The sequence below is a fragment of the Streptomyces sp. NPDC059989 genome (assembly GCF_042736975.1).
Taxonomy (GTDB): Bacteria; Actinomycetota; Actinomycetes; order Streptomycetales; family Streptomycetaceae; genus Streptomyces.
Map to the genome: position 1 here is coordinate 5,785 of NZ_JBHWUO010000002.1, position 111,669 is coordinate 117,453.

Sequence of the window (111,669 nt, forward strand, 5' to 3'; positions counted from 1 at the left end):
CGTGTCGGGGGGTCGCCGCGCACCCCACCACCACGGATCACCCCGCCGCCAGCCACCCCCCCCGGGGCCACTTACCGCCCGACGCCGGGACGTGCGGCGTGCCACGGCAACACAGCCGCGGCGCGCCGCACGGACCCGGTCGGACGGGAGCGGGCGAAGCTGCCGCCGGCGGACATCACCAGAGAAGAGCTCGTCGAGCAGGTTCTGGAGTACCGCCGATCGCGGGCATACACCGGGAACACCTTGGCCGCCGGTGGGCCGGAACAACTCACCTTGCTTGCAGAGGACCAGGCTCGAATCGTCGAGGCAATCGACGCCGCCTCCGTATGAGTTCAGGAGGTTTTCGGCGCCGCGGCCTGCCTCATCGTCACGTTCGCGGCCAGTCCAGAATGCTGTCGTGACTGATGACGAACAGAGTGGCATAGAGGCGCGTTCATTCCTGACGTGCGCGACGGAGGTGGCTCGGCTGCTGGGCGTCGAAGACGTCGCCACGAAGCCCAACGACCATCATGCCCGCCACCTCGCCCTCACGGTGCGTAACTGCCAGGCACTCAGGAGTAGACGAGCCACTGCCGGGAGGGACCGTCGTTGCACGTGCCGAGCGTGACGTGATGGATCTCCCCTGATCCCGCGACAAGACAGGTCTTGGTCACATTGTTGATCACTTGGTACCCCGCGGCATCGGTGTCGTGCACTGTCCACAGAGCTGCCGGGTCGCTGGCCGAGCAGGGCTTCATTGTCGGCTGACCGTTGCGGGCGACCAAGCACAGCCTGCTACTAGCGTTCTGCCGAAGTGCGGTCGGCGTTTCAATGAAAGTGGCCATCAGCCAGGTCTGATAGGCGCCCTGGTTGCAGTCTGTTGTGTAGGGCCCGTAGTCGGCCCTGAAATCAAGGCACTCGCCCCTAAGAGCCATGTTCTCCAGGTGCCGGTACGACGACGTCGCGTTCGCGGGCGAGGTACCCAGGCCCCAACACAGCGCAGTGGCCGCACCCATGGCGGCAACCTTCTTCAGCACGTGCCCTCCTCGTTTTTACGGCACGACGAACTGCCCCGGGAGATTAAATAGGACTACCAGCCGGTAGGCGTGCCATCGGCTCAACTGGCTTGATCCGCCGCCTGTCCACGTTCGAAGTGGCCACGCTCATCGGACGGTTTCCAGGCCGCCGCAGGTGACTCCGATCGCATCAAGGCTCCAAGATCGTCGCGTTGCCCCTTTGGCACGCATCTCGGTCACACCCCTTCAGGGTTTCCTCGACTGGCAGCACATCTCGCGATCCCGGTTCTGGCGCGTTGCAACCCACCCCGCCGGCTGAACTGATCGTTCTCAAGGTGGTGGTCACCACCTTGCCCCACACCGGTGCGGAAATCGGCTACCGGGCTCAACCCTGGCACAGCGACCTCGAATGAGCCGCTCGTTCAGCTCGATGATCTTCCCCAAAAGGGTGCTCAACCAAGATCCCCGACAGCGTCAGGCATTAAGCCGCTGCTCGAACGTGCATGTCTACCCGAGGAGTTGTTCGCCCCGTTGATGGCGGCAGCCGTATACGACCCGGATCCCAGCTTCTGCCGCTGGTTCGTCGAGCCGGCGGTCTACGCGTTCGGACGCCGCCGTGTGATGGCGGCCTTGGTCGGTTATCTACGGACCGGCACCGATGCCGAGCGAGCGGGTGCCGTGCGGGCCTGGTACTGCGCCCATGTGCCTTTGCGCGCAGATCGGTCCCCAGCGTACGGACCCGGTGGGGTACGCGATCCCGCTCTGGACGAGTCACAAGACATCAAGGACGCCTGGCTGGAGGCCTTCATACTTGAAAGCACTCTCGCATCCGCCCAGGCCCATCCCGACCCGCACATCCGTCGCTGGGCCGCCACGCCGGGCCGCGACGCGGTCCGAGCCTGGCTTTACCCCCCGGCAGTCGGCGAGGTGCGGGATGTGCGTGCGTGTCGGGGGGTTTGCGTGAGGACGTCCGGTAGATCTCGACTGCGCGTTGACCGGCCGCCGGTGAACGTTTCAGCATGCACGGGTCAATCCATTCGACTGACGAAGGATTCACCCGCATGGGTAAAGGACCGTTAGGCAGGACACGCGCAACGATCGCTGCAATCGGCACGGCCTTACTGATCTCGCTGGCAGTGGCCACACCCGCAGCCGCCGCGCCCGAACCGAGCGACCCCGGATCGGGTCGGCTCGCGATCACGCTGGGCACTCCGGAGAAGACGACCACCCTCACGGACACCGAAGGGGACGTGGGGGCCCAGGCACTCGACTGTGCCGAAGGGTTCGTCCGCCTCACCCGCACCGAGTCGTGCTCGAACGTGAAGATCCCGGTGGTCTACACGATCAACGGGACACCGGCCGGGACGGCGAACCTGCATTCCAAGGTCACGGCCACCCTCGACCCGCGCAATCGCTACGAGTCGAAGTACAAGGTGGAGCTGCGGCTCACGGACCCGTCCTCGTGGGCCGGTTGGCTGACCAACGGCCGGGTCGGCTTCGAGTGCAACCACTGCGACGTGGACGAGTCGGGAGAGCAGTTCCTGTTCCCGAACCAGACGCGGACGTACGAGTTCACCGTGACGTCGCCGGGCCGGGACCTGGTCAACGACAGCGTCCGCCCGTACGCCACCCTGGACGCGCCCCGTCACGACGAGGGCAGCGCGCTCATCGGCGAGACGTTCCGGCCGCGCTGCGACAGCACCGCCCGGATCACGCCCGTCCGCTCCGGCGGATGTGTGTACCCGCAGGTCGCCGCCGTATGGGTGCTGGACACCGGCAACCCACGGGTCGACGCGGTGGCCTGGCACGTCGACTGGGCGCAGCGCAACCTCGACCAGCCGTGGGGGAAGCCGGGTACCCGGTACCCGCTGCAGCGCACGTTCGACGACACGATCATCGACGCGAACCGTGACGTGGCCTGCGGGCGCGACGTGCCGCGGCCTCCTCCCGGCAGCGGGCTGTCGTGTGACGAGTATCCCTTCGCCCAGTCGCTGGAGGGGGCCAGTCGGAACCCGGACTATTCCTGCCACTTCCTCGACGCGGGCGACAACTCCCGTGAGGGCAGCCTGCGCAAGGCGTCGCTGAACGGTCAGCGGGTCCTGGAGGGCGACGCGTTCTACGTACGCGTCCTCAAGGCCGCGGGCGCGGTGGCGCCGCCCCAGGCGATGGGGCCGGTGGGCTGCGGCAGGGACTGACCCGGTCGTACGTCGGCCACCCCCGAGGGCAGGGGCCGCACCCACCATGGGTGCGGCCCCGTTCCGATTGCAGAGCGAAGGAGAGGGCTCGGATGCCCGCACCGCAGGACACCACCACCAGCACCGTCCACGTCGACGCCGGCACGGTCGATCTCACGGGGGAGGATCTCGTAGCCGAGTTCGAACCCGAGTGGACGCTGAACGGCCTGGTCGAGGCAGACCCCGACGACGGGAGTGCCCGCATCCTGTGCGGGCAGGAGATCGGCCACATCGCCGTGACCGCCCAGTTCTGGGACGAGGCCCCGCCCCTGGACGCGGACGGGTGGCAGGACGTCGCCGAGGTGCCCGTCTCCTGGGACTCCGCGTTCATCGACTTCGCCACGACCGGCACCGGCGCGGACCCGGCCGGTCGGCTGGCCCTCCCCGGCCCCGGCGACTACCGGATCCGCGTCCACGGCCGGAACCGCGACGACGGCGACCCGCGCACCGCGAGCGATCCCGTCGAGGAGTACCTGATCCAGGTGTGGCCCTCCGCGGCGGCCGGAGGTCCCGAGCTGTGGAAGGCCACCAGCCGAACCGCCGCACGGTGGCGCACATCCTGAGCGGTACGCCGGCACTCCCCCGGGTCCGGGCAAGGGCCCTCGCTTGACTGGTACGCGGCGCGACAGATAAGGAGAGGCTGTTCATTGCGCACGGTGTGAAAAAACGGGGGACACATGAAGCCGCTCGAAGCGGGCGATCCCACCTCGGTCGGCGGGGGCCGCTACCGGTTGGTGGGAAGGCTCGGCCAGGGGGGCATGGGCGTGGTCTACCTCGGCCGCTCCCAGTCCGGCCGGGCGGTCGCCGTCAAGGTCGTGCGTCCCGAGCTGAGCACCGAGCCCGGGTTCAAGCGCAGGTTCGCCGACGAGGTGGCGGCCGCGCGGCGGGTCGGCGGCTTCCACACCGCACCGGTCGTCGACGCCGACCCGGACGGGGAGCCGGCCTGGCTGGTGACGGCCTTCGTCCCCGGCCCCACCCTGCAAGCGGTGCTCGCGCGCGTCGGATCGCTGCCTCTGGACACGCTCACCGTCCTGGCGGCCGGCCTGGCCGAGGCGCTGGAGGCGATCCACCGGGTGGGGGTCATCCACCGCGACCTCAAGCCCGCGAACATCATCGTCGCGGAGGACGGGCCGCGCGTCATCGACTTCGGCATCGCGCGCGCCCTGGACGGAACCGCCCTGACGCAGACCGGACTGCAGATCGGCACGCCGGGATTCCTGGCACCCGAGCAACTCACCGGCGGTGGGCGTGTCACCCCCGCGGTCGACATGTTCGCTCTGGGGGTGGTGCTCGCCCAGGCGGCGGGCGGTTCCCCCTTCGGCGACGGCCCGTCGGCGGCCAGGCACTACAAGGTCGTCCACGAGGAGCCGGACCTGACCGCCGTTCCGGCCGAACTCCGCGAAGCCATCGGCGCCTGCCTGTCCAAGGACCCGGAGGCGCGGCCCACCCCCGCCGCCTTCCTGGGCAGCCTCACCGTCCGCCACCCGGCCGGTGAGTGCTGGCTGCCGGACGAGGCGACGCAGCTGCTTCCGCGGACGGAACCGGCGGAACCGGCGGAACCGGCGTCGGCGCATCCCACCGCGCCGGACACACCGCCGGCCACCCCGACGGAGACTCCGCAGGACACCCCGGCACCGGACGCCGGCGCCCCGCCCGTCATCGCGGATCCCCGTAACGAGCAGCCGAGCACCGTGACAGGGCCCGCGGCACCGCCCTCCCCCACGCCCTCCCCCACGCCCGCGCCCGCGGAGCCGCGGCAGCCGGCCGGCGGGCAGCCCCGGCGGCGCCGCGCGGTGGCGGCGGCCGCGCTCGTCGCTTCCCTCGCGGCCGTCGGCCTGCTGCTGTGGCACCCCTGGACCGGCGCCACGAAGGACGATGCCAAGCCCGGCGCCGTCACGCCCGCCGGCTCCGCCTCTGCACCCGGCCCTGCCCCTTTCCCGACCGACCCGATGCTGATCCGGCAGGACACCGCCCCGGGCTGGCCCGGGACCTGCCACGGCGACATCGCCCGCCGGGACGCCGCGACGGACACGCCCGTACAGCTCATCGCGGGGAGCGTGTGCGACATGCTGCCCCAGTGGTCCCCTGACCACAGGTCGTTCGCGTTCACCCGCACCACGTCCGAGGGCACGGCCGTCTGGACCGCCAACGCGGACGGTTCGAACGCTCGTCGGGTCGCCCCCATCGCCGGCGGCAGGGTGTCCTGGTCGCCGGACGGCAGCCGGCTCGCCGTGCTCCGCAAGAAGGACGGCGTACAGCAACTGTTCGTGGTCGACGTCGCCGACGGCTCCGCCCGCCAGCTCACCGCGGGCACGGGCCAGGTCGAGGATCCCGCCTGGTCGCCGGACGGCAAGCGCATCGCGGTCTGCCTGGAGACGGCGCCCGGGAACTGGCAGATCCACGTGGTCGACCCCGCCGCCGCGAACCCCGCCCCGCAGCAGCTGACCCGGCTGCCCCATCCGGCACTCGACCCGGTGTGGTCACCGGACGGCACGACCTTCGCCTACACCGCGGGCGCCTACGGCTCGGGCACTCAGGGCGACATCCGCCTCGTGAAGGCCGACGGCACCGACGATCGTGAGCTGGTCGCCACCGGCGCCCATGAGATGGACCCCTCCTGGTCCGTCGACGGCACGTGGGTGGCCTTCGTCCGCGGCCCGTACGAGAAGCCCGTGATCTGGGCCGTACGCGCGGACAAGACCGGCGAGCGCGTCCTCACCACCGGTGCCCCCGTCGGCGAAGGCCAACCCGCCTGGCGCTGAGCCCGCCACCGCCCCCTCGCCCCCAAGGCTTGGACGCCGTCAGCAGCGGCGGGTCTGGTACGGGACGGGCGCGGGTGCCGGTTCGGGTGGGGTCGGGCAGCGGCTCAGAGCGAAGAGGAAGGTCAGCACGATCCCGCCCGCCACGACGAGGAGCGCGGTACCGATCCCCTCGGCGGTCGCCGTGCGGAGCCGTTCGCCGGAGAGGCCGTCGAGGCCGGCCGTCGCCACCAGGACGAGGACGGCCAGGCCTACGGCTGCGCCCGCGCCCGAGCCGGTGGAGGCGATACCGGAGGCGATGCCCTGTTGCCGGTCGGGGATTCCGGTGGCCGCGGCGATGAACATGGTGGTGAAGACCACCCCGTCGCCGATACTGAGCGCCACGAGACCGGGGACGAGCTCGCCGTAGGTGCCGTTCGGCGAGATCGCGAGGCCCAGCGCGAGCGCACCGAGCGCGCCGACGGCAAGGGCCGCGGACAGTGTGCGCCTGAGGCCGAACCGCGTCACGAGCCGGCCTGCGGTCGTCGAACCGGCGACCACCACTGCCGTGGGGATGAGGAAGCCGGCGCCCGTCCGCAAGGCGTCGTAGCCCAGGATCTCCTGGAAGTAGAGGGACAGGAAGTAGAGCACGGAGCCGAAGGTCGCCATGAACATGAAGGCGATGACGACGCCGGTGATCAGGTGGGGGTTGGAGAGCATCCGGGGTGGCATGAGCGGGTCGCGGCTGCGCCGCTCGATGAGCGGGAACGCTCCGAGCAGCAGCAGGCCCGCCGCCCCGCTGGCCAGGATGCCCGGCGAAAGCCAGCCCAGCCCGGGGCCTTGTACGAGGGCGAACACGATGAGCGTGACACCGAGGGTGACGCTGAGCGCACCGGGCAGGTCGAACGTACGGCCCTTTTCGCGTGCACCGTCCCGGGGGATCACGACGAAGGCGAGCAGCAGCGCGGGGCCGGCCAGGGCGACGTTGACGAAGAAGACCGCTTCCCAGCCGAACACCTGGGTCAGGAGTCCGCCGAGCAGCACGCCGATGACGAGCCCTGCCGCGCCCGACCCTCCCCAGATGCCCAACGCCCGGTTGCGGGCGCTGCCTTCGACGAAGGTGGTGTTGATGAGGGCCAGGGTGGTGGGGAAGACGAGGGCTCCGCCGAGGCCCTGGAACGCGCGGGCGGCGAGGAGTGTTCCGGGGTCGCCCGCGAGTCCTCCCACGAGCGCCGATCCGGCGTAGAGGGCGAGACCGGTGGCCAGGATGCGGCGTCGCCCGAGCAGGTCGGCGGCGCGCCCGCCGAACAGGAGGAAGCCGGCCGAGGCCACTGCGTAGGCGCTGATGACCGACTGGAGGGTCTGCACGGAATAGCCGAGGTCGCGCGCGATGTCGGGGAGTGCCACGACCACGATGTACTGGTCGAGCGAAACGATCAGCATGGCGAAGGACAGGAGCGCCAGCACCGCCGTGTCGCGGTTCCAGCCGAGGCTGCCGGGCCCGGGTGACGTCTCCGTGGGTCGCACGGCAGCACTCCTGGTGATCGGTCAAGTCTGCGCGGTCACCAGGACCCTATACAGCGGGTGCGGCCGCCTCCGTGCGCCGTACCGCGCGGGTACGGCACACGGCGGCGGGTCGGGGCTACTTCGGGGTGACCCAGACCTGGCGCTTGTTCGTGTTCGCCGTGTAGAGCTGGACCACGGTGCCGTTGGCGGTCGCGCCGCCGGCCACGTCGAGGACCTTGCCCGACGCCACGTGGACGAGCTGGCCCTTGGAGTTGACGGACCAGCGCTGCGCCGCGGAGCCGTTGCAGTCGTAGAGGCTGATCTTGTTGCCGTTGGTGCTCGCGTTGCGCGCGTTGTCCAGGCACTTGCCGAGCGCGCGGAACGTGCCGTCCTTGCCCAGGATCCACGACTGCGCCGCGGAGCCGTTGCAGGTGTAGAGCTGGATCTGCGTGCCGTTGGCCGCCTTGCCGCCCTTGATGTCCAGGCACTTGGCGCCGAGTCCGCCGACCTTGCCCTGCGGGGACAGCACGGCGCCCGCCCCGGCGGCGAGGCGGCGCAGGCCCTGTACGTCGAACTGCTGGACGTACGTGCCCGCGCGCTTGTCCTGGTAGGCGTACGTGGGTGAGCACATGACGGGGAACTGCCCGGAGTCGGTCCCCTTGACGCAGTCGCTCTTGTTCAGACTGCGGTTGGCGTGCGCCAGGCCCAGGGTGTGTCCCAGCTCGTGGCTGATGTGGTTGCGCATGTACGTCTCGCCCATGGCGGCCGTCGGCTTGCCGGCCGCCGTGAAGAACTCGCTGTCTATGTAGGCGTGTCCGCTGGTCACGGTTTCGGCCACGGAGGAGTTGGTGAAGCCGCAGCTGAGGTTCGCGCTTCCCGACCCGTCGCGGACCACCTTCCAGCCCGTGCTGCCCATGCTGCCTTCTCCGGCGGGCGGTACGCACGGGCGGTGCAGGACGCCCACGATCACCTCGCCCTTGGGGCGGACGTAGTCCCAGCCGACCGGCTTCGTGTCGACGGTGACCGGCAGGTTCGTGATGCGCCGCAGGTCGGCCGCGGAGGCCTGCACGTACGGGGCCAGCCAGTCGGCGGACTTCTGGTCGTAGAACTTGATCGTGTAGCCGGTCTGCAGCCACTTGGTCGCGCCGCTCAGCTTCCACCCTTCGCCCTGGGGCGGTGCGGGTGCGGCGGCCGTGGCCGACCTCGGCGCGGGCCCGTGCGCCTCCGCGCCGCCGAGCGACATGACGCCGTCCTTGAAGGCCGTGCTGTCGCTGCTGTAGGTGGCGGAGTCCTCCGCGTGGGAGTCGAGTGCCTCGCCGACCGGCGGTTCGGTCTGCGAACTCACGGTTTCGGTCGGGGTGTTCGCGATGTCCTCGGTACCGAAAGCGCTGGAGGGGAGTTGCAGGGTTCCGGCGATCGCCGCCGCGGCCACGGCGGCAACGATGGATATCCGATGCTTGCCTGTCAATCGCAAGTGCTCGTTGCCCTCTCATCATCAAGAATCACTTCCCGCCGGCCCGGCGATGGCACGGGCGGCGGGAATCGAACTGATGATAGGCGAACGCGCCAAAGCCCCCGGCAGCCAGTCGAGTTGGCTTGCTGGCGCGGATCGGCACCCTGTCAGGCAGGCCCGCTGTCGAGCCCGTGGCGGCCGGCGCCGGAAGCGAACCGGGCGGCTCCGGTCGCGGCTTCGGCAGCGAGCGAGACGGTGCCGTGCCCGAACTCGACGGCGAGGGCGGTGCTCTCGTCGAGCCCTTCCTGTTCGAGTACGGACATGCGGTCGTGGCGCATGCAGGTCTGCGGTAGCCGCGCCAGCTGCGCCGCGAGCTCCTGGGCCTTCGCCAGCGCCTCGCCGAGGGGGACCACGCGGTTGGCGAGGCCGATGTGGAGGGCCTCGGCTGCATCCACCGCCCTGCCGGTGAGGATCAGGTCCATCGCCCTGCTCGTACCGATGAGGCGGGGCAGCCGCACGGTTCCGCCGTCGATCAGCGGCACACCCCAGCGTCGGCAGAACACGCCGAACACCGCGCTCTCGTCGGCCACGCGAAGGTCCGCCCAGAGCGCCAGTTCCAGACCGCCGGCGACCGCGTGCCCGCTGATGGCGGCGATGACCGGCTTGGAGAACCGCATCCGGGACACGCCCATGGGGCCGTCGCCGTCCGCGGCGACCCGGTTGCCGTTGCCTTCGCTGAAGGCCTTGAGGTCGGCACCGGCGCAGAAGGTCCCTCCTTCACCGTGGAGGACGGCGACGGCCGCTCCGGGGTCGGCGTCGAAAGCACGGAACGCATCGGCCAACGCCGTGGCGGTGGCCCGGTCGACCGCGTTGCGGACGTGGGGCCGGTTCAGGCTGATCGTCGTCACCGCGCCCCGACGGCTGACGCGTACGGGCTCGGAGGTCGTGTCGTGTTCGGATGCCATGCGGTGAGTGTCTCCCTGGCTCGAGTTCCGCCCGCGGACGCGCAGCGCGGGACCGGCGACCGGCGACCGGCGACCGGTGACCGGCGACCGGCCGGTACTCAGATCACAGGGCAGACGGTGGACATGTCAATGGCCGCTTCCTCGGGCGATCTTGAACCGTGATGGGCCGCACGATGCCGCCAAGGTGTGTCGGTGCCGACCGGGAACCGTGCCGTCCGGCACGGTGGGACGCAGTGCGCAGCCGTCCGCGCGGGACGGTACCCAGGGGTACATGTGAGGGGTTCGCATGGCCGAGAACGACACCTCCCGGACCAGCCGTCGTGCTGTGCTGCTGGCCGCCGGATCGGCCGGGGCCGCCCTGCTGACCGCGGCCTGCTCCGGCGGCCCGGTCGAGACCCGGGGTGCGGCAGGGCAACCGTCGGCCTCGCCACCCCGGCCGTCGGACGGCAGCAGCACCCCGGCGTGCGTCCTCACCCCCGAGGCGGGCGCAGGCCCGTACTACCTGGACCTGGACCGGGTCCGGTCGGACATCACCGAGGGCAGGGGCGGGGTGCCGTTCCGGCTGGACCTGACGGTGGTCCGGGTGTCGGCGGGCTGCCGGCCGCTCGCGGCCGCCACCGTCGACGTGTGGCACGCCGACGCCTCGGGCGCGTACTCCACCGGCGGGTCCACCTTCCTGCGGGGCACGCAGGTCACCGACGCCGCCGGCCGCTGCGTGTTCCGGACGATCGTGCCCGGCTGGTACGCGGGGCTGGCGCCGCACATCCACTTCAAGGTGCACCCCGACACCCGTACCGAGACGATCTCTCAGTTCTTCTTCCCCGAGGACTTCCTGCTGAAGGTCTACGCGGGCCGGCCCTACGCGCTCCGCCCCGCCCCGAAACACCCCAACGGCCGGGACAGCCGCTACAGGTCCACCGGCGCCGCCATGACGCTGGCCCCCTCGCCCGACGGCGACGGCTACCGTGCCGCGTACACCGTGGGAATCGCCTGAGCCGAGCGCTGAGCGCCGAGCGCTGAGCTCCGAGCGCCGACCGCCGACCGCCCACCGCGGCGGGAGCCGCCCGCTCGTCCCCGGTCAGGCGGGCGACGTGCCGAACGGGTTGTCGACGACGTAGCGCCACAGACCGTCCGGACCGCGCCGGGCGACGTCCGTGGCGGTCCCGGCCAGCCGGACGGCGGCGCCGTCGGGGGCCGTGCCCTCGATGCTCCAGTCGACGATCAGCAGCGCGAGGTCGCCCGCTTCGTACGTGTGGCGGGGGCTCACTTCGATCGGCAGCCCCAGCGCGAGGAACTCCGCCGTGGCCGAGACGAGCGCGGCACCCGTCAGCGGGGTTCCGGGGCGCGGGACGAAGACGGCGTCCGGCTCGTACACCTGGGCCACAGCCGCCGGGTCGCCGGTGTTGAAGGCCGCGGCGAAGACGGCCGGGTGTTGCCGGGGATCGGTGGTCAGGGCGACAGTGGGCGCATGATCGCGTTCGATGTTCATGACCGCAGCCAACCCGAGGCGGAAATGGGTCACCAAACGGAAAGCCACGCCGGCCGGTGGGACACCGAGCTGGTCCCGGACGCCGGCGGCCGCACCCTGCGGCCGGAACCGGACTGCCCGGTGGAGCGGGCGCTCGCGGCGGTGTCCGGGCGCTGGACCACGCTCGTACTGCGGGAACTGATGGGCGGGCCGCAGTCGTTCGGGGCGCTCTCGGCCCGGCTCCCCGACATCAGCCCGAAGGTGCTCACCGAGCGGCTGCGGACGCTGGAGAGGCGGGGTCTCGCCGTCCGGGAACGGCTGCCCGGCTTCCCGGTGCGCACCCGCTACGGTCTGACCGCGGCCGGCGCGGCCTTGCGGCCCCTGCTGGTCGAGCTGTACCGGACCGGGGTGGAGCTGTCGGAGACGGGACATCCGGCGTCACCCCCGTAGCGGGTGACCGGTCCTCGCCCTGCCGATATCCGGTGGCCCGGAAGGGCCGGGCCCCGCAGGATGGCCCACATGACCCTGCCGACCGGCGCGCACCGCCCGGACCCCGCCCCGCACCGGGTGGAGTTCCTCAGCCGGCCCCACCCCGCCTACCCGCACCTGTCCGCGTGGGGAATCCGGATCGACGGCACCGATCTGCGCGTCCTCGTCGCGCACGCCACGCGCGGGCTCTGGGCCAGGGAGCTCGACGAGGACGACGACACCCCGCAGGAGCGCGAGGAGTTCCTCCTGCGCCAACATGCCCCGCTGCACCTGTACGACGACGCCCGGGCCCGGGCCCACTTCCTGGGGGACCCGGAAGCGGAGTTCCGCCATCAGGAGAGCGGCGCCCTCTTCCTCCTGGGCTGCCCCTGCGGCATCGACGCCTGCTGGCCCCTGCTCGCCACCGTCACCGCGACCGCGCGGACGGTCACCTGGTCCGCCTTCCACCAGCCCCACCGTCCGGAGTGGGGTGAACTGCCCCTCGGCCCGTACGCCTTCCCGCGCGTGCCCTACGAGGAAGCCCTGGCGGCGCCGCTCCGCCTCGCCGAGGATCCCCTCGCCCCGCTGCTGGGAACTCCCTGACCCCTCAGGCGACGGTGGATGCCGCGCGCCGGATCGCGGCCAGGGCGCGCCGCACGTCGTCGTCGGTCGTCGACCAGTTGCTCACCGAGACCCGCATGACGCGCCGGCCGTGCCAGGTGGAGCCGCTGATCCACACCGTGCCTTCGTCGAGCAGGCGGGCCAGTACCCGCTCCGTACGCTCGTCGTCGCCGAACTCGGCGCAGACCTGGGTGAAGACCACGTCGTTGAGGACGGTCGCGCCGTCGATCCCGGCAATGCCGACGGCGAACGCGCGGGCGTGCCGGCACAGCCGGTCGACGAGTTCGGCCACGCCCGACCGGCCCAGGGACCTCAGTGCGGCCCACACCGGGAAGGCCCTGCCGCGCCGGGAGAGCTCGGGGACCTTGTCGATCGGGTCGCCGTGCTCGTCCTGGATGAGGTAGTCGCCGTGCAGGCCCATCGCCGCCCGGAGCGCGCCCGGGTCGCGCACGATCGCGAGGCCGCAGTCGTAGGGGACGTTCAGCGTCTTGTGGGCGTCGGTCGCCCAGGAGTCGGCGTACGCACAGCCCGCGGTCAGGTGCGCGTACGCCGGGGAGGCCGCCGCCCACAGTCCGAAGGCCCCGTCGACGTGCACCCACGCGTCCGCCTCCCGGGCGGCGCGGATCGCCTCGGGGAAGGGGTCGAAGGCGCCGGAGTGGATGTCTCCGGCCTGCAGGATCACGAGCGTGGGGCCCTGCCCGCCGGCGTCCAGGACCTGCCGCAGGGCCTCGGGGTCGATGCGTCCCTGGCCGTCGGCGGGCACCGGTTCCGGTGCGCCGAGCCCGAGGTAGCGCAGCGCCAGGTCGATGGCCATGTGGCGGTCCTCGCCGGCGACGACGCGTACGGACGGGCCGCCCGTCAGTCCGTCGCGGGCGACGTTCCAGCCGGTGTGCCGCAGCACGGCGTCGCGCGCCGCGGCGAGGCAGGTGAAGCTCGCCATCGTGGCACCCGTGGTGTAGCCGACGGCGCTGCCGCCCGGCAGGCCGAGCAGGTCGAGCAGCCACGCGCCGGCGACCTCTTCGGCGGCCGCGTACGCGGGTGAGGCGGCGCGCATCACGCAGTTCTGGTCCCAGGCGCTGACCAGCCAGTCCGCGGCCAGCGCGGCCGGTTCGGTGCCGCCCACCACGAACCCGTAGAAGCGACCGCCGGGAAACGCGGTGAGCCCCGGCTCACACGCCGTGGCCAGCAGGTCGACGACATCGGCGGGCACGCTGGGACCCTCGGGCATCGCGGGACCGAGCGCGCGCACGATCTCCTCGACCGAGGCGCGTGCGGGAACCCGGCGGTCGGACAGGCTCGCCAGCCAGCGGACGGCATGGTCGTGCGCCCGTCGCAGCGCCGCCTCGCGCGCGTCCATACCTCGGACTATGGGACAGTCGGCGCGGCCGCGCAACCGCCACACCCGACCGACCACGGCCGTGGCCGTCTCGTTCGAGTGCACCGTGCGATGTGGACCGTGCCGTGCGCCGGGGACGTGGAACGGGTGCGCTACCCATGACCTGGTGAAGCCTCTCGGCTTCGTCGTGACCACCTGGTCGGAACGGGCTGGAGGCTCGATGGGCAGCGACGGCATGTACTACTACGCCCTGATCGAAACCACTGAGGGCAAGAGGTTCTACGTACGGTTCTCCAAGACCGGAGACACCCTCGACACGGCGTTCACCCAGCGCTTCGAGGCGGCGTGGAAGGGCTCCCGGGAGGCGGTCGAGTGGCTCGCGGCGGCCGCGTCCTCGGGCTCCAGCCTCCCGTCGCTGTACCTGCCCAAGACCGGCAAGGTCTACTTCATGCACGGGGCCACGTACGTGCGCTGCACGATGGCGACGCACACCGTCGACGACGGCTACCCGAAGACGATCACCTCGTACTGGCCGGGCATGGAAGGCGCCCGCTTCGGCACGGGCAACACCGCGGCCCTCTCGTGGGACGAAGACGGCAAGCGGCTTTACCTCTTCAACCGCGACGAGTATGTGCGCTACGACCTGGAAGCCGACAAGGTCGACGAGGGCTACCCGAAGACGATCGGCACCTACTGGGCCGGCCTGTCCGAAGCCGGTTTCGGCAGCGGCATCGACGCCTTCGTCCGCTGGGACACGGACACCGCCTACGCCTTCAAGGGCGACCAGTACGTCCGGTACAACATCCCCAAGGACAAGGTCGACCCCGGCTACCCGCGCAAGATCACCGACCACTGGTCGGCGCTCGCCCAGGCCCACGTACGGCGCGTCCTGGCCCTGTGGAAGGCCCCCGCCACCGAGACGACGGCCCGCAGCCACCCGGTGACCGAGGCCGACACCACGACGCCCGCCTTCCTCGTGCCGGACGACGACAAGGTCGAAGCGAGGGAGCGGCTGCGGGCGGCCGCGGCACACAAGGTCCACGGCTGGGCGGAGTTCGACGAGCTGTGGGAGGTCGCGGCCCGCGTCGCGGAGCTCAAGCAGAAGCCCGAGAACGACTACACCGCCCAGGACGTCCAGGCGAAGTACACGATGGAGGCGGTGCGGGGATTCTTCGACAACGGGGGCAAGTCCTGCTACATCGTGCGGCGCAAGCGGGACGACCACGATTACTCCCAGGCCTTGACGGCACTGGAGAGGATTCCCGACGTACACATGGTCGTCGCACCCACCCTGTGGCTCGACAAGTCCGGCCCGGCCGAGGCGCGGCCGGTGATGCAGTCGATCGTCGAGCACTGCCGGAAGATGGGGAACCGGGTGGCGATCCTCGACATGCCCCTCCGGTCCGACGTGGCGGTGAAGAGCTCGTACGCCACCGCGTACACCCCTTGGGTGAAGGTCCCCGGACTCGACGACCGGCCGCTCCTGGTGCCGCCCGCCGGGCACATCGCCGGTGTCTGGGCGCGCACGGACGTCGAGCGCGGGGTGCACGAGGCACCCGACAACACCGCCCTCAAGGGAGTGCTCGACCTGGACCGGCAGCTGAACGAAGTCCAAGCCGGGGCGCTGAACGAGGCAGGGACGAACTGCCTCCGCATGTTCCCGGAGCAGGGCGTTCTCATCTCCGGGGCGCGGACCACGGACCAGTCCGACCGCGACTACAAGTACCTCAACGTACGGCGCCTCGTCTGCCACCTGGGCGACTCCATCAAGCAGAGCACCCGGTGGGCGGTGTTCGAGCCGAACGAGGAGAAGCTGTGGGGCGACCTACGGAACTCGGTGACGGACTTCCTCATGGACCAGTGGCGCAGGGGCGCGCTGGCGGGCGGATCCCAGGAGCAGGCCTTCTCCGTGATCTGCGATGCGAGCAACAACAAGGGGGTCGGCATGGGCAAGGGGTGCGTCGTCATCGACATCGGCATCGCCCCGGTTCGGCCTGCTGAGTTCATCGTGTTCCAGGTCAAGCAGGTCGTCGGGGCCGACCAGGGAGCGTGAGGCCGGCCCCGGGGCGGTGACGCCCCGGGGCCTTCGCCGCCGCGGCTACGGGGCGAACACCGGGACCTGCGGGGCATGCTCGGCCTGGGCGCTGGCGCCGCCGCACATCGCCTGCCGGTACAGCGTCTCCAGTGCCCCGTCGATGGGGTGGGGCTGCGGCTTGCCCGAGGAGTCCGGCTTGTTCCACCGCGCGAGGTTGACCGCGACGGACATCTGGCGCTTGCCGTCGGCCCGGGTGAGGGAGATCGTTCCCGCCCCCCAGGCCGATCCGTCGTGGCCCCAGAAGGTGCCGCAGCCCTGGATGTCGACCTTGTGCAGACCGAGGCCGTATTCGATCATCGTCCCGTCCAGGTCGCGGCGGACCGGGAGCGTGCGCTGCATCTCCGCCAGCGACGAGCGGCTCACGATCTTGCCGTCGAGCAGCTTGGCGTAGAAGCGGTTGAGATCCTCCATGGTCGATACCAGAGCGGCCGACGGCCCCACCCAGGACATGTTGTAGACGCTGTAGTCGCGGGGCGGGTCGATCAGGCCGTAGAAGGCCTCGTACATCCGCGAATGCGGTCCCTCGATGCGCGGCCCGGTCGGAAACCCGGTGTGCCGCAGGCCCGCCCGCTCGATGACGTTCCGGGTGATGTACTTCTCGGCGGTGGTACCGGTCACCTGCTCCAGGAGTTGGCCGAGGAGCAGGTAATTGGTGTTGGAGTACACCCCCGTGGGGCCTCCGGGCTCGCCGGTGGGCGGCGCCGCGAGCCCCATCTCGATCAGCTCGGCCGGGCGGAACTGCCTGAACCGGTTGTCGTCGATGCTGTCGGTCGACATGTCCGGCAGCGAAGGGAACCCTTGGAGGGAGGGGAAGGCGTAGGGGAGGTAGTCGGGGATGCCGCTGGTGTGGTTGAGCAGCATCCGCACCGTGATCTTCCTGCCGCGCTCGCCCGGCACCAGCCGCGGCAGATGGTCGCCGATCGGCGCGTCGAGTCGGATCCGACCCTGCTCGACCTGCTGCATGACCGCGACGGCGGTGAAGGTCTTGGTGATGCTGCCGACGCGCTGGCGCATGTCGGGGGTGACGGGTCGGCCGGTCGTGACGTCGGCGACCCCGGAAGCGCCGCGCCAGGTCCGGCCGGTGTCGCGCACCTCGGCGAACACCCCCGGCATTCCCGCGCGGTGGACATCGTTGAGGGCGGACCTCAGCTCCGCAGGATCCAGGCCGGTCGCCGAGCTCGCGCCGGCGGCCGGTACCTTCCCGGTCCCGTCGGTCGCGGGAGCTGCCGCCACCGTGCCCGCACACACACTGAGCGCGGCCACGCTTCCACACAACATCAGTCGGATCTTCAAGACGTCCGTCCTTTCGTGATCGAGGAGTGCGACGGGGGCTCTCCCCCGCGCTGTCGGGCAGCCACGGCTCACGCGGCCAGAGCGCGGCGCAGAGCGGCGCCGAGTTCGGCGTTCTGCCGCTGCGAGACGTCGGCGGAGAGGATCGCCTGCGATCCGTGGAAGGTGCCGGGCCACTGGTGGAGCTCGACCGAGACGCCCGCCTGCATCAGGCGCAGCGCGTACGCGATGCCCTCGTCTCGGTTCGGACAGAACTCCGCGGTGGCGATGTAGGCCGGGGGCAGGCCGGACAGATCGGCGGCCCGCGCGGGGGCGGCGTACGGTGTGGCGGGCCGGGGGCCCAGGTAGTGCCGCCACGCCGCCGCGATCCTGTCGCGATCGAACCAGGGGGTGTCGGTGAAGTTCCGCGCCGACCACGTCTCCTGCCGGTCGTCCAGCCCCGGCTGGTTGAGCAGTTGGAAGCGGATCTCCGGCCCCTGCTCGTCACGCGCCCGCAAGGCCATCGCGGCCGCGATGTTCGCGCCGGCGCTGTGCCCGCCGACCGCGATCCGCGCCGGGTCGGTGCCGAGTTCGTCCGCGTGCTCGGCCGTCCAGGCCAGCGCGGCGTAGGCGTCGTCCAGGGCGGCCGGGAACGGGTGCTCGGGCGCCAGGCGGTAGCCCACCGAGACCACCACCGCCCCGGAGAGTTCCGCGACCCGGGCGGCCCAGGGGTGCTCGGTGTCCAGGTCGCCGAAGACTCCGCCGCCGCCGTGCATCCAGACGACGGCTCCTTGTGCCCGGTGCGGGCGATAGACCCGGATCGGCACGTCCGGATCGGCGGGCACCGTGTGGTCCTGGACCTCCATGTTCGAGGTGTCCGGCGCCGGCGTCGCGGCGGCACGCTCGGCGAAGTCCTTGCGCGCGGTGACCGGGTCGTTGATGTCGACTTGAGGGAGGAACGGGATGAATGCTTCGAGTTCGGGATCCATGACGACCATCCTCACGGCCATCACCCGGAGGGTCATCCGCCATCCGTCGCGCATCAGGCCCCGCTCACGCACCACTTGGCGCGCGCCGGGGGCCGTGGTGGAGACGGCCCGTCACTCGGGCAGGTTCAGCTGCCAGGAGACGCCGAAGCGGTCGTTCACCCAGCCGAACTTGGCGCTGAAGCCGTACGACCCCAGCGGCATCAGCTCCGTGCCCTCTTCGGCGAGGGCTCCGTAGAGGCGGTCGAGCTCGGCCTCGGTGTCGCACTCGACGAAGAGCGACACCGCCGGGGTGAAGCCGAAGGCGTGCTTGACATGGCTGTCGATGCACATGAACCGCTGTCCGGCGAGTGCGAAGGTCGCTTTGTGCACCGTGCCCTCTTCGCCGGGTCCTTCGGCGCCGTAGCGAGTGATGTCGACGACCTCGGCGTCGTCGAACAGCGAGATGTAGAAGGTCATCGCCTCCTCCGCCCTGCCTTCGAACATCAGGAAGGTGGTGATCTTCTGTGGCATGGAGGCCATCGTGCCTGCCCTTCGGAGTGACGGTGTGAGCCCTTCGCGACCGAGGCTAGGACACGCATCCGACAAAGGCCCTTGGGCTCGCTGAGCACGGCCGTCCGCCGGAAGCGGACGGCGTCCTGGCGGTGCGGCGGGGCTCAGTCCTCGGGGAGGACCCGGCCGTCCTCGTCGAGCCGGGGGTGGATTCGTTCGGGGTCCTGGCTGTTGGTGTCGGACGGGCGCGGGCCCTCGGGGCCGTCGGGGCCCCAGCGGAGCAGGCGGCGGGTGCGGGCGATCTGGTACACGCTGCCTTGGAATGCGAGCCGGTTGACGCGCCCGGCCCGGAGCGTGTCGGCAGCCTGGGCGTACGCGGCCAGCTCCTTCGACGGCGGACCGGCCGAAGGCTCTCCGCCCGGCGCCGGCGTACGGGCGTCGGTGTGGGGGTCGGCGTCGTGGGGGATGTGGCCGTGCGTGCGCGGCCACATCCACGTCAGGGCGAAGTCCAGCGACTTGCGGGCGCCGTGCGCGGTCGCGTGCGGGCTGCTGACCGGCCTCCAGCCACCCGAGGCGGCCTGTTCCACGACCGTGAACGTCGGGGGCAGCAGCAGGACGTCAGGGTGGGTGTCCAGCGCCCGGCTCGCGTCGCCGCGCACGTCCTCGGGGAACCGTTCACCGGCGTAGCACAGGCCGCGCAGCGCCAGCTGCTCGAGGGCCTGGGTCGGGGTGAGGGGCGCGTCCGGGTCCAGGACCAGGCCGTCGTCGACTCCCGCGTCCTTGGCCGTACGGTCCCAGTCGGGGACGGGGGGCTCCGGGTCCGTCGGGCGCGGCTGTTCGATGCCGCCCGGGCCCGCGCCCGCGTACTCCTCGGCGCGCACGACCCGGTAGCGGGTTCCGGCCACGGTGAGCTCGTCGACCCTCTCGCTCTCCAGCCGGGCGACCGCCGTCAGCAGCGACCGCCGCTCCGCCTTGTCGTGCGCTTCGTCCTTCGCCCTGAACCACAACAGCGAGTTCAGTCCGTCGCGTGCCTGCTGCGGGCAGCCGGTCGTCATCGCGATCACCACCCGCCACCGCGGCCCGTCGTCGGCGTGCTGCGCCGCCACCCCGAACAACGGGCCGCGCACGACCACATCGCCCGCCCGCGTGACGGCGTCGACCGCGTCGGCTTCCACTACGGCCTCCACGGGTTCCACCGGCACCCGCACCCGTACCACCACCGGCCGCGTTCCGTCCGGTCCCACATCCCCACGGTCCATGCCCCCATCCTGCCGACCGGGACACGGCAGCGCCCTCGAATCGCCGATTCCGCCGCCCCTGCGGAGTTCCGCGGACAGCACGGGCCGTACATCTCCGCAAAGTTCGAACACAACAGCGAGGGCTGCGGCCAGGGGAGCCGGGCGGCGTAACTCATGATCTTGTTTCGCGTTGGTCCGCTCGGGGCCTCACCTGTCCGAGGACGCCGATCCGTGGGGCCCTGGGACATGTGCCGACAGGATCCGTGCCCCGTTGCCGGGCAGGGAAGAACGCTTGGGGTCGCTCACCATGCACTACATCACCAACAAGATCGCCGCGGGAATCGCAACAGCGGCTGCCGCTCTCGGCTGCGTCATCGCCGCAGGCCCGCCCGCGGCGGCGGACGGCAAGTGGTGCAACCACTCGGTCTGCATCGAGACCTACGACTCGGGCACCTACCTGGGCAGGGTGGAAGTGTCGGTCACCAACACCAACCAGCCGAACCGCATCCACGCACGCGTGTGGACCACCAACGGCTGGAGCGCCAACACCAAGACCGAGGACGTCGCCAAGTTCAGGACCTACCGGGACCAGGCGTACCCGCAACGGCACTTCCCGGCGGGCACCCGGCTCTGCGCGGAGGGATTCCGCGGGGGCAGCAGCGTGGGCCTGCCCTGCGTGACCATCACCGGTTGACGTTCAGTGGTCGGCCGCGGCCCGGATCTCGTCGAACCGGAATCCCATCGCGGTGAGAGCCGCCAGCGCGTCGGTCAACTCGTTGATTGACGCCATGAAGCGCTTTTCGTCGTCCTCGGCGAAACTGCGCAGGCAGTCGCGGCTCCCCTCCCGAACCTGCGTCATGTACTTCTGCCACTGGGAGTCGGCCCGGGCATCCGGGATCGGGAAGTAGCGTCCGGCGTCCGTCGCGAGCTGGTCGAACTCCGAGCAGACGGGATCGAATGTGGACCGCTCGACCCTGCCGCCTGCGTCCGCGGCCCGGTTCAACGCCGTGCCGAGACGGTCGTGGGCGTCGGCTGAGCGCCGCATGAGGTCCCGTCCGCCGAAGTTCAACCAGTACTCCAGTTGCGCCCTTCTGATCACGGCGGAGCTGCCTTCGGCGCGGGGGATCTTGGCGTAAGCGTGGTCTTGTGCCTGCCTGTCGAACGCGCCGTTCGACGGCTTGTGTCGGAGCCCCACCGTCGCGGCCGACACGGTGGCGGCCACGGCGACGGCGCAGATCGCGCTCACGGCGGCATGCCGGGCGTGCAGTTGTCGTCGGCTGTCCGGCGGCCGAACGGAGGCGGCACGCGGCAGGCCGGCTCCCCGCATCCGGTCGACCGCCGACACGACCGAAGCGGCGACGGCGGCCAGGAGCGCGGTGGACACGAGGACCGGTCCCAGGAGCATGGGGCCGACCATCGACCACGCCCCGGACGGCACCCAGTGGCAGTGGGACGCCAACGTGCTGAGCGGCCGGACACATCCGTCGACGGACAGGAGCATGAGGAACCCGAACAGACCGATCAGCGCGGAGATTTCGGCGGTCATCAGCGTGATCGGCAGCCGGTAGCGGCGCACCCGGCTGCTCGCTACGGCACCGGCCACCGCCGAGACGGTCACCAGCACGACGAGGACCCAGGCGGCGAGGCTCACGGAATACAGCCCGCCCCGCTGTCCCGACGGCGGTTGCCAGGTGTGCATGTACGCCTTGGCGATCGCGGCCCCGACCCAACAGGCCACGCCGCCCAGCATCGAGACCAGCAGTACGCCGCGCAGTTTCGGCAACGTCGGCAGCGCCGTCCGCGGCTCCGCCTCCATGCTGCCGTCGGGTGCCTCGCCCGCCCGGCGGCGCACCCCGGTCGCCGACCCGGTCGTCCAGGCCGGCAGCGGCACGACCCACAGGGCGCAGACCGCGGCCAGGACGACGGGCTGATCGAGGCCGGAGAACACGTCGAACCAGACGGCGAGCGCGAACACCATGCCCTGATGGGCCGCGGTCGGTCCGGGGAAGGTCAGTTCCGTCGCTTCGCGGGCCGCGGTCATGTCGATCCACCCGCTCGCCAGGTGGGTGCCGTGGATCTGCCACCAGACGAACCACGCCGTCAGCAGCAGGGACCCGGCCGCCATGACGAGCAGCACGGCCGGTCCCTTGGCACGCCGTGGCCACGCCCTGAACCACAGGTGCGAGCACTGTGTCGTCCACCAGGCGAAGAGAGCTCCGACGGCCACGGCGGCCCCCAGGGCCTCGACGTGGGCCGGCAGCCAGCGAGCGACCGCGACCCGGTACATCGCCAGTTCGCCGACCGCCATCCCCGCGCCCAGCCACAGTCCGGCGCGAACGCCGGACGGGACGCGTCTCCCGGTGAGCAGGGCGTGAGCCACGGCCCGCCAGAGTGCGACCCCGGCGACCCCGGCGACCACTGTCGCCGCCGGCAGGGCCATCAGGAATGCCTGCCCGCCGCTGCCGGTGTTCGGCCCCAGGGAGGACGCCGTCTGGGCGCTGATCATCGAGGCGGCGGCCCCGGTCAGGAACATCGGGAGGGCCCGGATGCCGAACAGCGCCGCGGGATCGTCCATGGCGCGTCGCCGCAGGTCCCACCGGGGGTGGGTGCGCCACAGCTCGACGAAGGGGGCCAACCGGCGCTTGAGCCCGCTCTCGGGCACCTCCGGCGTCGCCACCGCCCATCCGCGCGGGCCGGCGCCCCAGCGCACCGCGGCGAGGTCGGCGTACACCTCGCGCATGCGCAGGACGTCCGACCGGGCCAGGTAGACCAGCACGGTCAGGAACACCGGCAGTACGAACGCCCGGGCCACGAACGGCTGTTGACCGGCCCAGAACGGCGACTTGTACGAGGTGGGGATGACGGTGGCACACCACACCAGGTAGGGCAGGAGGACCAGAGCGACGAACACGCGCCACACGGCCACGGTCGCGTAGGTCAAGGTGACGTCGCCGTTGCGCACATGGGCGAACTCGTGCAACAGCACCGCTCGGAAGCCCTCGGGATCACCGGATCTGCGAGCGAGCAGACCGCCGTGCAGACAGACCGTCGGACGCCGGTTGCTCCCGAACACGACCGCGCCGGTCGATGCCGTGGCCGGGTCGACGACGATCCGGGGCATCCGGGCCAACCCGGCCGTGGCCGCCAGGTCGTCCAGCGTGCGGCGGATCTCGCCGGTGTGGTCGACGGCCTCCAGCGGGACGACCCGACTTCGCCGGGCCTTCCATGCCGGCAGGACCCGGAACAACACGGCGGACGCGACCAGCGTGAGGGCCGGCCACACGAGGTTGAGCTGCCAGGGCGGCTCCGGGGCGTAGCGGGCCAGACAGGCATCAAGGGTGTCGGCGTAGAGGAGCGCGCCGAGATTGGTCGCCAGGTCGTCGATCCGGTTGGGGTCCACGCCGGCGGCCAGGTGGCAGCCGTACCAGTTGACGACCTCCTTGCTGTTGCTGCGGCCGATCTCCGAGCCCATGATCATCATCGAACCGCTGCTCACCAGCAGCAGGATCACCAACAGCGCGAACCGCATGGTCGTACCGGCGCTGATGGCCCGCTCGTCGATCCGATGCCGTAAGTGAGCCGTGGTCCTCGCCATGTCCCTGCCCCCCATTGCGGCACCGGTCGGATCTCTTGGTACCCGTGATGCCGATCGACAGCAAGAGGCGGGCCGTGCTGCTCGGTGCCGTGCATGGGCCCCTCAGGGGCGGGTAGCCGCGCCACCAGACGTCCTGACGGACGACCCGCACCTCGGGGGTGCGGGCTGCCGACACCACGAAAGGGATGCGCATGTCGCACGTCGAGGAGTACGTCGAGGTCAACGTCCCGGTACGCACGGCCTACAACCAGTGGACGCAGTTCGAGGAGTTCCCCGCCTTCATGGAAGGCGTCGAACGCATCGAGCAGCGCACGGACACGCTCACCCACTGGGTGACGAACGTGAACGGTGTGCAGCGCGAGTTCGACGCGCAGATCACCGAGCAGCTCCCGGACCAGCGCGTCGCGTGGATGACGATCGACGGCCAGGCCCGCCAGGCCGGGCTCGTCACATTCCAGCCGCTCGACGCGACCACCACCAAAGTCGTCCTGCACATGAACTGGGTGCCCGACGGTCTGGCCGAAACGGCCGCCGACAAGCTCGGCTTCGTCAAGCGTCAGGTCACGGGCGATCTGAAGCGGTTCAAGTTGTTCATCGAGTCGCGCGGGGTCGAGACGGGCGCCTGGCGCGGCTCGGTCTGACCGCGATGAGCACGGAGGAGGCCGCGGGCTGCCGGCGCGCGGGACGCATCACGTGGTGAACGCGATGCCGGCACGGCGGGGCCGATCTTCAAGAGGGTTACCCGCCTAACGGGAAGCGGGATCCTTGCGCATCTCGGCCAAGTTGCCCGTATGCGCCTGCACGCCCCCCGAAGTGACGTTCCATCACCCCTGTACGGGGCACCCGCGTGGTGCTGTTGGTTCGTCTACCGAGGAGAGCGCACGATGACGAAGGTCCTCGTCCTGCACAGCGTCAGCCTGGTCCGGTCGGCCCTGGCCGCCCTGCTCAGATCGGAAGGGTCGTTCGAGGTCACATCGGCGGGCTGGCGGGCCGCCGCACGCCAGGCCGAGTCCTTACGACCAGACGTGACGGTCGTCGACCTCGACTGTCCGGGGACGACGGCCGTCCTGACCGACAACGGAGGCGCGGAGGCCCAGGTCCTCGCGTCCCCTTCCCCGGTACTGGTACTCGCGTCGACCGGCGCGCCCGGTTCGCTGCACCGGGCCTTCCGGGCCGAGGCCCGCGGCTACGTCGACAAGGACGGCTCGCCCGGCCGGCTCGTACGGGCGGTCCGGAAGGTCGCCGCGGGGGAACGGTTCATCGATGCCTCGCTGGCTTCGGCCTTCATGGAGGCCGACCCCGTACCGCTCAGCCCGCGGGAGCTCAGTGTGCTGGCCCGGGCCGCGGAGGGCGATTCCATCGCCGAGATCGCCCGTGCGCTGCACCTGGCGAGCGGGACGGTACGCAACTACATGGCCGCGGCGACGCGCAAGACCGGCGCGCGCAATCTCATCGACGCGATCCGGATCTCCCGGCGGGCGGGCTGGGTCTGATCGGCGGCCCCCGCGGACGGGCACGACGGCCGCGTCATTCGTCCGCGGTTCGGTTCCACGACCCGACCAGATCGCGGTACAGGGGCGACCTGGCCGGGAGCTCGGCGTGCGTGCCGCACACGGCGCGCGTCCCGTCGAGGACGAGGACCCGGTCGGCGCGGGCCGCGGACGAGACGCGGTGGGCCACGACGACGAGGGTGCCGGGACGGTCCGCGAGGGCCCGTTCGGCACGCTCCTCCGTACGCGGGTCCAGGTGGCAGGTGGCCTCGTCGAGCAAGAGCAGCGGAGCCGGCGAGAGGTAGGCGGCGGCGAGCGCGAGCTGCTGGCTCTCGCCCCGGGACAGCAGCCGGGGGGACACCTCGGCGTCCAGGCCGCCCAGCCGCTCCACCAGGCCGTCCAGCCCCAGGGCGCTGACGGCGCGCCGCACCTGGGCGTCCCCGGGCCCGGAGGTCTCCGGACCCGGGGACAGGTGGGTCAGGTTCTCCCGCACGGTGCCGGTGAACACGTAGGCCTGCTGCGGCAGCAGGGTCCGCCGCGGGTCAGGCCCCGTGGCATCCGGTTCCCGGCGGGCGGCGGTGCCCGCGACGAGGACCGTCCCCGCGCCGGGTGACAGCATCCCGGCGAGCAGCGCGGTGAGCGTGGACTTGCCGATGCCGCTCGGCCCGACCACGGCGAGGTGCTCCCCCGGCCGCACCACCAGGTCGAGGGCGTCGAGTACGGGGGCGGCGCCGGGGCCGTAGGCAAAGGTGACGCCCCGGAGCTCGGCCGCGGCGGCGGTCTCCGGGCCGGTGGGGACGAGCGCCTGCGGCTTCGTCGCGCGGCGGGCGTCCGGGTCCGGCCGCGGCGGATCGCAGAAGCGTTCGAGGACCACCACCAGGCGGGTGCCGGCCGAACCAAGAGCCGTCATCAGGGAGTTGAGGGCGGGCAGCAGCGCCTGCACCACGTACGTGAGACCGCCGGCCAGCGTACCGGCGGTGATGCCCCGCCCGAGCAGCCAGGGCGTCGCGGCGAGCAGTGCGATCACCGGCAGCCGGCCCGCCGTACCCAGGGCCAGGGTGCGCAGGGCCGCCCAGCGCGCGAGCGTGCGCGCCAGCCGCTCCTGGGTGGCGATGAGGGGCTCCACCCGGGCCTCCGCGCCCGCCTGTCCGCCGCAGGCGACGATGTCCCGCAGACCCTCCCCCAGCTCCCCCACCCGGTCCGACAGCGCCTCGTCGGTGTCCAGGGACCGGCGTTGTACGGACGCCATGGGGCGGAACGTGGCCAGGAAGGCGGCCGCGCCCAGGAGCAGCGGGGGCAGCACGATCAGCAGCAGTACGGGAGCCAGGGCCGCCATGCCCGCGAAGGCGCCCACGGCGGTGAACACGAACGAACGTACCGTCAGGACCAGTCCCGCGAAGGAGTCCCGGGCCATTTCCGTCTGCTGGGTGAGCCGGGACACCGCGCCCGTGTCGGGAGCGCGCGCCGGGTCGGCGACCGCGCGGTCCAGTGCCTGCCGCACCGCGCGCCGGACCAGGCCGTCCCGCAGCGGCTCCACGAGGTCCGCGAGTCCGGCGAACACACCGCGCAGCGCGAACCCGCCGAGCAGCGCCCCGACCGCGGCCGCGGCCAGCCAGGCGAGACCGGTGGCGGTGCGGCCTGCGAGGAAACCGTCGTCGAGGGCGCGGGCCACACCGTAGCCGCCGAGGAAGGTGTGCGCGGATTCGAGGAGCGACCATGCCGCCAGCCGTCCCAGAGCGCCCTTGTGGCCGCGCAGGAACCGCCGGCCCTCGGGGGCGACCCGCCGCCAGGCCTCGTTCTCGGTCACCGTGCCGCCTCTTGTTTCCCCGGAGCCGGAGCCGGCGCCGGAGCCGCTTCCGCCGCCACTCCCGTATCGGCTCCCGTCGTCGCGTCCGCGGCGAACACCGCCCGATAGTCGGGGTCTTGCCGCCACAGCTCGCCATGGGTGCCCGCCGCCCGTATCCGCCCGTCCTCCAGCCATACGACGAGGTCCGCGCGGACGGCGGAGGAGAGGCGGTGCGCGACGACGATCCGGGTGCCGGGCCGGATCTCGTCGGCGATGGCCCGCTCGACCTCGCGGGCCGTGACGGTGTCGAGGCTGGAGGTGGCGTCGTCCAGCACGAGGAGCCGGCCCGCGTGGCAGAACGCCCTGGCCAGGCCGAGGCGTTGGACCTCACCGCCGGACATCGGGGCGTCGGCGAGGCGCGTGTCGTAGCCGTGCGGCAGGCGCCGCACGAAGAGGTCGGCGCCCGCGGCCCGGGCCGCGGCGCGGACCGCTTCCGGGCCCGGTTCCGGTCCCGCGCCGAAGCCGATGGCATCGCCGACCGTGTCCCCGAGCAGTACGGGCCGGTCGAAGGCGTGCCCGATCTCGCGGCGCAGCGCGTCGGCGGTCAGCTCCCCGAGGGGTACCCCGTCGAGCAGCACCTGCCCGGCGTCGGGGTCGGTGAGCCGCCCGGCCACGGCGGCGAACAGGGTCTTGCCGGCGCCGGACCGGCCCACCACCGCCACCGTGGTGCCTCCGGGGATCACCAGGCTGATGTCGCGCAGGACCGTCGACCCGCCGCGCACGACCCGGACGTCCCGCAGTTCCAGGGTGCCGGGGCCGCCTTCCGGCAGTTCCGCCCGGCCGTGGCCCAGTTCGGGGAGGGCCAGGAGGGCGGCGGTCCGCCGGGCGGCGGCCCGGCCTCGGACCACGGCCGCCAGCCCGCCGGTCACGGCGCCGACTCCGGCCGCGAGGCCCGCGTACCGTACGGCGGCGAGGAGTTCGCCGACTCCGATGGCCCCGGCGGACAGGCGGATGCCGCCGACGGCGAGGACCGCGTACAGGAGCATCGGCATGAGCGCCGATGACCGGGCCGTCGTGCCGCCGTAGACCTGCCACATGCGCCTGCCCTCGGTGCCGAGCTCGGGCAACCGGGCGAGGATCCGCCTGCGTTCGCGGTCCGCGGTACCGGCGGCGGCGATCGTGCGCGCCCCGGCCAGTGCCTCGACGAGCCGGCCGGCGGTCGCGAGCTGAACCTGCTGATAGCGGGCGATGCTGGTGTGGGTGTCGCGGGCGAAGGCCCGCAGCAGGAGCACCAGCAGCGGAACGCCCATCAGGAAGGTGAGCGCCGTCCACACGTCGATGAGGAAGAGGGCGGCCACGGCGCCGAGCGGCGGCAGCAGTGCGGCGACGGCGTGCGCCACGGCGGCCGGGACCTTCCCGGCCTCGGTGGCGTGTGCGGTCAGCCGCGCGGCGGTTTCGCCGGGTGCGTGGTGGGCCGCGTGGTGCGGGGCCGTCCGCAGCAGCCGGGCGAGCCCGAGCCTGCGCAGCCGGGCGGTGGAGCGGCCGTCCACCTCGCCGGTCAGCCGTGCGGCGGCGGCGTCCAGCGCCACTTCGGCGGCGATGACCGCGGCGCACAGCAGCGTCCAGGCGGGGGCCGACGGGGCCCGGCGGAGCAGGAGGTCGAGGGTGTGGCCCAGGACGGCGGGTTCGGCGAGTGCTGCCGCGGCTGCGGCCACCGTGCATCCGAGGACGGCGGCGGTGCGCCCGCCGCTGTGCCGGGCCGCTAGCACGAGCGCCCGGTCGGCGGCGCGTGCCACGGCCGGCGCCTGTGCCGCGTCGAGCGCCGCGTCAGGGGGGCTCATCGGCGGATGCCTCCAGTGATGTGGTGCGGGCCCGGGCGGCGAACCGCCCGGGCCCGAGGTGACCTGGTCAGTGACAGGTCGTGAGGCTCAGGCTGCTGTCGCCGCAGAGCAGCAGGCTGGCCCGGCTGCCGCCACCGCCGCCGCCGGTCAGCGCGGCCTCGGTGATCTCTTCCTTCGGGGTCTCCATCGACTGCAGGTCAAGAAGCGTCATGTCGCATTCCTCTTCTCTCGGGTGGTGCGATGGGTCACGGCCCCGGATGGGACCGGCTCGTGGGCCGCGCGCTGTCGCGCAGCGGCGGGAGGAACGGCAGGTGTGCGCGCCCGCCGGGCGCGGCGCTGCCGAGGGCGAGGAGAGCGCCGGCCGTGCCCGTGGCGAGGTCCATGGACAGCCGCATCATCTGCTCGCCGGGGAAGGCCAGATGCCCCTGGTACGGCACGGCGTGCCGGGCCAGTGCGTCGATCTGGCGGGCGATGGCGTCGGGCCCGGTGCCCGGTCCCGGTGTGGTGGTCCGGGCCAGGTGGAGGACCATCCCGGCGGCGCCGCGCAGGAGCCCGGGCTGGGCGTAGAAGGTCGCCTGCGCCGCCCGTACGATCTCGCGCCGGGCCTGTTCGAAGCGCTCGTCGGGACCGTGCTCCAGCCAGTCGTCGAGCACCATGCCGATGCCGACGCTGCCCTCGCCGAGGTACGGCATCGTGCGCCAGCCCTCGTTCACCTGGAGGGTGCCGTAGGCGCTGGTGACGCAGCGGTCGAGGTCGCGGTGGAGCGCATCGGCGGCGTGGACCAGCAGTTCCTTGTCGCCGGTGCGTTCGTACAGCCGCACGAAGAGCAGGGCGGGCCCGGAGTTGCCGTACAGCAGTCCCGCGCGGGTGGGCCGCTGCTCCGGGCGGGCGAGCAGTTCGGCGCAGCGCAGGGCCGCGGTGTGCAGCCCGCTCTCGCCGCTCGCGGTGCCGAGCGCGTCCAGGGCCAGGCCGATGCCGGCGAGTCCGCTGTGCAGGTCGGGGCCCGCGCTCTCCCAGGGCTGGTGCAGCAGCAGGTCGGCGAGGGCGAGCGCGCGGTCGTGGTGTCCGAGCCGGTGCAGGGTCCAGGCCGTGCCGGCCAGGCCGTCGTAGAAGCCGAGCGGAGTGCCGGAGGCCGGTTCCTCGGTGCGGTCGAGGAGCCATTCCTCGGCCTCGGGCCAGGGTTCGGCACCGGTCTCTGCGAGGGCGTGGAGCACTCCGGCGATCCCGTAGCCGAAGCCGGTGCCTCCGCCGGCGGTCGCGAACTGGGCGATGTCGCCGGGGACGAAGCGGTCCTCGCGGTCCGGGGTGGCGCTGGCGCGCAGCGCCGCGGTCATCGACGTACGGGCGGCCGGCCATTCCCCCGGCTCGACGGGCAGGTACGGTCCGGCCGGTGCGGGCAGGCGGCCGCCCGGCGCGCCCTGCGGGACGCCGGACAGGATCTCTTCGACGGCCTCGTCGAGGAACTGCCGTGGTACGGGGAACTGTTCGGCCGCGATGGCGGCCAGATGCGCGGCCTTGGCCCGGTCCAGGACGAGCAGGCTGGTCAGCGGGAGGAACAGGGCGAGCCGCAGGCAGGCCAGCGCGTAGCGGTCGACGGAGAAGCCGCGCCGCTCGGCCGGTGCGACGAAGGCGGGGTTGGCGACGGTCTGCCGCAGCCCCTCGTCGACGTGCGCGGCGGCTTCGAAGTCCAGCAGCGCGACGGAGGGTTCGCCCGTCTCGTCCTCCGCGACCATGATGTTGAAGAGGTGGAGGTCGTTGAAGACGACGCCGCGGGCGTGCACGGCGTCGACGGCCTCCGTCACCCGCCGGTGGATGGTGAGGGCCCACGCCGTGTAGGAGGCGAGCTCGGCCGGGTCGGGGTCCGCCTCGATCAGCGGGTGGCGGCGGGCGAAGTAGGTGTTCAGCGGTTTGCCGGCGAGGTGTTGCAGCACCAGGAAGTGGTGGTCGCCGACCGTGAACGTGCCCCGGACCGCCGGAACGCAGTCCAGGCCCGCCAGCCGTTCCAGTGCGGCCCGTTCGCGGTGCAGCCGGGTCACGGCGTCGGCTCCGTCGGCGGCGAGGCCCGCGTACGGCCGGGCCTCCTTGAGGACCACGGACTCGCCGGTGCGGGTGTCCTTGCCGACGTACACGCCGCCGCCGTTGGAGAAGTGCAGCGCGCGCTCCACCGTGAAGGGGATGTCGGTCAGGGTGACCGCGGAGCGCGCCGCGAGGTGCGGCTTCAGGAAATCGGGCAGTTCGAGCCATTCGGGCGGCTGGAACACCGGTCCGCGCGGGTCCGGTACGAGCCGCCCGTCGGGCGCCTCGATCGCCGGGACCAGCTCGCCGCGCTCGTCGTAGCAGTGCCGCAGGGTGAAGCTGCCGTAGCGCAGGTGGACCGGTCCGGCGCCCCAGCGCAGATCGCTGAGGATGTACGGGCCGGCCGCCCCGGCCAGGGCGGCGTCGAGGTCCTCCGCGATCCGGCGGCACTGCTGCTCGTCGGCCGGGTACACGGTGATGAACTTCCCGCTCGCCGCGCGGTCGGCGTACTTGGCGTTGCGCAGGTGCAGCAGGTAGCGGCTCGGTATGAACTTGAAGGCGATGTCGCGGGCGGTGCAGTACTCGTACACCGTCGTCAGCAGCGACTCGGCGTTGTCGAGGGTGGCCGAGACGTGGATCTTCCAGCCCTGCGAGGGCAGTTCGACGCCGGCGGGACGCAGCGCGAGCCAGTCGCCGCTGCGGTGCGAGCGCCACCCCGACGGGACGGGGGCGAGGGCGGCCGGGTAGCTCTCACCGACGCGCCGGTACGGCGCGTCGTAGAACCAGCGGTCGGCGTCGCAGAAGGCGGCGTACCCCTTGTTCACACCTGCTCCCTCGGTCGGCGGCAGACCCGACCGTGTCACGCCCGGCGGACGCGGCGACAGTCACCGCTGTCACCGCCGGGGTGTGCAGTACTCACGAGTCATCCGGGCAGGGCGTGGACGCGCTGTGCGGCGAGTGGCATGATCACGCCTGCGTCCGGCACGGGTCCGGCGCGCAGGAGAGAGATCGTGAAGCTGTACCTCGCCATACCTCTGGTTCTCGTCGCGCTGCTCATCGCCGTCTCGGGGGCGGCGGCCGTCACCCGCGGCTGGGTGCTCCCCATGAACCGGCGCCACATCCGCAGCCCCCGCCTCTACGGATGGGGCCAGCTGGTCACGGCCTTCGCGCTGTGCTGGCAGGTGGTCTTCGGGCTGGTGATCGGCGACTCCGCCACCCGGCAGTGGGGCGCCTTGTCCGGCGGCGCGATGCTGGTCGCCGGACTCATCGTGATGCTGGCGGGCCAGCTCGCGGGTGGAAGCCGGCAGGGCAGCGGCACACCGTAGACGTACGCCGACGGGCGGCTCAGAGGCTCGCGCCCAGCTGCCGGAACAGCCGGTTCCCCAGGCATTCCGTCAGGTAGGGGACGCCGTTGGTGTACCCCGAGCCGTGCTCATCGCCGAGCATGCGCACGGCGAGGCCGCGGTGGGCCGACTTCCAGCGCTGATGCCTGCTTTCCAGCCGGCTGAGCGCCGCGTCGAGGCGACGCCACTCCGCCCGGTCGCGGCCTCCCTCGTCGCGGAGGTCGAGATACGCCTTGCTGACGGTGTCATGGCCGGCGGCTTGCGCCTCGGCCCGTACGGCGGGCACGCTCGTGAAGGCGGCGGAGCGCAGGCGCGGGACGGTCGGAACACCACACAGGCTCTCGAACCGCTTGTATTGTTCGGACTGAATGGCGCTGGCCCCTTGGGTGTATCCGCGGAAATCGGAGAATTGCTCCGCCCGCATCGTCGCGACTATGCGGAACAGCACGGCGGCACGCTCGAACATTCCAACCGAGTGATCTATTCGCTCCGCTCCCTCGTCCAGGCGCCCTGCACGCAATGCCGCAATGGCCGCCTTCATGTCTGCCGCCATCTCCGTGAAGAGCATTTCATGGGTTTGGAGGACGCGGATGAAGAAGTACTCGTCATGCACGGTGTAAACGGGCTGGACGGTCACGTCGAACCACCGCCAGGCATCCGTTTCCGGCGGCCGGGGCAGATGGTCGACGAGGTCCTCCAGGCGGGACTGAGGGGTGCTCGCCACCCGCGACGGCAGGTCGCAGGCCTCCGACCGGCCGAGCCCCATCGCCACGAACCGCAGGGCATGCCGCAGCCGCGTGCCCAAGGTCGCCGGATCCGGCCGGCCCCGGGCGGGCCCCTCGCTCGACGCGCCTGCCGCCTCGATCTCGAAACGAACCACGTCGGACATGAGCAGGGTGGACATCCGGTCGGCGCTCAGCGCGGGATGCCCGCCGTCGACGAGCAGCTCCAGGACCGGCAGTGCAAGATAGGTGCGATTCCAGAAACGCCCCTCGTGTTTGTCGAGCATGCAGTCGAGAAAAGCATCGAGGAACGGGCGGTCTGCGGCATGCCGACGTCGTATGTCGCTCAGCTGGACCAGAATCCGCTCCGGTAGGAAATGTCTCCCCGTTCGCCGCCCGTATTCCGTGACGGACCGGGCCAGACGAATTCCGTCGGATTCTTCCGGTACCTGATCGGCGGCCGCCCATCGCTTGATCTCCAGCACGGGCGACGTACGCGACCCGCACCTCTCGCGCAGCGCGCATACACACCGCTTGGCCATTTTCCGCACGCAGCGAATCGTGCTGTGCTCAGTAGTCATCGACACTCGTCTCTCCCATTTCCTTGGACCGGCCGCACGCTGTCCGCGTGAGGCACCGGATTCCACTAGGCATGATCGAGAGACCGGACGTCACGTCTCGGGAATTCGTGTCTTGACAGGAGCGGGGGCGCCGGTGGCGGGCGGGGTCGACGCCTGAATATGACTGAACCGGCCGAGGCACGGTAGGAAGTGCTTGTGAACGAAGAGATACAGGCCGCGACCCTTCGGGTGTTCATCGCCCTCGCCCCGCCCGACGAAGCGAAGGACGAGCTGGCGCGGGAGCTGCGCCCCGCCTACGACGCGTACCCGCGCATGCGGTGGAACCGCATCGAGGACTGGCACATCACCCTGGCGTTCCTCGGGGAGCTCCCGGTGGCGGCCGTGCCGCTGCTGCGGACGCCGCTCGCGGACCTCGCGGCGACGCGCCGGACCGTGGACCTGGCCCTGCGCGGCGGCGGTCACTTCGACGAGCGGGTGCTGTGGAGCGGGATCGACGGGGACCTGGAAGGGTTGCACCTGCTCGCCACCGACGTGCGCGACGTGGTCAAGGAGTGCGGCATCGCCTTCGAGGGCCGGCCGCTGCGCCCCCATCTGACGCTGGCACGATCCGGACGGGAGGACCCGTCCTGCGTGGTGAAGGCCGCCGCCGGGCTCGCCGAGTTCACCGGTCGCCCCTGGCAGGCCGAACGCCTGCACCTGGTCGGCAGCAACTTCGGCCGCGGCCCGGGCCCGATCCGCTACCGCGACATCGAAGCGTGGAAGTTCGGCGGCGGGGCCTGAAGGCACAGCCCTGCACGAGCGGCGCGGTCGGCAACGCGTGGACCGGGTGGCGCGACGGCAGCGTGCGGGCCGAGGGGCGGGCTCGGGCGCGTGGCTCCGAGGCGGCGGTCGTCCCCGCCGCGCTAGCATGCGCCGCATGCCGGACGACCTGACCAGCCCTCAGCCGTTCTCCCCGCGGACCGCCCCCGCGGCGATCGAGGACCTGCGGGCGCGGCTCCGCGGGACGCGTTGGCCGGACGCGCCGGAGGACGCCGGCTGGTCGCTCGGGACCGACCTCGACTACCTCCGCGAGCTCGTCGCCTACTGGGCGGACGGGTTCGACTGGCCGGCGCAGGAGGCCGCACTCGCCCGGCTCCCCCGTTACCGCGCGGCGCTCGGCGGCCTCGGGATCCACTTCGTGCACGCCCGGGCCGTCGCGCCGGCGGGGCCTGTGCTGCCGCTGATCCTCAGCCACGGCTGGCCGGACTCGTTCTGGCGGTACACGAAGGTCATCCCGCTCCTGACCGACCCCGGTGCGCACGGCGGCGATCCGGCGGACGCGTTCGACGTGGTGGTGCCCGACATGCCGGGCTACGGCTACTCCGACCGTCCCGCCGGCCCGCCCCTCGACACCATCGCCGTCGCCGGCCTGTGGGCCGAGCTCATGACGCTCCTCGGCTACGAGCGCTTCGGCGCGGCGGGCGGGGACATGGGCAGCCATGTGAGCCGCTACCTCGGACTCGACCATCCCGAACGGGTCGTCGCCGTCCACCGCACCGACGCGGGATTGCCCCTCTTCACCGGCGACCCCGCGGACCTCGCGCCCGAGGAGCGCGCCTGGCTCGCGAGCGGCGCGGCCTGGGGCGCCGACGAGGGCGCCTATGCGGCCGTGCAGCGCACGAAGCCCCAGACCGCGGCCGTGGGGCTCAACGACTCGCCGGCCGGGCTCGCCGCGTGGATCGTCGAGAAGCTGCGGGCGTGGAGCGACTGCGACGGCGACGTTGAGCGGAGCTTCACGAAGGACGAGATCCTCACGAACCTGACGATCTACTGGCTCACGGGCACGATCGGCTCGTCGATGCGCATGTACCGCGCGAACGCCGCGATCCCACCGGCCCAGCACGCCCGCCGGGTCGAGGTGCCGTCCGGCTTCTCGCTCTTCCGCGGTGACGTCGTCCGTCCGCCGAGGGCGTGGCTCGAGCGCACGACGAACCTCGCGCGCGTGACCGAGCCCGAGCGCGGCGGGCACTTCGCGCCCTTCGAGGAGCCGGAGCTCTACGCGCGGGAACTGCGTGAGTTCTTCCGCCCGTACCGGAAGTCGGCGACGGGCTGAGGCCGCGCGGCCGCTCGCGGCCCGGCCGGTGGGATCCCGCCTGCCCTGCGAGGCTCAGATACGCGCCCTGATCTGCGTCACGGGATGCCCCAGCGCCTCCGCCAATGCGGTCAGCTCGTCGTCGCTGAACCAGGGACGTTCGGGGTTCCAGACGGCTATCTCGAACCGGGCGAACCCGCAGGGCCAGTCGTAGTCCAGTGCGTCGAGGGTCGTCGGCTTCCCGCAGCACGGGACCTCGACAGCGAGCGTGGTGAAGCCGTCGTCGCCCTGGGATTCGAGCAAGTCCGTCCACCACTCCGTGTCGATCGACGCCCGGCACAGCGGGCAGCCGATCCTCTCCAGGTTGCCCCCGCAGTCGACGACCGTCACAGCGTCGTGCCATGTCACGTCGATCTCCACGTCCACACCATCGACAACTGCGGGTGCCAGTTCCTCGACGAGTGAGACAGCGCAATCGGCCGCATCCCGGTCGGGTTGCCACCGCGGGTCGGTCGGAATGATCGACAGGACATCCTCGCTCATGGCTCCCCCAGCCGGTCAGGCACTGCGCGACGTGACCACGCGATGCTATCGAGTGCCTGTTCTGGTGAGGTACCCGACCTCCTGGACCTCGCCGGCGTGCCCCACACGGCGGAGACCCGACAGCGGCCCTGATGCGCTCCGGGGCGGTGGCTTCCCCCACGGAGCGGTCCTACCGTGAAGACACAGGGAGGTGCCGGGCATGGGCATCAGCCGCGCCATCCGCCGTATCCGGGCCGGGCGGCGGTGGGGGCAGGTCAGTGATCTCGAGTTGTGGCAGCGTTCGCTGGGTTTCGCGGCACTCGGGTTCCTCACGCTGGTGCCCCTGCTGATCGTCGTGTCCGCGGCGGACCCGGCGAGCGGGCGGGGGTTCGCGCAATGGCTGGGGGACGGGCTCGGCGTGTCGACGGCCGCCCGGGCGGAGATCGAACGACTGTTCGCCCTGCCGGGTGAGGCGTGGCGCACCACGACGGCGTTCGGCCTCGCCGTGCTCACCGTGTTCGGCGTGTCGTTCGGCACGGTGGTGCAGAGCGGATACGAAAAAGTCTGGGATCTTCCCCCGGCCCGCTGGTGGGCCCGGTGGCGGCACGTGGTGTGGCTGGCCGTCTTCGTCGGGCTCCTCCTCCTGTCCGCGATCGCGCCGGTGTGGCGCGACTCCCCGGCGCGCGGGGTGGTCACCTGGGCGGGCGGCACCCTGTTCTTCTGGTGGTCCCAGCGGATGCTGCTCGGCGGCCGGGTCGGCTGGACCGCCCTGCTGCCCGGAGCGGTGGCCACCATGGTCGGGCTCCTCGCCCTCCGGGCCTTCTCCCGGCTCGTCTTCTCACCGCTGATCGCTTCCGGCGCCGTCACCTACGGACCGTTCGGGACCGTCCTGGTGATCCAGTCCTGGCTGGTCGGCGTGGGCGTGGTCGTGTTCGGCGGGGCGCTGGCCGGCCGACTCCTCCACGACGCCCTTCCCCTCCACCGTTCGAACACCCACTGACCTCCCCGCCACCGCGCCGCCGCGCCCTGCTAGAATGACCGCGTTGGCCTTCGGCGCGCACCATTCACGCGTCCGGAGGCTTTTTTTATGCCTTCTGACAACTACTCACCCCACTCACCCGCCCCCACCGGCTATCGCGCCCTGCTCCGCAACAGGGAGTTCACCGGTCTGTACGTCGGCTTCACGCTGACGGTCGCCGCGACGACCCTGTCGGGCTTCGCGCTCGGCACCCTGGTCAACGCCCAGACGCACTCCCCCTTCCTGACGGCCGTGAGCATGTACGGCGCCACGTTCGCGACGGTGCTCGGCGCCTTGACCCTGATGTCGGTCGCGGACGGGAACCGTCCGCGCCGGACCCTCGTCGCGCTGCAGTGCATCTCGCTGGCGGGCGTCGCCGCGCAGGCGATCCCGGGCCTGCCGCTGGCGGCCCGGTTCATGCTGCTGCTGGTGCTGGGCTTCTTCCAGTCGCTGGGGACCGGCACGCGGATGGGGCTGCTCGCCGAGGTGGTGCCGACCTCCGCCTATGCGCTGGCACGTTCGCTGATGAACATCACCTCGGGCGGCATGGCGATCCTCGGCTACGCGACGGGCGCCGTGCTGCAGCGGTACCTGAGCCCGCAAGGGGTCTTCGTCGTCGCGGCGGTCCTCACCGGACTCGGGCTGGCCGTGGTGGCGACCACCGTCCGGGAACGCTCGATCCGCCTCACCCGCCGCCCCGGACTGCGTCAGACCTGGACGACGAACGCCGCGCTCTTCTCCCACTCCGGCCGCAGGACGCTGCTGCTGAACCTGTGGGTCCCCAACGGCCTGATCGTCGGCTGCGAGGCCCTGTTCATCTCCTACGACCCGGCCCACGCCGGTACCTTCCTGGCCGCCGGATCGGCCGGCATGCTCCTCGGGGACCTGACCGTCGGCCGGCTGCTGAGCGCCGACGAACGCCGCCGCCACGCCTTCGCCCTGCGGTTGCTGCTCGCCGCCCCGTTCCTGCTGTTCGCCTTCCACCCGCCCGTCCTGGTGTCGGCGGCCGCGGTGTTCCTCGCCAGTGCGGGGTTCGCGGCCACCCTGCCCTTGCAGGAGCAGCTCCTCGAGCTGACACCCGACCCGGTGCGGGGTCAGGTCCAGGGGGTCGAGTCCGCGGGCCGGATGACCTGGCAGGGACTCGGCGCCGCGCTCGCCGGCGCCGCCGCCCAGTACCTCACCCCCGGCACGGCGATCACGGCCGTCGCCGTGGTCTCCCTCGCGGTCACCGTCGCCTCCCGGCCGTCGGTGGTCCGCGCCGACGCCATCACGCTCTCCGCCGACAGGCACTAGCCAGGAATAGTAGCCATGTACATAATATCCATGTACTGTATTTGGTGTGAGTTCAGCAACTGAGAGCGCCACCGCAGGGTTTCTGGTCTGGCGCCTGTCGATGAAGTGGCGGGTGGCCGTCGACCGGGCGGTCGCACCGCTGGGCCTGACCCATGCCCAGTACTCCCTGATGGCGTCGCTGTACGGCATGGGGCGCTCCGGGCTGCGGCCCAGTCAGCGCCGGCTCGCCGACCACACCGGGCTGGAACCGTTGTACGTCTCCAAGCTCGCCCGCGCCCTGGAGGCCGCCGGACACGTGGCCCGCACCCGGGACCCGAACGACCCGCGCGCCATGCAGCTGTCGCTCACCGAGCAGGGGCGCGACGTCACAGGCCGCGCGATCACGGTGGTCCAGGGCCTGCTGGACCAGCTGCTGGAGCCGCTCGGAGGGCAGGCCGGCCCGCGCACACTGCAGTTCACCCGCGAGCTGGCCGCCCTGCTCGACGCACCTCTTGATCCGCACACCGAGAACGACGAGGAGCAGTCATGACCACCACCGCACCTACGACCAATGGCCGGGTCATAGCCCTGGCCCACCATGCCGGGCGTGCCCTCCTGGAGGGCGTACTGGCCCGCCACGGCGCCACGTTCCACCAGAGCGTGACGCTCCGGGCCGTTGTGGTCGCGGGCGGGTCCATCGACATCGACGAGCTCGTCGGCAACGTCACCGGCTCGCTGAAGACCGGGGAGTCGGTCGTGCGCGGCGCGATGGAGGAGCTGACCGTCGCGAAGCTGCTGGAGGAGGACCCGGCGGAGGCGTCCCGGATACGGCTCACGGACGCCGGACGGGAGCTGTACGAGAGCACCACCGCCGAGACCGCCGAGATCTCGGCCCGGCTGTACGCCGACATCCCGGCCGAGGACCTTGCGGTCGCGGGCCGCGTGTTGGCACTGATCACGGAGCGCGCGAACGCCGAACTGGCCGGCGCCGGCGCCTGAGGTTGCGTTTCGCCGGCCGGCTCAGGTCCTCAGGCCGGGGCCGGCCGTGTCCGTCGCAGGCCGGACCGGTCGACGACGCCGGTAGTAGGCGTAGGTGAGGGCGAGCACGATCGGTCCCCACAGCATCACCGGGCTGATGCACACGCGCGCCAGGAGCATCCACCAGGTGTTGCTGAAGGGGACCTCGTGAAAGCCCTCCACTCCGAACCAGGCGAGGGGCATGGTGTTCCACAGTGCGATCAGGCCCAGGCCTCCCAACGTCGCCGGAATGATCGCGGCGAGCGGGGCGACCCGGCGGCCGCCGATCACGGGCACCCGGTCCGGGACCTTCTCGCCCCACCCGCTGACCAGCCCGGTGCAGAGCAGGGCCAATGCCTCGGTGAGCACGCTCAACCCGATGACGTAGGGCGCGCCCCACCACGGGAAGGGCGGTGCCGACGGATCGACCAGGCCCATCGAGAAGTCGAAGGCGAACGGCAGCCGCCACAGACAGTGCGGCAGGACGACGAACGGAAGGGCCTTCGCGAGTCGGATCGCCCAACGCGGGACCGGGCGCTCGGTGTCGCCCAGGGGAATGTTGATCAAGTTGATCGGCATGACTCCACCGTCGCGGAACCTCGACGACAGGGCGTCGACCGCGCGAACGATCACGCTCCCCCACGCGGGGTAGCCACGGTGCGACCCCGGCGACGAGCGCGCGGGGCCGCCGGCCTGCGGGATGGCGTGCGCGCCGGATCCCACCGTGCCACCCTGTTCACAGGCATCGGGGACCCGGGAGAAGACAGCCGCGACGAACGGAGCGCGCTGTGGAAGATCCGATCCGCTTCGCGGCGCTGCGACGCCGAGTCGCCGCCGTCTGCGGCGCCCTCCTGCTGGTGGCGCTCGCCTCGGCTACGGGTGCCCGAGCCGCCCCCTCACCCCCGCCCTCCCCCTCCCCGTCCCCGTGGCCGACCGGCGTGGGAGAACCGGGCCGGCTCGACCCGCGCATCACCGAGATCATGCGGAAGCCGGAGTACCGCCATGCCCAGTGGGGACTGCTGCAGACCGAACCGGTCGGCGGGCAGGTGCTGCACAGCCTCTTCCCCGGGCAGTTCTTCATCCCCGGTTCCACGGCGAAACTCTTCGCCATATCCGGCACGTGGCGGACCCTCGGCACGGACCACCGCTCCGTGACACCCGTCTACGCGGTCGGGGAGCGGAACGGGGCCACGCTGACCGGCGACCTCGATCTCGTCGCCCAGGGCGACCTCACCATGGGCGGCCGGACCCGCCCCGACGGCACGGTCGCGTACACGGACCTCGACCACACCTACGCCAACGACTTCCCCGGGGCGACCCTCACCCCGGAGAACCCCCTCGCCGGGATCGACCGGCTCGCCCGCCAGGTCCGCGACTCCGGCATCACCCGCGTCGACGGCGACGTCATCGTCGACAGCCGGCTCTTCGCCCCCGACCCCGCACTCGACCCCGTCCCCACCCCCCTGATCATCAACGACAACCTCATCGACCTGCTGACCACGCCCGGCGACCGGGCGGGCGCGGACGCCCGGTTGGAGTGGCGGCCGAAGGTCGCCCCGTACGGGGTCACGTCCACGGTGAAGACCGTCGCGGCCGGGAAACCGACGGACATCACGGTCACCGCCACCGACGGCGGCACCCGGATCCGCCTCTCCGGCACGATCGCCGCGGACGCGAAGCCGCTGCTGCGCACCTCCCCCGTCACGGACCCGGCCGCCTTCGGCCGGACCGCGCTGATCGAGGCGCTCGCCCGCGCCGGGGTGCAGGTCACCGCCGACGCGACGGGCCCCAACCCGGTCGCCCGGCTGCCGCGCGACTACGACGGCCGCCCGCGGGTGGCCGCGTACACCTCACCGCCGTACGAGCAGTACGCCAAGCTGATCCTCAAGGTCAGCCACAATCTCGGCGCCAACCTGGCCATCTGCCAGATGGCCGTCAGCACCGGCAGCCACCAGTGCGCCGACGGCTTCCCGGTGCTCTCCCGCTTCCTGGAGCGGGCGGGCGTCGACCGCGAGCAGGTGGAGCTCATGGACGGCCGGGGCGGCAACCCCGCCGACCGGGCCACTCCCCAGGCCCTGGTGCAGATGCTGGCGTACTGGCAGCGCACCCCGGACGCGCAGCGCTTCCGCGAGGCCCTGCCCATCCTCGGAGTCGACGGGCTGCTGGCCGAGAACTGCCGCAGCTGCCCGGCCCGCGGGAAGGTCTTCGCGAAGACCGGCGCGGCCGTCGGAGGGGACCTCCTCAACGACGCCCTGTCCGTCGGTGCCATCACCATCGCCGGCTACCTCGACAAGGGCGGCGGTCGCTTCGACACCTTCTACGCGGGCGTCACCGGAGCGGCCACACCGACCGAGGACCCCGCCGGCGTCGTGGCCATCGCCAACGACCTCGCGCTGATCGCCGCCTACCTGCAGGAATCGCCCTGACGGGGGGCGCGACGCGACCACGGGGGCGGCGGGCCCAGTCGGCGGGCCCGCACCGTCAGGCCTCGCGCCGTCAGGTCTCGCGCCAGACCGTCATGTCCGCGGACACCCACCCGGTCAGGCCCTTCACCCGCACGGTCGACTTGATCCGGATCACCAGCAGCGCGATGTCCCCCGACGGGTGCCTGACGCAGATCTCGCTGCCGGGCGCCGCCGCGGCCAGCTCGACCTTCTTGCTCACACCGGCGGCCGTCAGGAGGCGGCACGTGTCGAGGGTGCCCGTGCCCGGCTCGCCGTACAGCAGGGTGAGCACGCTCGCGTCGCTCTCCAGCCGGCAGCCGGTGACCTCGCAGTTCAGGCGGATGTCCCCCGAGCGGTCCTCGCGCTTGACCGGGTCCTTGATGCCGATCGAGCTCTCTTCGTCCAGCCGCACCTGGGGGTAGGGGAAGGCCGTGGGCTGCTTGGACGCCTGCGGCGTGCCGGGTGCGGATCCGACGGCCTTCGGCGCCTTGCCGCCGGTCTCCGAGCCGGTCGCCGCGCCGGCCGAAGGGGTCCGCTGAGCCGCCGCGGCCGAGCCGGTCGGGGCGTTCGCGGACGTGTCCAGGTCGCGCAGTCTGTCCGCCGCGCCCTTGCCCATCCAGACCAGGCCCGTCAGCAGCAGCGCCCCCGCCGTCACCGCCACGCCGGCGATCAGCGCGGTACGCCGCCTGCGCGCCTGCCGTTCCTCCGGCCCCTCCGGCGGGGGCGGCTGCGGCGGGCGCCAGTCCATCGGCGTCGTGTGCAGCGCCGTGGGATGCGGGATCGGAGCCGGGATCACCACCTCCGGCCCCGTCACCTCCCGCCAGACGGCCGGGCCGCCGCCCCCGTCGGCGTCCTTCCCCAGCCGCTGCCGACACCACGTCACGATCTCCGCCGGGGTGGCACGATCCTCCGGATCGGCGGCCAGGCACCGGGCGATCAGCGGACGCAACTGCTCGGGCAGCCGGGCGAGGTCGGGCTCGGAGTGCACGATCCGGTACAGCACGGTCATCGAGGGGCCGTCGCCGTACAGCGGCTCGCCCAGCGCCGCGAACGCCGCGGTCTGGCCCAGCGCGAAGACGTCGGTGGCCGGCGTGCTGTCGCCCGCCAACGCCTGCTCGGGGGCCATGAACTGGGGCGTGCCGATGGCACTGCCCGTGGCGGTGGGCGCGGTGGTGCCGGAGGCCAGCGAGATGCCGAAGTCGATGACGCGGGGACCGTCGGCGGCCAGGAGTACGTTCGCCGGCTTCAGGTCCCGGTGCACGATGCCCGCGCCGTGGATGGCCTGCAGGGCCTCGGCGACCCCCGCCATCAGCCACAGCACCGCGGGCACCGGCAGCGGTCCGCGCCGGGCGACGGCCTCCGATAGCGAGGGCCCGGGCACGTAGAGGGTGGCGAGCCAGGGCGGCACGCCGTTCGCCTCGGCGTCGATCAACTCGGCGGTGTACGCCCCCCGGACCCGCCGGGCCGCCTCCACCTCACGGCGGAACCGCCGCCGGAACGCCGGGTCCTCGGACAGCTCCGGCCGCACCACCTTGATCGCCACCGGGCGGCCGCCCTGGGTGTACGACAGGTAGACCCGCCCCATGCCGCCCGCGCCGAGCCGGGCCACGAGGCGATAGCCCGCCACGGAAGGCGGATCGTCCGCCTGCAGTGGCTGAAACACCTCGGTCGCGCTGTTCATCGGCCTCCCCCGATCACACGATCAACCGATGAGTTGATCCACATCAGCTTAGGCGCCGGCCGGGCGAGGCCCTGCCGGGAGGGGGCCGGTGCGAACCATCCGTAATTGGCTGGCGCGGCTTTCCGATACGGCGGATGATCCGCAGGGTCCGGGGCCGTTGCCGGTCCCTCCGCCCGTCCGAGGGGAAACGTGATGACCGTTGCCGCGTCCGAGCCGTCCGGGGCCCAGCCCGAAGTCCGCCTGGCGGCGGGGGCGGTGCGCGGGAGCCGGGAGGCGGGGGTGGCGGTCTTCCGCGGCATCCCGTTCGCCGAGCCGCCGGTCGGCGCGCTGCGTTTCGCCGCACCGCGGCCCGTACGGGGATGGGACGGGGTGCGGACGGCGGTGTCGTACGGACCGCCGCCCCCTCAGGGCGGCCACTTCGGCATGGACGCGCTGTCACAGGCTGCGGCGGGCGACGACTGGCTGACGGTCAACGTCTGGTCGCCCGATCCGGGCCCGGGCGCGGGGCTGCCCGTGCTGGTGTGGATCCAGGGCGGCGCCTACACGATCGGCATGTCCGGTCTTCCCGAGTACGACGGCGGCCGCCTGGCGCGTGCCGGTGTCGTACTGGTGACGTTCAACTACCGGGTGGGACTTGAGGGCTTCGGGCAGTTCGAGGGGGCGCCCGCCAACCGGGGTCTGCTCGACCAGGTCGCCGCTCTGGAGTGGGTGCGCGACAACATCGGGGCCTTCGGCGGCGACCCGGACCGCGTCACGGTCTTCGGCCAGTCGGCGGGTGCCGGATCGGTCGCCGCGCTGCTGGCGATGCCGCGTGCGGCCGGGCTCTTCGGGCGGGCCGTCGCGCAGAGCGTACAGGGCACGTTCTTCTCTCCGGAGCTCGCCGCCGACATCGCCGCCTCCTGCGCCGCCGAGCTGGGGCTCAGGCCCACAGTCACCGACCTGTCCGCCGTGGATCCGGCCCGGCTGTCCGCCGCCGGTGATGCGGTCGGCGCCAAGATGGCCCAGTGGGCGGACCGCTGGGGCCCGATCACGCACCGGGCGATCCCGTTCTCGCCGGTCGTGGAGGGTGACGTCCTGCCCGTCACGCCGTGGCAGGCCCTGGCCGACGGCGCCGGCCGGGACATCGAGCTCCTCGTCGGCCACACCCGCGACGAACAGCGGCTGCTCACCGCCCTCGAGGGCCTGCTCGGCCAGGTGACACAGGAGCAGGCGGCCACCGCCCTGGACGTCTTCGGCCCCGGCCAGGACGGCGCACGCCGCTACCTCGACGGCCATCCGGCCGCCGGCCCGGACGAGCTGTACGAACTGGTCCAGTCCGACTGGCTGTTCCGCATGCCGAGCCTCCATCTCGCCGAGGCCCAGGCCGCCGCCGGCGGCCGTGCCCACGTCTACGAGCTGACCTGGCCCGCCCCCGGCATGGGCGGTGCGCTCGGCGCCTGCCACGGCCTCGACGTGCCACTCGTCTTCGGCAACCTGGACCGCGGCCAGCCCGCCATGCTGATCGGCGAAGCGCCCTCCCCGGAGGCGGAGGCCCTGTCCGCGCGCATGCGGGCCGCCTGGACGGCGTTCGCCGCCCACGGCGACCCCGGCTGGCCCGCGTACGACACCGACCGACGCCTCGTACAGCTCTTCGCCGACCGGCCGGCCGTCACCGCCTATCCGGAGGAGTCCTCCCGCCTGATCTGGCAGCACCATGCGTTCCCCGTACTGCCGCTGATCGGCGGGTAGCGCGAGCCGGGCCCGCGCCGGCCCGTGGTCAGGCGGGCGGCGCGGGACGGTCCGTGGTGGTGAAGATCCGGTCCAGGTGGTGGTGCAGTACCGCGACGGCAGATTCCGGCTGCCGTTGTCCCACGAGGATGCTCGTCCCCATGGTCGCCGCCATGGCGAGCAGGCTGATGGCCTCCGTCCGGGCATCGGCGTCCGGGTCGGCCAGACCTGCTTCCTGGGCCTGCCGGAGCAGGCCGGTCAGGGCGTTCTCGGCCGCGTCGGGGTTGTCGATGAAGGGCTGGGCGGCGAGCGCCTCATCGGTCACGGACAGGATCGCGTAGGAGCTGTAGAGGAGGTGGAAGGTCCGGCTCTCCTCGTCGGTGGGGAGGGAGGCCAGCAGGAGCGCCTCCACGGTCGCGCGCGGGCCCGGATCCGGACCGGCCGCCTGGAGGCGGGCTCCGACCCGGGCGCTGAAGCGGTCGGTGAGGTGCTGGAGCCCGTAGAAGAGCAGCTTCTCCTTGGTCTGGAAGTAGTACTGCACGAGTCGGAGTGAGACGCCGGCCTCGGCCGCCACGTCGCGCATGCCGACGGCGTGCAGTCCGCGACGTCCGGCGACCCGGATGAGCGCCTCGGCGATCTGGGTGCGGCGTTCCTCGTGGTCCACGCGCTTCGGCATGTGTGGTGTCTCCGCCCTCGGTGTGGGTTCGCACGCCCGGCTCCTCGGGCCCTTCATGGTACCCCCGTATCACCAATATGATACGGTCGTATCACGAAGAACGGATCTTCACCGGAGGTGCCACGTGCCTGAGAAGACGACCCGAACCCGCGCACGCCGAGACATCGGCCGCTACGTGAACGACACCCTGCGCGACCGGTACTTCGCCACCTGCGAGGCGCTCTACGCGATGGGGGCACCCCTCCGTTCCGAGACGGACGTCGAGACCGCCTTCGGCACCACGCACGTCTACCGGTACGGCCCCGACGACCCGGCTGCCGAGTCCCGCACGCCGATCGTGCTGATCCACGGCGCGGGCTACTGCTCGGCCATGTGGTACCCCAACACCCCCGCGCTCAGCGCCGAACGCCCCGTGTACGCGCTCGACACCCCCGGCGACGCCGGCCGCAGCGTCCACCGCGAGCCGATGTGGCAGCCCGAGCGGGCCGCGCAGTGGCTCGACGAGGCCCTCGACGCACTCGGCCTCGACCGGGTGCACCTCGTCGGCTCCTCCTACGGCGGCTGGCTGGTGCTCAATCAGGCCCACCGGCGCCCCGAACGGCTCGCCTCGGTCACGCTGCTCGACCCGGGCGGCCTGGAGAAGGTGGGCCTGCGCTTCTTCGCCTGGGTCTTCGTCAGCCTCTTCGCCAGCTTCGCCCCCAAGGCGCTGCGGCCGCGCCTCGCCGCCTGGCTGGAGCAGCCGGTGATCGTGGTTCCCGAGCTGCGAAGGTGGGTGCAGGCCGGCGCTCGCGCCTTCCGGGTCCGGCGGCCCGCGCCGCTGCCGCTGGCCGAGGACGCGCTGCGCTCCATCCGCACCCCGCTCTACCTGGTGCTCGGCAAGCGGAGCCTGCTCGTTCACCCGGAGCGACAGCTGGAACGCGTACCGCGCCTGATACCGGGCGCCCGCGCCGAGATCGTCGCCGCGACCGGCCACGGACCGCAGATCGACCACCCCGACCTGGTCAACGCCCGTATGTTGGGCTTCATGGAGGACGTCGATTCCCTCGACCCCGCCACGGCCCGCGGCGCTGTCGGCGGGTGACAGCTGTGGGCGGCCCGGCAACGGACAAGGAGACCCCGGGAATTCGGGGCAGGGGCCCCCGGAACGAGCCGCCGGTGGCGGTCCCGGCTCGTGGACGGCGGGGCAACCACCGAGGAGGTCTGACGCCCCTCAAGCCGTCGGTGTAAGGCCCTCCGTGAGCTCCTGGTAGGCGTCCATGACGTCACCCACATGGAGTGTGGTGATCTCGTCCTGCGACGGCACCCCGGAGCTGCCGTGGAGGTCGTAGACACGCAGGTCCCGCACGGCAGCCACCTTCCGGGAGAGCTCGCGCGCGAAGCGGCCGTTGCCGAGCCGGTCGATCAGCCCGCTGCTGACGGCCAGTTCGCACGAGGTCCGCAGGGCGACCGCCGCCTCGTCGGTGAGGACGTCCCCCTGCGCCCCGAGGAAGGACCGGGCGATGAGCGCGAGCTCGTCCGGGGAGTACGCGGGGAAGTCGACCCGGGTGTTGAACCGGGAGGTGAGGCCCGGGTTGCTCGACAGCAGGTCGGCGATTTCCTCGGGGTACCCGGCGAGAACCACGACCAGGCGGTGCCGGTCGTCCTCGGCCCGCTTGAGCAGCACTTGCAGGGCCTCCTTGCCGAAGGCATCGCCCCCCGAGTAGCCGGTGTTGGACAGCGCGTACGCCTCGTCGATGAAGAGGACCCCGTCGAGGGCGTCGTCAATGACCTTGCTGGTCTTGATCGCGGTTTCGCCGAGGTGCTGGCCCACCAGGTCGACGCGCTGGGCTTCGACGACGTGTCCGCGTTCCAGCAGCCCGAGTCCGGCGAAGATCTTGCCGACGATCCTGGCGACGGTCGTCTTGCCGGTTCCCGGCGGCCCGGCGAAGACGAAGTGCTGGGGTGCGGAGGCCGCGGCCAGTCCCTGACTGCGGCGGACGGCCGCCATCCTCAACTGCGCCGACATCGTGCGCACCTGGCGCTTGACCGGTGCCAGGCCCACCATGGCGTCCAGCTCGGCCAACGCCTCCTCCAGCAGCGCCCCCCGGGATTCCTCGCTCAGCGCGGACCCGGCTCCCGCGGCGTCCGACGGGGCGGGGCGGGTCTGGGAGTCGGACACCGCCTGGACGGGGACGACGGCGGGTGCGGGGGCCGGTGTCGCGGCCTTGGCCCGTTCGGCCACATCGGCGAGCCCCGGGCTGTACCGGAAGGCGGTCTGGAAGTGCTGCAGCCCTTCCACGGGCCGGCCGAGTCCCTCGTGGGCGCATCCGCGGAGGTAGGCGACCTCACCGAGAAAGCCGGTCTCGCTCGCCAGCGCGTGCGGCAACGGCTTCAGGACGTTGAGGGCCTCGTGGAAGACCTCCTGCAGGACCAGCGCGGAAGCGACGTAGAGCTGTGACTCATCGCGCAGGAAGGGGTCGCCGATGCCCTCGGCGAACCTCAGGACGAGCGCCCAGTCCTTCTTCAGGAAGGCGTAGCGCGTACAGACGAACCGGGTCTCGTCGCAGTCGAGCATCGCGGAGGACAGCATGCTCCACGCCTCTTCGAGCCGGCCCTCGTCCAGCAGCTTCGTCGCCCCCGCGAGCCACAGATCGCGCCTCGATTCCAGCCGGAAGCGAACGTATCCCCCGATCTGGAACTGCGACACCAGGCGCGTCTGGAGCTTCTCGCGCATCGCGCCGAAGGACCCCTGCTGCCAGGTCATGGCGTCGATCGCCTCGCCCTGGCGGCGGCCGGTGGCGTGGAGGCCCAGCCAGGCGTCGGCCGCCAAGGGGTTGTGGGTGGCGGCTGCCTGGAAGGCGTCCGCGGCCGCCGCCTGGTCTCCTCGTCCGAGAAGCGCGACACCCTGGAGCCAGGCCTGCTCGCACTTCTTGATCGAACGTCGCGAAACCGATGACTCCGGCACTGCGGTCTCCTCGTCAGCAGGGTAGTTGGCATGCTAAGCGACGCTCTCACTCCCGGTGGCCGCCGTCGCCCGACCGAAGTCGCCGCCCGTGTCGGCGCGTTCGGCGATCTGTCCGCAACAGGCGTCTCCCCGGACCTCTACCCTCAACTAGAGGTCGATCGACCGGAACTCGTCCAGCACGACGAAGCCGGTGCTGTCGTAGAGGCTCATCGCGACCTCGTTGCCGCCGAAGACGTTGAACATCATCGCCTCGTCGCCGCCCTGGCGGGTGGCCCACTCGCCGACGGCCATCGCGGCCCGGCCGTAGCCCTTGCCGCGGTGCTCCTCGTACACCTCCAGCGAGAAGCCGAAGGTCACGCCCGGCAGGAAGCCGTGGTTCACCCAGCCGGTGCCGATCACCTGGCCGTCGGCCCCCATCGCGTAGAAGGCGTGACCCGGGGTCAGGTATCCCTGCGGGAGGTAGCGGGCGAAATCCTGGTCGGACTTCTCCTTGGCCTGCTCCGGGGTCAGGGCTCCGGCCCGGACGATGTCCGCGATGTACGCGGCCTCCTCACCGGCGTACCAGCCCGGGTACTCCTCCTCGGTGAGCGGGCGGACCGTCAGGCCCGTGGGCAGCTCCGGCCGCTCGGCCACGGCACGCATCCGGTTCTGGCCCCGTACGGGGTAGTCGGCGAACGCTCCCGCTCCGCCGGTGAGCCGGACGTCCACCCGCTGCGCGCCGTGCTCGGCGCACCACCGCTCGGCCCACTCGCGCCCCTGCGGCACCGTCAGGTCGTGGATCCGGCCCACGGTCGCCCCGTTGTCCTCGGTCACCCCGACCGCGATCCATCCGGTGCCGTCCGTGGCCACCGTCCAGCCGTCGATCCCCTTCACCGCCCGTTCCAGCAGGGCCTGGGCCAGCGGCTCCGAACACCCCGCTGCCCGGTACCCGGCCAGCACCCGCTCCTCGAACCCGCCCCGCCACTCGCCCTGGTCCGCCACGATCTCTATCTCGTTCATCCGTCCACCCTAGGTGCGAGAACGTGCTGCGGAAGTCTCCGAAGAGGGGATCGCGGCACGCGAGCGGGTGTGCGTGGGCCTCCCCCGGGGCTACTTTCGGCGACTCGCCGGATCTCCCGGCGTAGGAGCCCTACGCTGCACCCATGCCCTGGAACTGGCTGCAGATCAGGCTCCACCCGGCTCGACCCGACGCGCCGGGCTACGGCGAATCGACGTACGGGAGAGGAGGGTTCACCTACCAGGAGGCGCGGTCCGAGATCCAGAAGATCCTCGACCGGCTCACCATCGAGTACCCGCGAACACCCGCGTACACCGCCGCTGCCGTCGCCTGGCGCAAGGGCGGCGTGCCGGACGACACCCTGACCGCCGCGCTGCTCGTGTCCCGCGTCTACGAGTACGAGGACGGGCGGAGCGCGGCGGACGCGGCCCAGGAGTGGCTGCTGGGCTTCAGCATGCGGGTCACGGGCGAGCCGCACCGCGTCATCGTGTCGCCGACCGCTCCGGGCGGGGTGTTCGGCCGCTAGGGCCTGCCCGACGGATCGTGTGACGCCAGGGTTTAGCCGCCCGTCGTGCCGTCGAGCAGCTCGCGCAGGATGTCCAGGTGGCCGTTGTGGCGGGCCGTCTCCTCGGTGAGGTGGAGGAGGATCCAGCGCAGGTCGACGTGGAGGCCCTTGCGGACGGCCCGCCGGGCCTGCTCGTCCAGGCCGTTCCCGGCGACCAGTTCGCGGTAGCGGGCGCTCTGGTCGGCGTATTCGTCGAGCAGCTGCGTGAGCGGGAAGTCGACGGCGATGCGCATCTCGCGGTCGGGGTCCTCCTCGGTCCAGGGGCCCCGGTCCTCCTCGCCGAGGAAGACCACCTGGAACCAGTAGTACTCGACCCAGCGGAGGTGGTTGATCACTCCGCTCATGGTCATCAGCGGTGAGCCCGGCAGGAGCGCCTTGCGGGCGTTCTCCGCGGAGACGCCCTCGCACTTGGCGCGGGCGGTGTCACGTGTGTAGTCGAGGAACGTGGTGAGCTGGGTGCGCTCGTCCCACGCGGGCGGCGTGTCGTCGATTCTGGTCATCGCGCGAAGCGTCCCCGATCACCGCGACCGATGTCGAGGCATTTACCGACGGGCCCGACCCGCACCACAGGGCCGTCCGCCCGGGATCCGCCGGACACGCTCTGGGTAGGGTGGGCCCCACAGCACATCGTGAAACCGGAACCAAGGAGCAGACGTGAGCGAGTCGGCGTCCATCGCCCTGCAGCAGGAGATCGCCCGGGAGCTGGAGGTCGCCGAGACCTTCGAGGCCGAGCGGGAGATCGAGCGCCGGGTGGCCTTCCTCGCCGAGCGGCTGACCGCCACCGGTCTGCGCTCCCTCGTACTCGGCATCAGCGGCGGCGTCGACTCCACCACCACCGGCCGGCTGTGCCAGCTCGCCGTCGAGCGGGCCCGGGCCGCCGGGCACGAGGCGCGGTTCTACGCGATGCGGCTGCCCTACGGGGTCCAGGCCGACGAGCACGACGCCCAGCTCGCGCTCTCCTTCATCCGGGCCGACCACGTCCTGACCGTGGACATCAAGCCCGCGAGCGACGCCGCGCTCGACGCCGCGCGGGCCGCCGGGGTGAGCTTCCGCGACGACCACCACGAGGACTTCGTGCACGGCAACATCAAGGCCCGGCAGCGCATGATCGCCCAGTACGCGGTGGCCGGCGCGCACGACGGCCTGGTCGTCGGCACCGACCACGCCGCCGAGGCGGTCTCCGGCTTCTTCACCAAGTTCGGCGACGGCGCCGCCGACCTGGTCCCGCTGACCGGCCTGACCAAGCGCCGGGTGCGCGCCGTCGCGGACGCGCTGGGAGCCCCCGCCGAGCTGGTGTGGAAGACCCCGACGGCCGACCTGGAGACCCTCGACCCCGGCAAGGCCGACGAGGACGCGCTCGGGGTCACGTACGACGACATCGACGACTTCCTGGAGGGCAAGCCGGTGGACGGGCGGGCCTTCGAAACGATCGTCCGCCGCTACCGCCTCACCGAGCACAAGCGCCGGCTGCCCGTCGCCCCCTAGGGGGCCAGGCCCTTTCCCCGCTCCCTAAAAGGGCAGGTCAGTGGGGGATTCCGGGACTGCGGAGGTACGGGTGCGGTCGTCGAGCGCCCGGTGCCGCGGGGTGTGCTCCCTCCTTCGGCCGTCATCCCACCGGGTGCGCAGCGGATGCCTCCCGGCGCGTGACGGTCCAGGCTGCGATCACGGGCAAGCCATCACCGCACAGACGAGGACCGAGCCATGTCCCACCTCCGGCATATCGGCATCATCACCGGGGCGGCACTGCTGCTCACGGCCACGGCCTGCTCAGCCGGCAAGACCACCGTGGGCACTCTCAGCTTCCGCGCCCACGACTCCCCGGTCGAGGTCACGTATTCGAACACGCCCGTCCAGGGCTGCCACAAGATCGGCCTCCCGCATGGCGCGGCGCACGTGGAGAACAACACCCTGGTCGACGTGATCGTGTACCGGACCCCGAAGTGCCAGAAGACCGAGGAGGCCGACGGGATCTACATCCCGACCGCCACCTCGAACGTGACCGCGCCCGGCAGCCTGCCGTGGCGCAGCTTCTCCGTCGTCCACTGAGACGTCCACCGGGCCGTCCACCGGGCCGTCGTCTGCCGAGAGCGTTCCCGTCAGGCTCGTACGGGTACACCCGCGGCCGCCCGTACGGCCGGGTGGCGGAGGCGGCCGGCGACCTTGACCAGGTGGGCGCGCTCCTCGGCGGCACTCAGGCCGCCACCGGGCAGCGGGGCGGGCGCGGCGGGGGGATCGACGCCGGCGTTCTTGCGGGCGATGGCATCGAGGAGGGTCGCCGCCGCGGCCGCCGCCCGCTCCTCCGCCTCCGTCCAGCGCAGGGAGCCCGCCACTTTCCGGATCCTGGCGGCCGGCGCCGCGTCGTAGTAGGGGCCCAGGCTCTGGACCACGGTGAGGATGTCGGCGATCCGGGTCAGCAGGTGCCAGTCCCGTACGTCGAAGAAGCCCAGCTCGGTGAGCCGGTTGGGTTCGGTGAGGGCCATGCGCGGATCGGCCCGGCGGGTCAGCTCCCAGAGGGGCCCGAGAGCGATGTAGTCGCGCCGGTCCGCCCGCCAGGCGGCGACGGCGGCGCCGGAGAATCCGTAGTTGATGACGAACGCGCCGATGGTGCCCGAGACGGGGCCGAGGCTGTGCAGCGGGTCGAGGGCGTGCGAGCCGAGGGCGCCGGCGAGCGTGGCCGGTGCGACGCAGACGACGTACCCGGCGATGAACCAGGTGGCGATGCTGATGTGGTGCAGGGCACGGCTCAGCCGCGGGTCCCGCTGTGCGGAGAGCAGGGCGCTGCGGCGGAAGCGGATCGCGGTGGCCAGCGAGGCGTAGGCGAGGCCGGACTGGAAGGCGGCGAGCATGACGAGCGCGCCGGGGTCCTGGCCGTACGCGATGTTGAAGTCCATGGGGTGGGGGGTGTCCCCGGTGTCGGACAGCAGGAAGCCGCCCAGCATCACGAGGCCCAGCAGGACGTACACCGACAGGCGCACGGTGAGGGCGCTGACCCCGGCGAACGGGGGCATCCGCTCCGGCTGCCACATCATCGCCATGACGTGGGTGTGGGCGAAGAAGCTCAGGATGCAGAAGAAGACGAGCAGTTCGGCGAGGTTCGCGGATCCGGTGGCGCCGGCCACGGCCCGGTACGCGACGGGTGTGGCGAAGAGGAAGGCGCCCACGCCCACGGCCGAGCAGGTGGCGATCAGCCGCAGGGCGCCGGAGCGTTCCCGGCGCCAGGCGAGGATCTTGGCCGTCGTGGTGCAGGTGGCGATGGCCACGACGACGAGGTAGACGATGTCGGCAGCGTCCTCAGACACCGGTCCCCCTGTGGCGGAGTGCGGAGTTGACCTGTGCGGAATGGGCGGGCTCGTCGGCATTGACGATCATGGAGACCATGAGCCGCCCCAGGGTCTCGGCCTGGCGCTCCGCTGACGGACCGCCGTGGGCGGCGTGCGTACCGGCCTCGGATTCCGCGTCGGTGCCGGCGTCTCCGTGCGAGTGCGAGTGCGCGTGCGCGTGGGTGAGGCCGGGGCCGGGGACGTCGAAGTAGGTCCGGCCCAGCATCATCCGGCTCACGGCCGGATTCAGGGCGGGCGCGAGGAGCCCGAGGATCTCGTCGTTCATGAGGTCGTGCCCGTGCTCCTCCGGCTCGTGGCCGAGGTAGATGTGCGCGAGTTCGTGGCCGATGACGATGGCCTGGAGCGTCTTGGGAGAGTCCCTGTCGACGAGGAGGATCAGCTCGTCGGGCGTGTGGAGGAGTCCCCCGGTGAGGGGCCGGCGCAGCGGCAGGTACAGGATGCGGATGGGCAGGCCCCGGCTGCGGCCGACCGCTTCGACCACCTCGTGCTGGGTCGGATGCGCCGGAAGACCGAGCCGGGTACGGAAGTCCCGCCGCTCCTTGCGCAGCGTCCGCTGCTCACGAAGCGTCTGTGCTGCGAGGCCGAGCGACGCCCGGATGCTGCCCCCCACGACTCGTCCCTCCGACATCGTGCGTACGTACTCTGCAGTGCTCGTGGTGCTCGTGGTGCTCGTGGTGCTCGTCATGCGTCTCGCGCTCATGGTGCTCGCTCGGGCGCTCGGCGGAGGCCCGGTGGGCGGCCGGTGCGGGCCGCCCACCGCCTGAGGTTAGTCCCAGCGCGTGTCGAGCGGTGCAAGGGTGGCCGGAGCGGAGTCCCACCGGGTGTCCGCCGGGGTCGAGTCCCCTCGCGCGTCCGCGGGGGCCGAGTCCCACCGGGTGTCCGCGGCCGCCGTGCCGCCCATGGCGGCCACGGAGAGGAGGACACCACCGGCAAGGGCGATCCCTGCGACGGTTCGTGACAGCCTGCGGGTGCTGCGCATGATTTCTCGATTCTCTCGTCGGGGTACCCGTGTCGTACGTGTCCTCCCGGCGGGCTCCGGCCGCGGCGCGGGCGGTCGGGCCGGCTGCGGACAGATCCCCAGCTCAGCGCCGCTTTTGCGCCGTCAAGAGGCTGGTCCGTACCTGGAGGGTCACCCATGTCAGCCTGTACGGTCCACCCTGGGAAGATCAAGGAATTCGGGGCTTCCCATCGGCGCACTTCCTCAAGTGGAAGCTCTCAGGGGGGTTCGGGCATGTACGAAGCAGGCGAAAACGATCTGCCCCTGGTGCCCCTCTCCAGCGCCGCCCAGGACGTATACGCGCGGATCACGAACGGAGCCGGGGCCTGTCCGGACGACCGTCCGGCCCTGGAGGAGCTGCTGGCGCTCGGGCTGGTGACTCCCAGTCTGTACGTTCCGGGCCGGTTCGAGCCCACCGATGTCCAGCAGGCCGAACGGAACGCCACCATCCGGGAACTCGGCGCCATACGCCACCACCTGGGGCGCCTGTCGGGGGTCCCGGACCTGTTCGCCGCCCTGCCGAAAGGGCTTGCGCCGGCCCCCTTGGAAGGCATCGAGCGACTGGCCTCGCTCGATGACGCCAACCGGATGCTGACCACGCTCATCTCGGGCACCGAGTCCAGCGTCTGGTCGGCGCACCCCAAGGACCGCCCCGCGTGGAGCCTGGAGAAGTCCCTCGCCCGGGAGCTGGAACTCGTCCGGCAGGGAAAGCGGTTCCGTACGATCTACCCCAGCTCCGCCCGTCAGCGCGAGGCGGAGAGCAAGTGGGTGAGCACCATGTCGGCCGCGGGCGCGAAGGTGCGCACGCGCGTCCCCGACTTCGTCCGCATGATCATCGTCGACGGCAGGACGGTCATCGTGTCCGACCCCAAAGACCCCGAGGGGACGACGACTTCGGCCTACTGCATCACCCACCCGGTAGTGGTCTCGATCATGGTCGCGGTGTACGAACAGCTCTGGGCCAGGTCCGAACCGTGGAAGGGCGGCAGGGGCCCCGAACCGACGGGTGGGGCGGTGACCACGCCGCAGACGCGCGCGCTCTACCGGATGCTGCGGGCCGGCAAGGGACGGGCCGAGGTCGCACGCCGGCTCGAAATCAGCGAACGCACGGTCACCACCCTGCTGAACCGGCTCTACGAGGCCACGGGGACGGACAACCTGCTCGCGCTCGGCGAGTGGTGGGCCTGCTCGGCCGACCGCCACATGGACTGACCGGCGGGGCCCGCTCCGCGCTCCCCCGGGCCCCACGGGTGCCCCCGCGGGATCCGCCTCAGCCGCCGCCCGCCCGGTCCCCGTCCCGCCCCACCGGCAGCGGGCCCGCCATCCGGCCCAGCAGGGCCGGGATGCCCCCGGCCTCGCGCAGCATCGCCAGCAGCTCGACGTGGGCCCTCGTGTCCCGTACGACCTCGGAGTCGTCGGGCGCGAGGAAGAACTCGGCTCCGGCCTCGACCCCGAAGTGCCTCGCGAGGGCCTGGAGCGGGGTGTCCGCGAAGTAGGAGGTCTCGACGCCGAACACGGCTGCGAGCTGGACGGTCGACTCCCAGCTCGGCTTGCTCTTCCCCGAGGTCACGTTGTACAGCCACACACGGCTCTTGTCGCACGCCTTGGCCACGTCGTCCCTCTTGAAGGGGTCCCCGGCTGCGGTGGTACGCGTATCGAAGAGGTGCTCCAGGCGGGCGCGGAAGAGCTCGGCGTCGGCCGGACCGTCCTCGGCCGGCTCGCCGGACCGGAGCCGGGCCAGATGGTCCAGGGGCACACCGGTGGCCGCACTGACCTCTTCGCCGGTCTGCGGGCTCCCGCCCCTGCGGTAGATCCGATCGAACAGGAAGTTCAGCCGTGCCGCGATCCGCTGCCCGTACTCATCCCCGGCTGCCCCGCTCATCGATACCTTCCCGCCATGGCCCGCCGCTGCCGCTGGATGCGAGCAGGGTGGCGTCAACTCCCCCTCTTGGTCAATCTCTCAGGGAAGACTCTCCCAGCCCGACATGGGTCGGGCAAGGGCAAACAGGACCAAGATCCGTACGGGCGGTACGGAGTCGGTCGGACCGCGAACGGACCCTGCCCTTCTGACGCCACCTCAAAGCGCATCGTGCTAACTATTGTTGACATAGAAGGCATGGCTGGAGCAAGATCCTGCTGTGCCGCCGAGCCGCCACTGCCTTCGCCACTGCGAGGCAGGAGCGGACCCGGCCGCGTGCGCCGCCACGGTTCCGGCTTCCACGGGGGAGAAGTCGGACCGTGGACAGGCGACCGGATCGGACGATGGCCAGGCGAACGGACATGCCCCCGCGGTGTTCCGGGGGCAGAACCGGACGCTCCAGGAGGAAGCGTGATCACACCCGCCAACCCCGTGCAGCCCGCGCCCGAGCGGAACGGCTCCCAGGCCTACGCGTTCCTCCAGGCCGTCCGCCGGCTCGGCCCCGGCCCGCACCGGTTCCGGGAGATCATCCACCAGACGGGGCTGAGCAAGTCCGAAGCGCACCGGCGCCTTTCCCAGCTGGTCGACGCCGACCTGTGCCGCCGCCCCTGCCACGGCCAGTACGAGCTCCTGTCGCACACCCCCGCGGCCCCCTCGGGCCCGGCCTCCCCGCCGCTGCGGCATCCGGGCACGGCCCTGCCCCGCTCGCCGCTGCTGGAGGCGCTGCTGAACGAGCTCCACGAGCGCACCGGGCATCCCGTACTCCTGCACACCTACGCCCCGTTGAGCGGCGAGCGCCTGTGCGCAGCGGCCATCGGGGCCCACACTCCCCGGGTCCGGCGCGAGCTGGCGTCCGCCCCGGACTCGATCGGCATCCTGCGCCAGGCCCCGCTCGGTGCGGACGCGGCCGGCCTGGCCATGCTGGCCCATCTGTGTCCCGACGACGCGCAGCTCCGGGAGGACCTCCGCCGCGTCCGGCGCGACGGCATGGCCCGCACCTGCTCTCCGCTGCCCGGCTGGTCGCTGGTGGCCGTGCCGCTGCGCCGCCTGCCGGGGGCCTGCGCCGCTCCCGGCGCGGAACCGGCCGTGGTGGGCGCGCTGAGCATCCTGCATCCCGATGCGGCGGCAGGTGCCCGTCCCACCGGGTACGGGCTGCTGCTGCGGGCGGCGGTCGAATCGGCCACCGCCCCCGGATCATGGTCGGGTACCGCGGACCGCGCGCCGGTGCGTGCGGCCTGACGGGCAGCGCGGCGTGACGGGCAGCGCGGCGTGACGGGCAGCGCGGCGTGACGGGCAGCGCGGTGCACACCGTATGACCCGACAGACCCGGGAAACCGGCGGGCGGGGCCGCAGGTTCGGCGTTCAGCGGTTGCGGGTGAGAGCTGCGGGAGCGCCGGCCGACTGGGCCCCCTCCGACTCCAGCGTCAGCCGGTCCGCTTCCGCCATGGTCAGCACGTAGAGGTTGCCCTGGGGGCAGTCGAAGGTGGCCGAGCGGTCGGTCGGGTGGCTGGTCACTGCCGCGAAGACCATCCGGTCGGGGCCGGCCTGCCGCAGTTCGAGCGCTTCCGTGCACCCCAGGTTGCGCCCGGTGGAGACCTCCTTGAGGTCGCTGGCCTGCCGGCCCACGAGCTCCCCCACCACCCCGGCGTGCAGGGTGACGGTGACGGCGAACTCGCCGGTCCTCGCCCGGGTGATGCCGTCCGCGTCGGGCGTCCCGGGCCCGAGGCCGGACCACGTACCGACCCACGCCTCCGGCAGCGACGCCGCGGAGGTCGACGGGGCGGACGGCCGCGGCGTGGAGGCGGCGACGGTGGCCGGCGGCGCGGCCCGGTCACCGTCGCCGCCTCCGGAAAACCGGATCGCGAGCGTGACGGCCACCAGGACGGCGGCACCGGCGGCCGCGCCCATCGCCAGGGGCCGACGGGCAGGCCACCGGACCCCGCTCCCGGTGGAAACGGAGGAGGCCGGCGGAGTGGCGGGAGTCGCGGGCGGGAACGCCGGTGCCATGGGAGCGGGCAGCGGCGGCAACGGCACCCGCGGTGCGGCGTCCGGCGAGGTGGCAGCCACCCCAGGGGCGTGGAGGGGCGGCTGGGGTACGGCCAAGAGCCGCCGGAGTTCGGCCTCCCGGCGGCCGACGTCCGCCGCCAGGGCCGGCGGAACCGACCCGCTCCATTCCTCCTCCTCCGCGGCGCCGAGCCGCGCCAGCACCTCCTCGGCGGTCGGGCGCCGGTCCGGGTCCTTGGCCAGGCACTCCCGCACCAGCGGGAGCAGCGGTTCCGGTACGCCGTCGAGTACCGGCTCGTCGTGCACGATCCGGTACAGGAGGGCCGGCAGATCCAGCTCCTCACCGCCGCCCAGGAAGGGGCCGTGGCCGGTGGCCGCGTACACGAGGACCGCGGCGAGGGAGAACACGTCCGCCGGCGCCGAGGCCACGGTGCCGGTCGCCTGCTCCGGCGCGAGGTAGCCGGGCGTGCCGATGACGGCGCCCGTCCGGGTGTGGCGCGGGTCGCGCACGGCGCGGGCGATGCCGAAGTCGATGAGGAAGGGCCGCTCCGGACCGAGCAGCACGTTCGCCGGCTTGATGTCGCGGTGGACCACCCCCGCCGCCCGTACGGTGACCAGCGCGGCCGACAGCTCCCGGGCCAGGCACCACACGGCCGGCGCCGACAGCGGCCCGTACCGGCGCACCCAGTCGCCCAGCGACGGCGCGGCGATGTACTCCGTCGCCAGCCACTGCGGCAGCTCCCCCGGCGGGCTGAAGTCCACCACCGAGACCGTCCAGGGGCTGCGCACGCGGTCGTTGGTGCGTATCTCCCGGGCGAACCGTTCGGCGAAGTCGGGCTCCAGGCTGAGGTCCCGGTGCACGGTCTTGAGGGCCAGCGGCCGGCCGGATGCCGTCCGGGCCAGGAACACCTCGCCCATTCCGCCTTCGCCGAGCCGGGCCAGCAGGCGGTACCCGCCGATCTCCGCAGGGTCACCGTGCCGCAATGACTCCACCAACGCCCCCCGCCCCCATGCCCCTTGCCGACCCGCGGTGCGCGGACCATCCGGTGGGTCACCCTAAAGGACGAGCCCGGGCGGGAGGGCCGGCCCTACGGCCCCGCTCCGTACGGCGGGTACGCCGGTGAGGTGTCGGAGTCGCGGCGCCACCGCAGTTCGCCCGTTCCCAGGGTGACCGTGACGCGGGGTTCCATCGGCTCCTCACCGCGGCGGGAGAGCAGCACGACCTCGTGGACCTGTGCCGACGTACTGCCCAGGCGGGCTGCGCACTCGGCGGCCAGCCGCCGCGGATCGCGGGTGCGCCCCAGTGACAGGTGCGGTGTGAAGCCCGGGAACCGGCTGCGACAGCCCGGGAACGGTTCGGCCATGGCGGCCTGGAGCGCCGTCCAGGGGGCGGGGCCGGCCGCGGCCGGATCCAGCCACACGGTGGCGTACGCGCGGTGCCGGAAGCTGTGCACTCCGCTGAGGCGGATGCCGAAGGGCTCGATTCCGGCGGCCGCGGCGGCCAGCAGCGGGGCCGCCCGCGCGAAGTCGTCCTCCGGAACGAAGCCGAAGACCAGGTTCACATGGGGTGGCCAGCGGCGGATCTGGGGGTCGTGCTCCGCCCGGATGCCCTGGATGGCAGGCCACAGCCCGGCCGGAGGCAGCCACACGACGGCGGTCCGAGGGGTGGGTGCGACGTCGAGCCGCCCCGGGACGCCTGCTCCGCCACCGGCGGTCGGAGTCACGTTCACAGGACCATGATGCGCTTCGGGCACACAGCGGAGCCGCACCCCTTGCACGAGGTCGCCGAACACGCGCGCCCGTTCGACTCATAGCTGGTTAGATCAAGCCAGGCGACGAGACGGAGGCGGAGGCCGCGAGAGCGGACCCGCGCGACGAGAGGGAGACATGATGGCCAGGGCCACGAGGACGGACACCCAGTCGCCTGCAGCGCGGCACGACGCCGACAGCCACGACCTGATCCGCGTCCACGGCGCCCGCGTGAACAACCTCAAGGACGTCAGCATCGAGATCCCGAAGCGCCGGCTGACGGTCTTCACCGGCGTCTCCGGCTCGGGCAAGAGCTCCCTGGTGTTCGACACGATCGCCGCCGAGTCGCAGCGGCTGATCAACGAAACGTACAGCGCCTTCGTCCAGGGCTTCATGCCGACGCTGGCGCGGCCCGAGGTCGACGTGCTCGAAGGGCTGACGACGGCGATCATCGTGGACCAGCAGCGGATGGGCGCCGACCCCCGCTCCACGGTCGGCACCGCCACCGACGCCAACGCGATGCTGCGCATCCTCTTCAGCCGCCTCGGGAAGCCGCACATCGGCTCCCCCAAGGCGTTCTCCTTCAACGTCGCCTCGATCAGCGGCGCGGGCGCGGTCACCGTGGAACGCGCCGGCCAGACCGTGAAGGAGCGCCGCAGCTTCAGCATCACGGGCGGCATGTGTCCGCGCTGCGAGGGCCGGGGCGCGGTCACCGATCTGGATCCCGCCCAGCTCTACGACGACTCCAAGTCCCTCAACGAGGGCGCGATGACCATCCCCGGCTACAAGGCGGGCGGCTGGAACTACCGGCTGTACAGCGAGTCCGGCTTCTTCGACCCCGACAAGCCGATCCGCAAGTTCACCAAGAAGGAGCTGCAGGACTTCCTCCACCGCGAGCCGACGCGGATGAAGATCGCCGGCATCAACATGACCTACGAGGGCCTGGTGCCCCGGATCCGCAAGTCGATGCTCGCCAAGGACCGGGAGGGCATGCAGCCGCACATCCGGGAGTTCGTGGACCGGGCGGTCACCTTCACCACCTGCCCCGACTGCGACGGCACCCGGCTCAGCGAGGGCGCCCGGTCGTCGAAGATCAAGGACATCAGCATCGCCGACGCCTGCGCGATGCAGATCAGCGACCTGGCCGAGTGGGTCCGCGGCCTGGACGAGCCGTCGGTGGCGCCGCTGCTCGCCACGCTGCGGCACACCCTCGACTCCTTCGTGGAGATCGGGCTGGGCTACCTGTCGCTGGAGCGGCCGGCGGGCACCCTGTCGGGCGGCGAGGCCCAGCGCGTCAAGATGATCCGCCACCTCGGCTCGGCGCTGACCGACACCACGTACGTCTTCGACGAGCCCACCACGGGCCTGCACCCCCATGACATCCAGCGGATGAACGAGCTGCTGCTGCGGCTGCGGGACAAGGGCAACACGGTGCTCGTCGTGGAGCACAAGCCGCAGACGATCGCGATCGCCGACCACGTGGTCGACCTGGGCCCCGGCGCCGGTACGGCGGGCGGCACCGTCTGCTTCGAGGGCACCGTCGAGGGGCTGCGCTCCGGCGACACCATCACCGGCCGCCACCTCGGGGACCGGGCCGCCCTCAGGGAGAAGGTGCGGACCGCCTCCGGCACGCTGGAGATCCGCGGCGCGAGCGCGCACAACCTGCGCGACGTCGACGTCGACATCCCGCTCGGGGTGCTGACCGTCGTCACGGGCGTCGCGGGCTCCGGCAAGAGCTCGCTCGTCCACGGGTCGATCCCTTCCGACCAGGGTGTGGTCTCGGTCGACCAGAGCCCGATCCGCGGCTCCAGGCGGAGCAACCCGGCGACGTACACCGGACTGCTCGACCCGATCCGCAAGGCGTTCGCCAAGGCCAACGGCGTGAAGCCGGCGCTGTTCAGCGCCAACTCCGAGGGCGCCTGCCCCACCTGCAACGGCGCCGGCGTCATCTACACGGACCTGGCGATGATGGCGGGCGTCGCCACCACGTGCGAGGAGTGCGAGGGGAAGCGGTTCGAGGCGTCGGTGCTGGAGTACCACCTCGGCGGCCGCGACATCAGCGAGGTGCTCGCGATGTCGGTGGCCGAGGCCGAGGAGTTCTTCGGCGACGGCGAGGCGCGCACTCCGGCCGCGCACCGCATCCTGGGCCGGCTCGCCGACGTCGGGCTCGGCTACCTCACCCTCGGCCAGCCGCTCACCACGCTGTCCGGCGGCGAGCGGCAGCGGCTCAAGCTGGCCACCCACATGGCCGAGAAGGGCGGGGTCTACGTCCTCGACGAGCCGACCACGGGCCTCCACCTCGCCGACGTCGAGCAGTTGCTCGGCCTGCTCGACCGGCTCGTCGACTCCGGCAAGTCGGTCATCGTCATCGAGCACCACCCGGCGGTGATGGCGCACGCCGACTGGATCATCGACCTCGGCCCGGGCGCGGGCCACGACGGCGGCCGGATCGTCTTCGAGGGCACTCCGGCCGACCTCGTCGCCGCCCGCTCCACCCTCACCGGGGAGCACCTCGCGGACTACGTCGGCGCCTGACCGTAGCGGCGGGCGCGCGGGCCTCCTCCACCAGCGGGTACTCGGTGTCGGAACACGGCAGCGGCACATGTGACCATGGCCCCTCAGCACATCAGCACCTCATGGGGGGACCATGCGCACCCGCACCACCACTGCCACGACCGGCCTCGTAGCCGCGCTCGCGGCACTGTTCGTCCTGGCCGGTTGCACCGCACCGAGCGGGAGCCCGCGGGCGGCCGCGAGCTCCGTGGCTCCGTCCGCGCCGGCGCAGGGCAGTGGTTCCGGGTACGAGGGGCCCCGGCCGCAGGACCAGAACCTGCTGGCGTGGACCGGCGACCCCAATGACGCGGGCCACGTCACCGCCCAGTCCGTCGCCGGGGTCGGGGGGCGGGTCACCCTGGTACGGATCGTCCTGCGCGAGCAGATCACCTGGTCGAACATCTGGCTGGGCCTGGCCGGCATCGACCCGAACGCCCAGCTCGCCAACTGCTACCTCGGCGTGTACGACGCCAACGGCACGCTGGTCGCGGCCACGGCGGACATCTCGCCCCAGCTGATGACCGACGCCATCGCCAAGCCGCTACCGCTCGGCAAGCCGTTCACCGCCGCCCCCGGGACCTACTTCATCGCCCTCCTCCTCAACGGCAATTGGGCCACGAACGCCCTCACGCTGAAGTCCACGGGGGCCGGGATCTCGGTCAATGCCGGTCTGACGCCGCCGAAGCTCCGCTACAGCACCCTCCTGACCGGTCAGACCGCGCTGCCGGCCACCGTGAACCTCGCCGACCAGTCCACCAGCACCATCAACACGGGCTGGGCCAGCCAGTGGTACGGGATCTCCTGAGTCACTAGTAGTGCGTCAGGACGAAGTCGTAGCCCTGCATGCTGTGGCCGCCGCCCCCCGGACACACCCCGTTGGTGGGGTAGCCGTACCAGAAGATCGAGTAGCACTTCTGGCAGAAGCGCCAGTCCCGCTGGCGGGTGGGGGTCGGGGGGATGTCGTGCGGCAGGACGAAGTCGTAGCCCTGCATCCTGTGGCCTCCGCCGGTCGGGCAGATCCCGTTCGTCGGGTAGCCGTACCAGAACATCGAGAAGCACTTGTCACAGAAGCGCCAGTTCCGCTGGGCGGTGGGCGTCTCGGCGACGTTGTACGGCAGGACGAAGTTGTACCCCTGCATGCTGTGGCTGCCGAAGGCGGCACAGACGCCGTCGGTCGGATAGCCGTACCAGAACATGCAGTAGCACTTCTGGCAGAAACGCCAATTGTCCTGCACGGCCTGGGCTCCCCGGGTGCCCTTCTCGGCGGCCGCCGCCGGCGCGGCACCGGCCAGTGCCGCTGTCCCGGCCCCGACCGCCGCGACGCCGAGGACGCCGGCGGTCAGGCCCGCCGCCCGCCCGAGGAAGCCGCGACGGCTGGGGAGGATGATGCCGGACGAGGTGTCTGCCGGCTGCCCGTTCAGTGGATCCATGTCCCATCCCTCTGTTGGATGCGTGTGGATGCGCTCTCAGGCAACAGACGATGTCCCGGACGTCGATTGTCCGCTGTGCAACTCTGCGGACCCGCAGGTCAGCGAACTCGCGCCGATGGACAATCACGTTGTCCGCGGACAACGACCCGCTCGTCGGCCGTGGTTTCAGGCGGTGTCGGCCGCGAACGGGCCGCCGGGGCCGAGGGCCAGGGTGGCGAAGCGTTCCCCGATCAGGCGGTGCGTGGCGGCGTCGGGGTGGAGCCCGTCGGGCAGGGGGAGTTCGGCGTGGTCCGCCTCGCCGTAGAGGTCCCTGCCGTCGAGGTGGTGCAGGTTCGGGTCGTCGGCCGAGCGCTGCCGCACGATGCGGGCCAGTTCCTCCCGGATGACGTTGAGGGTCAGCTTCCCGGCGGCCCGTTCCGCCGGGTCGCCCGCGGCCAGGAACCGGAGCCTTCCCTCTGCGAGACCGGAGAAGTCCGGGGCGCTGGGGCCCGGGGTGTCCTCGTGGATGGGGCAGAGGATGGGCGAGACGACCAGGAGCGGAGTGGTGGGGTGGCCTTCGCGGACGGTGTCCAGGAAGCCGTGTACCGCGGGGCCGAAGGCGCGCAGCCGCATCAGGTCGGTGTTGACGAGGTTGATGCCGATCTTGACGCTGATCAGGTCCGCCGGCCTGTCGCGCAGGGCGCGGGCGGTGAACGGGTCGAGCAGGGCGCTGCCGCTCAGGCCCAGGTTGGTCAGTTCCACGCCGCCGGCCGCGGCGGCCAGCGCGGGCCAGGTGGTGCTGGGGCTCGCGGCGTCGGAGCCGTGGCTGATGGAACTGCCGTGGTGGAGCCACTTCCTGCGGCCCCCGTCGGGAAGGGGTTCGACGGGGGCGTCGGTGCGCAGGGCGACCAGTTGGGTGATCTCGTTGTGCGGCAGCCAGATCTCGACGTCCTTGACGCGGTCGGGGAGGCCGGAGAAGCGTACGGTGCCGACGGGGCCGGGCCGGGTTTCCGCCGAGCCGGTGGTCATGTCCACCATGAGGACGTTGCCGCCGGTCACCCCGCCTTGTCCGGTCAACCGGCCGTCGACGAGCAGGTCGTACACGCCGTCGGGGCGGGGCGGGGCGCCCTGGTAGGCCATCTTGGTGCGCAGGGCGTCCAGTTCGACGGTGGTGGCGCGCGTACGGAACGCCAGCCGTACGCCGGAGGGCTGGGCCTCCGCCATGGCCAACTGCCCGTCGGAGCACTGTGCGCGCGCCCGGGCGGGCAGGCGGTGCGGCAGCACCCCGTGCGCGGTGCGCTCCAGATCCAGGGCGCCGTGCAACAGAGCTGCGGTGATGGGCGTGGTGAGGGGCGGGTTGATCCAGTCCGTCGCCCGGGCCGCGGCGGGAGCGTCGTCTTGACGGTCGTTCATGACTGCATTCTGCCGGTCGGAGGCTCGCAGGCGGCGCCGCGGACTGCGGTGACCAGCCAGGAGCTGCTGCGCAGCCGCACCGCGCCGTCGTTCTCGTACGGGCGCAGCGCCTCGATCAGCGTACGGCGGGCCTCCTGCTGCGCAGCGGGCCCGACGCGGCCCAGCAGGTGGCGGCCGGGGCCGGAGTCGAGCAGGAAGGCCGCCGCGTCCTCGGCGTCCCTCCCCCAGTTCCCGGCGGCTTCCACCCGCTGTGCGCGTGCGTTCTCGAATCCGGCGGCGGCCAGGAGGGCGCGGGTGTGGTCGGGGTCGGTGAGGGAGAACATGCCCGGGGAACCGGGCTCGCCGAAGCCGTCGAGCGGCAGGATGCCGTCCAGTGAGGCCATGGCCCTGAGCCATTCGTTGGCTCCGGGCTCGGCCGCGCAGATGAAGGCGAGGCGGCCGCCGGGGCGCAGGGCCCGGCCGATGTTGGCGAAGGCCGCGGCGGGGTCGGTGAAGAAGGTCATGCCGTAGCGGCTGATGACCGCATCGAAGGATCCGGGTTCGAACGGGTGGACCTGCGCGTCGGCCTGGACGAAGGTCGCACGGGTCACGCCCTCGCGCTCGGCGCTCAGGCGGGCCCGTTCGAGCAGGGGCCCGGAGAGGTCCACCCCTACGGCCCGGCCCCGGTCGGCCCGCCGGGCCGCGAGCCGGGTCGTGCTCCCGGCTCCGCAGCCGATGTCGAGTACGCGGGCGGGCCCGCGCGGGTCGGCGGCGTCGAGCAGTGGCTGGTTGAAGCCGTCGTTGACGGCGTCCCAGCGTTCCTGGCTGCGGGCCCACTGGGCGCCCTCGTAGCCGTTCCATGCCTGCGCCTGGGCGTTGTTGACCAGCTGGTCCATGCGGCACATCCGTCCCCGCCGGGGACGTCGAGCGCCCCCGGCCCTAGTATGGGCAAGTGCCCAAACAGTATGGGCGAACGCCCATACTTGCAATGGGCTTGGCGGAAGGGGCCGTTGTGTCACCTCGTGGAGTGGCGATTCCAGACCTGCGCGAGCGGCTGTTCGCGGCGGCGGAACGGGTGGTGGCCCGCGACGGGGCGGCGGCCTTGACGAGCCGCGCCGTCACCGCGGAGGCGGACTGCGGGAAGGGGGTCCTGCACACGCATTTCGCGGGGCTGGACGAGTTCGTCGCCGAACTGGTCCTGGACCGGTTCGCGCGCAGCGCCCGCCAGGCCGAGGGGCTGGGCGCGCGGGTGGGGCAGGGCAGCGTCGCGGGCAACCTCCAAGAGGTCGCCCTCGCACTGCTGGACTCCCTGCCCCCGGCGGTCGTGGGCCTGGCGATGACCCGCCCCGCCGCCGCCCTCCACGCCCGGGAGGGCCTTCGGTCGGGCGCGCCGGCGTTCGACGCGATCCAGGACTCGTTCGCCGCGTACCTCCGGGCGGAGCAGCGCGACGGCCGGATCGCGCAGGGCGCGGACGCCGCGACGATCGCGCTCGCGCTCGTCGGCACCGTCCACCACCTGCTGATGACGCGCGTGCCCGGAGGGAGCGAGGAGGCGAAGGGGACCACCGAACGGCTGGTCGCCGTCCTCCTCGGCGCCGCGCGGCAGCCGCCGACCGCCTGACGCGCCGCCGGCGCCGCGGGCCGGAGCACGGCGGGCCTCCGGCCGGCGGCGTCCGGCCACAGCACTAGGTCACTGCGCCTCCGGCGGCTTGCCGTCCGCCGCGGACACTTCGACGAACTCCGCGATGCCCTTGGCATTGAGCCGAAGGATCGGAACCGCCTTGTTGCGGGGATTGCCGTTGTTCTGGAAGGAGATGAAACCGCTGGCTCCGGCGACCTGCTGACTGCCGTCCATCTGGTGGAACATCCGCGCCACGGCGTCACCGACGACCTGGCCCTGCCAGCGGGCGGCCATCTGGATGCCGTGGGCCGCGGTGAGGACGGCGTCGTGGCCCATCAGGGCCCCGCCGTCGTCGCGCGGATCGTGCGGGAACCACTGGTCGAGCAGCCCGCCCTGCTGGAAGTTCCGCGCCGACGGGGCGGACACCGACTGCGGCGACGCACGGTACATGTCCGGGTGCGAGAGGCCGGTGTAGAGGACCTCGATCCCCGTCTCGGCGGCGTGGGCCAGCTGCTCGGCGGTCAGGTTGGTGGTGTCGTCCCCGGCGAAGACGGTGAACTTCTGCTCCGGGCAACTGCGGTTGGACAGGGCGTCGAGGAAGTGGGTGAGGTGGCGGCCGCGGCCCGCGAAGTAGACGAGCTGAGGGCGCTGCAGACACAACTGTCCCGGCATGTAGCGCAGTTCGTTCTGCCAGGCGCTGCTGACGGAGGAGTCGTAGGTCATCCGTTCCGCGACCAGCTTGTGCTTCTCGCCCTCCTGGAAGGCCTCCGTGAAGGCCGTGCCGAGGGTGGAGGCGTACAGGTTTCCCTGGGCCACGTCCTGGATGACGACGGCGGTGCCGACGCCCCGCCGTTTGAGGTAGCCGGCGGCCGCGTACGCCTCGTCGACGTTGGTGGGGGCGACCCGTACGAAACCGTTGATGCCCTGGATGTTCGTGGCGGTCATCGTGGCGCCGACCATGGCGATGCCGTTCTCGGACAGCCGCTTTATGGCCGCGAGGTTCTCGTCCGTACTGGGCCCGAGGCCGGTCACCGCGACCAGCCGGTCCGGGGAGTCCTTGCGGGCGATCAGCTCGTCCACGGTGTGCTGCCAGTGCGCCGATCTGCTGCCCGCGTTGGCGATCAGCAGGCGGATCTTGGGCGTGGCGGAGAGGTCGCCGCGATTGTGCCGGTACTGGGCCAGGTAGGCACCCTGGAGTTCGTGCCGGATGCCTTCGGCCGAGTTGCTGTCCTCGGCGGTCAGGGTGAAGGAGGTCATGTACGCGACGCTGACGTAGGGCTCCTTGTCCGCGTTGGCGAGGACGCGCTCGTTCTCCTCGAGGATCTTCTTCCGGACGGCGTCGAGGTGCGGGGCGAAGGAATAGGAGCCGTCGGTGACCCCGACGCACTCGTCGCGCGGGCCCTGTTCGACCACTCCGTCGGCGCATCTGGACTGACGGTCCTGGATCCAGCCGACGCCCAGCCAGACGGCTGCCGCCAGGACGACGGCGGCGGCGGTCGCGAGGGCGACGCGGCGCACGACGTGCAGCGGCCATTCGACTCTGACCACGGGCTCAGCCCTCCCCGCCGACGGTCTGGGGATCGCGCCAGTGGCGGTGCCGTTCCGCCTCGTTGAACAGAGCCACGATGTCGTTCCTCCGCAGTTGTGACAGCTGGGTGAAGCCGTCGGCGATCATGTCGTTGAGTCGCATGGCGGGGTCGGCGAGCGGATCGCTCCACACCCAGCGGGTGGTCACCAGCGTGTGGATCACGGACTCGACGTCCATCACACCGTCGGGTCGGCGCGGGACGAGCCCGGCGAGGAGTTCCAGCGGGCCGCGGTCCGTCGGGAGGCGGTTGGGGGCGGCGGTGATCGCGTCGAACTCGGCGATCCACTGCATGGCCGGGACGGCGCCGAAACGCCGCGTCAGATGGGCGGTGACCTCGTCGGTCCGCCCGAGGGCGAGCAGGTGGTACATCTCCTGCACCTGTTTCCCCTCACCCCGGTAGTACTCGGCGAGGAGTTCGTGCGCGGCGTCCCACGCGTCGGGGCGCCGGGCCAGCCGCCACAGCAGCAGCCGCCGCAGCCACGGATGGAGTACGGGGACGACGGTGAGCGGTCCGGACAGCAGCCAGCGGGAGCGGATCTCGCCGAACAGCGCGTCGCCGGGGCTGAGGAGGCGGGTGCCGACGGAGAAGTCCCGGGCGGCGGCGCATTCGGCGAGGGCGGTGCGCTCGGTCTCGTCGAAGTCGCGCAGGAGGTGGCCCAGCGCGGTGTCGGCGAGCGTAGCGGTGCTCTCGCCGCTGCGCAGGGGCCGGTCGGGGAGGGTGCGCAGCCAGCGGTCCTGCTGCGGGCCCGAGTCCGGCGGCGGCCCGGACTGGCGTAATACGTCGAGCACTTGGTGGACGGCGCGCGGCAGTCCGCCGGTCAGCCGGTGCACGAAGGGGGTGAGGCGGGTCAGCGGGGCCAGGTCGCTGTGGCCGCCGAGCTGGAGCTCTATGCGGATGCGCACCTCGTCCAGGTTGAGGTCGCGCAGGCGCAGCGGGTACCACCAGGTGTCCTCGCTGTCGCGGGTCGGCCGGTGGGTGTTCCAGTCGGCGAGGGAGGCCCGGTCGGGGCCGCGCAGCTGCCAGGGCCAGGAGTCCCCGGTGGCCGGGCCCCAGCGGGGCAGCCAGCGGTTCGAGCTGGCCACGATGGTGAGCGGGTCGCTGTCGAGGCCGGCCACGACCGTGTTGTCGTGCCGGACGCGCACCAGCAGGTCCAGGAAGCGGCGGCCGTACTCGGTGTGGGAGTTGTCGAGGAGCAGCAGGTAGGAGCGGGGCATGAAGCTGCGGGCGGTGTTGCGCCTGAGGTCTTCCAGGAACGCCGAGAAGAGGACCAGGTCGAGGCGCTCCTGCTCGTTCTCGTCGCCCTCGTGGCGCCACAGGTTGAGCTCGACGAGGGCCTCCATGGGATCGCCGCTGCGGATCATGGGGTGCCGTCCGTACCAGTGGGCGCCGGCGGTGAGCCGGCTGCCGAACCTGCCGCCCAGCAGGTTCGGCATGCTGCGGCGGCTGCGGCGCAGGGCGTCCTGGAAGAGGGCGAGGGCGGCGGTGGAGGCGCCTTCGGGCATGCCCACCGCGCCCATGCCGACTTCGAAGAAGGCGGCCAGGTAGTCGCCGTGCCGGGCCTCGTTCTCCTCCTGGAACCGGTCGAGCTGCCGCTGCACCGCGCGCCGGCCCTCGGCGAGGCTGCGCATCCTGAGTTCCTGGTCGGAGGCGAGGAGGCCGAGGCTGAGCAGCGGGAAGTGGGAGCGGCCGTAGCGGGGCAGCTTGCGTTCGAGCTGGCGCGCGAGCAGACCGAGGGCGTAGCGGGGCAGGAGTGACTGTGCTCCCGCGAAGTTGACGAAGGCGAAGGGGTAGTCGGGCCCGAAGTGCTCCATGAGCGCGCTGTGCGCCTCGCTGGCGCCGCTGCCCGGCGGCCCGAGCAGCATGGTCAGGGGCCGCTCGGCCGCGGGGGACTCCTTCAGGGACGCGTCGACCAGGGACAGGATGCCGCTGCGTCCGCGCAGGCCCATGCCTGTACCCGGCTCCATCACGTTTCCCCCCACAGGATGCCGTAAACGAGGACACGAGACTGCCATCCGAAGCGGGTGGCGGCTAGTGGCTTCCGCGCATGGGCTGCTCGATCTCCTGCCGGGCGGCAGGGCGGACTCCGCGGGTAGGGTGCCCGGATGATCGAAATTCGTCGTGCCGAACCGGACGACGGCCGCGCGCTCGGCGAGATCCACGCCGCGGCCTGGGAAGCGGCCTACGCCCCCTTCTTCGACGCGGAGTTCGCCGCGGCCGGCGTCCGGGACCGGCGTACCCGGTGGCACGCGCGGATCACCGACGGCCCGGAGACGATCCTGCTCGCGCTCCTCGAGGGCCGCCCCGCGGCACTGGCCTTCTTCGGCCCGTCCACGGCCCGGCCGGGTCTCGCCGAGATCCACAGCCTCTACGCGCACCCGGACAGCTGGGGCAGCGGAATCGCCGCCGCGCTGATGAGCGAGACGCTGCGGTGCCTGCGCGCCGACGGGTTCACCGGCGCGCACCTCTGGACGCTGCGCGACACCCCCCGGTCCCGCCGCTTCTACACCAAGTCCGGTTTTGCCGAGTGCGGCACCGTGCGCGCCTTCGACTTCGGCGACGGCAACCCCCTCGAACAGGTCGCATACGAGCGGACCTGGTAGCGGCGGCCGGTGCCGCGCGGCGGCCGCCGCCCGGATGGCCGGCCGGCACCGGGCCGCCGGTTCGGGCGAGCCACCAGGGAGTCTGCGCCGCGTGCGCGCTCCACCGTGGCACACTCGGCTCCGTTCCGACCGGGTTCGTCCCCATGGGGCCGAGCCCGTACCTGCGCGGAATCCCGGACCCGTCCCCGCGGAGGCCCGCGTGTTCCACCGACTCGCCCTCGTCCACGGACGAACCGCCGCCCTGGCCCTCGTCGGCCTGGTCCTCACCCTCGCCGCCGGCACGTCCCCCGCGGCGCCCGCTCCGCGGACCGCGCACGGGCCACGGGCGACGACCGCCGTCTCCGACGCGCCGGGCAGCGTGACGGCCCTGTCGGGGTACGCGATCCAGTCGACGGCGAAGGTGGCGGACCCGGCGGCCGCCGTGGCCGCCCCCGGCTACGCGGCGGCCGGCTGGTACCCGGCGGGCTCCCGTTCCACCGTCCTCGCGGCGCTGCTCGCTGCCGGTGTCCACCCCGACCCCTTCTACTCCACCCGGCAGAAGCTGATCCCGGCCGCCGACTTCCGCGTGCCCTGGTGGTACCGGTCCGACTTCACCGTCGCCGACACCACCGCCCGTACGTACCTGGACTTCGGCGGGGTCATCTCCGCCGCCGACGTCTTCGTCAACGGCCGGCAGATCGCCACCGCGAGCACGGTCGCCGGCGCGTACACCCGGCACGAGCTGGATGTCACCGACCTGATCGAGGCGGGTACCAATACCGTCGCCTTCCGGATCCGGCCCAACAACCCGCGCGAGCACCTCACCATGGGCTGGCTCGACTGGCTTCAGCCGCCGCCCGACGAGAACATGGGCATCGTCCGTGACGTCACGGTGCGCCGCGGCGGACCGGTCGCCCTGCGCGACGCGCACGTGGTGACCAGCCTGGCCCTGCCGTCGATGGCCTCGGCCGACCTGACCGTGAAGGCCCGGGTGCGCAACGACTCCTCGGCCACCGTCACCACGACGGTGGCCGGCACCGCGGGTCCTGCCACCGTCAGCGGGAGCGTCACGCTGGCCCCGCACGAGACCAGGACGGTGGTCTTCTCCCCCGCCGACCACCCCGGCCTCCGGCTGGCTTCGCCCCGCGTGTGGTGGCCGGCCGCCATGGGAGAGCAGCCGCTGTACGGTCTCGACCTGACCGCGACGGTGAACGGCACGCCCTCCGACACCGCCCGCTCGTCCTTCGGCATCCGTGAGGTGCGGGCACCGCTCAATGCCGACGGCGCCCGCCAGTACCGGATCAACGGCCGCCCGCTGCTCGTCAAGGGCGGCGGCTGGTCCCCCGACGAGTTCCTGCGCTGGGACCGCACCTACGTCGAGGACCGGCTGAAGTACGCCCTCGACCTGGGCCTGAACACCCTGCGCCTGGAGGGGCACATCGAGCCGGACGAGTTCTTCGACCTCGCCGACCGGTACGGGATCCTGACGCTTCCCGGCTGGGAGTGCTGCGACAAGTGGGAGGGAGAGGTCAACGGCAGTGAGGCCGGCGAGGGATGGGACACCCCCGACTTCCCCGTCGCCAGGGCGTCGATGGCCGCCGAAGCGGCCCGGCTGCGCCACCACCCCAGCGTGATCTCCTTCCTGATCGGCAGCGACTTCGCACCCAACGAGGAGATCGAACAGGGCTACGTCGAGGCACTGGAGGAAGCGGACTGGACGGTCCCGGTGGTCCCCGCGGCCTCCGACGCCTCCGCCCCGATCACCGGAAGCTCGGGCATGAAGATGACCGGTCCGTACGACTGGGTCCCGCCCGGCTACTGGTACAACAAGCGGGAGGGCGGTGCCACCGGCTTCAACTCCGAGACCAGCGCGGGTCCGGACGTCCCGACCCTCGACACGCTGCGCCGCATGATGTCCCCGGCCGAGCTGGAGACCCTGTGGAAGGACCCGTCCGCCGCGCAGTACCACCGCTCCCCCTCGGCCACCTTCGCGACGCTCAAGCTGTACGACGCCGCGCTGGCGGGCCGGTACGGACCCCCGACCGGCCTCGATGACTACGTGCGCAAGGCGCAGCTTGCCCAGTACGAGAACGTCCGCGCGCAGTTCGAGGCGTACGGGCGCAATGCCAAGGACACGTCGGAACCGTCGACCGGCGTCATCTACTGGATGTTCAACAGCGGCTGGACCTCGCTCCACTGGCAGCTGCTGGACCGGTATCTCGACCAGGGCGGGGCCTACTTCGGCGCGAAGAAGGCGAACGAGCCGCTGCACATCCAGTACGGCTACGACAACCGGGCGGTGACGGTCGTCAACAACCGCACGTCCGCGGCCTCGGGGCTCACGGCTCGGGTCACCCTCTTCAACCCCGATGGCACGCAGAAGTACGACCGGACCGCGACCGCCCTGAGCGTGGCGGGCGGCGGCGCGAGCAGCACCGCGCTCACCGTCCCCGCGCCCGCGTCGGTCGCCGGCCTGTCCACCACCTATCTGGCCCGGCTGCTGCTCACCGACGGCACGGGGCGGGAGGTGAGCCGGAACGTGTACTGGCTCTCCACCAAGGCGGACGTGCTCGATTACTCGGACACCGACTGGTACCACACGCCGACCACGGCCTACGCCGATCTCAAAGGTCTGAACTCGATGGGCCAGGCGGCCGTCACCGCGACCGCCTCGACGGCCACGGCGGCGGGGACGTCCACGACGACGGTGACCGTGCGCCACATCGGCACGGGGAGCACCCCGGCGCTGCTCACCGACGTCCACCTGGTGGGAGCGCAGGGCACGCCCGTCCTGCCCGTCCGGTGGAGCGACAACCAGATCAGCCTGTGGCCGGGTGAGTCGGCGACGCTGACGGCGACGTACCGGACCGCGGATCTGCGCGGCTCAGCGCCGCGGCTGCGGATCTCCGGCTGGAACACGCCGACGGTCACGGTCCCGGCCGACTGACGGCCCGGCCCGGCCCGACCCGGCCCGGCCCGACCCGGGGTCGACTGTCGGCGATCGGCGGTCGGCGGTCGGCGGCGCTGTCAGGCCGTGCGCTTGACGAGCTTGCCGTCCGCACCGATCACGAACCACTCGTCGTCCAGGGCCTGGCCGGTGACGTCTCCCGCGACCGCGTCCCCCACGTAGTAGTAGAGCGGCCAGTCCCCGTACCGGGCCTGAGTGGCGCCGTCGGTCAGGGGCGTCTTGCCGAGCAGCTTCGCCTCCGCGCCCGAACCCGCCGCGACCTCCGGGGCGATGAGGGCCGGCCAGACGGCCACGCAGTCGGCGTCGCAGTTGCTCGCCCCCGGCTGGTCCTTCGTGAACCCGTACAGCGTCCGGCCCGCTCCGTCGACCAGGATCGGGCCGAGCGGGGAGTCGGCGACGCGTACGGAAGCGGCCGCGGCCGGCTGCCGGGCCGCGCCGGGCTTCCGGTCGTCCGGCGCCTCGGACGCGCCGCCGCCGCACGCCGTCAGGGCCAGCACGGCCAGTGCGAGTACCGGTGCGAGCGCGGTGCCGGTCTGAGGGACACGCATCGTCCTCTTCCTTCTGTCGTGGGGTACGGGATGAAGCTTTCTTGGGCGTCACGAGCCCTGCACGACAGGTGGTTCAAAGGAAAATCAATAAATCCGGGATTGAACAAGGCCCTGGGGTGATCCGTATGTCCTGTGACCGGTCACAGCGGCCGGGATCCCAGGGAGGAACGACTCACATGAACAAGCGACTGCTCGCGACCGCCGCCATCGTCGTCGCACTCGGCGCCACCTCCGTCGTCCCCGCGAACGCAGACGGCGGGCACGGCGGCCACGGCTCCGCGCCGGGCACCGCCGGGGCGGCCACCGGGGCGGCCGCCGCCTTCACGACGCCGTCGTCCGGCCGCGCCGTCACGCTCGTCGCGCGCCTCGACGGCAAGCAGGAGGTGGCGGTCGCCGGCGGTCCCGCCGTCAACGACCCGGACGGAGAGGCCGTTGCGCTCGTGCAGGTCAGGGGCGACCGCGTGACGTTCTCGCTGAACTGGAAGGGACTCGTGCCCAGCCTCGGACACATCCACGAGGGCGCCGCGGGGCAGAACGGTGCGGTGAAGGCCCCGCTCTTCGGCAGCGCCATGCCCTCCAGCGTGCACTCCGCGGCCGGGCAGGTGGCCCTCACCGACGCCGCCCTCGCGGAGCGGCTGCGGACCGACCCGGCCGGCTTCTACGTCAACCTGCACAGCGCCGAGTTCCCGGGCGGGGCGGTCCGCGGCCAGCTGCAGCCGCTCAACCGCGCCGTCAACCCGCTCTCCATCGTCAAGGGCGGCAAGCTCCGCGCCCTGTCCAACGGCGCCCAGGAGATACCGAAGACGGACACTTCCAAGGTCGGCGACCCCGACGGCTTCGCCGTCACCTTCCTCCAGCCGCAGGGGACCGACATCGACTACTCGCTGGCGTGGGTCAACATCAAGAGCCCGACGCTGGGGCACATCCACCGCGGCCCGTTCGGCAAGAACGGCGACGTGGTCTTCAACCTGCTCGACAGGCCGGTGCCCGACGGAATCTTCGCGGTCTCGGGCCGCCTCGCGGCGCAGAAGGCCGAGGACGTCCGCCGGCTCCAGGAGAACCCCCGCGACCACTACTCCAACATCCACACCGCGGAGTTCCCCGACGGAGCGGTCCGCGGCCAGCTGTTCCGCTGACCCCGGCCGCCACGGCGTCGCGGGCCCGCACCACGGAGGGTTGTCCGGGGGGCCGAGAGTGGGTGATCCTTGCCCGGTCGTCGCTCTGCCCACCGAGACCAACAAGGCTCGCCCATGGACCTTTTAACGGCCGCAAGTCTTGGCGCCACCGGCGGCGCCGTCATCGAGGCCGTGCAGTTCTGGATGAACGTCAGCGCGTGGCGGGCGGCCCGCCGCCAGGCGCGCGAGGAGAAGCGGCGCACCCAGCCCCGGTTCAGCCGGTTCATCGACCCCGGGCCCGACGCCCTCGCCTTCCTGACCCGGCTGGCCCTGGGCGCGGCGGCCGGGGCCCTGCTGCGCAACCAGGTCGTGGGCGAGCTCGCCGCCGTCATGGTCGGCGCCTCGGCCCCCGTCCTGCTCCTGCAGTTCGGCTCCGGCCGGTCGATCGGTCACGCGACCCAGTTCGCCCCGCCGCCCGCGGAACCGGTGCCGGGGGCGGGCCAGGGCGGTCAGCCGTGACCCCCTTCCTGCAGCGCTACGTCGCCTCCCTCACCGGTGGCCCCGCACGCGCCCGGCCCGTCGCCGCGGCGCGCGGCCGCCTCGGCTACGGCTTCGGGCAGCGCTACTGGGCGGCGCTCACCGGTGCGACGCTGCCGGAAGGCGCGGCGTCCGACGGCCCTGGAGTTCCGCTCGGGTTCCGGGAGTTCCGGTTCCGGAGGCTCGTCGACGCGGTCCGGATCGTATCGCCGCGCCTGGTGATCGGGGGCGCGATGCTCGCGGTGGGCACGGTGTTGGCGTTCGGCTGGCAGACGCTCGTCCTCGGGGCGCTCTCGCTGGTGGGGACGTACGGCGTGGCCGCCCTGGAGAAGGAGGACCTACCGCGGCCCGGCGGCAAGGGGAAGGACCCCGACGGGAGCGGCCGGCCCGCCGATCCGGACCCGCCCCGCGGCCATGAGGGTGGAGGGGGATTCGACAGCCCCGGCGGTGACGCCTGAAGCACTCGCCCTTTCAGCCTTCCTGAAAGGGCGCGGCGCCACCGGAGGCCGGTGGGGGGCCGGCTACGCCGGCGGGGCCACGGGCACGGCGGCGGCGCACTCCGCGTGGCCCCAGCGGGTGCCGTTCTTGGTGATCAGCTCGCCCTGCGCGTACGGCTTCCCGCACGGGCAGGTTCCGGGGAACTTCGCCTTGATGGGCCTGGGGCCGCCGGCGGCCGGCGTCCCGTCCGACGTCTTGCGGCGGGCGGGCCCGGCCTTCTGCCGCGAGGGCGTGCTGCGGGCGGGGGCCGGGCGCGGCATCTCCTCGTCGCCGAGGGCCGTGCCGGCGGCCTGCTGGGTGAGGGCGGCATCGCTGGCGGCCTGGTCGGCGATCGCGTTCAGGTGGTCGCCGTCCTCGCGGTGCGCCGGAACGTACTGGAACGTCACGTCGCGCTCGGTCAGCAGCAGGTCGATCCGCTCGACGAGCTCCCGGTTGGCGACGGGCTGGCCCGAAGCCGTCTTCCAGCCGTTGCGCTTCCAGCCCGGCAGCCACTGGGTCACGGCCTTCATGGCGTACTGGGAGTCCATCCGCACCTCGACCGCCGTACCCGGGTCGACCGCCTCCAGGAGCCGCTGGAGGGCGGTCAGCTCCCCGACGTTGTTCGTGGCCCGACCCAGCGGGCCGGCCTCCCAGCGCTCGGGGCGCCCTTCGCCGTCGGCGATGACCCAGGCCCACGCGGCCGGCCCCGGATTCCCCTTGGCCGCTCCGTCACAGGCGGCAATGATGCGATCAGACATCCCCCGATCATGCCGCACGCCGGCGCCTGCCCGGTACCTGGTGCGCCGTCACCCGGCGCCACGAGCCGTCACCCGCCGTCACCCGCCGTGGCTACGCGTCGGCCAGGAGCTCCGGTCCGTTGTTGCGGACGCTGTTGACCGCGGTGGACACGGCACGAACGTCCAGGCGGCCTCCGGCAGGGGCCGCGAGGAGGGCGCGCAGCTCGTGCGGGTCCTGGTGGGAGGGGTCGAGCCAGGCCTCGTAGTCGTCCGGGGCGAGGGCCAGGGGCATCCGCGGGTGGATGCGGCCGGCCGTGTCGGTGGCCTCGGTGGTGATGATCGTGCAGCTCGCCCACCACGCCGCCGGGTCGTCGTCGGCGACCGCGGGGTCGCGCCAGAACTCGTACAGCCCGGCCATCGCCATGACAGAGCCGTCCTCGGGGCGGATGAAGTAGGGCTGCTTGTACGCCTTCGCACTGCCGGTCGCGGGGACGGGCTGCCATTCGTAGAAGCCGTCGGCGGGGAGCAGGCACCGGCGCTTGGCGAACGCGCGCCGGAAGGCGGGCTTCTCGTGCACCGTCTCCACCCGCGCGTTGATCATCTTGGCGCCGCCCGACGGGCTCTTCGACCAGGAAGGCACCAGCCCCCAGCGCAGCGGCCTCAGCCGCCGCTCCAGGAGCCCGCTCTCGCGGTCCGCGCGTTCCAGGACCGCCCACACCGCGTCGGTCGGGGCGACGTTCCAGCTCGGGGGCAGCGCGTCCGCCGGCTCCGGGGGCGCCGCCCGGAACAGGCCGGAAAGGTCCTCGGGGCTGCGGGTGGATACGTAGCGACCACACATACGGCCAGCCTGCCACGTCAGCCGCCCGGTGGGGCGCAGACGGGCTCGTGCGCGGGAGCGCGCCGCCGACGGGTTCCGCGGCCGGCCGCCCCCCGGGGGGCCCGTCCTCAGTCGACGTCGAGGTGGTAGGCGCCGGCCCGTGCGTCGGCGAAGAGCGTGAACTGCACCTCCGACGCGGCAGGGTCGCCGTTGCCGTCCATCTCCACCGGCTCCGCGTCCACGAGGACGTACTCGCCGTACCCCTCGAAGTCCCCGGGCCCGTCCGCGACACCGATGTGGATCGGGGTCTCGTCGGGAACGCCTGCGAGGGCTTCGCGCAGGCGCGCCGCCGTCCATACCTGCGGTGCGTGATCGAACATCTCAGCCATGCGCCGAGGTTAGAACCACGGGCCGCCGGAAACCCGGCACGGCGCGCCGGAGACACGCGGCCGCGGCCGGCGGAGCCCCCGGGGGGTCTTGGCCGGTGGCGCTCCCCGCGAGATGATCACGTCATGAGTGAGATCGTCTTAATGTCCGACCCCCGGGTCGCGGCCGTGCCCGTACGGGAGTGCAGGGAGCGCCTCGTCAGCGTCCGGCACCACCCCAGTGCCCTGCTGGTCGACGCGCGCAGGCAGGACCCGGACGGCGCGTACGCGTACCTCCGGGAAGGCGTCCTGGAACGCCTCGTGGAGGCCCAGGCGCTGCTGCCGGGGGGTCTGCGGCTGCTCTTCGTGGAGGGGTACCGGCCGCCGGCGTTGCAGCGGCGGTACTTCGAGGAGTACGCGGGGCGGCTGCGGGCCGCCCATCCGGACTGGTCCGCCGAGCAGGTGCGGTCGGCGGCGAGCCGCTACGTGTCCCCGCCCGAGATCGCCCCGCACAGCGCCGGGGCCGCCGTCGACCTGACCCTCGCCGACGCGGACGGGCGCGAACTCGACCTGGGTACGCGGGTGAACGCGGATCCGGAGGAGAGCGCCGGCGCCTGTTACACGGCGGCGGACACCATCGGCGCCCGGGCCCGCGAGAACCGGGAGGTCCTGGGAGCCGCCCTGACGGCCGCGGGTCTGGTGAACTACCCCACGGAGTGGTGGCACTGGTCGTTCGGGGACCGCTACTGGGCCTTGGCCACGGGGGCGGGTACGGCCTGCTACGGGCCCCGGGACCTGGGCTGAGATCCGTGGCGGAGCATGCGCCGGATGTCGCCGCGACCACGGCGGAGCTCATCCGGATGGACGGCACGGCCGGCGCGCGCCGTGCGGCTCCCGAGGCGCTGCGGGCGGTGGGCGCCGCCCGGCGGCTGCTCCGGACATCGGCGGGGGCGGCCGATGGCGAGGCGCTCGCGGAGCTCTTCGAGGTGGCCGCCTGGATCCTCTTCGACGCCGAGCGGCACGGTCCCTCGTACGCGCTCAACCGGCAGGCGCTGGCCCTGGCCCGCAGGCTCCCCCCGGAGCGGCGGTCCATCGAGTGGCTCGTCCTCTCCGTACGGTGCATGCAGCACGCGCACCTCGGGCGGCCCGGCGCTTCGCTGCGCATCTCCTCGTCCGTCCTCGCCGGAAGGGACCTCCCGGAGCGGGTGGCCGCGATCTTCCACGTACGGGAGGCACGGGCCCACGCCCTGCTCCAGCGGAAGGGGGAGGCCGCGCGGTCGATGAGCACGGCGCGGGAGCTGCTCGGGGACGGGCCGGCCGGCGCTCGCGAACCCTCCTGGACCTGGTGGTTCGACCGGTCGGAACTGGTCGGTCATCAGGGGCTGGCGCTGGCCGACTTGGGGGACCTGGAGGCGGCCGTCTCCTGCCTGCGCGAGGCGACGGCAGCGGACGACGCGCCCGCCTACCGCTCCCTCTTCTCCGCCGAGTTGGCGTCCGTCCTTGCGCGGGCCGGTGCTTGGCGCGATGCGGACGCCTGGCTGTCGACCCTCGTCGATTCCGCGCCGGCCATGGGGTCGACGCGCGCCCTGAACTCGCTCGCGGGTGCCACGCGCACCATCGGCCGCGGCCGTGGCGTCCCTCGGGGACTGCGGGACACCAGCGGGCATCTCGCCGAGATCCTCCGGAAGGAGGTCCCGTCGCACGGCGCGGCACGACGCCGATGATGCGCGCGGGAGTTCAGGGCCGCCGGCGTCAGCCGGTGGTGCCGACGGCGGCCGCGGCGAACGCCGCCTCCAGGCGCGGTACGTAGTCCACCAGGTCCTGGCTCCAACAGCCGCTGTTGTGGCTGCCGTTGCAGTTCGGGCCCCAGCCGGCGCCGTTGCCGTAGTTGACGTAGTGGTACGGGAAGCCGAGGGCGTCCAGCCGCTCCTTGGTGTGCCGTCCCGCCGACTCGACCCAGAACTCGCCGTCGGAGGGGTTGCCGTTCCCGTTGCCGGAGTAGACGGCGATGCCCATGCCCTTCAGCGCGGCCATGTGGGCGATGGGGTCCGCGGCGTTCCAGCGCCAGTCGGCGTCGAAGAACGGATAGGGCGTGCCGAAGAGGGCGTCGCTGGAGACCGTGGGCCCGAAGTCGAGGGCGCAGGAGGGGCTGGAGCTCGAACCGCACAGCGGGGCGCCGATGTTGGTCAGGGAGGCGACGACGGCGGCGCGGATGACGGCGTGGTTCCTGGACAGCTCGTTGGCGCCGGAGAGGGTCGCGACCTGGCTGAACAGGTCCGGATGCCGCTGGGCGTAGTGCAGGGCGCCGAAGCCGCCCATGGAGATGCCGGCGACGGCCCGGCCCTGCTTGGCGGTGACGGTGCGCAGGTTGGCGTCGATGAACGGGATCACCTGGTTGATGTGGAAGTTCTCCCAGTTCTGCGCGCCCGCGGCGGTCTTCTGGTCGAGCCAGTTGGCGTACCAGCCGCGGCGGCCCCCGTCCGGGATGACCGTGATCATCGACTGGGAGGCGGTGAGCGCCGGGTAGGCCAGGGCGGGGTTGCCCGGATCGTCGGACGCGCCGTGCAGGAAATAGAGCACCGGGTAGCGCTTGGTGGGGTTGGCGGCGTAGTCGGCGGGGAGCAGGATGCGGATGCGGTGCTCGCCGGCGACCTGGGGGGTGGACACGGTGACCACGAAGTTGGTCCCGGAACCGGTGATGCCGGTGACCTGGGACAGGCCGAACCCGTCGGTCATGGCGGGTGGGGCCGGCGAGTCGGCGTGTACGGGCGGGGTGCCCAGCAGGAGCACGGCGGCCGCCAGGACCACGGCCGCGACCGCGGCCTTGACGCGTAGGAGCCGGGCGGCCGGGAGTGATCCCGTCGGGCGTGTGCGCAGCAGATGGTGGACCATGCGGCCGAGTCTGGGCCACTCGCTCGCTCCCTTTGGAGTCTGGTTCTGGAAATTTCTCCCGGTTGGTGGCCGGAACCACGTGTACGCGGTCCTCGCCCGGCGGACGATCGAGGCGGCGGGCTCGGCCTCAGCCGGGTGACGGCGTTCCCCCGCCGGGGAGGGAAGCCTGGTCGAGGTCGTTGAGCAGCTGGTGGAAGGGCCGGCGGAGGGCAACGGCGAGGGGGCGGGAGTCCGCGCGGGCGTAGGCGGTCAGGTGGTCCCGCGCGGTGGTCACGGCGGGCCGCGGGTCCTCGCCGGACAGGGTGTCTTCGATGGCCCGGGCGGTGAGCGAGGCCAGTTCGGGCAGGCGGCGTCGAGCCCGGGCGAGGTCCGACTCGAGGTCTTCCCGGCCGGTGAGCGCGGCGACTTCCCTGGCCAGGGTCGACACGTGTGCGGTAAGCCCGTCCGCGGTGGCGATGTGCCGGGCCTGGAGCCGTACGGCGTCCCGGTATCGGCGGCGCAGGGGGTTGAACCTCATGGCGCGTTCGGCTTCGCGGGCGCGGGCGGCGCCCGCGTGTACCGCTTCGGCGTGGGCGTTCACGAGGGTGAGGTTGTCGCGGGCGGCGGCCGGGGCGGTGCCCAACACGGCCGCGCTGCCCATGAGGGCCCGGGTCAGGTGGGCGCGGCACTCGTCGGCGATGGCCGGCAGGAGGCGGTGGGGATCGGGTGGCCACAGCAGCGGGGCGAGCAGGATCGTCACCGCCGCTCCCGCCGCGGTCTCCCACACGCGGTGCAGGGCGTACGCGTCGGGCGAGGTGCTGGCGAAGACCAGCAGAGACGACGCCGCGACCTGGATGTTCAGCCCGCCCCCGGCCCGCAGGACCATGCCGACGCCCAGACCCAGGGTCACCACCAGTGTCAGCGTGGCCGTCGAGGGCCGCAGCACGTTCAGGACGGCGATCCCGATCACTACGCCCGCCACCACGCCCAGGGCCCGCTGCAGCGAGGTGCCCAGGGCCGTCATCGGATCGCCGCGCAGGGCCACCAGCGGGACGACCGCCGCGTAGACCGGCGGCTGGTCGGCTCCCATCCACAGCGCGACCTGCCAGGCGACGGCGACGGTGACCACGATGCGGGCCGCTGCCGGGCCTTCGGTTCGCACGAGTTCCCGAAACCGGCCGGCTCGTGGTGCTCGGGCGGCGGCGAGGTCGGTCATCCGCGCCTTTCGGTCGGGCGTCCGCACTCTCCCGTCGGATGCTCCGGGATCCGCGCGGTCGAACGCGGCTGCTTCCTCGGCCCCAGCGTGCAGCGGATCGGCGGCCCGCCGCCGCCATTACACCGAAAGCGGCATGTCACACCCCGGCAGACCTCGGCGACGCGGGCAGGGGCCGCGCAGTGGCCGGCTCGCCCTCCGGGCAGCCGGGTGGGGGAACGTTCCTGGGGGCCCGGGGTTCCTTGGGGTCGACATGGGTGCCCGCGCCCAGGGTCGCGATGCTCAGGGGGGCGGACAGGGAAGAGGACAGGGAGCCTCCGATGGCCGCGAACGCGCTCGCGGTGACGAGGAGGAGGAAGCGCCGGGTCCTGGTGATCGCCATGAGAGGGTCCTTACGCGGATCAAGGGGAACGGACTGCGGCCGTGACGGGCGGGCGGCCTGCCTGCCTGCCTCACCGCTCTGTCGGCCACGACTCCATTGCGCCCCACGGCGGGAGCTCGGGTCACGGCCCGGAAAGTCGGGGCTTGACAGGGCCACCCGCCTGCCGTCGAGCAACGTCTCGGACCGGCGCATGATGAAGGCATGACCGACCGCGAGGATTTCCTGGCATGGGTCCAGACCACCCTGTACGAGGCGGAGCGTGCGCTCCACAACGGCAACGCGGCCCCCCGCCGGGCGCTCTGGTCGCGCAACGAGCCCGTGAGCGTTCTGGGGGCGTGGCGCAACGCCTACGGGCAGGGCGAACTCGACCGGCTCTTCGCCGATCTCGGGAGGAGCTTCTCCGACTGCACGGCTTACGCGTTCGAGCTGCAGGCCTATGACGTCGTGGGCGACATGGCCTATACGGCCGGCCTGGAGCACACCTCCGCCTCCGTCGACGGACAGCCGCGCACGTACACCCTGCGGGCCACGCAGGTGTACCGCCGCGAGGACGGCGAATGGAGAGTGGCCCATCGGCATGGCGACACCGTCACCGAGTGAACGGGTCGCCGCCGGGCCTCGGCCCGCGCGGTCAGATCTCCTCGTTCTGCGGCATGAAGGCGACGCAGTCGACATCGAACCGGTCGGCCAGCACGTTGATCATGCCGGCCAGGGCGAGCACGGTCTCCGGATCGAGGTCCGTCTCGTCGGTGGAGCGCAGCCACTCGGCTCCGAGGCGCCGCTGCAGGCCGGTGACCTGGTCGGACGGGGCGAGCAGCGTGCCATTCGTAGCGGAGAGCAATGATGTGGATGCATTCATGATGGAACCGCCTCCGGCAGCGCCCTGCGCCTACCCGCCAGCGGGTAGGCCATTCCCGTGCCCGGCCCCCTTTTCCGCTTTTTCCGCCGCCGGACAGGACAGCGTCCCCGCAGGGGTCAGGCAGCCGGATCACGACTCCAGGTGGCTGAATCCCACCTCGAAGCGTTCGACCGAGACGATGCGCTGCCCCTCCCGCTGGGCGACCTCCTCGCGGATCCTGGCGGCCTGCTCCTCGCTGGCGAGCATGGTCTGCTCGTCGTCCCACAAGGTCAGCGTCTTGGCCCTCCCGGAGGCGCGGTCGACGAGGTAGTAGACGCCGCGGAACCCGGGCACCCCCTGGACCTGCTTGACGATCTCCGCCGAATTCCGGGTCAGGTCTCCCTCCGGTGGAACGGGTGACCCCTGGTACGTGCTCAGCCTCGCGAACATCGCTGCCCATCCTTCCTGCCGGGCTGCCGGGCGGGCCGCCCTCGTCGGGACCGGCGGCTCACATCCCAGCGTGCTCCGGCGGGCGGCGGGTCGCATGCCGAGCCCACGGCGCGACAATGGTGGGGTGGCGTACATAGCCGTGACCGCCCTGAGCCACGTGGGACTGGTCCGCGAGCAGAACGAGGACAGCCTCGTCGTCGGACCGTGGACCCTGTGCGGGACCGTGACCGAGAACCCCCAGACCCTGGTGTTCCGGCTCGGCAAACCGCTGGTCGTGGCGGTGGCGGACGGGCTGGGAGGTCAGCCGGCCGGCGAGGTGGCCAGTGCGCTGGTCGTCCGGCAACTCGCCACGGCCGGTCCTTCGCTGGACGACGCGGAAGCCCTCGGCGACGTGCTGAACCTGTGCAACCGCGTGGTGCACGCGGCGGCCGACGGCCGTCCGGAGCTGACCGGCATGGGCACCACGGTGGCGGGCGCCGTCGTCCTGGCGGAGTCCCTGATGATCTTCAACGTCGGCGACAGCAAGGTGTTCGACGCCGGCCCGGGCGGGCTGCGCCAGGTGAGCGTCGACGACAGCCCGCCACCGGTGCCGCCCCGGCGCACCACCTCGCTCGTCACGCAGACGCTCGGCGGCACCCGCGCCCTGAGCGCCGTCGACCCCCATGTGGCGGCCTTCCCGCTCGGCCCGGGCGATCGCTACCTGGTGTGCAGCGACGGCCTGACCGACCCGCTGCCCGACGATGCCATCGACGACCTGCTGCGCCTGCACGACGACGGCAGGGCCGCCTTCGAGCTGTGGAAGGCCGCCATCGAGGCCGGGGGCCCCGACAACATCTCGCTCGCGCTGGTGCGCATCGGGGCGTAGCGGGGCTGTGCCGAGCGGACCGGGGTTCCCTCACTCCGCGTGCGCGACACGCCGACCCGCGAGTGCCGGACTGGGCCATCCGGACCAACCACAGGAGCGCCTTCAGCCCAACATGACCACGCTGCGTTAGGCCTAGAAACGGAGAGTGAGGAGACGCCCGCTCTCCGAAAGTGAGGGAGTCCAATGTCGATCGGGACCGAAGCGGGTGCCGCGACCGAAGCGGCGCAGCAGCATCAGGAGCAGCTCAGCCTCAGCACCGCGGCCGCGCGGAATCTCGCGACCACCACCAAGTCCGAACCCCAGATGCAGGGCATCAGTTCCCGCTGGCTGCTGCGCAAGTTGCCCTGGACGCACACCCCCGGTGGTGTCTACCGCGTCAACCGCCGTCTCTCGTACGTCGTGGGAGACGGCCGCGTGACCTTCGTCAAGAGCGGCTCCAAGGTCCAGGTCATCCCCGCCGAGCTCACCGAACTGCCGCTGCTGCGCGGGTTCGACGACCCGCTCGTGCTGGGGGCGCTCGCCGACAGGTTCGTACAGAAGGAGTACGAGCCCGGCCAGGTGATCGTGCACGCGGGCAAGAAGGCCGATCACGTCTTCCTCATCGCGCACGGCAAGGTCGAGAAGGTCGCGCCCGGCAAGTACGGCGACGAGAACGTCCTCGGGCGGCTCGGCGACGGGGACACCTTCGGCGGCCACACCCTCGCCGGGTCGAACGGCGCCACCTGGGACTTCACCGCCCGCGCGGCGACCGCCGTCACGGCACTGTCCCTCCCCGCATCGGCGTACAAGGCGGTCGCGGACCAGTACGAGCGGCTGCGCGCCCACGTCGCCGGCGTGCACGGCGCCTCCAACGGCTTCAAGACCAACCGGGCCGGCGAGAAGGCCATCGAGCTGAGCGCGGGCCACTTCGGCGAGGCCGTCCTCCCCGGCGCCTTCGCCGACTACGAGCTCAAGCCGCGCGAGTACGAGCTGAGCGTCGCCCAGACCGTGCTCAGGGTGCACAGCCGCGTCGCCGACCTCTACAACCAGCCGATGAACCAGACCCAGCAGCAACTGCGCCTGACCGTGCAGGAACTGAGGGAGCGGCAGGAGTACGAGCTCGTCAACAACCCGGAGTTCGGGCTGCTCCACAACACCGACTACGACCAGCGCATCCAGACCCACTGCGGGCCGCCGACCCCGGACGACTTCGACGACCTGATCAGCATGCGGCGCGGCACCCAGTACATCTTCGCCCACCCGAAGGCCATCGCCGCCTTCGGCAAGCAGTGCAACAAGCTGGGGATCAACCTCGGCAGCGTCGAGGTGGACGGCCACCCCATCCCCGCCTGGCGCGGGATCCCGATCCTGCCCTGCGGGAAGATCCCCATCACCGAGCACCACACCTCCTCGATCTTCGCGGTGCGTACGGGCGAGGACAACGAGGGCGTGATCGGCCTCTACCAGACCGGTCTGCCGGACGAGTACGAGCCGGGGCTCAACGTCCGCTTCATGGGCATCGACGAGCGGGCGATCATCTCCTACCTCGTCACCGCCTACTACTCGGCGGCCGTCCTCGTCCCCGACGCGATCGGCATCCTCGAGAACGTCGAGGTCCGTCCCCGTGCGTGACGGCTTGCCCTACCCCATGGCCGTCACCGACCGACCGTACGCGGAGTGTCGGTCCAGGCCCGGGTGAACAGTTCGTGGACGGGGACCGGGGGCAGGAGTCGGGTGAACGGCCCCTGGAGCTCCGAGGTCCCGGCGGAGGCCAGGTGGGAGGCGAGCTTGGCGGACTCGACGGGGAGGTGGGGGGCCTTGAGCTCGGTCCACGGGCCGGGGACGAAGGCCGTGCGCCCCGCCCGGGCCCGCCGGCCGGTCTCCACCGCGCCCGCCGCCTCCAGTTCCGCCTGGGCCGCCTTGTGCCGGGCGGGGGTCCAGCCGTTCCAGCGGCGGACGTTGCGGTCGGTGGGTCGCGCCAGGGCCAGGAGCTGCAGGTACAGGGCGGCCGCGTCCGCGCCGACCCCGAGGGCGTCGCCCACCTCGGCCACCAGGTCCGGGGTGCTGAGGGCCGGGTTCAGCTCGTAGCCTCCCGGGGGGACCGGTGTGTCCGCGGCGCGGGCGAACATCCGGGCCGGCCCGTCGCCGTGGACCGCCTGGATCCGGCGGACGGCCTCCAGCAGCCCGGGCAGGCCCAGGGTCCCGCACAGGCGCTCGGCCCGGTCCACCGCGGCGGGGTCCGCGAGCGCGGCCGGCCTCAGGAACACGTCGCGGCCGGGCACGGAGACCACGAACAGGCCGTCGTCGTAGGCCGTGGACGGCACGGTGTCCTCCCGGTAGAGGGGTTCCGGGCAGGGCAGCACGGTGCCCTGGTACGGGGTGAAGGCGGGGTCCTCCGGGACCTCGCGGCCCAGTTCGTAGTGCCGGCCCAGCGGGATCAGCGTCTCCGGGTCGTCCAGCCGGGCGCGCAGGGACGCGTACACGGCGGCCGCGCCGGCCACCGCCGGGTCGCCGACCGGACGCTCCGTCAGCGCCCAGGCCACGACGGACGCCTGGGCCGCGTGCAGGGGATGCTGCACGAACACCTGGCGGCCCGTGCTTCCGTCGGGCTCGACGCGGTGGACCGCGAGCCCGCCGTTGATGACGCCGACCAGGACGTTGCCGGGGGCCGGGAGGAGGCCGTCGGCGGCCACCGGTCCGCCGGTCAGGGCGCGGGCCCAGCCGTCGCCCAGGCCCAGGTCGGCCTCCAGCGCGGCGGCCAGTTCCTCGTCCACGTGCTCCGTGGTGCCGAGGAGGCGCGCCCAAGCGTCGGCCATCCGCTCGGCCGCCGCGGTGATCCCGCCCTGCTCCCACAGCTCCGCCGGGTCCTCGGGCACTCCCGCCGCGAGCACCGCCCGCCGCCCGGCGTCGCCGAGGCGGTGGCAGAAGTCTCCGTACTCCCTGGCCATGGTCTTGTTCGCCTTGTACGGAGCTGCGCGCAGGACCTTGAGGTGCTCGTCGTGGTCCGCCCGCCGGGGCAGGCCGCCGAGCACCAGGGCGGCGATCGGGCGCCGGACGCCCGTACGCCGCGAGAAGACGTCCAGTGCCTCGGGGTGCAGTGCGAGCGGTCCGTGGCGCTCGGCCAGCTGCAGCAGCCGGGGCAGGCGGGCCGCGTCGTCCCGGTCGATGGTGAAGGTGTCGGCGTCGGCGTCCGCGTCGGCGGGGTCGGTGCCGGCGGGGTCGGTGCCGGTGGCGGCCGGAACCGGCTTGGCCGGGCCGCCCTGTTCGGCCGCCGCGTCCGTGCGCCAACGGCCTCCCCGTTCGGCGAACGGCTGGCCGCTCCAGGTTTCCAGCAGGGCCGCCAGGGCCGCGCGCTCCTCCTCGGCGGTCGTCTCCACGGCGGCCCGCCAGGCCACCGCGTCGATCCCGCCGAGCAGCGCGGCCCACGGCGCCGGGGCCACGGGCGGGGCCAGCCGCCTGGTCTCCTCGTCGATCTCGCCCCGCAGGAACCGGCCGTCCGCCGCGAGCGCCGTCAGCGTCGCCGGGTACGGCCCGGGCACGTAGGACCGGTACGGGCGGACCTCGGGCAGCAGCCCGCCCAGCGCGGGCACCAGCACGGTGTCCGGAACGGCCGAGCCGAGCTCCACCACCGGCCCCGAACGCATGATGCCCACGCGCCGGGAGAGCTCCTCGCGCCGCCGCCGGACATCGGCGGCCAGCAGGGCGGCCCGTACGACCCCGTCCACCACGCGCGGTGCGGTCACCTCGGGCAGCAGGCGGGCGACTTCGGCCCGGAAGTCCCCGGATCCGGTTCCGGATCCCGTTCCGGCGCGGCCCGCCGCGTCGAGGAGCGCGCGTACGGTCTCCTCCCCCACCGCGCGCAGCGCCTTGGAGGAAGCCTCGTCTCGCGGGGTGAGGAAGTGCCAGTACGCGGGCGGCGGCACCGGGCCGACGCTGTGGCCGGACCGCCGCTTGCCCTGCGCCCGGTCGGCCCCGGGGAAGCCGTGCACCTCCCACAGGAGCGAGCCGTCCTCGGCCGCGTGGCAGCGGATGGCGGCCTCGCCCGCGAGGACGGCGTCCTCGCCGCCCTGCGGCATGCGGACGATGCCCCAGGGCCGGCGGCCCGGGCGGCGGCTGCGGTAGCGGGCGCGGCGGCCGTCGATGCCCTCCAGCAGGAACTCGGTCGGCGAGGGGCCCGCGTACGGCGTGCGGTGGAGGACCCGGCAGCCGACGAGGTCGCCGTCCTGGCCCAGGGGTGAGGCGGGCGCTCCCGCGGGGAGGGCCGCCAGGGTCGACTGGTCCTTGAAGACGGCCATCCCCGGCGGCACTTCGGCCCCGCGGTGGAATTCGGGCAGGGTGCCGTCGGCGCCACGCTGCCCCGTCAGGGGGTCGACGCGCACCCAGGGGTCGCCCGACGCGAAGATCTCGGAGCTCCAGAACCGGGAACCGTCGCTCATCTGGAAGTCGTGGTGGAAGATGCCCTCCCGATCGCCGGGGCGCAGCACCCGCTCCCCGTCGTGGCGGCCGCCGCCGTCCGGGCTCTCGAACTGGAACCCGAGCCCGCCCTGGATGCTGCCGGCGTACGGGCGCAGGCCGAACCTCTGCTGCGGTTCGAAGACCTCCTCGGGGCTCCCGGACCAGAAGGCGTGGCGTCCGAAGGAGTCTCCCGGTTCGGTGGTCCAGCTCACCAGGAACTGTCCGCCCGAGAAGTGCACGACATGGCGGGTGGTGTCCTCGGGCAGCCGGAACGCAAAGTCGGCGCGCACGCCGCCGGGGTCGACGGCGACGGCCTTCGTCCGCCCGTACAGGGTCAGGACCGGCCAGGTGCAGGTCACCCCCACGACCTCGTCGGGTGCGAAGTCCGCCAGGGCCCGGTCCAGGGCCGGCCAGCCCAGTTCCTCCGGCAGCCCGGCCCGCAGGGTCCGCGCGAGGGAGCCGGTGAGGTCCAGGCCGGCGAGTGCCTCGTCGATGCCGTCCAGGGCGGTGGCCGTCGGCCGGTCCAGCAGTTCGCGCAGCTCGTCCACGGCCTCGTCCGCCGCGGCCAGTCCGCCGCCCGCCAGGGCGCCGAGGAGGCTCTCGATCCGGGTGTGCACCTCGGCGGCGATGCCCGGGTTCTCGGGGAGCCGGGTGATGGCGGTGCCGCCGCCGCGCAGTCCGGCGTGCACGGTTCCCCCCAGGCGCCGCCCGAACACCGGGTCCGCCGCCAGGGCCTTGAGGTCGCGCCGCGATTGCGCGCCCCAGAAGTTCAGCCGTACCGCCTCGCCCGGGTCGGTCACGGTGAGGCCTTCGGCGAGGCACAGGTCCAGGAGGTCGGCGTCCAGCCCCGGGTAGCGCCAGCGGTCCTCGTGCAGCCGCAGGGGCGTGTCCGCGGCGCGCAGCCGGGGGGCGAACCGGGCGACCAGATCGAACAGTTCCGGCGGCATGGGCTGGCGCATCACGCCGCCGTAGGGCACCCGGCGGTGGGAGTACGCGCGTGTGTATCGCCCCAGCCAGGCGGCGATCCCGCCCTCCGGGGTGACCCGGCCGGCCGCCACCGCGTCGGCCGCGCCCGAGCGCAACAGGAGCCGCAGCCAGGCCGCCGCGTCGTTCCTCGACTCCGGGAAGACCTCGATCAGGAGGGCGTTGACCTCGTCGCTCTGCGGGTGGTCGGCCAGCAGCGCGGCGACCGCGTCGAGCAGCGTGTCCGGTACGGCCTTCCCGCGCGCCGCGCCGGTCGCCCGGGCCAGCACCCGGGCCTCCTCGGCCTCGCCGAGGCCGGCGGCGCGCGCCGAGGCGCGGACCCGGCGGGCCAGATCGGCAGGGAGCTCCCCGGGGGAACCGGCCCACGCGGTGAGGACCCGTACGTATTCCTCGTGGGCTTCGGCGGGGTCCAGTAGACCGGCCAGCCACGCCTGATGCCCGCTCAGCTCCTTGACGGGGAGCGCCCCGGCGCGGGCGAAGAGCAGCACGTTCTCCCGGCGCCAGGCGGGGTCCACGGGCAGCGCGTGCTCGCGCTCGGCCGTGCGGGCCAGGGTGTACGCCCGCCCGGCCGTCCGCGGGTCCCAGGAGGTGAGCCGGTGTGCCACCGTGTCCCAGTACCAGGGCAGATGGGCCGGCGGCAGCCGGCGGGCGAGGCCCGCCAGTGCGTCCAGGGCCCGGCCCGCCTTCGGGTACGCCCGGTGGATGCGGTCGCGCGCCTCGGCGAGCAGGCCGAGCGCGGCGGCCTCCGCACCCGGCTCGTGCGCCCGCGCCCAGTCCGCGTACGCCTCCGAGCTGCCGGGATCCGTCGGGAGGGGGACAGGAAGGTTCATGTCCCCGATCCTGACACGCGCCACTGACATCCCCGGCAGGCAGCCCTACCCGGCGAGACCGTCGGCGACGAGGCCCGCCAGGACCGCCTCCCCCAGGGCGTGCACCGCGGACTGGGGGCGGACCATCACGGTGAACTCCTTGACCCGGCCCGCCTCGTCGAACTGGAGCTGGTCGATGCCGTGGATCTGCTTGCCGTTCACCGTGGCCCGGAAGGGCAGGATCACCGACGGCGCCTCCGTGCCGTCGGCGATGGTCTCGACCGCGCCTTCGAGCTGCCCGATGTAGCGGAGGTCGTCGAAGACGCGCAGCAGGACGCCGAAGAGTCCCAGCACCGCCGGCTTGCCCTCGAAGGGGGTGAACTTCACCGGGCTGTAGAGGCGGATGTCCTCCGTGAACAGGTCGTCCATCGCGGTGAGATCGCGCTTCTCCACGGCGGCACGGAAGCGTTCGGCAGTGTCCATGTCTCTCCTCCTGATACTCAACAATGTGACTAGTCAGTTTCATGAGTATGATGCAGGCGCGAACGAGAAACGGGAAGGGGCTGCTTCGATGGCCTTGAAACACGCCGTACTGGCCGCACTGCTCGACGGCGAGTACAGCGGCTACGAGTTGGCGAAGGATTTCGACCTCGGCGTCTCCAACTTCTGGCACGCCCTGCCCCAGCAGCTGTACGCCGAGCTGGCCAAGCTGGAGAAGGAGGGCCTGGTCTCGGGGCGGCAGGTGGTCCAGGAGACCCGGCCCAACAAGCGGCTCTTCCAGGTCACCGAGGCCGGCCGGGAGGAGCTGGAGCGGTTCGCCGCGGCGCCGTCGAAGCCCACCTTCATCCGCGACGACCTGCTCGTCAAAGTCCAGACCGCCGACCGCATCGGCCCCGCCCCCGTGATCGAACAGCTCGAAGAGCGGGCGGCCGCGGCGGCGGCGAAGATCGAGCTCCTCGAAAAGGTGCTCCGGAACATGCGCGGCGAGGCGGACGAAGCGGAGTTCCTGCTCCGGGGCGACCGGATCGGGGGCTACCTGACGGGCCTGCGCGGTCTGGCCTTCGAACAGGGCCACCGGGACTGGTGCCTGCGGAGCGCGGCGATCCTGAGAGAGAGGCAGAAGACCCATGCCGAACGGTGAGTACCTGCGCTACGTGGCCCTGGGCGACAGCCAGACGGAGGGGCTGGGCGACGGGGACGACCTCGTGGGCCTGCGCGGCTTCGCCGACCGGCTCGCCGAGCACCTCGCGGCCGCCAACCCCGGCCTGCTGTACGCCAATCTGGCGGTACGGGGGCGGGTCGCCGGTCAGGTCCTCGGCGAGCAGCTGGGGCCCGCGCTGGCCCTGCGCCCCGACATCGCCACGGTGGTCGCCGGGGTCAACGACCTGCTCCGGCCCCGGTTCGACGCCGCGGAGGTGGCCGGGCAGCTGGAGGAGATGTTCGCCGCGCTGACGGCGGCCGGGACCCACGTGGTGACCGTGACCTTCCCCGACGTGGGCAGGGTCGCGCCCCTGGCCCGGCCCCTCGGCTCCCGCGTGTCCGCCCTCAACGACCACCTCCGCGCCGCGGCCGCCCGGCACGGGGTCACGGTCGCCGAGACCGGCCGGCAGGCCGTCTCCACCGACCCGCGGATGTGGAGCCAGGACCGGCTGCACGCCAGCCCCCTCGGCCACGAGCGGATCGCCGCGGCCCTCGCCCACGCACTGCGGCTGCCCGGCAGCAGCGACGACTGGGCCCGGCCGCTGCCCCCGCTGCCGGCCCCTTCCGGCCTGCGGGCCGCCGGGGCCGAACTGCGCTGGGCGGCCGCGTTCCTCGGCCCCTGGCTGGGCCGCCGGCTGCGCGGCAGGTCCTCCGGTGACGGCCGCACGGCCAAACGCCCCGGACTCCTGCCCTTGACCCCGTAGGAACGGCAGGACCGGCGGGACCCGGAGGCGCCGGCGGTACCCGTACGCGCTTCAGGCCGGGCCCCGGTGGGTGGTGCCGGTGCAGCAGCCGTCGCGCAGCATCTGGTGCAGGACGGCCCGCCAGTCCTCGGGCGGCATGTCGGCCCGTGCGGCGGTGTGGGCGAAGGCGCCTTCCAGGGCGGCGCGTTCATGGAGGGTGCCGCCGCGGAGGGTGGCCCGTACCCGGATCAGGTCGGCGAAGTCGGCGAAGGGATCCCCGTCGACGAGGGTGAGGTCGGCGATCCGGCCCGCCTCGACCGTGCCGAGGTGGTCCGCGACGCCGAAGACGCGGGCGGGCGTGCGGGTGGCGCTGGTCAGCGCCTCGGCGGCGGTGAGCCCGTACCGGTGCAGGGCGCGCAGGGACAGGTGGAGGTGGAGGCCGACGGGGGTGAGCGGAGCGTCGGTGCCCAGCGCCAGCCGGCCGCCGCCCGCGAGGACGGCCCGGTAGGTGGCGACCTCCCGTTCCAGGGCGGCGCTCTGCTCCGGGCTCGGCGGCTGGGCGGCCGCGGCCCGGACCGCCGCGACGTCCCAGGGCGGCATCAGGTCCGTGACCCGGGCGTCGGCGGCGAGCGCCGGATCGGCGCCGATCAGCGGCAGGGCCGAGAAGGGGGTGGCGATGAGGTCGAACCCGCCGTGCGCGTAGACCTCCACGGTGTCCTGGTACGTGTACCCCGCCGGGGTCGAGCCGTGGCCGTACTCGGCGCGCTCGGTGGCCACCAGATGGGTGGTCAGGTCCTGGCCCGACTGGATGCCGGGCGCGCACAGGTGGGAGCCGGCGAGGACACCGAGCCGCTCGTGCGCGAAGCGGGCGGCGTCCTCCATGAACGCGTACGGAGCCCGGACGTACGTCTTGACGAAGTCCCAGTCCAGGGCGGCGGCCCGGGCCAGCGAGCGGGCGAATCCCGCGCGGGTGCGGTGGGCGCGCCCCATGCTGTAGGCGACGCGGGAGCCGTCGAGGAGCTCGCCGCCCGCCAGCAGCCGGGGTGCGGCGAGCCGGCCGGCCCGGATGTCCTCGCGCAGTCGGGCCTGTTCGTAGGCGGAGCCGCCGAGGGAGACCGCGGTGGTGACGCCGTAGGCGAGGTGCAGCGTGCCCTGCCGGGCCCCGTAGGTGTACGGGTACGGGTGGACGTGCGAGTCCCACAGGCCCGGCAGCACCGTCCCGGTGGAGGCGTCGACGGTGCGCACGGCGCGGCGGCGCGGCCGGTGGGGCTCGACGGCGGTGATCCGGCCGCCGCGGATGAGGACGTCGACGTCGGCGCGGGGCGGGGAGCCGGTGGCGTCCCAGAGGAGTCCGGCGTGCACGACGGTGTCCACGGGGGCGGGTCGGCGGTAGGTCAGGGTGAGCGGGACGGTACGGGGCGGTCCCGCGGGCGTACCGGTCGCGTCGAGGGTGAGCAGGCGCAGCCGGGCGCAGGACTGGTAGAGCAGGGTGCGCGAGTCGGCGGCCCAGGAGGGGTGGTCGGCGGGCTCGTCGGTCAGGAGGCGGGCCGGTCCCGCGGGGGTGCCGTCGGGGGTGACGGGGAGCAGCCGGAGCGCCGATTCGCCGACGCAGGCCAGGAAGCGGCCGTCGGGTGACCAGACGGGGCCGGAGGCGTAGCGGTCGGAGAGGGAGGCGTGCGGGGCGAGGGCGTGGAGGCGGGCGGCGCCGGTGGTGGTGTCGACGATCCGGATGAGGTTGTGGCCCTCGCGGAAGCGCCTGCTGAGCCGGTTGCGGTCGCACAGGGCGAGGTACCGGCCGTCGGGCGACCAGCTGGGCGGGCTGGGCAGGCCGCCGCCGCCGAGGGCCTCGACCAGCGGGGTGTCCGTCCCGGTCGCGAGGTCGCGTACCAGGAGCCGTCCGGCGAGGTCGAGGGCGGCGAGCCGGGTGCCGTCCGGGGAGAGGGCCCCGTAGACGCGGCCGCTCGGGGACAGGACGCTCTCGGCGCCGCCGGCGAGTTCGCGGCGGCGTACGGTGTTGAGGCCGTCGCGGTCGTCCGTGTACACCAGGGCCCGGCCGTCCGGGGTCCACACCGGCCCCTGGACGTAGGCCGTGGCGGGTGCCTGGACGACCTTGCGCGGCGCTCCCCCGGTGACGGGCACGGTCCACAGGGCGTTGAGCGCGGCGAAGGCGACGGTGCGGCCGTCGGGCGAGAGGCTGGGCAGGTGGAGGCCGAGCACCGGGCGGCTCCGCTCGGCCTCCAGTGCGTACTGCTTGACGCGGTAGCCGGGGCGGGGCACTTCGAGGGTGGCGTCGAGGGGGATCTCGTGGCCGAGGGGGTCCCGGTGGGGGCGGATCACCCGGAACCGACCGTCCAGGGTGATCAGCAGGCGGTCGTCGTCGATCCAGCGCGGGGGTGCGGGCGCGAGGTCCCCCGGGAGGGCTACGGGGCGGCCGTCCGCGTACAGGGTCAGGATCTCGGCCTTGCGGGCGCCGGGGGCGGCGGACAGCCAGGCGGTGCGGCCGGCCGGGGAGAGCGCCGGGGAGCGCAGGCTGCCGTCGGTGGCGGTGTGTTCGATCCGTACGGGCCCTTCCGCGTCGGCGGCGACCGAGGCGAGGGTCCGGGCGGTCAGGGTCTCCCCCGTGGGCGTGCCGCGGACGAACAGCACGCGGGAGCCGTCCGCCGACCAGACCGGGTCGAAGTCCTCCCAGGCGGCGTCCTGGCCCGGACCGGACTGCCCCGGCAGGCCCGTCAGGCGGCGGACGCGGCCGTCGGTGACGCCGACGGTCCAGATCCGGTACGGGCTGCCCGCCACCGGATCGCCGCCGCGTTCGGAGCAGAAGGCGAGGGTGCGGCCGTCGGGCGACCAGGCGGGCGCGCGGTGGTCGAAGGGGCCGTCGGTGAGCTTGCGCAGCCCGGTGCCGTCGGCGCCCATCACCCAGATGTGGAAGGTGCCGCCCCGATAGGCGCTCATCGCGACGAGGCGGCCGTCCGGGGAGAACACCGGGCGGCCGGGCTCCAGGTCGGGCGGGGTGAGGGGGGTGGCGGGCGAGCCGTCCGGGGGCAGCGACCAGAGGATGTTCTGCACCTCGGCGACGACGCGGCCCCCGTCGGCGGTGGCGGTGGCCGCGCCGTTGGTCGCGCGGGTGAAGCGCAGCCGGACGGTGCGCCCGGGCGCGGGGTCCGGGGCGCCGGCCCGGCGTGGTGCGGCCGACGCCGCGGGGTGGCCGAGCCATGCCGTCAGGGCGACGGCCGACGCCGCCCGGAGAACCGTCCTGCGCACCATCCGCATCCCGACCACTCGCCTCGCGTATCGATGACCGCCCCGACTGCCCCGTCGGTCACCCACAACGATCAACGGCCCGTTTCGGCAACGGCCGTGCGAGAACCGGGTCCGGGACGGAGTCCCGGACCCGGCGATGAGGTGGCGGCCTTTCGGTCAGGAGGTGTAGAGCCACCACTTGTGCTGCTCGTACTTGCAGGAGTAGTGGCGCCAGTGCCCCTGGGACTGGCCCTTCTTGCCGGCGCTGTGGCAGCTCTTCTCGCTGGAGTACGGGCCGTGCTTGCCGGCGGGCCGGTGCTGCTGCACCGACACGGCGGTGACGTCCTGCTGCGGGGCCGCGGTCGCGGCCGGGCCCGCCATCAGGAGACCTGCGGTGACCAGAACGGCCACCGGCGCGATGCGCACGATCTTTGCGTACATGAGGGGTACCTCTTCTTCCTGGTCTCCGAGTCCCGTTCGGACTTCGGACCATCAACGTACGAACGCCCGTGTCCCGGGCGCATGGGGCAGGTGACCCGACCCCGGTCCCGTTCTCGCCTAGGACGCTTCGGCCGTGCGCGGCAGCACGGCCCGTACGAGGGTCCCCGCCTCGGTGCTGACCAGGTTGAAGGTGCCGCCGAGCTCCTCGGCGCGCTCGGCCATCGAGCGCAGGCCCACGCCCAGGCCCCCGTCGCCGTGGGCGCCCTCGGGGATCCCGGCGCCGTTGTCGCGGATCTCCAGCGTCACCGCCTCGGGCGTCAGGACCACCAGGGCGTGGGCGTGGTCGGCGTCCGCGTGGCGGACCACGTTGTTCAGGGCCTCCGCGGTGATCCGGTAGAGGGCGACTTCCACCGCCGCCGGCAGGCCGGGGAACGGTTCGGGTGCGAGGCTCACGCCGATGTGCACGGTGCGGCCCAGGTGTTCGGCGAGCTGGCGCAGCGCGCGGGGCAGGTCGGCGCCGTCGAGGGCGGCGGGTGCCAGGCCGCCGGTGATGTGGCGCAGTTCGTCGATGGCCTGCCCGATCCCCTCGGAGACGGTGGCGAGGGAGGCGGTGGCCCTCGTACCGGGCTCCATGGCCGCCCGGGCCGCGTCGACCTGGAGGCGCAGGCCGGACAGGGCCGGGCCGAGGCCGTCGTGCAGGTCGTGGCGCAGCCGGCGCCGTTCCTCCTCGCGGGCCAGGACGATCTGTTCGCGGCTCGTCTGGAGGTCCTCGTAGAGCTGGAGCGAGGCGATGGCCGGGGCGCTGTGGTCGGCGAGGATCCGCACGGCCTCGCGGTCCTGCTGGTCGAGGGCGAGTTCGCCCTCGCGCGGCGGGACGTGCAGGTGGCCGATGTCGTTGTCCCGGTACACCAGGGGGAAGGCCTCGTCGGAGCTCCCGGGCGTGCCCAGGCGGGCCAGTTCGCGCTCGCCGTGCCGGGTGCGCAGCACGAGGCGGGCGCCCGGCAGCCTGAGGGTGTGCACGACGGTGGCGCAGAGCAGCCGGGGCATGTCGCCGGGGTCGAGTGCGTGGCTGAGCCGGTCGGCGAGTTCCCGTACGGCCTGGTAGGGCTGGGCGCGTTCGCCGTAGTAGTAGCGGTCGACCATACGGGCGGCCCAGCGCGCGGTGGGCCTCAGCAGGGCGCCGATGAGCAGGGTGAAGCAGGCCATCAGCCCGGCCTCGGGGGTCAGGGAGCCGGGCGCGAAGTAGGAGAGGACGAAGGCGCCGCCCGCGTAGGCCATGAAGAGGGCGAAGGTGAGGACGAAGGCGGTCAGGATGCGCCGTCCCGCGCGGTCCAGGGCCCAGGTGCGTTCGCGGATGTGGACGTACCCCACGGTCGCGGGCCAGGCCGCGGCGGCCAGGTAGAGGGCGATCACGTTCACGCCCTCGGGGGCGTCGGTGAAGGAGTAGATGCAGAGCACCGCGAACCAGAGGAAGTACGGCACCGTCAGGATCGCGTAGGGACGCTCGGACTTCGGGGTGCGGGGCCATCGGACCGCCATGATGAGCATGCCGGTGCCGAAGAGGATCGGCGGAACCAGGTAGTTGGCACTGCCCATCCACGGCGTGAGGAGATCCGCCACGCGGGCCCAGCCGCCGTCCGAGAGGGGGGTGGGGAGTCCGTAGTACGTGAAGCCGGGGGCGGTGAAGGTGTAGTACTGCTGGGCCGCGCTGAAGACGGCGGTGAAGGCCGCGTAGGGCAGACCCCATGCGCGGGGGAAGCGGCCGCTGGGCAGCCACAGCGGCATGGGGTACATGATGACGCCGATGAGGGTGTAGGCGACCATCGCCAGGAAGATCACCGCGGTGAAGACGCGCGGGCCCGCGCCGCACAGGATGGCGATCAGCGGCACCGACTGGGCCAGGGTCAGCGCGCAGCCGGAGCAGAGCAGGAGCGCGCCGAGGGCGCGTGCGGTGCGGCGGGCGGCGAAGACCATGCCGGTCAGGGCGATTCCGAGGCCGAGGAGGACGGCGCTGGCGACGACGTGGACACCGACGGTGCGCAGGGCCGGGTGGTCGAGGTGGGTGAGGGTGAGCACGGCCCAGGTGATGCCGGAGAGCATGGTGAGGACGCAGACGGCGTAGGCGGGCAGCATCTCGGGCCCCGAGCGGGGGGCGACGCTCGCCGGTGTCCGGTGGACTTCGTGCATGTCGGCCTCCTCGGCCGCTCGGCGCCGTCCGCTGCCGGCCTCGTACGACGCCGGTCCCGGGCGCATGGGGCGGTGTCCCGATCCGGCCCCGGGGGCGGGGGGTTGGGGGCCGGGCGGTGGGTCAGGCCTCTTCGCCCAGGCCCACGTCGCGGGCCCTGGCGACGGCCTCGGCGCGGGAGGTGACCTGGAGCTTCTCGAAGACGTGGGTGATGTGGTTGCGGACCGTCTTCTCGGAGAGGACGAGTTCGCGGGCGATGCGCCGGTTGTCGTGGCCGCGGGCGATCAGTTCCAGGACCTCGACCTCGCGGGCGGTCAGGGAGGGGAAGAGCTGCTCGGCGTCGCGCCGGTGGCCGCCCGAGAGGAGGGCGGAGAGCCGGGCGGCGATGTCCGAGCCGATGACGGCGCCGCCGGCGGCGACCGTGCGCAGCGCGTGCAGGACCTCTTCGGAGCCGGCGCCCTTGACCACGTAGCCGCGGGCGCCGGCCTGGAGCGCGGCGAGGAGGCTGCCGTCGTCGTCGGACATGGTGAGCATGAGGACCGGAAGTCCGGGATGGGAGGCGGCGAGGCGGCGGGTGGCCTCGATGCCGGAGACGTCGGGCAGGGACAGGTCCATCACGACCACGTCCGGGCTGTGCCGGTCGACGGCGTCCGCGACCTCGCCGCCGGTCTCGGCCTCGGCGACCACGACGGCGCCCTGGGTGCTCTCCAGCGCGGCTCTCAGACCCTCCCGGAACAGGGGATGGTCGTCGACGATCAAGACACGCGGAACGGTTCGGTCTTCTTCGCGCACGACCGGACACTACCAGTCACTGATCATCACCATGGGTAACGGGGCCGTGGCTACTTCTCCAGTCGGGTCATGTCCGGCGCGCGTGCGCCGGCCGCTTCCCCGACCGCCTGCGCGACCGCCCTCAGCAGAGCGGCCGGGAGGGTCAGCCCGACGGCGCCGGCATTCTCGCGCAGGTGCGTGCGCCTGCGCATGCCGGGGAGCGGGATCACGTCCGGTCCCTGCCCGAGGAGCCAGGCCGGCGACAGCTGCGCCGGGGTGCAGCCGGCCTCGGAGGCGAGCGTGCGCACCCGGTCGACGAGGCCGAGGTTGGCCGTGAGGTTGTCGCCCAGGAAGCGCGGCTGCTGCCGTCGGATGTCGTCGGCGGCGAGCGCGTCGACGGTGGTCAGCCCGCCGGGGAGCAGTCTCCGGCCCAGCGGCGCGTACGCCACCAGGGCCACGCCCAGTTCGCGGGCGGCGGGCAGGATGTCCTGCTCCAGGCCGCGGGTTGCGCTTCAGCGGGGCCGGCGGCGGCTTCGCGGTCGTCACGGGTGCCCCGGTGGCGGCCATGACCACCGCCCGGGTACAGGAGCCGGCCGTCTCGATGGTCCGCCCCCTCGGGGATCCGCTCCCGCAGGGCGAGGGCCCGGAGCGGACCACGGCCTGGCTGGTGCGGGACGAGGGTGCCTCCCCGTACACCGACGCCCGCCGGTTCCACGAGGCCGCCTACACGTCGAAGTCGCGTGGCGATCTGCACCTCCACAACGACGCCGCGGTGACGCCGTTCGGTGTCGAGCCCGACTGGCTGGCGCTGCTCGTCCGCCGCGCGGCCCGCCGGGGCGGTGCGTCCGTCCTGGCGGACGGGGCGCTGGTGCGGCGCGTCCTGGGTGAGGAGTATCCGCGTGAGCTGTCCCTGCTCCACACCCCGTTCGCCTTCGACCGGCGCCATGTGACACCGCCCGGCGAGAGCCCGGTCGTCTGGGGTCCGGCCTTCGCCGAGCGCGACGGACGCATCCGCGTCCGGTGCAACGTCCGGCGGATGCGCAGCGCCTACGACCTGCTCGGCACCCACCTGCCCGCGGACCGCCGCGCCGCGATCGACGCCCTGGAGGAGGTCCTGTCCCGTCCCGGCCTCTCCCGCACCCTTGCGCCGGCGGAGGGAGACTGCCTGGTTCTCGACGACCGCCGCATCCTGCACGGCCGCACCGCCTACGAGGACCACGCGCCCCTGGAGCGCCGGCGCTGCCTGATCCGGGTGATGGCGGCGGAACGCCCCGGGCGGGCGGCGGACGCCTCCTCCGCAAAGTGATCGTCTTCCCATCTCGTGGGAGACGGGCGCCTGTTGAGTCTGTCGGTTATCGTCCGAAACGGCAGTGACGGAACGGAACACGGGGACGTGACAGGTGAGCGACAAGGACTTTCTGGCGCAGCGCTTCGAGGAACACCGCCCCCACCTGCGGGCGGTGGCCTACCGGATGCTGGGATCGCTCAGCGAGGCGGAGGACGCCGTACAGGAGGCGTGGTTCAAGCTGAGCCGTTCGGACGCGGACGAGGTGCAGAACCTGGGCGGCTGGCTGACCACGGTGGTGGGCCGGGTCTGTCTGGACATGCTGCGCTCGCGCGCCACGCGGCGCGAGGATCCGCTGCACGACCAGGAGGGGCGGATCCGCCTCCCCGACCCGATCGTCAGCGGGGCGGACGGCATCGATCCCGAGCAGGAGATAATCCTGGCCGACTCCGTCGGCATCGCCCTGATGGTGATCCTGGAGACCCTCTCCCCCGCCGAACGCCTCGCGTTCGTCCTGCACGACATGTTCGCCGTGCCGTTCGACGAGATCGCCCCCGTCCTCGGCCGTACGGCGGCCACGACCCGGCAGCTCGCCAGTCGCGCCCGGCGCCGGGTCCAGGACGCGGCGCCCGCTCCCGACACCGATCCGGCCCGGCTGCGTACGGTCGTCGACGCCTTCCTGGCCGCCTCGCGCGGCGGGGACTTCGACGCGCTGGTCGCCGTCCTCGACCCCGAGATCGTGGCGCGCTCCGACGGCGGCACGCTGCTCCCGAGCCTCCTGCGGCGCGGTGCGGCCGAGGTCGCATCCCAGGCGATCACCTTCGCCCGGTTCGCGCAGGCCGGGCATCCGATCCTGGTCAACGGCCTTCCCGGGGTGGCCTCCCTGTCGGCACAGGGCGAGCTGATCTCGGTCATGGCGTTCACCGTCCGGAACGGAAGGATCACCGCGCTCGACATCCTCACCGACCCCGAGCGCCTCGCGCGGATCGACCTCGGCGTGCTCGGCGGCTGAGTCGCCGCCGCGCCCCGAGGACCCGGGGGCCCGGGGGCGTACGGCGGGCCGGGCCATCGCGACCCGGCCCGCCGCGGCGCGGCGTCAGGAGATCTCCTTGACGACGGCGTTCCCGGCCGCAGCGGCGCGCGCGTAGAAGCCCCGTACGCCTTCCAGGCTCTCGGCCAGGGAACCGTCTTCGATCATGCTCATGGTCCTGACGCTCCCGTCGGGCTGCCCGACCCTCATGCGGAAGGAGTACACGCCCGCCTCCTCCACCAGCCCGGCGCGCTCACGGATCAGCGCGTGCACGTCCACCGTGCGCAGGAAGGCGTGCACGGCGTGCACCTCGGCGGGCACCAGCAGCCGGGGGGTGTCGATGCGCGCGATGCCGCCACCACCGTCCTCGACGAGGGGCAGGCCGCCCATCACCACGTCGCGTGCGGGCGCCCGGCCGCAGGGTGTGGCGTGTTCGTCCCGATCGTGTTCCCGACAGCCGGTCAGCAGTACGTGCAGACCGTCCCAGTTGCGGCGGATGTCGTTGTTCTCCTCGGCGAAACGCAGCCTGGGCGGGCCGCCGGGTGCGTGCGCGCTCCCGCTTTCGCCCTCGTCATTCATGTCGAGACCCTCGTTCCAGGCCTCCCACAGCCGCCTGCGGCCCGCCTGCGCTCCGTCGGGATGGTGCAGCAGCTCCTCGACGCGGCCCGCGTCGTGCCGCGACAGCGTCATCCAGAAACCCATCACGCCCCCTGGCGGTCGTCTCGGTGTGCGGTCCGCGGGCCGCGGCCGCCGGGGGACAGTTTCGCGGAGACCGTCCTGCGCGGTTCAGGCGGGGCGGCGGCGCGCCGGGCACGTGGGGCCGGGTTCGGGCGCTCTGCGGGTTTACCGTCGGCGGCATGGACGGTGATCGCCGAGGGTGGCGCGCGTGTTTGCTCAGCGGGGCGGTGTTCGCGGTGTGCATGGCCGGCACCACGCTGCCGACCCCCCTCTACGGCCTCTACCAGGAGAAGTTCGGATTCTCCGAGCTGATGGTGACCGTGGTGTACGCCGTGTACGCCTTCGGGGTCATCGGTGTGCTGCTGCTGGCGGGCAATGCCTCGGACGCCGTGGGCAGGCGGCCGGTGCTGCTGGCGGGCCTCGGGTTCGCGGCGGCGAGCGCCGTCTGCTTCCTGTGCGCCACCGGGATGGGCTGGCTGTACGCGGGGCGGCTGCTGTCGGGACTGTCCGCCGGCCTGTTCACCGGGGCCGCCACCGCCTACGTGATGGAGCTGGCACCGCACGACGGCGCCTCGCGGGCCACGTTCGTCGCGACGGCCGCCAACATGGGCGGGCTGGGCTGCGGTCCGCTGCTCGCCGGAGTGCTCGCGCAGTACGCCGCCTGGCCCCTCTACCTGCCGTTCGCCGTGCACCTCGCGCTGGTGGCCGGCTCGGCCGTCGTCCTGCTGCGGCTTCCGGAGACGGTACGGGAGCTGCGGCCGCTGAGCACCGTACGGCCGCAGCGGCCCGGCCTACCCCCGCAGGTGCGGGCGGTGTTCGGGCCGGCGGCGATCGCCTCCTTCGTGGGGTTCGCGCTGTTCGGGGTGTTCACGTCGGTCAGCCCGGCGTTCCTCGCGCAGTCCCTGGACGTGCACAACCACGCCGTGAGCGGGCTGGTCGTGGCGCTGGCCTTCTTCGCCTCGACGGCCGGTCAGCTGGTGGTCGGCCGGGTCGGGGTGGGGCGCTCGCTCCCGCTGGGGTGCGCCGGGCTCCTCGCCGGGCTCGCGCTGCTCGCGGGGGCGCTGTGGTGGGATCTGCTGCCGCTGGTGGTGCTGAGTGCGCTGGTCGGCGGGGGCGGGCAGGGGCTGGCGTTCCGCGGGGCGCTGTCCGCGGTGGCCGCGGCGTCTCCCGCGGACCGGCGGGCGGCCGTGATCTCGACGCTGTTCGTGGTGGCGTACGCGGGCATCTCGGTACCGGTGATCGGGGTGGGGGTGCTGGTGGGCCCGCTCGGGCTGGAGGGTGCGGGGCTGGTGTTCATCGCGTGCATGGCGGTGCTCGTCTCGTCGGCGGCCTTCTACCTGCTCCGGCGTCCGGTGCGGGCCGCCGGGGCCTGAGGGCGTGCGGTCGCGCCGGCCGCCGTACCGACGGCCGGCGCCGCTCCGCCCGTGCCGGTCAGCCGCCGGTCTGTTCCGGTGCGGGCAGGAACTTGCCCGCCTTCAGCCGGAGCTGACCGGCGAAGTACGCCGCCGCGTCGGGGCGCATCCGGGCGAGGGCGACCATGCCCGTGATGATGACGTCGCACACCTCGTCGTGGACGTCCTCCCAGGAATGGGAGCGGCCCTTGCGGGGGTTGGTGCCCTTGGCGCCGATGACGGCCTGGGCCGCTTCGCCGAACTCCTCTCCGATCTTCAGGACTTGGAGCACGTGGCTCTCTTCGGGCCGGAGCCCCTGCTCGGCGTCGGCGGCGTCGAAGCGGTCGGCCAGGGCGCTGATGGTGTCCCACGGGGCGGTCACGGCGTGCGGTGCCTTCCTGTTCCGCCGCCTGCCCGAGCGCGGTGACGGCCGTACGGGCAAGGGGGGTTCATCGTCGTACCGCCCGGCCGGGCAGCGGCAGCACCCTACCGTTTCGGGCCGCGCACCACTTTCCTCACGGGTCGTGACGGAGAGAATTCGACAGGTAGTAATTAGATGAATCCCTAACTGAATTCCCGTCAATAGACCGGCCATCCTTATCTCGATTTGATAACGACTCCTCCCGATAAGGCCTGGACCAATCTGCGCAACGCGCGTAACTCTCCTTGTTTTATTGGATGTTGACTGTTCATCAGATTTGAGGGACAGGTAACGGAACGATTTCTTGAAGCGGACTCCCCTTTGTCCGAATTCGCCGGCGCATTCGTCTGGCAGGCTTCCGCGCACCCACTCATCCGACATCGACTTGAGGTGCCCATGACAGGACGACGCAGACGGCGTGAACACCGCCGCAAGCCCCGGCGGTTGATACTCGTCACCGCCGCCATGGCCACGGCGGCGGTGATCGCCGCCGGCATCGCCTACTCCGGACTGGGCGACGGCGCCCAGGCCGTTTCCGTACAGGCCGGCGCGGAGGCCGCCGCACCGGCCGCCGCGCCCGCCCGGGACCAGGATCCCGAACCCCTCGCGAGCGCGCCCGCCAACGAGAGCGCGCGCGGCATGGTCTACGACGGCCTCGCCCCCGCGCCGAAGGGCGACCGGTGCGCCGGCGTCTACCGCACCGGCGCCGGGCACTGCACCCACGGCCCCGACGCACCGCCCAAGGGCGTCGACATCACCAAGGACATCGCGCCCGCCGTCAAGGCGTCGGCGCCCGCGGCCGATCCGGCCCGCCCCGCCGCCGACGACCCGGCGACCGGCGAAGGCGGGGGTCGCCCCCAGGACGCGCCCGCCGCCGACGCCGACCACACCGCCGACAAGGCCGCCGCACCCGCGCCCTCGGCCTCCGGCCAGGCGGTCGCCGCCGGCCCCGCGGGCCAGACCGTCCAGTGCGACGGCGACGGCAGCACCGGCAACCGCGTCCAGGTCGTGTACGTCCACGGCCCCGGCCGCGACCGCTACTCCGAGTACGTGGCCTCGTTCCGCAAGTGGGCGGCCGATGCCGACCTCATCTACGCGACGAGCGCCCAGGAGACCGGCGGGATCCGCCACATCCGCTACGTGACGGCCGCCGACTGCACGCCCACCGTGCTCAACATCGAGCTCCCGGACTCCGCGCTGGCCGAGTTCAGCGCGACCAACGCCGCGCTCGCCGGCAAGGGGCTCGACCGCCGCGACCGCAAGTACATGATCTTCGCGGACACCCAGGTCTACTGCGGCATCGGCACCTTCAACGGCGACGAGCGCCCCGGGCAGGCCAACCAGAGCAACTTCGGCCCCTCCTACGGGCGTACGGACTCCGGCTGCTGGGGCGGCCACACCGCCGCGCACGAACTCGGCCACAACCTGGGCGCGGTCAACAACAGCGCCCCGAACACCAGCCGCGGCGCGCACTGCACCGACGAGTTCGACGTCATGTGCTACTCGGACACCCCGTACTACCCGCAGATGCGCAACATCTGCACCAACCAGGCGGCCGAGAACATCCTGGACTGCAACCACGACGACTACTTCCACACCAGTCCGAAGGCCGGCAGCTACCTGGCCACGCACTGGAACATCGCCGACAACCAGTTCCTGATGAAGAACAAGGGCGGAGGCGGCACCGACCCCGGTCCGAACCCCGACCCGAGCCCGACCCCGACCAAGAAGCCGACGCCCACGCCGACCAAGAAGCCCACCGGCGGACCGGCCGTCACGGTGGGTCAGATCCAGCCGGACTCCGCCGTCGTCAGCTGGCCCAAGGCCGAGGGCGCCGCCTGGTACCAGGTCCTGCTGAACGGCAAGCACCTGGCCTGGGTCCAGTCCCCGGTGCTGCGCGTCTACAACCTCCGGCCCGACACCTCGTACACGGTCGCCGTCTCCGTCCGCGACAGCGCCGGCCGGGACAGCGGTCCCGGCAAGGCCGCGTCCTTCCGCACGAAGGGCACCGGCGGCGGCGCGACCACCACCCCCGGCGCGCGGTACCTGCTCGGCAACGGCAGCAGCGGCATGAACGCCGAGGTCTGGGGCGGTCGCAGCGCCGACGGCACCGTGCTCGTCGGAGCCCGCTCCAACGGGTACGCCCAGCAGCAGTGGTACTTCGACGACGCGGGCAACGGGCAGGTCCGCATCCGCTCCGCCGTCTCCGGCAAGTGCCTGCAGCCGGGCGGCACTCCGGCGGAGGGCATGTGGGTTGCGCAGCAGCCCTGCGCCGGCGCCGGTGCGCAGGCCTGGAAGCTGACCTCCCGCGGCGGCGCGGTGACGGTCACCGACCCGAGCGGCGCCTTCGCCCTGACCGTGAGCGGCCGCCCCTACTACGGGAACTGGCTGCTCGACCTCCAGCGCGCGGACGGCCGTCCGGCGCAGGCCTGGACCGTTCAGAAGGTCGGCTGACCCTTCCGGCCCCGTGAAGTCCACTCCGGCGGGCGGTCGCGTCACGCGGCCGCCCGCCGTCCCCTCACCCCACCCGGAGCACCGCCACGATGCGCATACGAATCGCTTTCCAGGCCGTCCTGACCGCACTCGGCCTGATCCTGCTGTCCCCCGCCGTGGCGCACGCCCACGGCGACACCGTGAAGGTGGTGGTGACCGGGCAGCGGGAGGGCCACGTCACCGCCGCCATCACCTGGGAGAACGACGGGGACGCCGTCGAGGAGGCGGTCGCCGCCACCGTGAACGCGGTCAGCGGCGACGGCGCCCGCACCTTGGGTCCCTGGCGGCTGGTGCGTGATCCCGCCGCGGCGCCGGCCGGCTGGACCACGGCCGAGACCCTGCCGCCCGGCGCCTGGAAGGTCACCGTGGACGTGGGCTTCCCCGCCCTCGGGCACGGGGAACTCGAAGTCGGCGTACCGGTGGTGGACCCGGCACCGGCCACGGGCACCCCGGATCCCCGTCCCGCCACACCCTCGCCGGTACCGACCCAGGCGACGGCCCAGGCACCGACGCAGGCGCCGGCCTCCGGAACCCCCGCCGAGCCCGCGGAGCCCGGACCGGGGCCCGCCGTCTGGTGGACGACGGCGGGCGTGGCGGCGACGGCCCTGGCCGGAGCGGCCGTCGGGATCCTCCTACGGCGTCGGCGCGCGCGCCGCTAACCCACGAACTCCTCGTCCCCGTAGCGCACTTCCGCGGTGTTCCAGTCGACGCCGAGGTCCGCCGCGAGCTTCCGGGCGAGGGGGAGGTCGGCGAGCGGGGCGATGAGGACGAGCCGGCCGTCGAGGGTGACCGAGCCGCCGCCAAGGCGTTCGCGGGCCTCGGGGTCGGCGAGGAGGGCGTCGTGGAGGCGGGTCGGGCTGACGCCCGGGGCCTGGATCTCCACGGCGTCGGTGTCGGGTGAACTCCGCGGCAGGCAGCGGAAGGTGAGCACCGACTCCTGCTGGTACTGCTTGCGGATGACGTCGGCGATGTGGTGCAGGCCCTCGGGGCCCACCCGGTTGACGTCGAACTCGCGCGAGCGCTCGTAGGTGGTCTGCTTCAGCTCCTCGGACCAGAAGACCCCGTCCAGCAGGGTCGAGGAGCCGGGCTTCGCGCCGTGGGTGCGGATGATCTCGCGCACGTCGTGCTCGAAGCGCTTCAGGCGGGTCCGCAGCCGGGGGTCCGCCGGGTCCGTGATGATCGCCGTGTTGTCGGTGGCGAAGATCTCCGCGGCCGCCGGGCAGCCCGGGGACGAGGCCGGGCTCGCGTGGGCGCTCCCCGTGCCGGCCGATCCCAGCGCCAGGACCCCGACCGCGACCAGGACCCGTAAGTGCTGCTGCCTCATGTCTCAACTCCCATTCCAGGGGACCGTGATGGCGCGCCGGTCGGCGACGGCCCGCGTCATCCTAGGGGCGCTGCCCGTCCCGGCAGGGGCCCGAACCCCGACAGGGGGCCGATTTCACCCGGTCGAGGCGGGGGCCCGACGAGAACCCGATCGGCCTCGCGCGCGTCATGGAGGTCATGACCCTGTACGTGATCGTGACGGAGCAACCGGCGTGACGAAGCCCCCTCCAGCCGGCGCCGCCCCTCGTGGCCGCCGGGCCCCGCGCCGCGCCTCCGGCCGCCGGGGGCGGGTGTGTGCCGGGGCGCCCCCGCAGGGCGCCGAACGCAACGCCGCTTCACTGCCCGACCCCTCGCCACGTTCGGCGCCCGAGGAGGTGCCCCGGCGCGCGCCCGCCCCCGGCGGCCGGAGGCGGGGCCGGATGATCGTGGCCGCGCTCCGCCCCGCCCCCGGCGGCCGGAGGCGGGGCCGGCTGGTCATCGCCGCGCTCTCGCTGCTCACCACCCTCGTGATGCTGCTGCACGGCTGGATCCCGAACACCATCGCCAACCTGGGCAGCCTCGTCGAGACCTTTCTCCCCTGGACCGGCGCCGCGGTCCTCGTCGCGGCCGCCGCCGGACTCGTCCGCCGCTCGCGCGTCGCGCTGATCGCCGTCCTGCTCCCCGCGCTCACCTGGGCCGCCCTGTACGGACCCGACTTCGCCGACCGCGGCGCCGACGGCACGGCCGACCTCACCGTCGTCACCCACAACGTGGACGACGCGAATCCCGACCCGGCCGGCACCGCCCGCGCCCTCGCCGCCTCGGGAGCCCAGCTGATCGCCCTGCAGGAACTGGTCCACCCCGCCGTGGGCCAGTACGAGCGGACGCTGGCCGAGACCCACCCGTACCACGTGGTCGAGGGCACGGTCGGCCTGTGGAGCACCTTCCCGCTCCGCGAGACGGCCGGGGTGCCGGTCACCTCGTGGAGGCTCGTGCTGCGCGCCACCGCCGAGACCCCCGAGGGCCCCCTCACCGTCTACGTCGCGCACCTCCCCTCCGTACGGGTCGGGCCGTCGGGATTCACCACGGCGAACCGGAACGAGGCCGTGGACCGGCTGGCCGCCGAGCTCGCCACCGCCCCGGCCGGCCGCACCCTCCTGGTAGGCGACTTCAACGGCACCACCGACGACCGGGCCCTCGCACCGGTGGTGGACCGCTTCCGCTCCGCTCACGAGGCGGCGGGCGCGGGCTTCGGCTTCAGCTGGCCCGCCCGTTTCCCCTTCGCCCGCATCGACCAGATCCTGGTCCGCGGTCTCACCCCGGTCTCTGCGTGGACCCTGCCGGGCACCGCAAGCGACCACCTGCCCGTGGCGGCCTCGCTGCGGCTGTGACCGCGAGGCCCTCCGGCTCAGCCGCCCCGCGTGAGCGGGAACAGCTGCTCGCCCTCCAGGCCGAGGGCCCGGCTGCTGCTGGTGAGCAGTTGGAGGCCCGGTTCGAGGGCGAGGAGGTGGCGCAGCCCGCGCACCGCCCGGTCGGTGAGGTGCTGGCCGCCGTCGATGACGAGCAGCAGGTCCTGGCCGGTGATCCAGGGCAGCTCCGGCCGCTCCGGGGCGGGCGGGCCCGTTCTCCCCGCGGAGAGGGAGCCGAGGGCGGCCGTCAGGTCCGCTTCGCCGGTCTTCCGCTCCAGCGTCACCAGGGCGGTGCCGGCGACGAAGTTGGACCGCAGCCGGCACGCGACGGCGTTCGCGAGCCGGCTCCTGTCGTCGGGGCCCTGCCCGGTGAGCGTGACGATCCGGCTCCTGCGGACGGCGGACATGAGAGTGGCCAGGTGCCGGGGCGGCGGCTGGTTCGATGGTGATGTGGACAGAGATGTGCTCTTCATGGATCCCCCGTGTGGTGCTGTACACGGCGCGCTGGTCAGTTCGCGCCGCGCAAAGGGATGATTATGAGCCACCCGGGCGGATCGCGGAACCGCCGTTCATCGTGAGCGGATCGAGCGCGCGCCGCCGGACGCCGATCGAGTCGGGGTCCCACCCCGGGCGGGGCACGGACGCGAGCAGCAGCCGGGTGTACGGATGCCGGGGATCCGCGAGGAGTTCGGCGACGGGGCGGTGTTCCATGGTCCGCCCGCGGTACATGACGAGCGCCTCGTCGCACACGTAGCGTACGACGGCGAGATCGTGGCTGACGAAGACCAGCCCGATGCCGGTCTCGCGCCGGATGTCGGACAGCAGGTTGAGCACCTGTGCCTGTACGGACACGTCCAGGGCGGACACCGCCTCGTCGAGCACGAGGACATCGGGCCGGACGGCCAGCGCCCTGGCGATCGCGGCGCGTTGGCGCTGCCCGCCGGAGAGGTGGCGGGGCAGGGCGGCCGCCTCGCGGTCGCCGAGGCCGACCTGGGCCAGCAGTTCCCTGACCCGGTCGGCCCGCACCTCGCGGTCGTGGCAGCCGTGCAGGCGCAGCACGCCGTCGACGGTGGCGCCTATGGGGATGCGGGCGTCCAGGGAGAGGTAGGGGTCCTGGAAGACGATCTGGACGGCCTTGGCCCGGGCCAGCCGGGCGGCCCGGCCGCGTACGGCCCCGGCGGCCGGCGCCTGGCCCCGTACGAGGATCTCCCCGGCGTCGGGGCGTTCGAGGCCGATCAGCATCCGGGCCGTGGTGGTCTTCCCGGAACCGGACTCCCCGACGATGCCGAGGGCGCCGCCCGCCGGCAGGGTGAAGGACAGGTCGTCGACCGCGACGACCTGCGTCCCGCCCGTACGGTAGGTCTTGCGCAGGCCTGTCACGCGCAGCAGCTCCGTGGTCAATTGCCCTCCTTGCTGGGCTGGATGG

General features: G+C 72.7%; 103 protein-coding genes (1 of these 103 only partly in view). 47 read left to right on the plus strand and 56 right to left on the minus strand.

The window, feature by feature from the left end; translation table 11 throughout:
- Positions 1 to 551: 551 nt before the first annotated feature.
- On the minus strand, positions 552 to 1,016 hold the full coding sequence (locus ACFWBN_RS01860; protein ID WP_385168966.1) for a ricin-type beta-trefoil lectin domain protein: 465 nt from the start codon (positions 1,014 to 1,016) through the stop codon (positions 552 to 554).
- 1,115 nt (positions 1,017 to 2,131) lie between these two features.
- On the opposite strand from ACFWBN_RS01860, the gene ACFWBN_RS01865 reads away from it, so the two are divergent.
- The 3 genes from ACFWBN_RS01865 to ACFWBN_RS01875 all read left to right on the plus strand — a co-directional run bounded on the left by ACFWBN_RS01865 (position 2,132) and on the right by ACFWBN_RS01875 (position 5,991).
- The gene (locus ACFWBN_RS01865; RefSeq protein ID WP_385168969.1) at positions 2,132 to 3,190 is read left to right on the plus strand and encodes a hypothetical protein; all 1,059 of its coding nucleotides are present in this window, start codon (positions 2,132 to 2,134) and stop codon (positions 3,188 to 3,190) included.
- Between the two features lie 92 nt (positions 3,191 to 3,282).
- Complete coding sequence (locus ACFWBN_RS01870; protein ID WP_385168972.1) at positions 3,283 to 3,792, plus strand: hypothetical protein; 510 nt, start codon at positions 3,283 to 3,285, stop codon at positions 3,790 to 3,792.
- 114 nt (positions 3,793 to 3,906) lie between these two features.
- On the plus strand, positions 3,907 to 5,991 hold the full coding sequence (locus ACFWBN_RS01875; protein ID WP_385168975.1) for a protein kinase: 2,085 nt from the start codon (positions 3,907 to 3,909) through the stop codon (positions 5,989 to 5,991).
- A 39-nt stretch (positions 5,992 to 6,030) separates the two neighbouring features.
- On the opposite strand, the gene ACFWBN_RS01880 is transcribed toward ACFWBN_RS01875, so the two are convergent.
- From ACFWBN_RS01880 to ACFWBN_RS01890, 3 genes are all read right to left on the minus strand, one after another.
- On the minus strand, positions 6,031 to 7,494 hold the full coding sequence (locus tag ACFWBN_RS01880) for an MFS transporter (protein WP_385168978.1): 1,464 nt from the start codon (positions 7,492 to 7,494) through the stop codon (positions 6,031 to 6,033).
- Positions 7,495 to 7,609: 115 nt separating this feature from the next.
- Positions 7,610 to 8,941 (minus strand): ricin-type beta-trefoil lectin domain protein, encoded by a 1,332-nt coding sequence (locus ACFWBN_RS01885; protein WP_385168981.1) that lies wholly within the window; start codon positions 8,939 to 8,941, stop codon positions 7,610 to 7,612.
- A 152-nt stretch (positions 8,942 to 9,093) separates the two neighbouring features.
- Positions 9,094 to 9,891, minus strand: a complete 798-nt coding sequence (locus ACFWBN_RS01890; RefSeq protein ID WP_385168984.1) for a crotonase/enoyl-CoA hydratase family protein — start codon at positions 9,889 to 9,891, stop codon at positions 9,094 to 9,096.
- A 286-nt stretch (positions 9,892 to 10,177) separates the two neighbouring features.
- Here ACFWBN_RS01890 and ACFWBN_RS01895 point away from each other — a divergent pair, with 286 nt between their 5' ends.
- Positions 10,178 to 10,885, plus strand: a complete 708-nt coding sequence (locus ACFWBN_RS01895; RefSeq protein ID WP_385168986.1) for an intradiol ring-cleavage dioxygenase — start codon at positions 10,178 to 10,180, stop codon at positions 10,883 to 10,885.
- An 84-nt stretch (positions 10,886 to 10,969) separates the two neighbouring features.
- Here ACFWBN_RS01895 and ACFWBN_RS01900 read toward each other — a convergent pair whose 3' ends face one another.
- A complete protein-coding gene (locus tag ACFWBN_RS01900) occupies positions 10,970 to 11,380 on the minus strand; it encodes a YybH family protein (RefSeq protein ID WP_385168990.1) in 411 nt (136 codons plus the stop codon).
- Between the two features lie 24 nt (positions 11,381 to 11,404).
- On the opposite strand from ACFWBN_RS01900, the gene ACFWBN_RS01905 reads away from it, so the two are divergent.
- Together ACFWBN_RS01905 and ACFWBN_RS01910 are read left to right on the plus strand one after the other, a co-directional pair.
- Positions 11,405 to 11,809: a winged helix-turn-helix transcriptional regulator gene (locus ACFWBN_RS01905; protein ID WP_385168993.1), complete on the plus strand. Its 405-nt coding sequence runs from the start codon at positions 11,405 to 11,407 to the stop codon at positions 11,807 to 11,809.
- 69 nt (positions 11,810 to 11,878) lie between these two features.
- The gene (locus tag ACFWBN_RS01910) at positions 11,879 to 12,430 is read left to right on the plus strand and encodes a hypothetical protein (protein ID WP_385168996.1); all 552 of its coding nucleotides are present in this window, start codon (positions 11,879 to 11,881) and stop codon (positions 12,428 to 12,430) included.
- 4 nt (positions 12,431 to 12,434) lie between these two features.
- Here ACFWBN_RS01910 and ACFWBN_RS01915 read toward each other — a convergent pair whose 3' ends face one another.
- Positions 12,435 to 13,805 carry a pyridoxal phosphate-dependent decarboxylase family protein gene (locus ACFWBN_RS01915; protein WP_385168999.1) on the minus strand — a complete coding sequence of 457 codons (1,371 nt, stop codon included), beginning with the start codon at positions 13,803 to 13,805 and terminating at the stop codon, positions 12,435 to 12,437.
- 145 nt (positions 13,806 to 13,950) lie between these two features.
- Between ACFWBN_RS01915 and ACFWBN_RS01920 the strand changes: the two genes are divergently transcribed.
- Positions 13,951 to 15,837 (plus strand): hemopexin repeat-containing protein, encoded by a 1,887-nt coding sequence (locus ACFWBN_RS01920; protein ID WP_385169002.1) that lies wholly within the window; start codon positions 13,951 to 13,953, stop codon positions 15,835 to 15,837.
- 45 nt (positions 15,838 to 15,882) lie between these two features.
- On the opposite strand, the gene ACFWBN_RS01925 is transcribed toward ACFWBN_RS01920, so the two are convergent.
- From ACFWBN_RS01925 to ACFWBN_RS01940, 4 genes are all read right to left on the minus strand, one after another.
- Positions 15,883 to 16,992: a serine hydrolase domain-containing protein gene (locus ACFWBN_RS01925; RefSeq protein WP_385169692.1), complete on the minus strand. Its 1,110-nt coding sequence runs from the start codon at positions 16,990 to 16,992 to the stop codon at positions 15,883 to 15,885.
- 248 nt (positions 16,993 to 17,240) lie between these two features.
- Complete coding sequence (locus tag ACFWBN_RS01930) at positions 17,241 to 18,137, minus strand: alpha/beta hydrolase (RefSeq protein WP_385169695.1); 897 nt, start codon at positions 18,135 to 18,137, stop codon at positions 17,241 to 17,243.
- A 111-nt stretch (positions 18,138 to 18,248) separates the two neighbouring features.
- Complete coding sequence (locus ACFWBN_RS01935) at positions 18,249 to 18,647, minus strand: VOC family protein (RefSeq protein WP_385169006.1); 399 nt, start codon at positions 18,645 to 18,647, stop codon at positions 18,249 to 18,251.
- A 143-nt stretch (positions 18,648 to 18,790) separates the two neighbouring features.
- Entirely contained in the window at positions 18,791 to 19,885 is a 1,095-nt protein-coding gene (locus ACFWBN_RS01940) for a DUF5954 family protein (protein ID WP_385169009.1), read from the minus strand.
- A gap of 271 nt (positions 19,886 to 20,156) precedes the next feature.
- On the opposite strand from ACFWBN_RS01940, the gene ACFWBN_RS01945 reads away from it, so the two are divergent.
- A complete protein-coding gene (locus tag ACFWBN_RS01945) occupies positions 20,157 to 20,558 on the plus strand; it encodes a hypothetical protein (protein WP_385169012.1) in 402 nt (133 codons plus the stop codon).
- 3 nt (positions 20,559 to 20,561) lie between these two features.
- Here the strand turns inward: ACFWBN_RS01945 and ACFWBN_RS01950 are convergent, their stop codons facing one another.
- Positions 20,562 to 23,459 (minus strand): M48 family metallopeptidase, encoded by a 2,898-nt coding sequence (locus ACFWBN_RS01950; protein ID WP_385169015.1) that lies wholly within the window; start codon positions 23,457 to 23,459, stop codon positions 20,562 to 20,564.
- A gap of 191 nt (positions 23,460 to 23,650) precedes the next feature.
- Between ACFWBN_RS01950 and ACFWBN_RS01955 the strand changes: the two genes are divergently transcribed.
- Entirely contained in the window at positions 23,651 to 24,100 is a 450-nt protein-coding gene (locus ACFWBN_RS01955; RefSeq protein ID WP_385169698.1) for an SRPBCC family protein, read from the plus strand.
- A gap of 243 nt (positions 24,101 to 24,343) precedes the next feature.
- Positions 24,344 to 24,952, plus strand: a complete 609-nt coding sequence (locus ACFWBN_RS01960; RefSeq protein WP_385169018.1) for a response regulator transcription factor — start codon at positions 24,344 to 24,346, stop codon at positions 24,950 to 24,952.
- A 34-nt stretch (positions 24,953 to 24,986) separates the two neighbouring features.
- On the opposite strand, the gene ACFWBN_RS01965 is transcribed toward ACFWBN_RS01960, so the two are convergent.
- The 4 genes from ACFWBN_RS01965 to lanKC form a co-directional block, all read right to left on the minus strand.
- Positions 24,987 to 26,756 carry an ATP-binding cassette domain-containing protein gene (locus tag ACFWBN_RS01965; protein WP_385169020.1) on the minus strand — a complete coding sequence of 590 codons (1,770 nt, stop codon included), beginning with the start codon at positions 26,754 to 26,756 and terminating at the stop codon, positions 24,987 to 24,989.
- The gene (locus ACFWBN_RS01970) at positions 26,753 to 28,576 is read right to left on the minus strand and encodes an ATP-binding cassette domain-containing protein (protein WP_385169023.1); all 1,824 of its coding nucleotides are present in this window, start codon (positions 28,574 to 28,576) and stop codon (positions 26,753 to 26,755) included. The genes ACFWBN_RS01965 and ACFWBN_RS01970 overlap by 4 nt, the downstream gene beginning before the upstream one ends.
- A gap of 67 nt (positions 28,577 to 28,643) precedes the next feature.
- Positions 28,644 to 28,787 carry a SapB/AmfS family lanthipeptide gene (locus tag ACFWBN_RS01975; protein WP_385169026.1) on the minus strand — a complete coding sequence of 48 codons (144 nt, stop codon included), beginning with the start codon at positions 28,785 to 28,787 and terminating at the stop codon, positions 28,644 to 28,646.
- Between the two features lie 34 nt (positions 28,788 to 28,821).
- The gene (gene lanKC / locus ACFWBN_RS01980) at positions 28,822 to 31,416 is read right to left on the minus strand and encodes a class III lanthionine synthetase LanKC (protein ID WP_385169029.1); all 2,595 of its coding nucleotides are present in this window, start codon (positions 31,414 to 31,416) and stop codon (positions 28,822 to 28,824) included.
- A gap of 186 nt (positions 31,417 to 31,602) precedes the next feature.
- Here lanKC and ACFWBN_RS01985 point away from each other — a divergent pair, with 186 nt between their 5' ends.
- Positions 31,603 to 31,917, plus strand: coding sequence for a hypothetical protein (locus ACFWBN_RS01985; protein WP_385169031.1), 315 nt, complete (start codon positions 31,603 to 31,605; stop codon positions 31,915 to 31,917).
- Between the two features lie 19 nt (positions 31,918 to 31,936).
- Here ACFWBN_RS01985 and ACFWBN_RS01990 read toward each other — a convergent pair whose 3' ends face one another.
- On the minus strand, positions 31,937 to 33,142 hold the full coding sequence (locus tag ACFWBN_RS01990; protein ID WP_385169034.1) for a tryptophan 2,3-dioxygenase family protein: 1,206 nt from the start codon (positions 33,140 to 33,142) through the stop codon (positions 31,937 to 31,939).
- Between the two features lie 291 nt (positions 33,143 to 33,433).
- Here ACFWBN_RS01990 and thpR point away from each other — a divergent pair, with 291 nt between their 5' ends.
- Together thpR and ACFWBN_RS02000 are read left to right on the plus strand one after the other, a co-directional pair.
- Complete coding sequence (gene thpR / locus ACFWBN_RS01995) at positions 33,434 to 34,018, plus strand: RNA 2',3'-cyclic phosphodiesterase (RefSeq protein ID WP_385169036.1); 585 nt, start codon at positions 33,434 to 33,436, stop codon at positions 34,016 to 34,018.
- 136 nt (positions 34,019 to 34,154) lie between these two features.
- Positions 34,155 to 35,330 carry an epoxide hydrolase family protein gene (locus ACFWBN_RS02000; RefSeq protein WP_385169038.1) on the plus strand — a complete coding sequence of 392 codons (1,176 nt, stop codon included), beginning with the start codon at positions 34,155 to 34,157 and terminating at the stop codon, positions 35,328 to 35,330.
- A 54-nt stretch (positions 35,331 to 35,384) separates the two neighbouring features.
- Here ACFWBN_RS02000 and ACFWBN_RS02005 read toward each other — a convergent pair whose 3' ends face one another.
- Positions 35,385 to 35,852: a hypothetical protein gene (locus ACFWBN_RS02005; RefSeq protein ID WP_385169041.1), complete on the minus strand. Its 468-nt coding sequence runs from the start codon at positions 35,850 to 35,852 to the stop codon at positions 35,385 to 35,387.
- A gap of 199 nt (positions 35,853 to 36,051) precedes the next feature.
- Between ACFWBN_RS02005 and ACFWBN_RS02010 the strand changes: the two genes are divergently transcribed.
- The 4 genes from ACFWBN_RS02010 to ACFWBN_RS02025 all read left to right on the plus strand — a co-directional run bounded on the left by ACFWBN_RS02010 (position 36,052) and on the right by ACFWBN_RS02025 (position 39,120).
- The gene (locus ACFWBN_RS02010; protein ID WP_385169044.1) at positions 36,052 to 36,831 is read left to right on the plus strand and encodes a ribonuclease BN; all 780 of its coding nucleotides are present in this window, start codon (positions 36,052 to 36,054) and stop codon (positions 36,829 to 36,831) included.
- 87 nt (positions 36,832 to 36,918) lie between these two features.
- A complete protein-coding gene (locus ACFWBN_RS02015; protein ID WP_385169047.1) occupies positions 36,919 to 38,142 on the plus strand; it encodes a hypothetical protein in 1,224 nt (407 codons plus the stop codon).
- 46 nt (positions 38,143 to 38,188) lie between these two features.
- Entirely contained in the window at positions 38,189 to 38,671 is a 483-nt protein-coding gene (locus ACFWBN_RS02020) for a MarR family winged helix-turn-helix transcriptional regulator (protein ID WP_385169050.1), read from the plus strand.
- Positions 38,668 to 39,120, plus strand: a complete 453-nt coding sequence (locus ACFWBN_RS02025) for a MarR family transcriptional regulator (RefSeq protein WP_385169053.1) — start codon at positions 38,668 to 38,670, stop codon at positions 39,118 to 39,120. The genes ACFWBN_RS02020 and ACFWBN_RS02025 overlap by 4 nt, the downstream gene beginning before the upstream one ends.
- Positions 39,121 to 39,141: 21 nt before the next feature.
- Here the strand turns inward: ACFWBN_RS02025 and ACFWBN_RS02030 are convergent, their stop codons facing one another.
- Positions 39,142 to 39,717 carry a hypothetical protein gene (locus tag ACFWBN_RS02030; RefSeq protein WP_385169055.1) on the minus strand — a complete coding sequence of 192 codons (576 nt, stop codon included), beginning with the start codon at positions 39,715 to 39,717 and terminating at the stop codon, positions 39,142 to 39,144.
- Positions 39,718 to 39,926: 209 nt separating this feature from the next.
- Here ACFWBN_RS02030 and dacB point away from each other — a divergent pair, with 209 nt between their 5' ends.
- Entirely contained in the window at positions 39,927 to 41,564 is a 1,638-nt protein-coding gene (dacB, locus tag ACFWBN_RS02035; RefSeq protein ID WP_385169058.1) for a D-alanyl-D-alanine carboxypeptidase/D-alanyl-D-alanine-endopeptidase, read from the plus strand.
- Positions 41,565 to 41,634: 70 nt separating this feature from the next.
- On the opposite strand, the gene ACFWBN_RS02040 is transcribed toward dacB, so the two are convergent.
- On the minus strand, positions 41,635 to 43,263 hold the full coding sequence (locus tag ACFWBN_RS02040; RefSeq protein ID WP_385169061.1) for a serine/threonine-protein kinase: 1,629 nt from the start codon (positions 43,261 to 43,263) through the stop codon (positions 41,635 to 41,637).
- Between the two features lie 192 nt (positions 43,264 to 43,455).
- On the opposite strand from ACFWBN_RS02040, the gene ACFWBN_RS02045 reads away from it, so the two are divergent.
- A complete protein-coding gene (locus ACFWBN_RS02045; protein WP_385169064.1) occupies positions 43,456 to 44,991 on the plus strand; it encodes a carboxylesterase/lipase family protein in 1,536 nt (511 codons plus the stop codon).
- Between the two features lie 28 nt (positions 44,992 to 45,019).
- On the opposite strand, the gene ACFWBN_RS02050 is transcribed toward ACFWBN_RS02045, so the two are convergent.
- On the minus strand, positions 45,020 to 45,646 hold the full coding sequence (locus ACFWBN_RS02050) for a TetR/AcrR family transcriptional regulator (protein ID WP_385169067.1): 627 nt from the start codon (positions 45,644 to 45,646) through the stop codon (positions 45,020 to 45,022).
- A gap of 124 nt (positions 45,647 to 45,770) precedes the next feature.
- On the opposite strand from ACFWBN_RS02050, the gene ACFWBN_RS02055 reads away from it, so the two are divergent.
- Positions 45,771 to 46,727: an alpha/beta fold hydrolase gene (locus ACFWBN_RS02055; RefSeq protein ID WP_385169069.1), complete on the plus strand. Its 957-nt coding sequence runs from the start codon at positions 45,771 to 45,773 to the stop codon at positions 46,725 to 46,727.
- A 129-nt stretch (positions 46,728 to 46,856) separates the two neighbouring features.
- Here the strand turns inward: ACFWBN_RS02055 and ACFWBN_RS02060 are convergent, their stop codons facing one another.
- Entirely contained in the window at positions 46,857 to 48,590 is a 1,734-nt protein-coding gene (locus ACFWBN_RS02060; protein WP_385169072.1) for an AAA family ATPase, read from the minus strand.
- Between the two features lie 147 nt (positions 48,591 to 48,737).
- Positions 48,738 to 49,589, minus strand: coding sequence for a GNAT family N-acetyltransferase (locus ACFWBN_RS02065; RefSeq protein ID WP_385169075.1), 852 nt, complete (start codon positions 49,587 to 49,589; stop codon positions 48,738 to 48,740).
- A gap of 143 nt (positions 49,590 to 49,732) precedes the next feature.
- Here ACFWBN_RS02065 and ACFWBN_RS02070 point away from each other — a divergent pair, with 143 nt between their 5' ends.
- Positions 49,733 to 50,113 (plus strand): hypothetical protein, encoded by a 381-nt coding sequence (locus tag ACFWBN_RS02070; protein WP_385169078.1) that lies wholly within the window; start codon positions 49,733 to 49,735, stop codon positions 50,111 to 50,113.
- Positions 50,114 to 50,145: 32 nt separating this feature from the next.
- Here the strand turns inward: ACFWBN_RS02070 and ACFWBN_RS02075 are convergent, their stop codons facing one another.
- Complete coding sequence (locus ACFWBN_RS02075) at positions 50,146 to 50,652, minus strand: DinB family protein (RefSeq protein WP_385169081.1); 507 nt, start codon at positions 50,650 to 50,652, stop codon at positions 50,146 to 50,148.
- Positions 50,653 to 50,806: 154 nt separating this feature from the next.
- On the opposite strand from ACFWBN_RS02075, the gene nadE reads away from it, so the two are divergent.
- Both nadE and ACFWBN_RS02085 read left to right on the plus strand, forming a co-directional pair.
- Positions 50,807 to 51,637: an ammonia-dependent NAD(+) synthetase gene (gene nadE / locus ACFWBN_RS02080; protein WP_385169084.1), complete on the plus strand. Its 831-nt coding sequence runs from the start codon at positions 50,807 to 50,809 to the stop codon at positions 51,635 to 51,637.
- A gap of 216 nt (positions 51,638 to 51,853) precedes the next feature.
- Complete coding sequence (locus ACFWBN_RS02085; protein WP_385169086.1) at positions 51,854 to 52,198, plus strand: hypothetical protein; 345 nt, start codon at positions 51,854 to 51,856, stop codon at positions 52,196 to 52,198.
- Positions 52,199 to 52,248: 50 nt separating this feature from the next.
- On the opposite strand, the gene ACFWBN_RS02090 is transcribed toward ACFWBN_RS02085, so the two are convergent.
- Positions 52,249 to 53,451, minus strand: a complete 1,203-nt coding sequence (locus ACFWBN_RS02090) for a DUF6545 domain-containing protein (protein WP_385169089.1) — start codon at positions 53,449 to 53,451, stop codon at positions 52,249 to 52,251.
- The gene (locus ACFWBN_RS02095) at positions 53,444 to 54,103 is read right to left on the minus strand and encodes a hypothetical protein (RefSeq protein WP_385169092.1); all 660 of its coding nucleotides are present in this window, start codon (positions 54,101 to 54,103) and stop codon (positions 53,444 to 53,446) included. Before ACFWBN_RS02095 ends, ACFWBN_RS02090 begins: the two co-directional genes overlap by 8 nt.
- Positions 54,104 to 54,122: 19 nt before the next feature.
- Between ACFWBN_RS02095 and ACFWBN_RS02100 the strand changes: the two genes are divergently transcribed.
- Positions 54,123 to 54,257: a hypothetical protein gene (locus ACFWBN_RS02100; protein ID WP_385169095.1), complete on the plus strand. Its 135-nt coding sequence runs from the start codon at positions 54,123 to 54,125 to the stop codon at positions 54,255 to 54,257.
- A 2-nt stretch (positions 54,258 to 54,259) separates the two neighbouring features.
- Here ACFWBN_RS02100 and ACFWBN_RS02105 read toward each other — a convergent pair whose 3' ends face one another.
- Positions 54,260 to 54,472 carry a hypothetical protein gene (locus tag ACFWBN_RS02105; RefSeq protein ID WP_385169098.1) on the minus strand — a complete coding sequence of 71 codons (213 nt, stop codon included), beginning with the start codon at positions 54,470 to 54,472 and terminating at the stop codon, positions 54,260 to 54,262.
- Positions 54,473 to 54,724: 252 nt separating this feature from the next.
- Between ACFWBN_RS02105 and ACFWBN_RS02110 the strand changes: the two genes are divergently transcribed.
- Positions 54,725 to 55,702 (plus strand): hypothetical protein, encoded by a 978-nt coding sequence (locus ACFWBN_RS02110; protein ID WP_385169101.1) that lies wholly within the window; start codon positions 54,725 to 54,727, stop codon positions 55,700 to 55,702.
- 58 nt (positions 55,703 to 55,760) lie between these two features.
- Here ACFWBN_RS02110 and ACFWBN_RS02115 read toward each other — a convergent pair whose 3' ends face one another.
- Positions 55,761 to 56,372 carry a hypothetical protein gene (locus tag ACFWBN_RS02115; protein WP_385169103.1) on the minus strand — a complete coding sequence of 204 codons (612 nt, stop codon included), beginning with the start codon at positions 56,370 to 56,372 and terminating at the stop codon, positions 55,761 to 55,763.
- Positions 56,373 to 56,819: 447 nt separating this feature from the next.
- Here ACFWBN_RS02115 and ACFWBN_RS02120 point away from each other — a divergent pair, with 447 nt between their 5' ends.
- Positions 56,820 to 57,647 carry a helix-turn-helix domain-containing protein gene (locus ACFWBN_RS02120; protein ID WP_385169107.1) on the plus strand — a complete coding sequence of 276 codons (828 nt, stop codon included), beginning with the start codon at positions 56,820 to 56,822 and terminating at the stop codon, positions 57,645 to 57,647.
- Between the two features lie 123 nt (positions 57,648 to 57,770).
- On the opposite strand, the gene ACFWBN_RS02125 is transcribed toward ACFWBN_RS02120, so the two are convergent.
- A complete protein-coding gene (locus ACFWBN_RS02125; protein ID WP_385169110.1) occupies positions 57,771 to 59,405 on the minus strand; it encodes a serine/threonine-protein kinase in 1,635 nt (544 codons plus the stop codon).
- Between the two features lie 95 nt (positions 59,406 to 59,500).
- Positions 59,501 to 60,142 carry a 2'-5' RNA ligase family protein gene (locus ACFWBN_RS02130; RefSeq protein WP_385169113.1) on the minus strand — a complete coding sequence of 214 codons (642 nt, stop codon included), beginning with the start codon at positions 60,140 to 60,142 and terminating at the stop codon, positions 59,501 to 59,503.
- Between the two features lie 160 nt (positions 60,143 to 60,302).
- On the opposite strand from ACFWBN_RS02130, the gene ACFWBN_RS02135 reads away from it, so the two are divergent.
- Positions 60,303 to 62,696 carry an ATP-binding cassette domain-containing protein gene (locus tag ACFWBN_RS02135; RefSeq protein WP_385169701.1) on the plus strand — a complete coding sequence of 798 codons (2,394 nt, stop codon included), beginning with the start codon at positions 60,303 to 60,305 and terminating at the stop codon, positions 62,694 to 62,696.
- A gap of 112 nt (positions 62,697 to 62,808) precedes the next feature.
- Positions 62,809 to 63,519, plus strand: a complete 711-nt coding sequence (locus ACFWBN_RS02140) for a hypothetical protein (RefSeq protein ID WP_385169115.1) — start codon at positions 62,809 to 62,811, stop codon at positions 63,517 to 63,519.
- A 4-nt stretch (positions 63,520 to 63,523) separates the two neighbouring features.
- Here the strand turns inward: ACFWBN_RS02140 and ACFWBN_RS02145 are convergent, their stop codons facing one another.
- From ACFWBN_RS02145 to ACFWBN_RS02155, 3 genes are all read right to left on the minus strand, one after another.
- Positions 63,524 to 64,144 (minus strand): hypothetical protein, encoded by a 621-nt coding sequence (locus ACFWBN_RS02145; RefSeq protein ID WP_385169118.1) that lies wholly within the window; start codon positions 64,142 to 64,144, stop codon positions 63,524 to 63,526.
- Positions 64,145 to 64,309: 165 nt separating this feature from the next.
- Entirely contained in the window at positions 64,310 to 65,536 is a 1,227-nt protein-coding gene (locus ACFWBN_RS02150) for a GDSL-type esterase/lipase family protein (RefSeq protein ID WP_385169121.1), read from the minus strand.
- Positions 65,533 to 66,411, minus strand: a complete 879-nt coding sequence (locus tag ACFWBN_RS02155; RefSeq protein ID WP_385169124.1) for a class I SAM-dependent methyltransferase — start codon at positions 66,409 to 66,411, stop codon at positions 65,533 to 65,535. Before ACFWBN_RS02155 ends, ACFWBN_RS02150 begins: the two co-directional genes overlap by 4 nt.
- Positions 66,412 to 66,527: 116 nt before the next feature.
- Between ACFWBN_RS02155 and ACFWBN_RS02160 the strand changes: the two genes are divergently transcribed.
- The gene (locus tag ACFWBN_RS02160) at positions 66,528 to 67,136 is read left to right on the plus strand and encodes a TetR family transcriptional regulator (RefSeq protein WP_385169126.1); all 609 of its coding nucleotides are present in this window, start codon (positions 66,528 to 66,530) and stop codon (positions 67,134 to 67,136) included.
- Between the two features lie 69 nt (positions 67,137 to 67,205).
- Here ACFWBN_RS02160 and ACFWBN_RS02165 read toward each other — a convergent pair whose 3' ends face one another.
- A complete protein-coding gene (locus ACFWBN_RS02165) occupies positions 67,206 to 68,684 on the minus strand; it encodes a branched-chain amino acid ABC transporter substrate-binding protein (protein ID WP_385169129.1) in 1,479 nt (492 codons plus the stop codon).
- A 4-nt stretch (positions 68,685 to 68,688) separates the two neighbouring features.
- On the minus strand, positions 68,689 to 70,689 hold the full coding sequence (locus ACFWBN_RS02170) for a hypothetical protein (protein ID WP_385169132.1): 2,001 nt from the start codon (positions 70,687 to 70,689) through the stop codon (positions 68,689 to 68,691).
- A 138-nt stretch (positions 70,690 to 70,827) separates the two neighbouring features.
- On the opposite strand from ACFWBN_RS02170, the gene ACFWBN_RS02175 reads away from it, so the two are divergent.
- Both ACFWBN_RS02175 and ACFWBN_RS02180 read left to right on the plus strand, forming a co-directional pair.
- Positions 70,828 to 71,325: a GNAT family N-acetyltransferase gene (locus tag ACFWBN_RS02175; protein WP_385169135.1), complete on the plus strand. Its 498-nt coding sequence runs from the start codon at positions 70,828 to 70,830 to the stop codon at positions 71,323 to 71,325.
- Positions 71,326 to 71,524: 199 nt separating this feature from the next.
- Complete coding sequence (locus ACFWBN_RS02180; protein WP_385169138.1) at positions 71,525 to 74,251, plus strand: exo-beta-D-glucosaminidase; 2,727 nt, start codon at positions 71,525 to 71,527, stop codon at positions 74,249 to 74,251.
- A gap of 80 nt (positions 74,252 to 74,331) precedes the next feature.
- Here the strand turns inward: ACFWBN_RS02180 and ACFWBN_RS02185 are convergent, their stop codons facing one another.
- Complete coding sequence (locus tag ACFWBN_RS02185) at positions 74,332 to 74,820, minus strand: hypothetical protein (protein WP_385169140.1); 489 nt, start codon at positions 74,818 to 74,820, stop codon at positions 74,332 to 74,334.
- 176 nt (positions 74,821 to 74,996) lie between these two features.
- On the opposite strand from ACFWBN_RS02185, the gene ACFWBN_RS02190 reads away from it, so the two are divergent.
- From ACFWBN_RS02190 to ACFWBN_RS02200, 3 genes are all read left to right on the plus strand, one after another.
- Positions 74,997 to 75,956 carry a CHRD domain-containing protein gene (locus tag ACFWBN_RS02190; protein WP_385169143.1) on the plus strand — a complete coding sequence of 320 codons (960 nt, stop codon included), beginning with the start codon at positions 74,997 to 74,999 and terminating at the stop codon, positions 75,954 to 75,956.
- Positions 75,957 to 76,070: 114 nt separating this feature from the next.
- Positions 76,071 to 76,454, plus strand: a complete 384-nt coding sequence (locus ACFWBN_RS02195) for a hypothetical protein (RefSeq protein ID WP_385169146.1) — start codon at positions 76,071 to 76,073, stop codon at positions 76,452 to 76,454.
- Positions 76,451 to 76,930, plus strand: a complete 480-nt coding sequence (locus tag ACFWBN_RS02200; RefSeq protein WP_385169149.1) for a hypothetical protein — start codon at positions 76,451 to 76,453, stop codon at positions 76,928 to 76,930. The genes ACFWBN_RS02195 and ACFWBN_RS02200 overlap by 4 nt, the downstream gene beginning before the upstream one ends.
- A gap of 63 nt (positions 76,931 to 76,993) precedes the next feature.
- On the opposite strand, the gene ACFWBN_RS02205 is transcribed toward ACFWBN_RS02200, so the two are convergent.
- From ACFWBN_RS02205 to ACFWBN_RS02215, 3 genes are all read right to left on the minus strand, one after another.
- The gene (locus ACFWBN_RS02205; protein WP_385169151.1) at positions 76,994 to 77,707 is read right to left on the minus strand and encodes a ribonuclease H; all 714 of its coding nucleotides are present in this window, start codon (positions 77,705 to 77,707) and stop codon (positions 76,994 to 76,996) included.
- A 91-nt stretch (positions 77,708 to 77,798) separates the two neighbouring features.
- Positions 77,799 to 78,524: an SOS response-associated peptidase gene (locus tag ACFWBN_RS02210; RefSeq protein WP_385169154.1), complete on the minus strand. Its 726-nt coding sequence runs from the start codon at positions 78,522 to 78,524 to the stop codon at positions 77,799 to 77,801.
- A 107-nt stretch (positions 78,525 to 78,631) separates the two neighbouring features.
- Complete coding sequence (locus tag ACFWBN_RS02215; RefSeq protein ID WP_385169157.1) at positions 78,632 to 78,892, minus strand: DUF6225 family protein; 261 nt, start codon at positions 78,890 to 78,892, stop codon at positions 78,632 to 78,634.
- Between the two features lie 123 nt (positions 78,893 to 79,015).
- Here ACFWBN_RS02215 and ACFWBN_RS02220 point away from each other — a divergent pair, with 123 nt between their 5' ends.
- A complete protein-coding gene (locus tag ACFWBN_RS02220; protein WP_385169159.1) occupies positions 79,016 to 79,672 on the plus strand; it encodes a M15 family metallopeptidase in 657 nt (218 codons plus the stop codon).
- A gap of 5 nt (positions 79,673 to 79,677) precedes the next feature.
- Complete coding sequence (locus tag ACFWBN_RS02225; protein ID WP_385169162.1) at positions 79,678 to 80,592, plus strand: DNA-binding protein; 915 nt, start codon at positions 79,678 to 79,680, stop codon at positions 80,590 to 80,592.
- Positions 80,593 to 80,620: 28 nt separating this feature from the next.
- On the opposite strand, the gene ACFWBN_RS02230 is transcribed toward ACFWBN_RS02225, so the two are convergent.
- The 3 genes from ACFWBN_RS02230 to ACFWBN_RS02240 all read right to left on the minus strand — a co-directional run bounded on the left by ACFWBN_RS02230 (position 80,621) and on the right by ACFWBN_RS02240 (position 83,334).
- A complete protein-coding gene (locus tag ACFWBN_RS02230; RefSeq protein WP_385169165.1) occupies positions 80,621 to 81,760 on the minus strand; it encodes an alpha/beta hydrolase in 1,140 nt (379 codons plus the stop codon).
- A gap of 127 nt (positions 81,761 to 81,887) precedes the next feature.
- A complete protein-coding gene (locus tag ACFWBN_RS02235) occupies positions 81,888 to 82,901 on the minus strand; it encodes an aromatic acid exporter family protein (RefSeq protein ID WP_385169167.1) in 1,014 nt (337 codons plus the stop codon).
- Between the two features lie 190 nt (positions 82,902 to 83,091).
- Positions 83,092 to 83,334 carry a hypothetical protein gene (locus tag ACFWBN_RS02240; RefSeq protein WP_385169169.1) on the minus strand — a complete coding sequence of 81 codons (243 nt, stop codon included), beginning with the start codon at positions 83,332 to 83,334 and terminating at the stop codon, positions 83,092 to 83,094.
- A 201-nt stretch (positions 83,335 to 83,535) separates the two neighbouring features.
- Between ACFWBN_RS02240 and ACFWBN_RS02245 the strand changes: the two genes are divergently transcribed.
- Entirely contained in the window at positions 83,536 to 83,934 is a 399-nt protein-coding gene (locus ACFWBN_RS02245) for a nuclear transport factor 2 family protein (protein ID WP_385169172.1), read from the plus strand.
- A gap of 31 nt (positions 83,935 to 83,965) precedes the next feature.
- Here the strand turns inward: ACFWBN_RS02245 and ACFWBN_RS02250 are convergent, their stop codons facing one another.
- Together ACFWBN_RS02250 and ACFWBN_RS02255 are read right to left on the minus strand one after the other, a co-directional pair.
- A complete protein-coding gene (locus tag ACFWBN_RS02250; protein ID WP_385169175.1) occupies positions 83,966 to 84,193 on the minus strand; it encodes a DUF6213 family protein in 228 nt (75 codons plus the stop codon).
- Positions 84,194 to 84,322: 129 nt separating this feature from the next.
- Positions 84,323 to 84,622, minus strand: coding sequence for a hypothetical protein (locus ACFWBN_RS02255; RefSeq protein WP_385169178.1), 300 nt, complete (start codon positions 84,620 to 84,622; stop codon positions 84,323 to 84,325).
- A gap of 124 nt (positions 84,623 to 84,746) precedes the next feature.
- On the opposite strand from ACFWBN_RS02255, the gene ACFWBN_RS02260 reads away from it, so the two are divergent.
- Both ACFWBN_RS02260 and ACFWBN_RS02265 read left to right on the plus strand, forming a co-directional pair.
- Positions 84,747 to 85,487 carry a PP2C family protein-serine/threonine phosphatase gene (locus ACFWBN_RS02260; protein WP_385169181.1) on the plus strand — a complete coding sequence of 247 codons (741 nt, stop codon included), beginning with the start codon at positions 84,747 to 84,749 and terminating at the stop codon, positions 85,485 to 85,487.
- A 183-nt stretch (positions 85,488 to 85,670) separates the two neighbouring features.
- On the plus strand, positions 85,671 to 87,098 hold the full coding sequence (locus ACFWBN_RS02265) for a family 2B encapsulin nanocompartment shell protein (protein WP_385169184.1): 1,428 nt from the start codon (positions 85,671 to 85,673) through the stop codon (positions 87,096 to 87,098).
- Positions 87,099 to 87,121: 23 nt separating this feature from the next.
- Here the strand turns inward: ACFWBN_RS02265 and ACFWBN_RS02270 are convergent, their stop codons facing one another.
- Together ACFWBN_RS02270 and ACFWBN_RS02275 are read right to left on the minus strand one after the other, a co-directional pair.
- A complete protein-coding gene (locus ACFWBN_RS02270; protein ID WP_385169187.1) occupies positions 87,122 to 91,735 on the minus strand; it encodes a hypothetical protein in 4,614 nt (1,537 codons plus the stop codon).
- 45 nt (positions 91,736 to 91,780) lie between these two features.
- A complete protein-coding gene (locus ACFWBN_RS02275) occupies positions 91,781 to 92,197 on the minus strand; it encodes a nuclear transport factor 2 family protein (RefSeq protein WP_385169189.1) in 417 nt (138 codons plus the stop codon).
- Positions 92,198 to 92,285: 88 nt separating this feature from the next.
- On the opposite strand from ACFWBN_RS02275, the gene ACFWBN_RS02280 reads away from it, so the two are divergent.
- A complete protein-coding gene (locus ACFWBN_RS02280) occupies positions 92,286 to 92,855 on the plus strand; it encodes a PadR family transcriptional regulator (RefSeq protein ID WP_385169192.1) in 570 nt (189 codons plus the stop codon).
- The gene (locus tag ACFWBN_RS02285; protein WP_385169195.1) at positions 92,842 to 93,618 is read left to right on the plus strand and encodes an SGNH/GDSL hydrolase family protein; all 777 of its coding nucleotides are present in this window, start codon (positions 92,842 to 92,844) and stop codon (positions 93,616 to 93,618) included. Before ACFWBN_RS02280 ends, ACFWBN_RS02285 begins: the two co-directional genes overlap by 14 nt.
- Before the next feature lie 51 nt (positions 93,619 to 93,669).
- Here the strand turns inward: ACFWBN_RS02285 and ACFWBN_RS02290 are convergent, their stop codons facing one another.
- The 5 genes from ACFWBN_RS02290 to ACFWBN_RS02310 form a co-directional block, all read right to left on the minus strand.
- Positions 93,670 to 96,861 carry an amidohydrolase family protein gene (locus tag ACFWBN_RS02290; protein WP_385169198.1) on the minus strand — a complete coding sequence of 1,064 codons (3,192 nt, stop codon included), beginning with the start codon at positions 96,859 to 96,861 and terminating at the stop codon, positions 93,670 to 93,672.
- Between the two features lie 153 nt (positions 96,862 to 97,014).
- Positions 97,015 to 97,278 carry a hypothetical protein gene (locus tag ACFWBN_RS02295; RefSeq protein ID WP_385169201.1) on the minus strand — a complete coding sequence of 88 codons (264 nt, stop codon included), beginning with the start codon at positions 97,276 to 97,278 and terminating at the stop codon, positions 97,015 to 97,017.
- 117 nt (positions 97,279 to 97,395) lie between these two features.
- On the minus strand, positions 97,396 to 99,465 hold the full coding sequence (locus ACFWBN_RS02300; RefSeq protein ID WP_385169203.1) for an ATP-binding protein: 2,070 nt from the start codon (positions 99,463 to 99,465) through the stop codon (positions 97,396 to 97,398).
- 121 nt (positions 99,466 to 99,586) lie between these two features.
- Positions 99,587 to 100,255, minus strand: coding sequence for a response regulator (locus ACFWBN_RS02305; RefSeq protein WP_385169206.1), 669 nt, complete (start codon positions 100,253 to 100,255; stop codon positions 99,587 to 99,589).
- A 50-nt stretch (positions 100,256 to 100,305) separates the two neighbouring features.
- Positions 100,306 to 100,731, minus strand: a complete 426-nt coding sequence (locus ACFWBN_RS02310) for an aldo/keto reductase (protein WP_385169705.1) — start codon at positions 100,729 to 100,731, stop codon at positions 100,306 to 100,308.
- 8 nt (positions 100,732 to 100,739) lie between these two features.
- Between ACFWBN_RS02310 and ACFWBN_RS02315 the strand changes: the two genes are divergently transcribed.
- Together ACFWBN_RS02315 and ACFWBN_RS02320 are read left to right on the plus strand one after the other, a co-directional pair.
- Positions 100,740 to 101,540 (plus strand): TauD/TfdA family dioxygenase, encoded by an 801-nt coding sequence (locus tag ACFWBN_RS02315; protein WP_385169209.1) that lies wholly within the window; start codon positions 100,740 to 100,742, stop codon positions 101,538 to 101,540.
- Positions 101,541 to 101,634: 94 nt separating this feature from the next.
- Positions 101,635 to 102,531, plus strand: coding sequence for a sigma-70 family RNA polymerase sigma factor (locus ACFWBN_RS02320; RefSeq protein WP_385169212.1), 897 nt, complete (start codon positions 101,635 to 101,637; stop codon positions 102,529 to 102,531).
- A gap of 84 nt (positions 102,532 to 102,615) precedes the next feature.
- Here ACFWBN_RS02320 and ACFWBN_RS02325 read toward each other — a convergent pair whose 3' ends face one another.
- On the minus strand, positions 102,616 to 103,251 hold the full coding sequence (locus tag ACFWBN_RS02325; protein WP_385169215.1) for a DUF1877 family protein: 636 nt from the start codon (positions 103,249 to 103,251) through the stop codon (positions 102,616 to 102,618).
- Positions 103,252 to 103,406: 155 nt separating this feature from the next.
- Between ACFWBN_RS02325 and ACFWBN_RS02330 the strand changes: the two genes are divergently transcribed.
- Complete coding sequence (locus ACFWBN_RS02330) at positions 103,407 to 104,600, plus strand: MFS transporter (RefSeq protein ID WP_385169218.1); 1,194 nt, start codon at positions 103,407 to 103,409, stop codon at positions 104,598 to 104,600.
- Between the two features lie 58 nt (positions 104,601 to 104,658).
- Here the strand turns inward: ACFWBN_RS02330 and ACFWBN_RS02335 are convergent, their stop codons facing one another.
- A complete protein-coding gene (locus ACFWBN_RS02335) occupies positions 104,659 to 105,000 on the minus strand; it encodes a MazG-like family protein (protein ID WP_385169222.1) in 342 nt (113 codons plus the stop codon).
- Positions 105,001 to 105,435: 435 nt separating this feature from the next.
- On the opposite strand from ACFWBN_RS02335, the gene ACFWBN_RS02340 reads away from it, so the two are divergent.
- Positions 105,436 to 107,493, plus strand: a complete 2,058-nt coding sequence (locus ACFWBN_RS02340) for an RICIN domain-containing protein (RefSeq protein ID WP_385169225.1) — start codon at positions 105,436 to 105,438, stop codon at positions 107,491 to 107,493.
- Positions 107,494 to 107,582: 89 nt separating this feature from the next.
- Complete coding sequence (locus ACFWBN_RS02345; RefSeq protein ID WP_385169227.1) at positions 107,583 to 108,191, plus strand: hypothetical protein; 609 nt, start codon at positions 107,583 to 107,585, stop codon at positions 108,189 to 108,191.
- Here the strand turns inward: ACFWBN_RS02345 and ACFWBN_RS02350 are convergent.
- Positions 108,188 to 108,856 carry a hypothetical protein gene (locus ACFWBN_RS02350; protein WP_385169230.1) on the minus strand — a complete coding sequence of 223 codons (669 nt, stop codon included), beginning with the start codon at positions 108,854 to 108,856 and terminating at the stop codon, positions 108,188 to 108,190. The genes ACFWBN_RS02345 and ACFWBN_RS02350 overlap by 4 nt on opposite strands.
- A 418-nt stretch (positions 108,857 to 109,274) precedes the next feature.
- Here ACFWBN_RS02350 and ACFWBN_RS02355 point away from each other — a divergent pair, with 418 nt between their 5' ends.
- Complete coding sequence (locus ACFWBN_RS02355; RefSeq protein ID WP_385169708.1) at positions 109,275 to 110,225, plus strand: endonuclease/exonuclease/phosphatase family protein; 951 nt, start codon at positions 109,275 to 109,277, stop codon at positions 110,223 to 110,225.
- Between the two features lie 17 nt (positions 110,226 to 110,242).
- Here ACFWBN_RS02355 and ACFWBN_RS02360 read toward each other — a convergent pair whose 3' ends face one another.
- The 3 genes from ACFWBN_RS02360 to ACFWBN_RS02370 all read right to left on the minus strand — a co-directional run.
- Positions 110,243 to 110,716, minus strand: a complete 474-nt coding sequence (locus ACFWBN_RS02360; protein ID WP_385169234.1) for a hypothetical protein — start codon at positions 110,714 to 110,716, stop codon at positions 110,243 to 110,245.
- 61 nt (positions 110,717 to 110,777) lie between these two features.
- A complete protein-coding gene (locus ACFWBN_RS02365; RefSeq protein WP_385169237.1) occupies positions 110,778 to 111,644 on the minus strand; it encodes an ABC transporter ATP-binding protein in 867 nt (288 codons plus the stop codon).
- A protein-coding gene (locus tag ACFWBN_RS02370; protein ID WP_385169240.1) for an ABC transporter ATP-binding protein crosses the window boundary here: on the minus strand, positions 111,641 to 111,669 show its 3' end. It continues 1,051 nt past the right edge of the window; only the last 29 of its 1,080 coding nucleotides appear in the window; the start codon falls outside the window, past its right edge; it ends in the stop codon at positions 111,641 to 111,643. Before ACFWBN_RS02370 ends, ACFWBN_RS02365 begins: the two co-directional genes overlap by 4 nt.

Excerpts from the sequence above, each read along its gene's own strand:
- ACFWBN_RS01870 (WP_385168972.1), top strand. The coding sequence starts at position 3,283 with ATGCCCGCACCGCAGGACACCACCACCAGCACCGTCCACGTCGACGCC.
- ACFWBN_RS01875 (WP_385168975.1), top strand. The coding sequence starts at position 3,907 with ATGAAGCCGCTCGAAGCGGGCGATCCCACCTCGGTCGGCGGGGGCCGC.
- ACFWBN_RS01890 (WP_385168984.1), bottom strand. The coding sequence starts at position 9,891 with ATGGCATCCGAACACGACACGACCTCCGAGCCCGTACGCGTCAGCCGT.
- ACFWBN_RS01895 (WP_385168986.1), top strand. The coding sequence starts at position 10,178 with ATGGCCGAGAACGACACCTCCCGGACCAGCCGTCGTGCTGTGCTGCTG.
- ACFWBN_RS01900 (WP_385168990.1), bottom strand. The coding sequence starts at position 11,380 with ATGAACATCGAACGCGATCATGCGCCCACTGTCGCCCTGACCACCGAT.
- ACFWBN_RS01905 (WP_385168993.1), top strand. The coding sequence starts at position 11,405 with ATGGGTCACCAAACGGAAAGCCACGCCGGCCGGTGGGACACCGAGCTG.
- ACFWBN_RS01910 (WP_385168996.1), top strand. The coding sequence starts at position 11,879 with ATGACCCTGCCGACCGGCGCGCACCGCCCGGACCCCGCCCCGCACCGG.
- ACFWBN_RS01915 (WP_385168999.1), bottom strand. The coding sequence starts at position 13,805 with ATGGACGCGCGCGAGGCGGCGCTGCGACGGGCGCACGACCATGCCGTC.
- ACFWBN_RS01925 (WP_385169692.1), bottom strand. The coding sequence starts at position 16,992 with ATGCCGGGGGTGTTCGCCGAGGTGCGCGACACCGGCCGGACCTGGCGC.
- ACFWBN_RS01930 (WP_385169695.1), bottom strand. The coding sequence starts at position 18,137 with ATGGATCCCGAACTCGAAGCATTCATCCCGTTCCTCCCTCAAGTCGAC.
- ACFWBN_RS01935 (WP_385169006.1), bottom strand. The coding sequence starts at position 18,647 with ATGCCACAGAAGATCACCACCTTCCTGATGTTCGAAGGCAGGGCGGAG.
- ACFWBN_RS01940 (WP_385169009.1), bottom strand. The coding sequence starts at position 19,885 with ATGGACCGTGGGGATGTGGGACCGGACGGAACGCGGCCGGTGGTGGTA.
- ACFWBN_RS01950 (WP_385169015.1), bottom strand. The coding sequence starts at position 23,459 with ATGGCGAGGACCACGGCTCACTTACGGCATCGGATCGACGAGCGGGCC.
- ACFWBN_RS01955 (WP_385169698.1), top strand. The coding sequence starts at position 23,651 with ATGTCGCACGTCGAGGAGTACGTCGAGGTCAACGTCCCGGTACGCACG.
- ACFWBN_RS01960 (WP_385169018.1), top strand. The coding sequence starts at position 24,344 with ATGACGAAGGTCCTCGTCCTGCACAGCGTCAGCCTGGTCCGGTCGGCC.
- ACFWBN_RS01970 (WP_385169023.1), bottom strand. The coding sequence starts at position 28,576 with ATGAGCCCCCCTGACGCGGCGCTCGACGCGGCACAGGCGCCGGCCGTG.
- ACFWBN_RS01975 (WP_385169026.1), bottom strand. The coding sequence starts at position 28,787 with ATGACGCTTCTTGACCTGCAGTCGATGGAGACCCCGAAGGAAGAGATC.
- ACFWBN_RS02000 (WP_385169038.1), top strand. The coding sequence starts at position 34,155 with ATGCCGGACGACCTGACCAGCCCTCAGCCGTTCTCCCCGCGGACCGCC.
- ACFWBN_RS02005 (WP_385169041.1), bottom strand. The coding sequence starts at position 35,852 with ATGAGCGAGGATGTCCTGTCGATCATTCCGACCGACCCGCGGTGGCAA.
- ACFWBN_RS02010 (WP_385169044.1), top strand. The coding sequence starts at position 36,052 with ATGGGCATCAGCCGCGCCATCCGCCGTATCCGGGCCGGGCGGCGGTGG.
- ACFWBN_RS02015 (WP_385169047.1), top strand. The coding sequence starts at position 36,919 with ATGCCTTCTGACAACTACTCACCCCACTCACCCGCCCCCACCGGCTAT.
- ACFWBN_RS02025 (WP_385169053.1), top strand. The coding sequence starts at position 38,668 with ATGACCACCACCGCACCTACGACCAATGGCCGGGTCATAGCCCTGGCC.
- ACFWBN_RS02030 (WP_385169055.1), bottom strand. The coding sequence starts at position 39,717 with ATGCCGATCAACTTGATCAACATTCCCCTGGGCGACACCGAGCGCCCG.
- ACFWBN_RS02040 (WP_385169061.1), bottom strand. The coding sequence starts at position 43,263 with ATGAACAGCGCGACCGAGGTGTTTCAGCCACTGCAGGCGGACGATCCG.
- ACFWBN_RS02045 (WP_385169064.1), top strand. The coding sequence starts at position 43,456 with ATGACCGTTGCCGCGTCCGAGCCGTCCGGGGCCCAGCCCGAAGTCCGC.
- ACFWBN_RS02050 (WP_385169067.1), bottom strand. The coding sequence starts at position 45,646 with ATGCCGAAGCGCGTGGACCACGAGGAACGCCGCACCCAGATCGCCGAG.
- ACFWBN_RS02065 (WP_385169075.1), bottom strand. The coding sequence starts at position 49,589 with ATGAACGAGATAGAGATCGTGGCGGACCAGGGCGAGTGGCGGGGCGGG.
- ACFWBN_RS02070 (WP_385169078.1), top strand. The coding sequence starts at position 49,733 with ATGCCCTGGAACTGGCTGCAGATCAGGCTCCACCCGGCTCGACCCGAC.
- ACFWBN_RS02075 (WP_385169081.1), bottom strand. The coding sequence starts at position 50,652 with ATGACCAGAATCGACGACACGCCGCCCGCGTGGGACGAGCGCACCCAG.
- ACFWBN_RS02085 (WP_385169086.1), top strand. The coding sequence starts at position 51,854 with ATGTCCCACCTCCGGCATATCGGCATCATCACCGGGGCGGCACTGCTG.
- ACFWBN_RS02105 (WP_385169098.1), bottom strand. The coding sequence starts at position 54,472 with ATGCGCAGCACCCGCAGGCTGTCACGAACCGTCGCAGGGATCGCCCTT.
- ACFWBN_RS02110 (WP_385169101.1), top strand. The coding sequence starts at position 54,725 with ATGTACGAAGCAGGCGAAAACGATCTGCCCCTGGTGCCCCTCTCCAGC.
- ACFWBN_RS02115 (WP_385169103.1), bottom strand. The coding sequence starts at position 56,372 with ATGAGCGGGGCAGCCGGGGATGAGTACGGGCAGCGGATCGCGGCACGG.
- ACFWBN_RS02135 (WP_385169701.1), top strand. The coding sequence starts at position 60,303 with ATGGCCAGGGCCACGAGGACGGACACCCAGTCGCCTGCAGCGCGGCAC.
- ACFWBN_RS02140 (WP_385169115.1), top strand. The coding sequence starts at position 62,809 with ATGCGCACCCGCACCACCACTGCCACGACCGGCCTCGTAGCCGCGCTC.
- ACFWBN_RS02145 (WP_385169118.1), bottom strand. The coding sequence starts at position 64,144 with ATGGATCCACTGAACGGGCAGCCGGCAGACACCTCGTCCGGCATCATC.
- ACFWBN_RS02150 (WP_385169121.1), bottom strand. The coding sequence starts at position 65,536 with ATGAACGACCGTCAAGACGACGCTCCCGCCGCGGCCCGGGCGACGGAC.
- ACFWBN_RS02155 (WP_385169124.1), bottom strand. The coding sequence starts at position 66,411 with ATGGACCAGCTGGTCAACAACGCCCAGGCGCAGGCATGGAACGGCTAC.
- ACFWBN_RS02170 (WP_385169132.1), bottom strand. The coding sequence starts at position 70,689 with ATGGAGCCGGGTACAGGCATGGGCCTGCGCGGACGCAGCGGCATCCTG.
- ACFWBN_RS02175 (WP_385169135.1), top strand. The coding sequence starts at position 70,828 with ATGATCGAAATTCGTCGTGCCGAACCGGACGACGGCCGCGCGCTCGGC.
- ACFWBN_RS02185 (WP_385169140.1), bottom strand. The coding sequence starts at position 74,820 with ATGCGTGTCCCTCAGACCGGCACCGCGCTCGCACCGGTACTCGCACTG.
- ACFWBN_RS02190 (WP_385169143.1), top strand. The coding sequence starts at position 74,997 with ATGAACAAGCGACTGCTCGCGACCGCCGCCATCGTCGTCGCACTCGGC.
- ACFWBN_RS02195 (WP_385169146.1), top strand. The coding sequence starts at position 76,071 with ATGGACCTTTTAACGGCCGCAAGTCTTGGCGCCACCGGCGGCGCCGTC.
- ACFWBN_RS02205 (WP_385169151.1), bottom strand. The coding sequence starts at position 77,707 with ATGTCTGATCGCATCATTGCCGCCTGTGACGGAGCGGCCAAGGGGAAT.
- ACFWBN_RS02210 (WP_385169154.1), bottom strand. The coding sequence starts at position 78,524 with ATGTGTGGTCGCTACGTATCCACCCGCAGCCCCGAGGACCTTTCCGGC.
- ACFWBN_RS02215 (WP_385169157.1), bottom strand. The coding sequence starts at position 78,892 with ATGGCTGAGATGTTCGATCACGCACCGCAGGTATGGACGGCGGCGCGC.
- ACFWBN_RS02220 (WP_385169159.1), top strand. The coding sequence starts at position 79,016 with ATGAGTGAGATCGTCTTAATGTCCGACCCCCGGGTCGCGGCCGTGCCC.
- ACFWBN_RS02230 (WP_385169165.1), bottom strand. The coding sequence starts at position 81,760 with ATGGTCCACCATCTGCTGCGCACACGCCCGACGGGATCACTCCCGGCC.
- ACFWBN_RS02240 (WP_385169169.1), bottom strand. The coding sequence starts at position 83,334 with ATGGCGATCACCAGGACCCGGCGCTTCCTCCTCCTCGTCACCGCGAGC.
- ACFWBN_RS02245 (WP_385169172.1), top strand. The coding sequence starts at position 83,536 with ATGACCGACCGCGAGGATTTCCTGGCATGGGTCCAGACCACCCTGTAC.
- ACFWBN_RS02250 (WP_385169175.1), bottom strand. The coding sequence starts at position 84,193 with ATGAATGCATCCACATCATTGCTCTCCGCTACGAATGGCACGCTGCTC.
- ACFWBN_RS02255 (WP_385169178.1), bottom strand. The coding sequence starts at position 84,622 with ATGTTCGCGAGGCTGAGCACGTACCAGGGGTCACCCGTTCCACCGGAG.
- ACFWBN_RS02265 (WP_385169184.1), top strand. The coding sequence starts at position 85,671 with ATGTCGATCGGGACCGAAGCGGGTGCCGCGACCGAAGCGGCGCAGCAG.
- ACFWBN_RS02270 (WP_385169187.1), bottom strand. The coding sequence starts at position 91,735 with ATGAACCTTCCTGTCCCCCTCCCGACGGATCCCGGCAGCTCGGAGGCG.
- ACFWBN_RS02275 (WP_385169189.1), bottom strand. The coding sequence starts at position 92,197 with ATGGACACTGCCGAACGCTTCCGTGCCGCCGTGGAGAAGCGCGATCTC.
- ACFWBN_RS02280 (WP_385169192.1), top strand. The coding sequence starts at position 92,286 with ATGGCCTTGAAACACGCCGTACTGGCCGCACTGCTCGACGGCGAGTAC.
- ACFWBN_RS02285 (WP_385169195.1), top strand. The coding sequence starts at position 92,842 with ATGCCGAACGGTGAGTACCTGCGCTACGTGGCCCTGGGCGACAGCCAG.
- ACFWBN_RS02290 (WP_385169198.1), bottom strand. The coding sequence starts at position 96,861 with ATGGTGCGCAGGACGGTTCTCCGGGCGGCGTCGGCCGTCGCCCTGACG.
- ACFWBN_RS02295 (WP_385169201.1), bottom strand. The coding sequence starts at position 97,278 with ATGTACGCAAAGATCGTGCGCATCGCGCCGGTGGCCGTTCTGGTCACC.
- ACFWBN_RS02300 (WP_385169203.1), bottom strand. The coding sequence starts at position 99,465 with ATGCACGAAGTCCACCGGACACCGGCGAGCGTCGCCCCCCGCTCGGGG.
- ACFWBN_RS02325 (WP_385169215.1), bottom strand. The coding sequence starts at position 103,251 with ATGGGTTTCTGGATGACGCTGTCGCGGCACGACGCGGGCCGCGTCGAG.
- ACFWBN_RS02330 (WP_385169218.1), top strand. The coding sequence starts at position 103,407 with ATGGACGGTGATCGCCGAGGGTGGCGCGCGTGTTTGCTCAGCGGGGCG.
- ACFWBN_RS02340 (WP_385169225.1), top strand. The coding sequence starts at position 105,436 with ATGACAGGACGACGCAGACGGCGTGAACACCGCCGCAAGCCCCGGCGG.
- ACFWBN_RS02345 (WP_385169227.1), top strand. The coding sequence starts at position 107,583 with ATGCGCATACGAATCGCTTTCCAGGCCGTCCTGACCGCACTCGGCCTG.
- ACFWBN_RS02350 (WP_385169230.1), bottom strand. The coding sequence starts at position 108,856 with ATGAGGCAGCAGCACTTACGGGTCCTGGTCGCGGTCGGGGTCCTGGCG.
- ACFWBN_RS02355 (WP_385169708.1), top strand. The coding sequence starts at position 109,275 with ATGATCGTGGCCGCGCTCCGCCCCGCCCCCGGCGGCCGGAGGCGGGGC.
- ACFWBN_RS02360 (WP_385169234.1), bottom strand. The coding sequence starts at position 110,716 with ATGAAGAGCACATCTCTGTCCACATCACCATCGAACCAGCCGCCGCCC.